The organism is Pantoea sp. S-LA4 (assembly GCF_054482835.1).
Genome location: NZ_JBTLRC010000002.1, coordinates 747885 through 860393, shown reverse-complemented (window position 1 = coordinate 860393; position 112509 = coordinate 747885). Strand labels below are relative to the sequence as shown.

The 112509-nt window shown below is 56.6% G+C and carries 116 protein-coding genes, 1 tRNA gene, 2 pseudogenes and 1 other annotated feature (2 of these 120 running past the window's edge); of the genes and pseudogenes, 64 read left to right on the top strand and 55 right to left on the bottom strand.

Annotation, left to right across the window (positions count from 1 at the left end; translation table 11 throughout):
* From leuS to lipA, 13 genes are all read left to right on the top strand, one after another.
* Positions 1-309, top strand: the end of a protein-coding gene (gene leuS / locus ACX3P5_RS04885; protein WP_233984926.1) for a leucine--tRNA ligase. The gene continues 2274 nt to the left of window position 1, outside the view; only the last 309 of its 2583 coding nucleotides appear in the window; its start codon lies off the left edge, out of view; it ends in the stop codon at positions 307-309.
* Between the two features lie 14 nt (positions 310-323).
* The gene (gene lptE / locus ACX3P5_RS04880; RefSeq protein ID WP_233984927.1) at positions 324-923 is read left to right on the top strand and encodes an LPS assembly lipoprotein LptE; all 600 of its coding nucleotides are present in this window, start codon (positions 324-326) and stop codon (positions 921-923) included.
* Positions 920-1951 (top strand): DNA polymerase III subunit delta, encoded by a 1032-nt coding sequence (gene holA, locus ACX3P5_RS04875; protein WP_458968361.1) that lies wholly within the window; start codon positions 920-922, stop codon positions 1949-1951. The genes lptE and holA overlap by 4 nt, the downstream gene beginning before the upstream one ends.
* Positions 1944-2588: a nicotinate-nucleotide adenylyltransferase gene (gene nadD, locus ACX3P5_RS04870; protein WP_233984929.1), complete on the top strand. Its 645-nt coding sequence runs from the start codon at positions 1944-1946 to the stop codon at positions 2586-2588. Before holA ends, nadD begins: the two co-directional genes overlap by 8 nt.
* A gap of 92 nt (positions 2589-2680) precedes the next feature.
* Complete coding sequence (gene rsfS / locus ACX3P5_RS04865; RefSeq protein ID WP_233984930.1) at positions 2681-2998, top strand: ribosome silencing factor; 318 nt, start codon at positions 2681-2683, stop codon at positions 2996-2998.
* Positions 2999-3001: 3 nt separating this feature from the next.
* Positions 3002-3472, top strand: coding sequence for a 23S rRNA (pseudouridine(1915)-N(3))-methyltransferase RlmH (gene rlmH, locus ACX3P5_RS04860; RefSeq protein ID WP_031377197.1), 471 nt, complete (start codon positions 3002-3004; stop codon positions 3470-3472).
* A gap of 34 nt (positions 3473-3506) precedes the next feature.
* Complete coding sequence (gene mrdA, locus ACX3P5_RS04855) at positions 3507-5411, top strand: peptidoglycan DD-transpeptidase MrdA (protein WP_233984931.1); 1905 nt, start codon at positions 3507-3509, stop codon at positions 5409-5411.
* Between the two features lie 8 nt (positions 5412-5419).
* Positions 5420-6532 (top strand): peptidoglycan glycosyltransferase MrdB, encoded by a 1113-nt coding sequence (gene mrdB, locus ACX3P5_RS04850; protein WP_233988208.1) that lies wholly within the window; start codon positions 5420-5422, stop codon positions 6530-6532.
* Positions 6533-6542: 10 nt separating this feature from the next.
* Positions 6543-7619, top strand: a complete 1077-nt coding sequence (gene rlpA, locus ACX3P5_RS04845) for an endolytic peptidoglycan transglycosylase RlpA (protein ID WP_458968360.1) — start codon at positions 6543-6545, stop codon at positions 7617-7619.
* Positions 7620-7742: 123 nt separating this feature from the next.
* Positions 7743-8954: a D-alanyl-D-alanine carboxypeptidase DacA gene (gene dacA, locus ACX3P5_RS04840; RefSeq protein WP_031377759.1), complete on the top strand. Its 1212-nt coding sequence runs from the start codon at positions 7743-7745 to the stop codon at positions 8952-8954.
* A gap of 99 nt (positions 8955-9053) precedes the next feature.
* Positions 9054-9317: a DUF493 family protein YbeD gene (gene ybeD / locus ACX3P5_RS04835; protein ID WP_094119629.1), complete on the top strand. Its 264-nt coding sequence runs from the start codon at positions 9054-9056 to the stop codon at positions 9315-9317.
* 81 nt (positions 9318-9398) lie between these two features.
* The gene (lipB, locus tag ACX3P5_RS04830; RefSeq protein WP_233984933.1) at positions 9399-10058 is read left to right on the top strand and encodes a lipoyl(octanoyl) transferase LipB; all 660 of its coding nucleotides are present in this window, start codon (positions 9399-9401) and stop codon (positions 10056-10058) included.
* Between the two features lie 169 nt (positions 10059-10227).
* A complete protein-coding gene (lipA, locus tag ACX3P5_RS04825; protein ID WP_094119627.1) occupies positions 10228-11193 on the top strand; it encodes a lipoyl synthase in 966 nt (321 codons plus the stop codon).
* Between the two features lie 107 nt (positions 11194-11300).
* Here the strand turns inward: lipA and tatE are convergent, their stop codons facing one another.
* The 6 genes from tatE to ACX3P5_RS04795 all read right to left on the bottom strand — a co-directional run bounded on the left by tatE (position 11301) and on the right by ACX3P5_RS04795 (position 15996).
* Positions 11301-11504, bottom strand: coding sequence for a twin-arginine translocase subunit TatE (tatE, locus tag ACX3P5_RS04820; protein WP_094119626.1), 204 nt, complete (start codon positions 11502-11504; stop codon positions 11301-11303).
* 107 nt (positions 11505-11611) lie between these two features.
* On the bottom strand, positions 11612-12382 hold the full coding sequence (locus ACX3P5_RS04815; protein ID WP_233984934.1) for an amino acid ABC transporter ATP-binding protein: 771 nt from the start codon (positions 12380-12382) through the stop codon (positions 11612-11614).
* On the bottom strand, positions 12379-13335 hold the full coding sequence (locus tag ACX3P5_RS04810) for an amino acid ABC transporter permease (RefSeq protein ID WP_233984935.1): 957 nt from the start codon (positions 13333-13335) through the stop codon (positions 12379-12381). The genes ACX3P5_RS04815 and ACX3P5_RS04810 overlap by 4 nt, the downstream gene beginning before the upstream one ends.
* Positions 13332-14219 (bottom strand): ABC transporter substrate-binding protein, encoded by an 888-nt coding sequence (locus tag ACX3P5_RS04805; RefSeq protein WP_336754855.1) that lies wholly within the window; start codon positions 14217-14219, stop codon positions 13332-13334. Before ACX3P5_RS04805 ends, ACX3P5_RS04810 begins: the two co-directional genes overlap by 4 nt.
* Positions 14220-14242: 23 nt before the next feature.
* Positions 14243-15031 (bottom strand): deaminated glutathione amidase, encoded by a 789-nt coding sequence (locus ACX3P5_RS04800; protein ID WP_336755122.1) that lies wholly within the window; start codon positions 15029-15031, stop codon positions 14243-14245.
* Positions 15031-15996, bottom strand: coding sequence for an ABC transporter substrate-binding protein (locus ACX3P5_RS04795; protein WP_458968359.1), 966 nt, complete (start codon positions 15994-15996; stop codon positions 15031-15033). Before ACX3P5_RS04795 ends, ACX3P5_RS04800 begins: the two co-directional genes overlap by 1 nt.
* A 129-nt stretch (positions 15997-16125) precedes the next feature.
* Here ACX3P5_RS04795 and ACX3P5_RS04790 point away from each other — a divergent pair, with 129 nt between their 5' ends.
* Positions 16126-17481: an aminotransferase-like domain-containing protein gene (locus tag ACX3P5_RS04790; protein ID WP_233984939.1), complete on the top strand. Its 1356-nt coding sequence runs from the start codon at positions 16126-16128 to the stop codon at positions 17479-17481.
* Here ACX3P5_RS04790 and ACX3P5_RS04785 read toward each other — a convergent pair.
* Complete coding sequence (locus ACX3P5_RS04785; protein WP_233984940.1) at positions 17459-17890, bottom strand: GNAT family N-acetyltransferase; 432 nt, start codon at positions 17888-17890, stop codon at positions 17459-17461. The two genes, ACX3P5_RS04790 and ACX3P5_RS04785, sit on opposite strands and share 23 nt — an antisense overlap.
* Before the next feature lie 225 nt (positions 17891-18115).
* Complete coding sequence (gene cspE, locus ACX3P5_RS04780) at positions 18116-18325, bottom strand: transcription antiterminator/RNA stability regulator CspE (RefSeq protein ID WP_006118399.1); 210 nt, start codon at positions 18323-18325, stop codon at positions 18116-18118.
* Between the two features lie 340 nt (positions 18326-18665).
* Here cspE and ACX3P5_RS04775 point away from each other — a divergent pair, with 340 nt between their 5' ends.
* Positions 18666-18977, top strand: coding sequence for a hypothetical protein (locus ACX3P5_RS04775; RefSeq protein WP_233984941.1), 312 nt, complete (start codon positions 18666-18668; stop codon positions 18975-18977).
* A gap of 309 nt (positions 18978-19286) precedes the next feature.
* Here ACX3P5_RS04775 and ACX3P5_RS04770 read toward each other — a convergent pair whose 3' ends face one another.
* Positions 19287-19370: a small membrane protein YohP gene (locus tag ACX3P5_RS04770; RefSeq protein WP_019105993.1), complete on the bottom strand. Its 84-nt coding sequence runs from the start codon at positions 19368-19370 to the stop codon at positions 19287-19289.
* A 255-nt stretch (positions 19371-19625) separates the two neighbouring features.
* Here ACX3P5_RS04770 and ACX3P5_RS04765 point away from each other — a divergent pair, with 255 nt between their 5' ends.
* Both ACX3P5_RS04765 and ACX3P5_RS04760 read left to right on the top strand, forming a co-directional pair.
* Positions 19626-19871, top strand: a complete 246-nt coding sequence (locus tag ACX3P5_RS04765; protein WP_094119617.1) for a hypothetical protein — start codon at positions 19626-19628, stop codon at positions 19869-19871.
* A 129-nt stretch (positions 19872-20000) separates the two neighbouring features.
* Positions 20001-21083 carry a malate/lactate/ureidoglycolate dehydrogenase gene (locus tag ACX3P5_RS04760; protein ID WP_458968358.1) on the top strand — a complete coding sequence of 361 codons (1083 nt, stop codon included), beginning with the start codon at positions 20001-20003 and terminating at the stop codon, positions 21081-21083.
* 55 nt (positions 21084-21138) lie between these two features.
* Here ACX3P5_RS04760 and gntT read toward each other — a convergent pair whose 3' ends face one another.
* Positions 21139-22455, bottom strand: a complete 1317-nt coding sequence (gene gntT / locus ACX3P5_RS04755; RefSeq protein WP_233984943.1) for a gluconate transporter — start codon at positions 22453-22455, stop codon at positions 21139-21141.
* Between the two features lie 292 nt (positions 22456-22747).
* On the opposite strand from gntT, the gene ACX3P5_RS04750 reads away from it, so the two are divergent.
* Entirely contained in the window at positions 22748-23896 is a 1149-nt protein-coding gene (locus ACX3P5_RS04750) for an iron-containing alcohol dehydrogenase (protein WP_293001418.1), read from the top strand.
* Positions 23897-23952: 56 nt separating this feature from the next.
* On the opposite strand, the gene ACX3P5_RS04745 is transcribed toward ACX3P5_RS04750, so the two are convergent.
* The 3 genes from ACX3P5_RS04745 to ACX3P5_RS04735 form a co-directional block, all read right to left on the bottom strand.
* Positions 23953-24789, bottom strand: a complete 837-nt coding sequence (locus tag ACX3P5_RS04745; protein WP_458968357.1) for a Cof-type HAD-IIB family hydrolase — start codon at positions 24787-24789, stop codon at positions 23953-23955.
* A 128-nt stretch (positions 24790-24917) separates the two neighbouring features.
* Positions 24918-25385, bottom strand: a complete 468-nt coding sequence (locus tag ACX3P5_RS04740) for an RcnB family protein (RefSeq protein WP_458968356.1) — start codon at positions 25383-25385, stop codon at positions 24918-24920.
* Between the two features lie 310 nt (positions 25386-25695).
* The gene (locus ACX3P5_RS04735; protein ID WP_458968355.1) at positions 25696-26793 is read right to left on the bottom strand and encodes an ABC transporter substrate-binding protein; all 1098 of its coding nucleotides are present in this window, start codon (positions 26791-26793) and stop codon (positions 25696-25698) included.
* A 113-nt stretch (positions 26794-26906) separates the two neighbouring features.
* Between ACX3P5_RS04735 and ACX3P5_RS04730 the strand changes: the two genes are divergently transcribed.
* On the top strand, positions 26907-27416 hold the full coding sequence (locus ACX3P5_RS04730; protein ID WP_458968354.1) for a 2-thiouracil desulfurase family protein: 510 nt from the start codon (positions 26907-26909) through the stop codon (positions 27414-27416).
* Between the two features lie 23 nt (positions 27417-27439).
* Here ACX3P5_RS04730 and ACX3P5_RS04725 read toward each other — a convergent pair whose 3' ends face one another.
* Positions 27440-28729 carry an HAAAP family serine/threonine permease gene (locus tag ACX3P5_RS04725; protein WP_233984948.1) on the bottom strand — a complete coding sequence of 430 codons (1290 nt, stop codon included), beginning with the start codon at positions 28727-28729 and terminating at the stop codon, positions 27440-27442.
* A gap of 425 nt (positions 28730-29154) precedes the next feature.
* Here ACX3P5_RS04725 and ACX3P5_RS04720 point away from each other — a divergent pair, with 425 nt between their 5' ends.
* Positions 29155-29628: a hypothetical protein gene (locus ACX3P5_RS04720; RefSeq protein WP_458969169.1), complete on the top strand. Its 474-nt coding sequence runs from the start codon at positions 29155-29157 to the stop codon at positions 29626-29628.
* A 203-nt stretch (positions 29629-29831) separates the two neighbouring features.
* On the top strand, positions 29832-31025 hold the full coding sequence (locus ACX3P5_RS04715) for a zinc-dependent alcohol dehydrogenase (RefSeq protein ID WP_233984950.1): 1194 nt from the start codon (positions 29832-29834) through the stop codon (positions 31023-31025).
* Between the two features lie 51 nt (positions 31026-31076).
* Here the strand turns inward: ACX3P5_RS04715 and ACX3P5_RS04710 are convergent, their stop codons facing one another.
* The gene (locus ACX3P5_RS04710) at positions 31077-31289 is read right to left on the bottom strand and encodes a hypothetical protein (RefSeq protein WP_336754848.1); all 213 of its coding nucleotides are present in this window, start codon (positions 31287-31289) and stop codon (positions 31077-31079) included.
* Between the two features lie 205 nt (positions 31290-31494).
* On the opposite strand from ACX3P5_RS04710, the gene ACX3P5_RS04705 reads away from it, so the two are divergent.
* On the top strand, positions 31495-32205 hold the full coding sequence (locus ACX3P5_RS04705; RefSeq protein WP_458968353.1) for a GNAT family N-acetyltransferase: 711 nt from the start codon (positions 31495-31497) through the stop codon (positions 32203-32205).
* A gap of 12 nt (positions 32206-32217) precedes the next feature.
* Here ACX3P5_RS04705 and ACX3P5_RS04700 read toward each other — a convergent pair whose 3' ends face one another.
* Entirely contained in the window at positions 32218-32910 is a 693-nt protein-coding gene (locus ACX3P5_RS04700) for a DUF421 domain-containing protein (RefSeq protein WP_233984953.1), read from the bottom strand.
* Between the two features lie 613 nt (positions 32911-33523).
* Between ACX3P5_RS04700 and ACX3P5_RS04695 the strand changes: the two genes are divergently transcribed.
* Positions 33524-37288: an FAD-dependent oxidoreductase gene (locus ACX3P5_RS04695; protein ID WP_458968352.1), complete on the top strand. Its 3765-nt coding sequence runs from the start codon at positions 33524-33526 to the stop codon at positions 37286-37288.
* Between the two features lie 14 nt (positions 37289-37302).
* Here ACX3P5_RS04695 and ACX3P5_RS04690 read toward each other — a convergent pair whose 3' ends face one another.
* Positions 37303-37629 carry a hypothetical protein gene (locus ACX3P5_RS04690; protein ID WP_233984955.1) on the bottom strand — a complete coding sequence of 109 codons (327 nt, stop codon included), beginning with the start codon at positions 37627-37629 and terminating at the stop codon, positions 37303-37305.
* Positions 37630-37982: 353 nt separating this feature from the next.
* Between ACX3P5_RS04690 and ACX3P5_RS04685 the strand changes: the two genes are divergently transcribed.
* Positions 37983-39212, top strand: a complete 1230-nt coding sequence (locus tag ACX3P5_RS04685; RefSeq protein WP_233984956.1) for an AI-2E family transporter — start codon at positions 37983-37985, stop codon at positions 39210-39212.
* 47 nt (positions 39213-39259) lie between these two features.
* Here the strand turns inward: ACX3P5_RS04685 and ACX3P5_RS04680 are convergent, their stop codons facing one another.
* From ACX3P5_RS04680 to ACX3P5_RS04670, 3 genes are all read right to left on the bottom strand, one after another.
* On the bottom strand, positions 39260-39577 hold the full coding sequence (locus tag ACX3P5_RS04680) for a hypothetical protein (protein ID WP_233984957.1): 318 nt from the start codon (positions 39575-39577) through the stop codon (positions 39260-39262).
* Between the two features lie 139 nt (positions 39578-39716).
* Positions 39717-40142 carry a DUF4186 domain-containing protein gene (locus ACX3P5_RS04675; RefSeq protein WP_458968351.1) on the bottom strand — a complete coding sequence of 142 codons (426 nt, stop codon included), beginning with the start codon at positions 40140-40142 and terminating at the stop codon, positions 39717-39719.
* Between the two features lie 18 nt (positions 40143-40160).
* Positions 40161-40433 (bottom strand): cupin domain-containing protein, encoded by a 273-nt coding sequence (locus ACX3P5_RS04670; protein WP_094119599.1) that lies wholly within the window; start codon positions 40431-40433, stop codon positions 40161-40163.
* 171 nt (positions 40434-40604) lie between these two features.
* Between ACX3P5_RS04670 and ACX3P5_RS04665 the strand changes: the two genes are divergently transcribed.
* Complete coding sequence (locus tag ACX3P5_RS04665) at positions 40605-41495, top strand: lipid kinase (protein WP_458968350.1); 891 nt, start codon at positions 40605-40607, stop codon at positions 41493-41495.
* A gap of 19 nt (positions 41496-41514) precedes the next feature.
* Here ACX3P5_RS04665 and ACX3P5_RS04660 read toward each other — a convergent pair whose 3' ends face one another.
* The 7 genes from ACX3P5_RS04660 to ACX3P5_RS04630 all read right to left on the bottom strand — a co-directional run bounded on the left by ACX3P5_RS04660 (position 41515) and on the right by ACX3P5_RS04630 (position 47810).
* Complete coding sequence (locus ACX3P5_RS04660; RefSeq protein WP_233984960.1) at positions 41515-41748, bottom strand: hypothetical protein; 234 nt, start codon at positions 41746-41748, stop codon at positions 41515-41517.
* Positions 41749-41971: 223 nt separating this feature from the next.
* Positions 41972-42421, bottom strand: a complete 450-nt coding sequence (locus ACX3P5_RS04655) for a DUF421 domain-containing protein (protein ID WP_094119596.1) — start codon at positions 42419-42421, stop codon at positions 41972-41974.
* 12 nt (positions 42422-42433) lie between these two features.
* Positions 42434-42943 carry a hypothetical protein gene (locus ACX3P5_RS04650; RefSeq protein WP_233984961.1) on the bottom strand — a complete coding sequence of 170 codons (510 nt, stop codon included), beginning with the start codon at positions 42941-42943 and terminating at the stop codon, positions 42434-42436.
* 65 nt (positions 42944-43008) lie between these two features.
* Positions 43009-43944: a cytochrome d ubiquinol oxidase subunit II gene (locus ACX3P5_RS04645; RefSeq protein WP_233984962.1), complete on the bottom strand. Its 936-nt coding sequence runs from the start codon at positions 43942-43944 to the stop codon at positions 43009-43011.
* A 9-nt stretch (positions 43945-43953) separates the two neighbouring features.
* Complete coding sequence (locus ACX3P5_RS04640) at positions 43954-45318, bottom strand: cytochrome ubiquinol oxidase subunit I (protein WP_458968349.1); 1365 nt, start codon at positions 45316-45318, stop codon at positions 43954-43956.
* A 388-nt stretch (positions 45319-45706) separates the two neighbouring features.
* A complete protein-coding gene (locus ACX3P5_RS04635; RefSeq protein ID WP_094119683.1) occupies positions 45707-46672 on the bottom strand; it encodes a magnesium and cobalt transport protein CorA in 966 nt (321 codons plus the stop codon).
* Positions 46673-46775: 103 nt separating this feature from the next.
* A complete protein-coding gene (locus tag ACX3P5_RS04630) occupies positions 46776-47810 on the bottom strand; it encodes a DUF481 domain-containing protein (protein WP_233984964.1) in 1035 nt (344 codons plus the stop codon).
* Positions 47811-48054: 244 nt separating this feature from the next.
* Here ACX3P5_RS04630 and ACX3P5_RS04625 point away from each other — a divergent pair, with 244 nt between their 5' ends.
* From ACX3P5_RS04625 to ACX3P5_RS04615, 3 genes are all read left to right on the top strand, one after another.
* The gene (locus tag ACX3P5_RS04625; protein ID WP_233984965.1) at positions 48055-48381 is read left to right on the top strand and encodes a four-helix bundle copper-binding protein; all 327 of its coding nucleotides are present in this window, start codon (positions 48055-48057) and stop codon (positions 48379-48381) included.
* A gap of 172 nt (positions 48382-48553) precedes the next feature.
* Positions 48554-48982 (top strand): MarR family winged helix-turn-helix transcriptional regulator, encoded by a 429-nt coding sequence (locus tag ACX3P5_RS04620; RefSeq protein ID WP_233984966.1) that lies wholly within the window; start codon positions 48554-48556, stop codon positions 48980-48982.
* A gap of 30 nt (positions 48983-49012) precedes the next feature.
* Positions 49013-49753 (top strand): NADPH-dependent F420 reductase, encoded by a 741-nt coding sequence (locus tag ACX3P5_RS04615; protein WP_336754839.1) that lies wholly within the window; start codon positions 49013-49015, stop codon positions 49751-49753.
* A gap of 204 nt (positions 49754-49957) precedes the next feature.
* Here the strand turns inward: ACX3P5_RS04615 and ACX3P5_RS04610 are convergent, their stop codons facing one another.
* Positions 49958-50554, bottom strand: coding sequence for a DUF1349 domain-containing protein (locus tag ACX3P5_RS04610; RefSeq protein ID WP_233984968.1), 597 nt, complete (start codon positions 50552-50554; stop codon positions 49958-49960).
* Positions 50555-50876: 322 nt separating this feature from the next.
* Between ACX3P5_RS04610 and ACX3P5_RS04605 the strand changes: the two genes are divergently transcribed.
* The 3 genes and pseudogenes from ACX3P5_RS04605 to ACX3P5_RS04595 all read left to right on the top strand — a co-directional run.
* Entirely contained in the window at positions 50877-51113 is a 237-nt protein-coding gene (locus ACX3P5_RS04605) for a DUF2171 domain-containing protein (RefSeq protein ID WP_233984969.1), read from the top strand.
* Between the two features lie 563 nt (positions 51114-51676).
* Complete coding sequence (locus ACX3P5_RS04600) at positions 51677-52162, top strand: isochorismatase family protein (RefSeq protein ID WP_458968348.1); 486 nt, start codon at positions 51677-51679, stop codon at positions 52160-52162.
* 319 nt (positions 52163-52481) lie between these two features.
* Positions 52482-52961, top strand: a pseudogene (locus tag ACX3P5_RS04595) (TetR/AcrR family transcriptional regulator); the annotation flags it as partial.
* A 131-nt stretch (positions 52962-53092) separates the two neighbouring features.
* Here the strand turns inward: ACX3P5_RS04595 and ACX3P5_RS04590 are convergent.
* The 5 genes from ACX3P5_RS04590 to ACX3P5_RS04570 all read right to left on the bottom strand — a co-directional run bounded on the left by ACX3P5_RS04590 (position 53093) and on the right by ACX3P5_RS04570 (position 57783).
* Complete coding sequence (locus tag ACX3P5_RS04590; protein ID WP_233984972.1) at positions 53093-54475, bottom strand: heavy metal sensor histidine kinase; 1383 nt, start codon at positions 54473-54475, stop codon at positions 53093-53095.
* Positions 54472-55146: a heavy metal response regulator transcription factor gene (locus tag ACX3P5_RS04585; RefSeq protein WP_233984973.1), complete on the bottom strand. Its 675-nt coding sequence runs from the start codon at positions 55144-55146 to the stop codon at positions 54472-54474. Before ACX3P5_RS04585 ends, ACX3P5_RS04590 begins: the two co-directional genes overlap by 4 nt.
* A 23-nt stretch (positions 55147-55169) precedes the next feature.
* A complete protein-coding gene (locus ACX3P5_RS04580) occupies positions 55170-55931 on the bottom strand; it encodes an alpha/beta fold hydrolase (RefSeq protein ID WP_233984974.1) in 762 nt (253 codons plus the stop codon).
* A 436-nt stretch (positions 55932-56367) separates the two neighbouring features.
* Entirely contained in the window at positions 56368-56589 is a 222-nt protein-coding gene (locus ACX3P5_RS04575) for a hypothetical protein (RefSeq protein WP_233984975.1), read from the bottom strand.
* A 279-nt stretch (positions 56590-56868) separates the two neighbouring features.
* Complete coding sequence (locus tag ACX3P5_RS04570; protein WP_458968347.1) at positions 56869-57783, bottom strand: LysR family transcriptional regulator; 915 nt, start codon at positions 57781-57783, stop codon at positions 56869-56871.
* A 128-nt stretch (positions 57784-57911) separates the two neighbouring features.
* Between ACX3P5_RS04570 and ACX3P5_RS04565 the strand changes: the two genes are divergently transcribed.
* The 3 genes from ACX3P5_RS04565 to ACX3P5_RS04555 are packed head-to-tail and all read left to right on the top strand — an operon-like array spanning position 57912 to position 61585.
* Entirely contained in the window at positions 57912-59222 is a 1311-nt protein-coding gene (locus ACX3P5_RS04565) for an MFS transporter (protein ID WP_233984977.1), read from the top strand.
* Positions 59223-59240: 18 nt separating this feature from the next.
* Positions 59241-60329, top strand: a complete 1089-nt coding sequence (locus ACX3P5_RS04560) for a tartrate dehydrogenase (protein WP_458968346.1) — start codon at positions 59241-59243, stop codon at positions 60327-60329.
* Positions 60330-60331: 2 nt separating this feature from the next.
* The gene (locus ACX3P5_RS04555) at positions 60332-61585 is read left to right on the top strand and encodes a glycerate kinase type-2 family protein (protein ID WP_458968345.1); all 1254 of its coding nucleotides are present in this window, start codon (positions 60332-60334) and stop codon (positions 61583-61585) included.
* A gap of 325 nt (positions 61586-61910) precedes the next feature.
* Here the strand turns inward: ACX3P5_RS04555 and ACX3P5_RS04550 are convergent, their stop codons facing one another.
* On the bottom strand, positions 61911-63593 hold the full coding sequence (locus ACX3P5_RS04550; RefSeq protein ID WP_458968344.1) for a GmrSD restriction endonuclease domain-containing protein: 1683 nt from the start codon (positions 63591-63593) through the stop codon (positions 61911-61913).
* A 247-nt stretch (positions 63594-63840) separates the two neighbouring features.
* On the opposite strand from ACX3P5_RS04550, the gene ACX3P5_RS04545 reads away from it, so the two are divergent.
* From ACX3P5_RS04545 to ACX3P5_RS04510, 8 genes and pseudogenes are all read left to right on the top strand, one after another.
* Complete coding sequence (locus tag ACX3P5_RS04545; protein WP_458968343.1) at positions 63841-65931, top strand: AAA family ATPase; 2091 nt, start codon at positions 63841-63843, stop codon at positions 65929-65931.
* 24 nt (positions 65932-65955) lie between these two features.
* Positions 65956-66924, top strand: a complete 969-nt coding sequence (locus tag ACX3P5_RS04540; RefSeq protein ID WP_336754827.1) for a helix-turn-helix transcriptional regulator — start codon at positions 65956-65958, stop codon at positions 66922-66924.
* 49 nt (positions 66925-66973) lie between these two features.
* Positions 66974-68545, top strand: coding sequence for a hypothetical protein (locus ACX3P5_RS04535; RefSeq protein WP_336754826.1), 1572 nt, complete (start codon positions 66974-66976; stop codon positions 68543-68545).
* A 17-nt stretch (positions 68546-68562) separates the two neighbouring features.
* Positions 68563-69135, top strand: a complete 573-nt coding sequence (locus ACX3P5_RS04530; RefSeq protein ID WP_458968342.1) for a hypothetical protein — start codon at positions 68563-68565, stop codon at positions 69133-69135.
* A 12-nt stretch (positions 69136-69147) separates the two neighbouring features.
* The gene (locus tag ACX3P5_RS04525; RefSeq protein ID WP_336754823.1) at positions 69148-70176 is read left to right on the top strand and encodes a hypothetical protein; all 1029 of its coding nucleotides are present in this window, start codon (positions 69148-69150) and stop codon (positions 70174-70176) included.
* Positions 70177-70220: 44 nt separating this feature from the next.
* Entirely contained in the window at positions 70221-70538 is a 318-nt protein-coding gene (locus ACX3P5_RS04520) for a YkgJ family cysteine cluster protein (RefSeq protein ID WP_336754822.1), read from the top strand.
* Between the two features lie 682 nt (positions 70539-71220).
* A pseudogene (locus ACX3P5_RS04515) lies at positions 71221-71411 on the top strand (transposase); the annotation flags it as partial.
* Positions 71392-72390 (top strand): tyrosine-type recombinase/integrase, encoded by a 999-nt coding sequence (locus tag ACX3P5_RS04510; RefSeq protein ID WP_458968341.1) that lies wholly within the window; start codon positions 71392-71394, stop codon positions 72388-72390. The pseudogene ACX3P5_RS04515 and the gene ACX3P5_RS04510, both read left to right, overlap by 20 nt.
* Positions 72391-72538: 148 nt before the next feature.
* Here the strand turns inward: ACX3P5_RS04510 and ACX3P5_RS04505 are convergent.
* Together ACX3P5_RS04505 and ACX3P5_RS04500 are read right to left on the bottom strand one after the other, a co-directional pair.
* Positions 72539-72615, bottom strand: a tRNA-Arg gene (locus ACX3P5_RS04505).
* Between the two features lie 94 nt (positions 72616-72709).
* Entirely contained in the window at positions 72710-73213 is a 504-nt protein-coding gene (locus tag ACX3P5_RS04500; RefSeq protein WP_233985063.1) for a DUF1198 family protein, read from the bottom strand.
* 174 nt (positions 73214-73387) lie between these two features.
* Between ACX3P5_RS04500 and folD the strand changes: the two genes are divergently transcribed.
* Together folD and ybcJ are read left to right on the top strand one after the other, a co-directional pair.
* On the top strand, positions 73388-74254 hold the full coding sequence (folD, locus tag ACX3P5_RS04495; RefSeq protein ID WP_031376076.1) for a bifunctional methylenetetrahydrofolate dehydrogenase/methenyltetrahydrofolate cyclohydrolase FolD: 867 nt from the start codon (positions 73388-73390) through the stop codon (positions 74252-74254).
* The gene (ybcJ, locus tag ACX3P5_RS04490) at positions 74255-74467 is read left to right on the top strand and encodes a ribosome-associated protein YbcJ (RefSeq protein WP_031376075.1); all 213 of its coding nucleotides are present in this window, start codon (positions 74255-74257) and stop codon (positions 74465-74467) included. It begins immediately after the preceding gene.
* A 27-nt stretch (positions 74468-74494) separates the two neighbouring features.
* Here ybcJ and ACX3P5_RS04485 read toward each other — a convergent pair whose 3' ends face one another.
* Positions 74495-75601: an AAA family ATPase gene (locus ACX3P5_RS04485; protein ID WP_458968340.1), complete on the bottom strand. Its 1107-nt coding sequence runs from the start codon at positions 75599-75601 to the stop codon at positions 74495-74497.
* Between the two features lie 31 nt (positions 75602-75632).
* The gene (cysS, locus tag ACX3P5_RS04480) at positions 75633-77018 is read right to left on the bottom strand and encodes a cysteine--tRNA ligase (RefSeq protein ID WP_233985066.1); all 1386 of its coding nucleotides are present in this window, start codon (positions 77016-77018) and stop codon (positions 75633-75635) included.
* Positions 77019-77230: 212 nt separating this feature from the next.
* On the opposite strand from cysS, the gene ppiB reads away from it, so the two are divergent.
* The 4 genes from ppiB to purK all read left to right on the top strand — a co-directional run bounded on the left by ppiB (position 77231) and on the right by purK (position 80142).
* The gene (gene ppiB / locus ACX3P5_RS04475) at positions 77231-77725 is read left to right on the top strand and encodes a peptidylprolyl isomerase B (protein WP_031376072.1); all 495 of its coding nucleotides are present in this window, start codon (positions 77231-77233) and stop codon (positions 77723-77725) included.
* The gene (lpxH, locus tag ACX3P5_RS04470) at positions 77725-78441 is read left to right on the top strand and encodes a UDP-2,3-diacylglucosamine diphosphatase (RefSeq protein ID WP_458968339.1); all 717 of its coding nucleotides are present in this window, start codon (positions 77725-77727) and stop codon (positions 78439-78441) included. The genes ppiB and lpxH overlap by 1 nt, the downstream gene beginning before the upstream one ends.
* A gap of 130 nt (positions 78442-78571) precedes the next feature.
* Positions 78572-79081: a 5-(carboxyamino)imidazole ribonucleotide mutase gene (purE, locus tag ACX3P5_RS04465; protein ID WP_233985068.1), complete on the top strand. Its 510-nt coding sequence runs from the start codon at positions 78572-78574 to the stop codon at positions 79079-79081.
* On the top strand, positions 79078-80142 hold the full coding sequence (purK, locus tag ACX3P5_RS04460) for a 5-(carboxyamino)imidazole ribonucleotide synthase (RefSeq protein WP_233985069.1): 1065 nt from the start codon (positions 79078-79080) through the stop codon (positions 80140-80142). Before purE ends, purK begins: the two co-directional genes overlap by 4 nt.
* Before the next feature lie 333 nt (positions 80143-80475).
* On the opposite strand, the gene ybbP is transcribed toward purK, so the two are convergent.
* The gene (gene ybbP, locus ACX3P5_RS04455) at positions 80476-82893 is read right to left on the bottom strand and encodes a putative ABC transporter permease subunit YbbP (RefSeq protein ID WP_458968338.1); all 2418 of its coding nucleotides are present in this window, start codon (positions 82891-82893) and stop codon (positions 80476-80478) included.
* Complete coding sequence (gene ybbA / locus ACX3P5_RS04450) at positions 82890-83576, bottom strand: putative ABC transporter ATP-binding protein YbbA (protein WP_009091595.1); 687 nt, start codon at positions 83574-83576, stop codon at positions 82890-82892. The genes ybbP and ybbA overlap by 4 nt, the downstream gene beginning before the upstream one ends.
* Here ybbA and tesA point away from each other — a divergent pair.
* The 5 genes from tesA to ACX3P5_RS04425 all read left to right on the top strand — a co-directional run bounded on the left by tesA (position 83544) and on the right by ACX3P5_RS04425 (position 87341).
* Positions 83544-84170 (top strand): multifunctional acyl-CoA thioesterase I/protease I/lysophospholipase L1, encoded by a 627-nt coding sequence (gene tesA / locus ACX3P5_RS04445; RefSeq protein WP_458968337.1) that lies wholly within the window; start codon positions 83544-83546, stop codon positions 84168-84170. The genes ybbA and tesA overlap by 33 nt on opposite strands.
* 30 nt (positions 84171-84200) lie before the next feature.
* Positions 84201-84974 (top strand): SDR family oxidoreductase, encoded by a 774-nt coding sequence (locus tag ACX3P5_RS04440; protein ID WP_458968336.1) that lies wholly within the window; start codon positions 84201-84203, stop codon positions 84972-84974.
* A gap of 79 nt (positions 84975-85053) precedes the next feature.
* Positions 85054-85911: a co-chaperone YbbN gene (locus ACX3P5_RS04435; protein ID WP_336754817.1), complete on the top strand. Its 858-nt coding sequence runs from the start codon at positions 85054-85056 to the stop codon at positions 85909-85911.
* 57 nt (positions 85912-85968) lie between these two features.
* Positions 85969-86883, top strand: a complete 915-nt coding sequence (locus tag ACX3P5_RS04430) for an SPFH domain-containing protein (protein ID WP_233985074.1) — start codon at positions 85969-85971, stop codon at positions 86881-86883.
* Positions 86883-87341 (top strand): NfeD family protein, encoded by a 459-nt coding sequence (locus tag ACX3P5_RS04425; protein WP_458968335.1) that lies wholly within the window; start codon positions 86883-86885, stop codon positions 87339-87341. The genes ACX3P5_RS04430 and ACX3P5_RS04425 overlap by 1 nt, the downstream gene beginning before the upstream one ends.
* Here the strand turns inward: ACX3P5_RS04425 and cueR are convergent.
* Positions 87317-87733: a Cu(I)-responsive transcriptional regulator gene (gene cueR / locus ACX3P5_RS04420; protein WP_233985076.1), complete on the bottom strand. Its 417-nt coding sequence runs from the start codon at positions 87731-87733 to the stop codon at positions 87317-87319. The two genes, ACX3P5_RS04425 and cueR, sit on opposite strands and share 25 nt — an antisense overlap.
* Positions 87734-87830: 97 nt before the next feature.
* Here cueR and copA point away from each other — a divergent pair, with 97 nt between their 5' ends.
* The 3 genes from copA to ybaK all read left to right on the top strand — a co-directional run bounded on the left by copA (position 87831) and on the right by ybaK (position 91875).
* Positions 87831-90347, top strand: a complete 2517-nt coding sequence (gene copA / locus ACX3P5_RS04415; RefSeq protein WP_336754815.1) for a copper-exporting P-type ATPase CopA — start codon at positions 87831-87833, stop codon at positions 90345-90347.
* A 69-nt stretch (positions 90348-90416) separates the two neighbouring features.
* Positions 90417-91220 carry a TraB/GumN family protein gene (locus ACX3P5_RS04410; RefSeq protein WP_233985078.1) on the top strand — a complete coding sequence of 268 codons (804 nt, stop codon included), beginning with the start codon at positions 90417-90419 and terminating at the stop codon, positions 91218-91220.
* Positions 91221-91395: 175 nt separating this feature from the next.
* Positions 91396-91875, top strand: coding sequence for a Cys-tRNA(Pro)/Cys-tRNA(Cys) deacylase YbaK (gene ybaK, locus ACX3P5_RS04405; protein WP_233985079.1), 480 nt, complete (start codon positions 91396-91398; stop codon positions 91873-91875).
* Here the strand turns inward: ybaK and ACX3P5_RS04400 are convergent.
* Positions 91872-92741 (bottom strand): LysR family transcriptional regulator, encoded by an 870-nt coding sequence (locus tag ACX3P5_RS04400; RefSeq protein ID WP_233988213.1) that lies wholly within the window; start codon positions 92739-92741, stop codon positions 91872-91874. The genes ybaK and ACX3P5_RS04400 overlap by 4 nt on opposite strands.
* Before the next feature lie 90 nt (positions 92742-92831).
* Between ACX3P5_RS04400 and ACX3P5_RS04395 the strand changes: the two genes are divergently transcribed.
* Entirely contained in the window at positions 92832-93263 is a 432-nt protein-coding gene (locus ACX3P5_RS04395; protein ID WP_233985080.1) for a multidrug/biocide efflux PACE transporter, read from the top strand.
* A gap of 34 nt (positions 93264-93297) precedes the next feature.
* Here ACX3P5_RS04395 and ushA read toward each other — a convergent pair whose 3' ends face one another.
* Positions 93298-95064: a bifunctional UDP-sugar hydrolase/5'-nucleotidase UshA gene (gene ushA, locus ACX3P5_RS04390; RefSeq protein ID WP_458968334.1), complete on the bottom strand. Its 1767-nt coding sequence runs from the start codon at positions 95062-95064 to the stop codon at positions 93298-93300.
* Between the two features lie 284 nt (positions 95065-95348).
* Positions 95349-95519, bottom strand: a complete 171-nt coding sequence (locus ACX3P5_RS04385; protein ID WP_233985082.1) for a hypothetical protein — start codon at positions 95517-95519, stop codon at positions 95349-95351.
* A gap of 20 nt (positions 95520-95539) precedes the next feature.
* On the opposite strand from ACX3P5_RS04385, the gene ybaL reads away from it, so the two are divergent.
* The gene (gene ybaL / locus ACX3P5_RS04380; protein WP_233985083.1) at positions 95540-97234 is read left to right on the top strand and encodes a YbaL family putative K(+) efflux transporter; all 1695 of its coding nucleotides are present in this window, start codon (positions 95540-95542) and stop codon (positions 97232-97234) included.
* A gap of 278 nt (positions 97235-97512) precedes the next feature.
* On the opposite strand, the gene ACX3P5_RS04375 is transcribed toward ybaL, so the two are convergent.
* The 4 genes from ACX3P5_RS04375 to ACX3P5_RS04360 all read right to left on the bottom strand — a co-directional run bounded on the left by ACX3P5_RS04375 (position 97513) and on the right by ACX3P5_RS04360 (position 101577).
* On the bottom strand, positions 97513-98814 hold the full coding sequence (locus ACX3P5_RS04375) for an inosine/guanosine kinase (RefSeq protein WP_233985084.1): 1302 nt from the start codon (positions 98812-98814) through the stop codon (positions 97513-97515).
* Between the two features lie 55 nt (positions 98815-98869).
* Entirely contained in the window at positions 98870-99829 is a 960-nt protein-coding gene (gene hemH / locus ACX3P5_RS04370; RefSeq protein ID WP_094121395.1) for a ferrochelatase, read from the bottom strand.
* Positions 99830-99942: 113 nt separating this feature from the next.
* A complete protein-coding gene (gene adk, locus ACX3P5_RS04365; protein WP_233985085.1) occupies positions 99943-100587 on the bottom strand; it encodes an adenylate kinase in 645 nt (214 codons plus the stop codon).
* A 105-nt stretch (positions 100588-100692) separates the two neighbouring features.
* The gene (locus ACX3P5_RS04360) at positions 100693-101577 is read right to left on the bottom strand and encodes a DUF6024 family protein (RefSeq protein ID WP_233985086.1); all 885 of its coding nucleotides are present in this window, start codon (positions 101575-101577) and stop codon (positions 100693-100695) included.
* A 186-nt stretch (positions 101578-101763) separates the two neighbouring features.
* On the opposite strand from ACX3P5_RS04360, the gene ACX3P5_RS04355 reads away from it, so the two are divergent.
* Entirely contained in the window at positions 101764-102633 is an 870-nt protein-coding gene (locus tag ACX3P5_RS04355; protein ID WP_233985087.1) for a LysR substrate-binding domain-containing protein, read from the top strand.
* Positions 102634-102792: 159 nt separating this feature from the next.
* On the opposite strand, the gene htpG is transcribed toward ACX3P5_RS04355, so the two are convergent.
* The 6 genes from htpG to ACX3P5_RS04325 form a co-directional block, all read right to left on the bottom strand.
* Entirely contained in the window at positions 102793-104667 is a 1875-nt protein-coding gene (htpG, locus tag ACX3P5_RS04350; RefSeq protein WP_233985088.1) for a molecular chaperone HtpG, read from the bottom strand.
* Positions 104668-104764: 97 nt separating this feature from the next.
* Complete coding sequence (gene recR / locus ACX3P5_RS04345; protein WP_031377861.1) at positions 104765-105370, bottom strand: recombination mediator RecR; 606 nt, start codon at positions 105368-105370, stop codon at positions 104765-104767.
* Positions 105370-105702 carry a YbaB/EbfC family nucleoid-associated protein gene (locus ACX3P5_RS04340; protein WP_094121390.1) on the bottom strand — a complete coding sequence of 111 codons (333 nt, stop codon included), beginning with the start codon at positions 105700-105702 and terminating at the stop codon, positions 105370-105372. The genes recR and ACX3P5_RS04340 overlap by 1 nt, the downstream gene beginning before the upstream one ends.
* Positions 105703-105757: 55 nt before the next feature.
* Positions 105758-107842, bottom strand: coding sequence for a DNA polymerase III subunit gamma/tau (dnaX, locus tag ACX3P5_RS04335; RefSeq protein ID WP_458968333.1), 2085 nt, complete (start codon positions 107840-107842; stop codon positions 105758-105760).
* Positions 106355-106416: a sequence feature (DnaX frameshifting element), on the bottom strand. Its footprint overlaps the gene before it by 62 nt.
* A 157-nt stretch (positions 107843-107999) precedes the next feature.
* On the bottom strand, positions 108000-108551 hold the full coding sequence (apt, locus tag ACX3P5_RS04330) for an adenine phosphoribosyltransferase (RefSeq protein ID WP_233985090.1): 552 nt from the start codon (positions 108549-108551) through the stop codon (positions 108000-108002).
* A 144-nt stretch (positions 108552-108695) separates the two neighbouring features.
* Positions 108696-109085, bottom strand: coding sequence for a DUF454 family protein (locus ACX3P5_RS04325; RefSeq protein WP_458968332.1), 390 nt, complete (start codon positions 109083-109085; stop codon positions 108696-108698).
* Between the two features lie 57 nt (positions 109086-109142).
* Here ACX3P5_RS04325 and priC point away from each other — a divergent pair, with 57 nt between their 5' ends.
* The 3 genes from priC to rsmS are packed head-to-tail and all read left to right on the top strand — an operon-like array spanning position 109143 to position 110140.
* Positions 109143-109673, top strand: a complete 531-nt coding sequence (gene priC / locus ACX3P5_RS04320) for a primosomal replication protein PriC (protein ID WP_233985092.1) — start codon at positions 109143-109145, stop codon at positions 109671-109673.
* Positions 109674-109730: 57 nt separating this feature from the next.
* Positions 109731-109976 (top strand): GlsB/YeaQ/YmgE family stress response membrane protein, encoded by a 246-nt coding sequence (locus ACX3P5_RS04315; protein ID WP_094122031.1) that lies wholly within the window; start codon positions 109731-109733, stop codon positions 109974-109976.
* Positions 109977-109984: 8 nt separating this feature from the next.
* Positions 109985-110140 carry a pleiotropic regulatory protein RsmS gene (rsmS, locus tag ACX3P5_RS04310; RefSeq protein ID WP_233985093.1) on the top strand — a complete coding sequence of 52 codons (156 nt, stop codon included), beginning with the start codon at positions 109985-109987 and terminating at the stop codon, positions 110138-110140.
* On the opposite strand, the gene acrR is transcribed toward rsmS, so the two are convergent.
* The gene (gene acrR / locus ACX3P5_RS04305; RefSeq protein WP_094122029.1) at positions 110137-110775 is read right to left on the bottom strand and encodes a multidrug efflux transporter transcriptional repressor AcrR; all 639 of its coding nucleotides are present in this window, start codon (positions 110773-110775) and stop codon (positions 110137-110139) included. The genes rsmS and acrR overlap by 4 nt on opposite strands.
* Before the next feature lie 142 nt (positions 110776-110917).
* Here acrR and ACX3P5_RS04300 point away from each other — a divergent pair, with 142 nt between their 5' ends.
* The gene (locus ACX3P5_RS04300) at positions 110918-112114 is read left to right on the top strand and encodes an efflux RND transporter periplasmic adaptor subunit (protein WP_233985094.1); all 1197 of its coding nucleotides are present in this window, start codon (positions 110918-110920) and stop codon (positions 112112-112114) included.
* A 16-nt stretch (positions 112115-112130) separates the two neighbouring features.
* Positions 112131-112509, top strand: partial view of an efflux RND transporter permease subunit gene (locus tag ACX3P5_RS04295; RefSeq protein WP_233985095.1) — the 5' end (the start) only. The gene runs 2777 nt beyond the window's last position; 379 of the gene's 3156 nt are visible here — the first part of the coding sequence; its start codon is at positions 112131-112133; its stop codon lies off the right edge, out of view.

Genomic DNA, 112509 nt, shown 5'->3' with positions numbered 1-112509 from the left:
CGTCTGCTCTATCCGTTCACTCCGCATGCCAGCTATGTGCTGTGGCAGACGCTGGGTGGCGAAGGCACGATTGATGAAGCCGCGTGGCCGGTTGCTGATGAAGCCGCAATGGTGGAAGATTCACTGCTGGTGGTGGTGCAGGTTAACGGTAAAGTGCGCGGTAAAATTACTGTGCCGGCCGATGCCACACAGGAACAGGTTCAGGCACGCGCTGCCCAGGAGCATCTGGTGGCGAAGTACCTGAACGGCGTGACGATTCGTAAAGTCATTTATGTACCGGGCAAACTGCTTAACCTGGTCGTGGGTTAAGTTCAGGAGGAACTGTGCGACATCCGATTATCAGGTTGTTTGTCATGCTGGCGGTGGTGATCACCGCTGGCTGTGGTTTTCATCCACGCGGCACCACCCAGGTGCCGAGTGAACTGAAAACCCTGATTGTTTCTACCGGCGATCCTTACGGGCCACTGGCGCGTACCGTTCGTCAGCAGCTGCGTATCAACAATGTGCGCATTGTTGAGGACAGCAAGCAGAACCGCACCGATATCCCGACGCTGCGTCTGGGTAGCGAATTGCAGGGCCGCGATACCGCGTCGGTCTTTATCACTGGTACCGCCGCCGAGTACCAGCTGGTGATGACCATTACCGCGCAGGTGTTGTTGCCGGGCAAAGGTATCTATCCGATCAGCACCACGGTCTATCGTTCGTTCTTCGATAACCCGAATGCGGCGCTGGCGAAAGATGCTGAGCAGGACATGATTACGCAGGAGATGCGTCAGCGTGCTGCCGAACAGCTGGTGCGTAAGCTGCTGACGGTTCATGCCGCCCAGCTCAACAATAAAGACACCCTGCGCCAGACGACAATTCCGGTGCCGGGTCAGGACTCAGAGGAAGTCCCTTCTTCCTCTGCCACCAGTCTGCAATGATCAGGATTTATCCTGAGCAACTCAGCGCGCAGCTCCGTGAGGGGCTGCGCGCCTGTTATTTGTTAGCCGGTAACGAACCCTTACTGTTGCAGGAGAGCGCAGACGCGATCCGGGCAACCGCCACCACGCAGGGCTTTGAAGAGCACTTCAGCGTCAGTCTTGATGCCCAGACCGACTGGGAGAGCCTGTTCGTCAGCTGTCAGTCGCTGAGTCTGTTTGCCCAGCGGCAGACGCTCACCCTGCAATTCCCCGACAATGGCCCGAATGCGGCGATGGCTGAGCAGCTGGTTAAACTGTCACAACTGCTGCATGCCGATATTCTGCTGATATGCCGGATGCCGAAGCTGACCAAAGCGCAGGAAAACAGCGCCTGGTTTAAAGCCCTTTCCGCTTCCGCCGTGTTAGTCCCCTGCCAGACCCCGGAACAGGCACAACTGCCGCGCTGGGTGGCGAACCGCGCCAAAGCGCTGAAGCTGGCGGTGGATGACGCGGCGATTCAGCTGCTGTGCTACTGCTATGAGGGCAATCTGCTGGCGCTGGCCCAGGCGCTGGAGCGGCTGTCGCTACAGTGGCCGGATGGCAAACTGACGCTGCCACGGGTTGAAGAAGCGGTCAGCGATGCGGCGCACTTTACCCCTTTCCACTGGGTTGATGCCGTGCTGGCGGGCAAAAGTCGCCGCGCGTTGCACATCCTGCATCAGCTGGAGCGGGAAGAGAGCGAAGTGGTGATCCTGCTGCGTACTCTGCAACGCGACTTACTGACGCTGCTGCATCTGCAACGCCATCAAACACAACAGCCGCTGCGTACGCTGATGGATCAGCAGCGCATCTGGCAGAATCGCCGTGCCCTGTTCACGGAGGCGCTGCAACGGCTGGATGCGGTGCGTCTGCAACGCGCTATTCATCTGCTGAGTCAGATAGAGATCACCTTAAAGCAGGATTACGGTCAGCCGGTCTGGCCGCAGCTGCAAACCCTGACGCTGCTGCTCAGCAGCCGCGCGTTTCCCGCGAGCTTCGCCCATGTCTGAGTTACACGCGCTGTTTGGCGGCACCTTCGATCCGATTCATTTCGGCCACCTGCGTCCGGTTGAAGCGCTGGCGCAGCAGACCGGGCTGCAAAAAGTCACGCTGTTGCCCAACAACGTCCCGCCGCATCGTCCGCAGCCGGAAGCCAGCGCGGATCAGCGGGTCGATATGCTGCGTTGCGCCATCGCCGACTTGCCGCTGTTTGACATTGATACCCGCGAACTGAAGCGCGATACGCCTTCCTGGACCGTGGCCACGCTGGAAAACCTGCGTGCCGAGCGCGGTGCCCGGCAACCGCTGGGCTTTATCATCGGTCAGGATTCGCTGCTCAGCTTATCAAAGTGGCATCGCTGGCAGGATCTGCTGACGCTCTGTCATCTGCTGGTGTGCCAGCGGCCGGGCTATCCGACGCAGATGGCGTCACCAGAGATGCAGCGCTGGCTCGATCAGCATGTGACGCATGACGTACAACAGCTCCATCTTCAGCCCGCTGGCCATATCTGGCTGGCAGAAACGCCGCTGGTTGACATCTCCGCTACCGAGATCCGTCGCCGTCGCCATCATCATCAATCCTGCGACGACCTGCTGCCCGCTGCGGTTATCGATTATATCGACCGCGCAGGCTTATATCGCGACTGATCCGGGCATGCTATACTACGCCGCTTAATTTTTTGGCTGCATAATCCGGGCTTACAGCCGGCTCGTCACCACCAGTTTTAGAGGGGAACCTTTTGCAAGGTAAAGCACTCCAAGAGTTCGTTATTGATAAGATTGATGATCTCAAAGGCCAGGACATTGTCACCATCGACGTTCAGGGCAAATCCAGCATCACCGATTTCATGATCATCTGCACCGGCACCTCCACGCGTCACGTCACCTCGATCGCTGAGCACGTTGAGCAGGAGTCGCGTTTAGCTGGCCTGATGCCGTTAGGCATTGAAGGCAAAAGCACAGCAGATTGGGTTGTGGTTGATCTCGGTGATGTCATCGTGCATGTGATGCAGGAAGAGAGTCGCCAGCTGTATGAGCTGGAAAAACTCTGGGGCTAACCGGTGAAACTGCAACTTGTTGCCGTCGGCACCAAAATGCCTGACTGGGTGCAGACCGGTTTTATGGAGTATCTGCGCCGCTTCCCGAAAGATATGCCGCTGGAGCTGACCGAAGTCACCGCGGGTAAACGCGGCAAAAATGCTGACATTAAACGCATCCTTGAAAAAGAGGGTGAGGCGATGTTAGCGGCGGTCGGCAAAGGCAATCGCATCGTGACGCTGGATATTCCCGGACATCCGTGGGAAACCCCGCAGCTGGCACAGCAGCTTGAACGCTGGAAGCTGGATGGTCGCGATGTCAGCCTGTTGATTGGCGGTCCTGAAGGTCTGGCCCCGGCGTGTAAAGCGGCGGCCGAACAGAGCTGGTCACTGTCAGCATTGACGCTGCCCCATCCGCTGGTGCGCGTGCTGGTGGCCGAAAGCCTGTATCGTGCATGGAGCATAACGACAAATCATCCTTATCATCGTGAATGACCGATCAGCCCACATCAGACATGACAAGTAGCGGATGAAATTACAAAGCAACGCCTTTCGCGATTACAGTGCCGAACAGAAACTCTTTGTCCGCCGGGCATTTATCGCTTTCGTCGGGATCTTACTGCTCTCCTCCGTGCTGGTGGTTAACCTTTACCACCTGCAAATTTTACGCTTTGACGATTACAGCACCCGCTCAAACGAAAACCGCATCAAGCTGGTGCCGGTTGCGCCCAGCCGCGGCATTATCTATGACCGGACCGGCACGCCGCTGGCGCTGAACCGCACCATCTATCAGGCCGAACTGGTGCCGGAAAAAGTCGATAATCTGCAGCAGACGCTGGATAATCTGCGCCCGATTCTTGAACTCACCGACGACGACCTCGAAAACTTTCAAAAAGAGCGCAAACGCTCGCGTCGTTTTACCTCTATTCCGGTGAAGACTGGCCTGAACGAAGTGCAGGTCGCGCGCTTTGCCGTTAATCAGTACCGCTTTCCCGGCGTTGAAGTTAAAGGCTATCAGCGCCGCTACTACCCGTTTGGCCAGACCCTGACGCACGTGGTCGGTTATGTGTCAAAAATTAACGATCGTGACGTCGCCCGCCTCGATAAAGAGGGGAAATGGCCGAACTACGCAGCCACGCACGACATCGGTAAGCTGGGCATTGAAGCCTATTACGAAGATCTGCTACATGGCAAAACCGGTTTTGAAGAGGTTGAAGTCAACAACCGTGGCCGGGTGATCCGTCAGTTGCACGAAGAGTCGCCGCAGGCGGGCCGTGATATCTACCTGACCATCGACCTGAAGCTGCAGCAGTATATCGAAACGCTGCTGACCGGCAGTCGCGCCGCCGTGGTGGTCAGCGATCCGCGTACCGGCGAGATCCTCGCTATGGTTTCTACCCCCAGCTATGACCCGAACCTGTTTGTCGACGGTATCTCCAGCAAGGATTATCGCGGCCTGCTCAGCGATGAAAACCGACCGCTGTATAACCGTGCCATTCAGGCCGCTTATCCTCCCGCCTCGACGGTGAAACCTTATGTGGCGGTCTCTGCGCTAAGTGCTGGCGTCATTAACCGCAATACCAGCCTGTTCGATCCGGGCTGGTGGCAGTTGCCGGGCTCTGAGAAGCGTTTTCGTGACTGGAAAAAATGGGGCCACGGCCGGCTGAACGTCACCAAAGCGCTGGAAGAGTCTGCCGATACCTTCTTCTATCAGGTTGCCTATGACATGGGCATCGATCGGCTATCGGAATGGATGAACAAGTTTGGCTACGGCAACCGTACCGGCATCGATTTGCCGCAGGAGAGCGCCGGTAACATGCCAACCCGTGACTGGAAGCTCAGACGCTTTAAAAAGCCGTGGTATCAGGGCGACACCATCCCGGTGGGCATCGGCCAGGGTTACTGGACGGCGACGCCGCTGCAGATGAACAAAGCGATGATGATTCTGATTAACGACGGCGTGATCAGGGTGCCGCACATGCTGCGCGCGACCCGCGAAGGACGCACCCTGGTGCCCTATCGCCAGCCGCCAGCCACGCCGATTGGCGACATTCATTCCGGCTACTGGGAAATTGCCAAAGACGGCATGTATGGCGTGGCAAATCGCCCTAACGGCACCGCGCACAAGAGCTTTGCTGACGCACCCTATAAAATCGCCGCCAAATCGGGAACGGCGCAGGTGTTTGGCCTGAAAGAGAATGAAACCTATAACGCACATAAAATTGCCGAACGATTACGCGACCATAAGCTGATGACCGCGTTTGCTCCCTATGACAAGCCTCGGGTCGCGGTGACCATTATCCTGGAAAACGGCGGCGCCGGACCGGCTGTGGGTACCGTTATGCGCCAGATTCTGGATCACATCATGTTAGGTGATAACAATACTGTCCTGCCGGACGCCGCCCCCACGCCGCCCGGCTATGAAGGTGAATAAACATGTCGATGAACGATAGTCCGCAGAAACGATCAATCTGGACCCGCATCCATATTGATCCGCTGTTTATGCTGGTGATTCTCGGCCTGCTGATTTACAGCGCCGTGGTGATCTGGAGCGCCAGTGGTCAGGACCCGGGCATGATGGAACGCAAAATCGGTCAGATCGCGATGGGGCTGGTGATCATGATTGTGCTGGCGCAGGTGCCGCCGCGCGTCTACGAAGGCTGGGCGCCCTACCTCTATATCATCTGCGTCATTCTGCTGATTGCGGTGGATGCGTTTGGCCAGATCAGTAAAGGCGCGCAGCGCTGGCTCGACCTCGGTATCGTCCGTTTTCAGCCGTCGGAGATCGCGAAGATTGCCGTGCCGCTGATGGTGGCGCGCTTTATTAACCGTGACGTCTGCCCGCCAACCCTGAAGAATACCGGTATCGCACTGATCCTGATTTTTGTGCCCACTCTGCTGGTGGCGGCGCAGCCCGATCTCGGCACCTCGATCCTGATTGCCGCTTCGGGACTGTTTGTGCTGTTCCTGTCCGGCATGAGCTGGAAACTGATTGGCGTTGCGGTGCTGCTGGTGGCGGCCTTTATCCCGATTCTGTGGTTCTTCCTGATGCACGACTATCAACGTGACCGCGTGATGATGCTGCTCGATCCGGAAAGCGACCCGCTGGGCGCCGGTTACCATATTATTCAGTCGAAAATTGCGATTGGTTCCGGCGGGCTGCGGGGCAAAGGCTGGCTGCAGGGCACCCAGTCCCAGCTGGAGTTTTTGCCGGAGCGCCACACTGACTTTATTTTTGCCGTGCTGGCCGAAGAGTTAGGGCTGGTGGGCGTGCTGGTTCTGCTGGCGCTCTATCTGCTGCTGATCATGCGCGGTTTGATCGTGGCAGCCCGGGCGCAAACCACCTTTGGTCGGGTAATGGCTGGCGGTTTAATGCTGATTTTATTCGTTTATGTTTTCGTTAACATTGGCATGGTTAGTGGTATCTTACCGGTAGTTGGCGTGCCGTTGCCGCTGGTCAGTTATGGCGGCTCCGCGCTTATCGTGCTCATGGCGGGATTTGGCATTGTGATGTCGATCCATACTCACCGAAAAATGTTATCTAAAAGTGTTTAAGAGGCAGCAGATGCGTAAGGAATGGCTTGGCGTTGCACTGGCATCACTGGTTCTGGCAGCCTGTACCACGCCGGAACCCCAAAATACCGCGCCGCCACAACCGGCTTATAATGGCCCGGTGGTGGAGATTCCAGGCGTTGAGCCACGCTATGAGCCGATTAATCCTGGCACCAGCCAGGATTACAGCGTCAACGGCAAAAACTACCGCATCATTAAAGATCCGTCGAACTACAGTGAAGTGGGCCTCGCCACCTGGTACGGCGAAGAAGCCCAGGGCAATCGCACCGCTACCGGCGAAGCCTATGATCCGGATGCGCTCACCGCCGCGCACCCTACGCTGCCGCTGCCGAGCTATGTGCGCGTCACCAACATCGCTAATGGTCGTCAGATTGTGGTGCGGGTTAACGATCGCGGCCCTTATACGCCAGGCCGCATCATCGACCTGTCGCGCGCCGCAGGGGATCGCCTCAATATCTCCAATAATTCACGGGTCCGCGTTGATTACATTAAGGTCGCGCCGGATGGGACGCTTTCCGGTCCCGGCACCATCGGAACGGTGGTCGCGAAACAGAGCTATTCCCTGCCGGCCCGCCCGGATCTCAGCGGAGGTGCCGTGATGAACGGCGGCAGCGCCGCAGCTTCCCAGCCTGCACCGCAAAACGTCGAGGCGATCAGCAACAGCACGTTGCAGAGCAGTGACAACATGGGCGCACCGGTACAGAGCAGTGGTTTCCTCGGCGCACCTCAGCCGTTAGCCACCGGCGTGCTGGAAGGCAATGAACCCGCCGCCGCGCCTGCGGTGACGGCCGCACCGGCAGCCGCAGCAGCCAGCGCGGCACCGACTGCCAGCCCAGCCGCTGGTGGCTATGTGGTGCAGGTCGGCGCGCTGAACGATCCGGCGCGGGCGCAGCAACTGATGAAAAGCCTGAGCCAGCGTTATGGCGTGCCCGGCACGGTGGAAACCGCGGGCAATGTCTATCGCGTCCAGCTCGGCGGTTATCCGACCCGTGCCGAAGCGGCCGCGTTGCAACAGCGTCTGAGCAGTGATGGCCAGACGACCTCATTTATTACCAGTACGCGTCGCTGATTGAACGGTTTACCGTTACGTCTGCTAACAACCCAATCATCCTGCCCGATGCGGTCCAGACGGCCATTGGGTATGATGAATGATTTACTTAACCTCAAAACCACGGATGTTGTAGTCCTACACATGAACACGCTGAAATCATCTCGTTTGCTGAAACGCCTGACAGTGGGATCACTGATCGCCTTCTCTCTCAGCCATGCCGCTATTGCTGATGACGTCAATCTCAAGACCATGATTCCGGGCGTACCGGACATTGATGCCGAAGCGTATGTCCTTATCGACTACAACTCGGGCAAAGTGCTGGCGGAAAAGAATGCCGATGCCCGTCGCGATCCGGCCAGTCTGACCAAAATGATGACCAGCTACGTGATTGGCCAGGCAGTCAAAGCGGGCAAAATCCATCAGGACGATCTGGTCACCGTTGGTCCGGACGCCTGGGCAACCGGTAATCCGGTGTTTAAAGGTTCATCGCTGATGTTCCTCAAGCCAGGCGATCGGGTTCCGGTTTCACAGCTGACGCGTGGGATTGTGCTGCAGTCGGGTAACGACGCCTGTGTCGCCATGGCTGACTATGTCGCCGGCAGCCAGGATGCGTTCGTTAATCTGATGAACAACTACGTCAAAGCGATTGGCCTGCAGAATACCCATTTCCAGACGGTACACGGTCTGGATGCCGAAGGTCAGTACAGCTCGGCGCGCGACATGGCACTGATTGGTCAGGCGCTGATCCGCGACGTGCCGGAAGAGTACGCTGTTTATAAAGAGAAAGAGTTCACCTTCAACAATATCCGCCAGATGAACCGTAACGGTCTGCTTTGGGATACCAACCTGAACGTGGATGGCATTAAAACCGGTCACACCAATGCGGCCGGTTACAACCTGGTGGCTTCAGCTACCGAAGGCCAGATGCGTCTGATCTCCGCGGTAATGGGCGGTCACACCTACAAAGGCCGCGAAACCGAAAGCAAAAAACTGCTGACGTGGGGCTTCCGCTTCTTTGAAACTGTCGCACCGCTGAAAGCGGGCAAAGAGTTCGCCTCTGAGCCGGTGTGGTTTGGCGACAACGATCGCGTCCAGCTCGGCGTTGAGAAAGATGCCTACCTGACGATTCCGCGCGGCCGGATGAAAGATCTGAAAGCCAGTTATGTGCTGAACAACACCGAGCTGCACGCGCCGCTGAAGAAAAATCAGGTCGTCGGCAGCATTAACTTCCAGCTGGATGGCAAAACCATCGAACAGCGTCCGCTGGTGGTGTTAAATGAGATTCAGGAAGGCGGGTTCTTCAGCCGCATCGTGGACTACATCAAACTGATGTTCCATCACTGGTTCGGCTAAGCGTAGTGGGTGGTTGAAAAGTCACCCCATCGCCCCCATTACAGGTTATTATGATGCTCCCGCTCAGGCGGGAGTCTTTTTTTATGCACCGGAGTCAATATGAAAACCAAACTGAATGAACTGCTCGAATTTCCTACCCCGTTTACCTACAAAGTAATGGGTCTGGCGCAACCGGAGCTGGTTGATCAAGTGGTTGAAGTGGTGCAACGCCATGCGCCCGGCGACTACAGTCCTGAAGTCAAGCCGAGCAGCAAGGGCAACTATCACTCCGTAAACATCACCATTACCGCCACCCACATCGAGCAGGTTGAACGCCTGTACGAAGAGCTGGGCCAGATTGAAATCGTACGCATGGTGCTCTGATTTGCAGAGTCGGCGAAGCGTCTTACCCGGACGGTTTGCCGACGTTATTCTCAGCTTAATTTGTTAAAGCGGGCCATCGTTTTGTCAGTTGAAACCCTTCTCGTCCGCCGGTCAGGTTTACGCGACTGGCAATCCGTCTCCGACGCCATGCATCACTATACCGACCAGCGCGACAGCCTGAGTCGCGATGAGATCTGGCTGGTGGAACATCCTGCGGTATTTACCCAGGGCCAGGCAGGAAAAGCGGAGCATCTGCTGATGCCCGGCGATATTCCGGTGGTGCAGAGCGACCGTGGCGGCCAGGTCACCTATCATGGACCGGGCCAGCAGGTGATGTACGTGCTGATTGATATCAAGCGCCGCAAGCTAGGCGTACGCCAGCTGGTAACCGCGCTGGAAGAGACGGTGATTGCTACCCTGGCCGGATTTGGCGTCAATGCCCGTGCGCGTGCCGACGCGCCTGGCGTCTATGTGGGTGAACAAAAAATCTGTTCACTCGGACTGCGGATCCGTAAAGGCTGCTCGTTTCACGGTCTGGCGCTGAATGTCGCCATGGATCTGGCACCCTTTTCGCGAATCAATCCCTGTGGCTATGCGGGCATGAGCATGACCCAGCTGCAGCAGTTTCAGCCAGACATCCGGCTGGAACAGGTTCAGGCCCCGCTGGTTGACGCATTTGCCCGTCTGACAGGTTATGAAAATGTTGAATGGTCAGAGGAAGATTTGCCGCTTCAGCCTTAACGCTGAATGCGAATTTACAAATATGTAACTTATCCGCGCTGACGGTGGCTGCTTCCGGGGCGATGAGATGATATAATTTTTGCACTTTTTTCAAATAAAGTTGAAAGCACCCTTCTCGGGTTGAGTGAGAACGCTTTCAAATCGCAATCCGACCGGAACCTGCTGATTTATGAGTAAACCAATTCAGATGGAACGCGGCGTCAAATATCGTGACGCAGACAAAATGGCGCTGATCCCGGTGAAAACCGTGGCCGTTGAACGGCAAGAGATGTTGCGTAAGCCGGAATGGATGAAAATCAAGCTGCCTGCTGACTCCAGTCGTATTCAGGGCATTAAAGCCGCGATGCGAAAAAATGGGCTGCACTCGGTCTGTGAAGAGGCCTCCTGCCCTAACCTTGCCGAATGCTTCAACCACGGCACCGCCACCTTTATGATCCTCGGCGCGATCTGTACCCGCCGTTGCCCATTCTGCGACGTGGCGCATGGCCGGCCTAACGCACCCGATGCAAACGAGCCGGGCAAACTGGCACAGACCATCGCTGATATGGGTCTGCGTTACGTGGTGATCACCTCGGTTGACCGTGACGATCTGCGTGATGGCGGTGCTCAGCACTTTGCCGACTGCATCAGTGCGATCCGTGAAAAGAATCCGACCATTAAAATTGAAACCCTGGTGCCTGACTTCCGTGGCCGGATGGATCGCGCGCTGGAAATTCTGACCGCTACGCCGCCGGATGTGTTTAACCACAACCTGGAAAACGTGCCGCGCGTCTACCGTCAGGTTCGTCCTGGCGCTAACTATGAGTGGTCACTGAAACTGCTGGAGCGCTTTAAAGAAGCGCATCCTGATATTCCGACCAAATCGGGTCTGATGGTGGGTCTGGGTGAGACCAATGCAGAGATCGTCGAAGTGATGCGCGATCTGCGTCGTCACGGCGTGACTATGCTGACGCTCGGCCAGTATCTGCAGCCCAGCCGTCATCACCTGCCGGTTCAGCGCTACGTCAGCCCGGCGGAATTTGATGAGATGAAAGAAGAAGCGATGGCGATGGGCTTTACCCATGCAGCCTGCGGCCCGTTTGTCCGCTCTTCTTATCATGCGGATATGCAGGCGAAAGGGCTGGAAGTTAAATAAGCTCGCGCTGCTGATCGGCAAAGATAAAAAAACCAGACTGGCAGCAGTCTGGTTTTTTAATGCCGGTCAGACATAAAAAGTAACAGTTATTTTCAGCCAATAACCGATTAATCTTTATGGACGACGCGATCGGCCGGTACGTCTTCAGCCGTGGTCCGGGTTGCGCTGGTGTCTTCATCTTTCATGGCTTTCTTGAAGCCCTTGATTGCGGAGCCCAGATCGCCACCCAGAGAACGTAACTTATTGGTGCCAAAAAGCAGTACGATAAGCGCACCGATGATCAGCAGTTTGGCAATACTGATACCTTCCATATTTAACCTTTCAACTTCAGCGAATAACGGTGACTGTTATTTACGCGCAGTTTGCCTGCCGCGACAACTGCAATCTGTAACAGAGTAAGATCGCACTGGCCTCAGTATCAGATAAAACGGCTGAGAAATGCCTGAGTGCGGGGATGCTGAGGATTAGCAATCACCTCTGCTGGCGTGCCCTGCTCCACTACCACGCCACCATCCATAAACACCACCCGGTCAGCCGCCTCACGGGCGAAACTGATCTCATGGGTCACCACTATCATCGTCAATCCCTGATCGGCCAGCGTGCGCATCGTCGCCAGCACTTCGCCCACCAGTTCCGGGTCCAGCGCCGACGTCGGTTCATCAAACAACATCAGCTGCGGCTTAATGGCTAACGCGCGCGCAATCGCCACACGCTGCTGCTGACCGCCCGACAGATGGCGCGGCCAGGCATCCGCCTTGTCACTCAGCCCCACCGTTGCCAGTAACGATCGGGCATGTTCCAGCGCCTGCTGACGCGGAAATTTATGGACGCCAATGGGTGCTTCAATGATGTTCTGCAGCACCGTCATGTGCGGATAGAGATTGAACTGCTGAAACACCATGCCAATCTTCTGCCGCTGACGGGCGATCTGACGCGGCGACAAACGGTGCAGCAGATTGCGTTTCAGCACGTAGCCAATCTGCTCATCACCCACCCGAATCGATCCCCCATTCATCTCTTCGAGATGGTTGATGCAGCGCAGAAAGGTCGATTTACCCGATCCCGACGGTCCCAGGATCACCACCACCTCACCGGGCCAGACATCAAGATCGATCCCCTTCAGCACCTGATTGTCGCCGTAACGCTTCTGCACGTTACGCGCGCAGACTAACGGTTCTGTCTGGCTCATTGCTCCTCCTTCTGTCGCGGTACGCTGTTGTTTCGTGGCGACGGGCGCTTCGCTACGCTGGTCACCCGACGGGTACCGCGCGCGTAATAGCGCTCAATGGCGGATTGCCCGAGGTTGAGGATTGAGGTGATCAGCAGATACCAGATAACCGCCACCATCAGCATCGGAATAATTTCAAAGGTCCGGTTGTAGATCGCCTGGACTGAGTAGAGCAGATCGCCCATCGCAATCACGCTGACCAGCGACGTCGCCTTGATCATACTGATCAGCTGGTTGCCGGTAGGCGGAATGATCGACCGCATCGCCTGAGGAATAATAATTCGTCGCAGCGCCCGCGCCCGGCTCATACCAAATGCCTGGGTGGTTTCTACCTGGCCGTTATCCACCGACAGCAGTCCGGCGCGAATAATTTCAGCCATATAAGCGGCTTCATTGAGCGCCAGTCCGGCGATAGCGGCGGTCAGCGGAGTGATCAGATCGTTGGTATTCCAGCTGGCCAGAGTGATGTCGGTCCACGGCAGCGTCAGCGACAACGCGGGAAACAGCGTGGAAAGGTTGTACCAGAAGATCAGCTGCACCAGCAGCGGCGTGCCACGGAAAAACCAGATATAGAGCCCGGCGATGCCACGCAATAGCCGGTTATCAGAGAGCCGCCAGACGCCTAACAGCAGCCCCAGCAGCGTGCCCAGCACCATTGAGATCACCGTCAGTCCCAGCGTGACCTGTAACCCTTTCAGCACCGAGCCTTCAGTGAACCACTTCAGCACCACCTGCCATTCAAAATTGGGGTTGGTCATCACCAGCCACAGCAGGTTGGAGCCGACCACCAGCACCACAATCCAGCTGATCCAGCGTCCATAGGCGGGTGCGCTGCGAGCGAAAGCGACGTCGCGCAGTTGCGCCTCATCGCGCCGCTCTTCCCTGATCGGCGAATCGTGGCGAATCAGACTCATTTCGCCTCCTGTCTGGCCAGGTTCAGCCCGGGCGCTGCGGTCATGTTGCCCTCCAGCTGCCATTTTTTCATGATGGCGGCATAGGTACCGTTCTGATAGAGCACCTTATAGGCATCGAGAACCACGCCACCTAGCGGTGATCCCTTCGGCACCACGGTTCCCTGGAAAATGTCACCAAAGCCGTTTTTCTGTCCTTTGCCTGACAGTTCGAGCTGACCTTTGGCCTGATTAACAAACCAGGTCAGTGGCGCCTGTGAAGAGAAAAAAGCATCCGAACGTTTCGAGCGCACCGCCAGAATCGACGACGGCTGATCGGTAAAGGCCTGCACCGTGACCGCCGGTTTTCCGGCGGCCGTACAGCGGGCGGATTGCTGGCGTATCACCTGTTCCGCCGATCCCGCCGCCATCACCGCAATGCGTTTGCCACAGGTATCCTCAAGCTGATTGATCTGCGCCGGATTGCCCTTCTGTACGCCAAACACCACAAACTCCTGCACAAAATCGATAAAATCGACCTTCTGCTGGCGATCCGGATAATCGCCAATCGGGCCGATGGCCAGCTGATAGCGGCCCGCGTTAATCCCGGTCAGCACGCCGGACAGGCCACTCACCGTGGCATGATCGATCTTCACGCCCAGCAGCTGCGACAGTGCAGTAGTGAGATCCGCCGATGCGCCCTCCATTGAGTGCGGGCCATTGACGATCTCATAGGGCGGAAACGAGCCGTTATTGACGGAAATCATCCGTCCCGCTTGTTTGATCTGTTCCGGCAAACGATCGTGTAAAGCCTGATCGACCGTCTGGGTCGGAAGGGTGTCGGCAGCCTGCGCCAGGCCTGCGGTCAGTCCCAGCGCCAGCGTTAATGCGGTCACTCTGTTAGTCATGGTTCGTCCTCCAGGATCAGGGGTCAGTTCAGTTCGGGACGGGCGAAACGACGATTCTCCAGCACCGGCAGCACGCGGCGGGCATAGGCCACGCGTTCAGGATCGAGCTCGGCAAACATCAGCGCTGGCGATTCAGCCGCATTCGCGATGACAACACCAAGCGGATCGACCACCAGGCTGTTACCGATATTGCGCGGGCCACACTCACCTACCGCCACCATATAGCAGGTATTCTCCAGCGCACGGGCGCGGGTCAGCAGCTCCCAGTGCATCTCTTTCAGCGGCCCTTTTACCCACGCAGCAGGCAACACCAGCAGGTCCGCGCCATCCAGCACCAGCCGGCGGGCCAGCTCCGGGAAACGTACGTCATAACAGGTCATCAGGCCGACTTTCATCCCCGCGACCTCAACCAGCGGCGGGATGACATGTCCCGGATTGACCCGCTGTGACTCCTGCATCGCAAAGGCATCGTAGAGATGCAATTTTTCATAAGCGGCAATGATTTTCCCGTTGCGGATAGCGATCAGCACGTTGAGCGCTTTCTGCTGTTCAGTGGGAACATGCACGCTCATCATGGTGGTCAGATCGTTATTCTCACTGGCTGCCAGCAGTTGGGTGAGAAATGGGCCATCCAGCGGTTGTGCGGCTTTCAGCACTAAATCGGGATCGGCAATATCCCGCGCCAGCACCCCTTCCGGCAGCACCAGCAGATCGGCCCCGCCAGCGGCAGCGCGCTGCATTAAATCCAGACAGAGTGTGGCGTTCTCCTGCCATTCACGGTTGACCGCAAATTGTCCCATCGCAATTTTCATCATTTCTCTCCTCCTGCCAGCGGAAACATCGCTTCCGGCGTCAGTAATTTGTGGGTGAGTCCCTGCTGGAACAGTTCACGGGCAAAATCCGCAATCATCTTTCTATTAGCGGTAAAACCATTCTGATTCCAGCCGGCCGGTAATTCCTGCGCGGTGCGTCGCAGATCGTCCAGCAGCCACGGCGTGGTATCGGCATATTTCTCTCGTTTTTGCATCCATAGCGCGTAGGAACGATCGATGACTTCACTCAGAGCGGCAGGCAGCCACGGATGCTGTGCCGCCAGCGCCGGTTTTAACGCCAGAATATGAATGCCGGGCACGTAACCGACGCGATGAAAGTAGGCCCGCTCGGCCTGATAGAAGTCCGGCTGGAGCTGGCGCAGACCGGACGCCGGCAGGAAAAAACCTTCCGGCATAAACGGGGTAAAGACCGCATCCAGCTCTCCCGCTTTCAGCAGCTCAATCAGAGGACGCTCGCCCGGCGCTGGCTCTATCCGGCCTGGCCGGCCAAATCCGGCCAGCCGATCGACAATCGGATGATCGGCGGTCAGTCGCCCGGCAAACCAGCGAACGTCGTCAATGTCTACTCCCGCTTCGCGCAGTACCGTGCGCGTCCAGGTATTGCCCGAATCCTGCCAGCCGGTAACACCGATGCTTTTGCCCTTCAGCTCTGCAGGCATGGTGATGGGACTGTCGGCGGTAGTGATAATGCAGCGCTGGCGAAAACCGCGCATCAGGAAGTGCGGGATACCGAGCAGAGCATCATCGTCTCTGGCCCGCGCCTGGGCGTAGCGGCTGAACGACACCTCTCCCGCATCGTAATCGGGGCTGGTGGCGAGATCGTTCACCAGCGTGCCGACGCGGTCGATGTGCAGATCAAAATTGTCCGGTTTGATATCGCCCAGCGCCAGTGGGGTGAAATAGTCCCAGTCGCGCACTGCCAGTCTGATACTCAGCCTTGCCATGATCTCTCCGTTTACGTCGTGCCGTGAAGCCGGGTGGGTTGATAGCTCAAATAGTGCTTGAATTTGATACTAGATCCGGAATACTGAGCTGAACAATCATTAATTTGTTACTGAACAAAGTATTTTCTTATGACGCAAATGATCGATCCAGAGTGGTTCTGTAGTCAGATAACAACCCCGTCGGTAAAAGGCATCGCCCAAACGGCATCCCGCCTGATTCGCGACGGTGAGATTGCCGTCGGCATGCAGATGCCGGCGGTACGGGATATTGCGGAGCGGCTGGGCGTCAGCCCGGCAACCGTTTCCGCTGCCTGGTCGCGGCTAAGGCAGCATAAAGTGCTGGCGGGAAAAGGCCGCAGTGGCGTCTGGGTCAGTGGCAACACCGTGATGCCGCGGCCGATCCGCTTTGAAAAGATCGGCAACTATGGCGAACACATTCGCGCCGATCTGGCGATGGCCTCTCCCGATCCCGCCTTGTTACCTGACCTGCACAATGCACTACAGGCGGCGTTGCGGTCGCCTCAACTGAATAGCTACGTTCGTGAGCCGATTTCCGCCCCGCTGTTGCAGGCGGTCACGCCGCGCTGGCCCTATGCGGCGGAAGCCTTTCTGGCAACCGATGGGGGTTTCGATGCGATGAATCTGCTGGTACAGACGCTGGTTTCACCCGGCGATCGGGTGATCATCGAAGACCCGACAGCCACTCGCCTGCTCGATATGCTGGATAACGTGGGCGCTGAAATTTTGCCGCTGGCCTGCGATGCGGAGGGACCGTTGCCTGAGGTGTTAAGTCAGCTGCTCACCCGTGCGCCGGTGATGATGATCTATCAGCCACGTACCCATTCGGCTACCGGGCGCACCATCAGTGTCGGACGACGCCAGGCGCTGGCCCAGCTACTGGCGAACAGCAGCACGCTGATTGTGGAAGACGATGGGATTGGGGATCTTTCCGCCGCAGCGGGCTGGAGTCTGGGATCGCAGTTTCCCGAGCGAACCCTGCATGTCCGCTCGTTTTCTAAAGCCTACGGCCCCGATTTGCGTCTGGCGGTACTGTCGGCCACCGCAGAGATGGTAAAACGCATCCAGGCGTGGCGAAACTTTGGTGTCAGCTGGACCAGCCGGATATTACAGGATGCGGTAGCGTGGTTGCTGGAAGATGAAACGACGCAGCAGCAGGTCGCCAGCGCGCGGGATGTTTATCATCAGCGACGCGAGCAGTTGCGGCAAGCACTGGCGCAGCGCGGACTTCTGTTGCCGCCACAGGATGGGCTTAGCCTCTATATCCCGGTCGCTTCAGAGCAGTTTGCCATGATCACCCTGGCGGCACGCGGTATCGCCGTGTTACCGGGTGAGCGCTGCAGCCTGGGCACCACGCAGTTTATCCGCGTCAGCATTGCCAGCCTCAGGGATGAACAACGGGAGATGATAGCCGAGGCGCTGGTTATCGCTTCCGGCCGTGAGGCTAACGCGCGGGCAGATCTTTAACGTGATAGCGTGGCGATTCAACGTAACCTTCACGGGCGTAAAACTGATTCGCCTTGAGGCGGGAGTGATGGCAATGCACTTCCATCCGATCGCACCCGCGCTGTGCCGCCAGTGATTCAGCGTGCTGTAACAGCTGCTGGCCGACGCCTTTACTGCGTTCGCCTTCAGCGATACAGAAGTAGCTGATGCGGGCAAAATCGCCGGCCAGTGCCAGCTGTGGAATAAAGTGCATTGATAAAAAACCGAGCACCTGATTGCCGAACTCCGCCACCAGCAGCGCTTCGCTGGGATCGCTGCTTAACTGCGCCAGGCGCTGCTCAATGAAATTTTCCGTGCCGCCGTAGCCCAGCTCACTCAGTAAGGCACTCAAGGCAAAACTGTCTTTTAAATCCGCCTGACGTATGTTCATCCTGTTTCCTCAATAGCCTGATCCTGTCGCTCTGTTATATAGCGTTGGACAAGAAAAAGCTGCAAGTAAGGTTGTTATGATTATGTTACGAGGATTTATTGTGAAGCGTCGCGCAGTTTGTGCGGCGTAGCGAGTGGCACAGCGGGCAATGAAGGGAGTTTTCAGGTGATTTTTGCCATAAAAAAACCCGCCATCAGGCGGGTTTTTAGAATTCTGACTGTTAACTTACAGACTGATAACGTTAGCAGCAGATGGGCCTTTCGCGCCGTCGGTGATTTCAAACTCAACGCGCTGACCTTCAGCCAGAGTTTTGAAGCCGTTGCTCTGGATTGCAGAGAAATGTACGAATACATCTTTGCTGCCATCTTCAGGAGTAATGAAACCGAATCCTTTGGATTCATTAAACCACTTAACGTTACCTTTGATCTTAGACATCTATATTACCTTTACATGAAAAATGGACACTAAACTGTGTCGCCATCTAGTACAGCAATTGCGGAGAGATTTGTCCAGTGTCATTTGATGAAAAAGTGATAAATTTCGACTTTCTGCTTACGCATCACACTTTTCCACTTTTTGCCTTGCGAAAAAACCGCTTCCAGGGCCGGTGATTTTAACCGGTAAAATCCGTTAACTCACTGGAATCCGGATTCTTTTTGCATCAAAAGTAATTGGACTGCTTACGCTAACCAGAAAATTCCTGCCGTTCTGACTTTAGCCCTTTGACAGCAAAAAAGCGCTCATCGCGCCCTTTTTTAGCCGGTAGTGAAAAACAATGCCAACGCATTTGCCGGCTTTTTTTAACCCAGCGAGTCATCAGACCAAAAAAATTTGCCCGCTACTGACCACCTCGGGTGATTTTCAGATAATTAAATCTGCTTTTTTACTGAGTCAGATCAACCCCTCAGGCCCAGCAACCCCGCTTCAGCCGGCTATCTGGCTGCATTTCAGGCAGTCGACAATAAACATTGATTTAAATCAAAGAAGTGCTTTTTTTGCCATTCGATTCGCATTTGGCAACAAACAACGCTCGCCACAAGACACTATTTTTTGCTGCGAACGGCGCGATAATATTGTCAGGAAATAAATAAGGAACGTTTACCTGTGGTATCGATCGCGCACTAACTCAACGGATTGTTACTAAAGGGGAGGAGAGTCAGGATGGTAATGAAAATTCGCTGCAGCCAGTGCGGGAGTGCCCGGTTTGTTTTCACTGAACGGGATGGGGAGCCTCTCACTTTTCATGGAGCCTGCTGTGCACATTGTAAAAAGCGGCTGGGAGTAAAAGATTTGCTGCCAGAGACGCGGATGGACCCAATCACCCATTGCCTGATTGGCCAGCATAAAAATGTGTCGGGCACCTGATCAAGGTGCCCGCTGAAGCCGAAAAGCGCGATCAGAAAATCAGTTTAAACACCCCTGTCAGGGTTAACAGTCCCACGATAAAAATGATGGCAATAATCCACAGAATAATTTTCATTTCCTTCTCCCTCACCAGTAAAAAAACCTTTCCCATAAAGAGTATAGCCAAAATAAAACCCTTTGCCGCTTCCCCTGATCGCCCCGCCGCCCTTGTCGGATTCAGGCGGTTTTTATCGAAATTCTGAGAGTGAGATCGCAACTGCGGATTTTAACGCTCGACGCTTTTCGTTTTACAGAAAAATCCTGGCTAAAATTTAACCGGCAAGGCGGGCCTCATTGGTTAAGACCTGAATATGCTTAGCAAGGAGATCTTATGAGCACGATTAATACCAGCATGGGCCGCTATAGCCTCAAGGCAAAAAATAGCGGCGACCACATCAAAGGTTCTTTCGCCATCAACGATGAAGGCGGCACCCAACTCACGATGCAGGAGTTCGAGGAGCATTATCTTGATGATGTGGTGAATAACGTGATTTATCCGGTCACTGGCGGCAACCGCGAGATTGCGCGTGCGCTGCGGGAACAGATGATTAAAGCAGGTTTTGAACAGCCACATTAAGGCGTTCAGCCTCATCCTGTTATCAAGACAGCGGGCCGCATTTCGCGGCCCTTTTCCTGCCCGTAATCGCACTTGCCGTGTTGCCTTTTTCCACCCAGGATGAACTATCCCACTGAAAAGGAGAACATCGTGAGCACCCTACACTCTATTAATGCCGCCCGGCTGCATCAGTTCACCGAAGCTATCTGGCTCGCTGCCGGTAGCCAGCCGGAAGAGGCACGCCTGGTGGCCGATCACCTGGTGGCCGCCAATCTGGCCGGACACGATTCGCACGGCGTCGGGATGATCCCCAGTTACATGGCATCACTGAAACAGGGGCATCTTCGACTGAATCAGCGCCCTACGCTCGATAAAGACAGCGGTGCCGTGCTGACGCTGAACGCCCATCAGGGCTTCGGTCAGGTCGCGGCCTGGGAAGCGATGAAGCTCGGCATTGAACGGGCGCAGAAACTGGGCATCGCCGCGGTCGGCCTTCATCATTCGCATCACATTGGACGTATTGGTCACTGGGCGGAGCAGTGTGCAGCGGCCGGCTTCGTCTCTTTCCACTTCGTCAACGTGATGGGCGACCCGATGGTGGCGCCGTTTGGCGGCAGCGATCGCCGCTTCGGCACCAATCCATTCTGTGCCATCTTTCCGCGTCCACATGCCCGCCCGCTGCTGCTTGATTTCGCCACCAGCGGCATCGCCTATGGCAAAACCCGCGTCGCGTGGAACAAAGGCACAGCGGTCGCGCCAGGTTACCTGATCGACGCGCAGGGCCAGCCCACCACCGATCCTGGCGTGATGCACCAGTCACCTTATGGCTCTCTGCTGCCCTTTGGGCTGCACAAAGGCTACGCGCTGGCGACGCTGTGTGAAATATTTGGCGGCGCCTTGTCGGGCGGACGGACAACCCATCAGGCCACGTTGCAGAGCGGCAATGACGCCATCTTTAACTGTATGACCACCATCATTATTAATCCCGACGCGTTTGATGCACCCGCGATGCAGGATGAGGCGGAAGCGTTTATTGATTGGGTGAAAGCGTCACCCCGCAGCGGCGATGCGCCGATTCAGGTTCCGGGTGAGTGGGAAGAAGCTAATCGTATCGCACGCGATCGTGAAGGGATTCCGCTGGACAGCACCAGCTGGCAGCAGATCTGCCAGGCCGCGCGGGAGGCGGGGATGTCAGAGGCGGAGCTGGCGGCTTTCCGCGCACTGGCGGTATGACGCAGGCCGGTTAACACAGCCAGCCGCTGGCAGACACGCTGCCAGCGGCTGCCGGTCAGATAACCATCGACAGCAGTAAGCACCCGATCAGGCCACAGACCGAAATGATGGTTTCCAGTGCTGACCACGAACGAATGGTTTCCCCGATAGTCAGGTTGAAATACTCCTTGAACAACCAGAAGCCCGGATCGTTGACGTGAGAGAAAATTACGCTGCCCGACCCGACTGCAATCACCATCAGTTCCGGGCTGGCGCCGCTGGTTACAATCAGTGGTGCGACGATGCCGCCCGCGGTGATCGCCGCAACGGTTGCCGACCCCAGCGCAATGCGCAGTACCGCCGCAATCGACCAGGCCATAAAGATCGGTGACAGCTGGGTAGAGTGCATCATGTTAGCGATATATTTATCCACCCCGCTGTCGACCAGTACCTGCTTAAAGGCCCCGCCGCCGCCGATGATTAACAGCATCATGGCGATGATTTTGATCGAATCGCTCAGGGTCTCCATCACCTGATCCATACTGCGGCCACGGTTCAGACCGAAGGTGAAGATCGCAATCAGTACCGCAATCAGCGTCGCCATCACCGGATCGCCGAAGAACTCGGCGTAAGGCAGCAGCGCATGGCCTTTTGGCAGCAGCATTTCGGCGACCGCGCGCAGCGCCATCAGCACCACCGGCACCAGTGAGGTCCAGACGCTGACGCCAAATCCCGGCATCTCAGCTTCGGTAAAGGTTTTTGGGTTGTAGAGCCCCTGAGGGATCGGTTTATCAATGCCTTTCAGGAAGCGGGCATAAACCGGCCCCGCCAGAATCACGGTAGGAATGCCGAGCAGCGTACCGAACAGCAGCGTTTTGCCCATATCCGCATTGAACAGCGTGGCGATAGCGGTCGGACCAGGATGCGGCGGTAAAAAACCGTGGGTGACTGAGAGCGCAGCCGCCATCGGCACCCCGACATAGAGCAGCGGCACGCGCGCTGAGGCAGCCACGCTAAACACCAGCGGCAGCATCAGAACAAAACCGACTTCATAGAACAGCGCGAAGCCGACGATAAAGCCGGTCAGCACCAGCGCCCACTGAATATGCTTTGTGCCGAACTTTTCGATTAAGGTGGTGGCGATGCGCTGCGCGCCCCCGCAATCAGCCAGCATCTTGCCGAGCATGGCACCAAAGCCCATGATCAGCGCCAGGCTGCCGAGCGTGCCGCCCACGCCCGCTTTAATCGACGTAATCACTTTGTTGACCGGCATGCCCTGCATCACACCGACCGCCAGCGCCACCAGAATCAGCGCGATAAATCCATTAAGCTTAAAGCGAATCATCAGCAGCAGCAGTAACGCGACGCCAATCGCCACATAGAGTAATGGCATAGGTTTTCTCCACCTTGCGCACTGAACGGCGTTCAGTGCCGGTTTGTTATCATCATCCCCTGAGGGCTACAAAACAGTGCGCCTGTAAGAATTTTTAACATTCCGACAACCGCTGTTACCGATAACATGTTAAGGGTAACATGCGCAGGAAAGCACCACCCCGCCGCCAGTGAATTTCTGTTTTGCGAAGGTGATCAACTTTTTGCAAATGCGTTATCAGAAAGATTGCCAGCGCAGGCGGCGCGCTTTTCGTTACACTCAGATTTTAGCGAAAATGTAAAAGGATGCGCTGGTGAGTGAGAATCTGAGTGAGCTGTACGGTAATCAACGAACCCTGTCTGGACGCGGCAGTCTGGATAAGCTGGTGCCGATGCTGGCGGCGGAGTCGCTGCCCACCCTGCTGTTTTGCGGACAATCGTTTTTGCAGGGACCGGCCTATGACCGCCTGAAAGCAGAGCTTAATCAGCAGATTATTGGCTACGAAATTGTCAGTCATGAAGCCTCACCCGCAGAGATTGATGGCTGGGTCGCGCGCTGGCGTGGACACGTTGACCGCGTGGTAGCGATTGGCGGCGGCAGCGTGCTGGATGCTGCCAAAGCCTTCAGTGCGATGATGCAGCATCCGCTGCCGACCGCGCGTTATCTGGAGAAAGTGGGCGACACGCCGGTGCAGCCGGTGACGCTGCCGCTGATTGCGGTGCCGACCACCGCCGGTACCGGCAGTGAAGTAACGCAAAATGCGGTGGTCACCGATCAGCGCGATATCCAGGTCAAAGCCTCGCTGCGCCATCCGGTCTTTGTGCCGCAGGTGGCGATTCTCGATCCCGATCTGCTGAAAGGCGCTCCCGATCATGTACTGGCGACCTGCGGCATTGATGCCTTCACCCATCTGTTTGAGGCCTGGCTTTCAGGCAAAGGCAATCTGTTTACCCGCCAGCTGGCGCTGACCGGCCTGCGCCAGTTTGTTCAGGCCTGGCCGGATCTCAACCGGCATGATGCCGAAGGCGATCGGGCACGCGAGGCGATGATGATGGCCTCCTGGCTGGGCGGCGTCAGTCTGAGCAGCGCCGGGCTGGGCGTTATTCATGGGATTGCCGGTGAACTGGGGGCGATCAAACCGTTTCACCACGGTGAAGTGTGCGGACGCCTGCTGTTTCCGTTCCTCGACCAGCTGGCCGACAGCCACCATCCGCAGCAGCGCGCCTTGATGGATGAGCTGCATCCGCAGCTGTTCAGCGAGCCGACCGATTCACCGGCACGCTTCCTGAAGCAGTGGCTGCAACAGCGGGCGATTACCCCGTTCTGGCGCGATGGCCCCACCCTGACCACGGCAGAAGCCGAATGGGTGCTGGCGCGCGCCAACAGTAAAAATTCGCTGGTGAATTACAGTCGCGAACAGATGCACGCTATGCTTGCAGAGGCGTGGACGCTCACCGACTGATCCATGCAAAGGGATTAGCTGCTCCGCAGCCGCAGCCAGGCGCGACCGGCTGCGCGTCAGCCCGCCGGAGAAGCGAACGGCCCCTCGCCTGCCAGCATCTGCTCAATCACCTGTAACACCCCTTGCTGATTGTTGGCAGGCGCAAGATAGCGGGCCGCCTGTTTAACCCGATCCGGCGCGTTGGCCATGGCAAAGCTGAATCCCGATTGTTTCAGCATCTCCAGATCGTTGCCGCCATCGCCAAACGCCAGCACCTGGTCGTGGCTGATCCCCCAGCGCTGCGCCAGCAGATTCAGGCCGTTAGCTTTGTGATGACCCGGCACAATCAGGTCAACGGAGCCGTGTCCGCTGGACGTCGCCGCCACCTTGCCCTGATGCAGATGTTCGATATCCGCCATCAGCGGTTCGATGTAGTCATCTGACAGATTCAGCGCGAATTTGAACAGCCGATCGTCGCCCGTCTCATCCAGCTGGTGAATCGGCCTGAGGCGGTGACAGTAGTGCCGCATCTTAACCAGCCAGCTCTCTTCCATGCCATCGAAGTAATAAGCACTGTTACGTCCACACAGCAGATAACGCAGGCCGGGATAGTGTCCGTTTTGCAGGGTATCGATCACCGCTTCCACATCGCGACGTTCAAAGGCACCGCAGAACAGCTCTTCATCACGATCGATAATCCACGCGCCGTTCTCCGCCACAAAGGCGATGTCGCTGGCGATCTCCGGGAAAAATGATTTGAGCTGGTAATACTGATTGCCGCTGGCGACGACAAATTTAATGTCACGGGCGGTGAGCTGCTGATAGCAGGCGAGAAAGCGGGATCGATTGTACTGCTTCTGGTCATCCAGAAAGGTGCCATCCATATCTACCGCAACCATCTTAACCGTCGTCATCATGACTCCTTACACGCGAAGGTTTTCTGAGTGGACTGTCAGGATAGCTGCTGGCGCGGCAAAACGGAAAGTGTGACGGACGGCGATTGCCATCCGTCACACCCTGGTCGGGAGCTGAGTTCGGTGACTTAGTGCAGCGCGCTACTCAGGATCAGCGAGGTAATAATGCCGGTCGCGGCCGCAATCAGCACATAGTTACCGTCAATGTAGGCCCAGTGTTCGCCACGAGGCGGTTCACGTAAGCCCCGGTCGTGCCAGTCGTTGATGCGATAGCGATCGCCGCGATATTCCGACGGGATCGCATGACCGCGGCGGAAATCGTGACCGTTCCAGGCAAAGTGATCGCGGTCATCGCGCCGGCCATCGTTGTGCCGGTCGTTATTATGTCGGTCATTATCGGCACGATCGTGCCCCTTGCCGTTGTCGTGACCGTTGCCCCGACCTTGTCCCTGACCATGATTGTCAGCGTGCGATTGACCGCCCTGCTGCCAGCGCTGACCATGATCGTCGCCCGGGCCATCCGCCAGTGCGGTGTGAGAAAACAGGGTGCTGCATGCAAAAAGTGAAGCGATAAGTGTTAACGTTGTTTTTTTCATGGTACTGCCTCCGAAGAAACGGCTATTCAGGCACCGTTGAGCATCATAGTGGCAATAATATGACGCATCAGCATCAGTAAAAGTCTTAAAAAACGGTAACTTACACACTATTACGCTTACTTATCGCTTTCTTAACAGTAACCCGATTTTGCTCCATTTTTGCCAGACGCCTTATTAACCCGAACAGCGTAACGAGCAGGCCGAAACCCAATGGCGGGATGGCGGCCAGCGGCGAAACCCGATCGCCGCTGACGGCTTCAGGCCCGGCAATAATCAGGGCATCGGCCGATGCGCTCTCTATCGCGCCGGATCAGGGCGTACTGAGAATGATTGGCGAATCCGGTAGCCGGGTAAAGTGGCTGACCAGGTAATGATAATCAGCGGTGGGATCAACATCGCTGAAGGTCTGCGGATAGAGATCTTTTGCCAGAATTTCCATGCCGATAATGTTGTACGGATGGTTATAGAAATGGTGATAGAGACCGTAGACCCGCTGTTGCTTCACCGGGGCGATCTGCGCCAGGCCGGTACGGCTCAGCAGGCGATTAAAAGTCGCGGTAATTTCAGCCTGAGTCGCCCCATAACCAAACGGCAGTACGTTGCTGTTGGGCCGTTTTGAGCCGGTCATGATGTAGACATCCGGCTTCATGGCGATGATTTTTTCCAGTGAGACAAAGCCTGAACTGCCTGGCAGCAGCGCCGAGCCAATATTTTTGCCACCTACCGCTTCCACCAGCGCGCCCCAGCCGTTATGGCCGTGGGTAAAGCAACAGTTATCGCTGTTACCGGCTATCGGCTCGATAAATACTGTCGGCTTGTGCTGCACCTGCGCCACGCTCTGCTGAATCCGCTGCCAGCGCTGCTGGTAAAAATCGGTATAGGCTTTAGCCTCGGCTTCGCGGTTCAGCACTTTACCCAGCAGCGTGATACCCGGCACCGTATTCTGCTTCGGCTTCAGCTCATCGTCGATGAACAGCACCGGGATATGCAGATTTTTTAAGGTCGCCAGTACACCCGACTGAGTCAGCGCCGGTTTCGCGCGCAGCTGCGCAATCATCAGATCGGGCTGCTTCGCCAGAACGCTCTCCAGATCGACCTGCCCCTGGTCATTAAAGCCCATATCAACGATTGACGTCGCTTCTGGCCAGCGCTGCTTCAGCAGATCCCAGGTCTGGGTATCCTGTTTTTTCGGCAGGTTATTCCACGCCACCACCCGCTGAAACGGATTTTGCCGGTCGAGTAACGCCAGCGCCAGAATGTCGCGACCATCCTGCAAAATCAGATGCTGCGGCTCTTTTTGCAGCGTGATGGTTTGCCCATCCAGATCGGTAACCGTGACCGGATAGGTGGTGGCCGCACAGGCGGTTGACAGCAACAATGTGGTGGCGGCAAGCAGCCTGGTTTTCATTTTCTCAGCACCCGATTAAGGAATAATAATTATTCGCGTTAACTCTAACATGCTAATAAGTAACAAAAGTAAACCATTGCTGAATAAATACGTCAGCCGGGAGGCCGATGAACATGCAGGATCGTCGCGCGAAGATATTGATTAGTGCCTGCCTGATGGGGTTTCGGGTGCGCTACAACGGCAGTGACAAAAAATGGGTGCTGGCCGCGCTGGCACAGTGGCAGCGTGAACAGCGGCTGGTGGTTCACTGCCCTGAACTGGCCGCCGGTTTGCCGACGCCACGCCTGCCGGCGGAGATTGTCGGCGGCAGCGGTGCCGATGTGCTGGCGGGACGAGCCCGTGTGGTGGAGTCTGACGGGCGTGATGTGACCCGGATTTATCTGCTCGCCGCAAATCTGGCACTCGAAACTGCACAGCAGGCCGGATGCCGCTACGCCCTGCTCAGCGATGGCAGCCCGACCTGCGGCAGTCAGGGCATTTATGACGGTCGCTTTAGCGGTCAACGGCGGCGCGGCGCGGGGGTTGCCGCCGCCCTGTTACGTCAGCACGGCATTGCCGTTTTTGCCGAACAGCAGGCGGACGAACTGCTGGCCCATATCCGCCGTATGGAAGCAGCAGATTGATAGCTGGCCTACGCGGGTACCGATCAGTGCGCCAGTGAGTAGAAGATCGCAGAGATAGCAATCAGGCCGGTCAGCACCACAAACAGGTTGCTGATTTTGCCACTGTACTGACGCATCGCCGGGACTTTCTGAATCGCGTACATCGGCATCAGGAACAGGATCATCGCAATCACCGGGCCGCCGAGCGTCTCAATCATCCCAAGAATGTTGGGATCGAGCGTAGCCACCAGCCAGGTCGTCAGCAGCATAAACAGGGAGGTCAGGCGGTTCAGCCGGGCAGGCGCCATCTGTTTACCGCGGCTGCGCAGCGCTTTATTCACCATGCCGTTAAAGCCTTCCCGCGCGCCAAGATAGTGGCCGAGGAACGATTTGGTGATCGCCACAATCGCAATGATCGGCCCCAGCCAGGCGATAACCGGCACCTGAAAATGGTTCGCCAGATAGGAGAGGATGGTGATGTTTTGCGCCTTCGCCGCGTGCAGATCGGCGGGCGACAGGCTCAGCACGCAGCTGAAGACAAAAAACATCACCGTTATCACCATCAGCAGGTGGGCGCAGGCCAGAATACGTGAACACTTTTTCTCTGCCGCGTCGCCATACTCTTCACGTTTCGCCAGAGCAAATGACGAGATGATCGGCGAGTGGTTAAAAGAGAACACCATCACCGGAATTGCCAGCCACAGCGTCATCCATAAACCGTTTCCGCTGGGCGTTGCGCTGCTCAGCGTCGTCAGCGCGGCACCGTGCCAGTGCGGGATCAGATAGCAGGCCATCAGCATCAGGACCGCGACAAACGGATAGACCAGCACGCTCATCGCTTTAACGATCATCTGCTCACCGAAACGCACAATGGTCATCAGGCCGACAATCAGCAGCAGCGACAGCAGCACGCGCGGCGGTGGTACCAGTCCGAGCTGATTGACCATCAGGCTCTCCACCGTATTGGTAATCGCCACGCTGTACATCAGCAGAATCGGGTAGATAGCGAAGAAATAGAGCAGCGTAATCAGCTTACCGGCGCCGGAGCCAAAGTGCTCTTCCACCACGTCGGTGATGTCGCCAGCCGGATTTTTACCGGAAAGCACAAAGCGCGTCAGGGCGCGGTGGGCAAAGAAGGTCAGCGGAAAGGCGAGGATCGCCATAATGATCAGCGGAATCAGTCCCCCGACGCCAGCATTGATCGGCAGGAACAGCACACCCGCGCCAATCGCAGTGCCGTATAAGCCCAGCATCCACATCGTATCGGTTTTACGCCATGCCGTATCAGCGTCACGTTCAAGCGCGCCCAGCGTGCTCGTTTGCGTGGTTTTCATCTGCTATTCCCTGTTAAAAGCCGCCGGTTATCTGACAGCCAGAACGGAAAGTGTTACAGCGTCCGCTCCGGGCCAGACATCACTGCGTCAGCCGCATCGGCAGGTGGTATTCCGATCCGCTGGCGCAAAGGTAATCGATTGCGTGCGCCTCTTTTTACACTACCTGACGATAAAAGTTCAAGTTATGCGGCTTACTGCGCATACATCGCTGAAAAAACCGTCAGGTTGTGCGCAACGACCATAGCCGATGATGCCATTTTTCAGCCTGTTTTGCCGCACTGACGTCAGATCATCGGCGCGATGAGTGCGTCAGACGGGCTACGCTTTAGCTATGCTTCAGGCGTTACGCTGACGCTATGACACAGGAGAAGAGAATGAAAATTGCCTGCCTTGGATGGGGATCGCTGATCTAGAAATCAGGGGCGCTGCCGGTTGCCAGCCCCTGGCATTGCGATGGTCCAGCGGTGCCGATTGAGTTTGTCCGCATCAGCGAAGGCGGTGAACTGGCGACGGCCATCTGCCTGAATGCCACGCCGGTCCCGGTGCTGTGGGCCTGGCTGAATACCGCCTCACTGGAGACCGCCTGTGGCGCGCTGCGTGAGCGGGAAGGCATTCCGGAAAGCCGCGACGATGGGCTGGGTATACTGACGGTGACGGAGACGGCGGTGGGACCGCTGGCGGACTGGGCGCGTGCCAGAGGCATTGAAGGGCTGATTTGGACCGCCTTGCCCGCCTGCATCGACGGAACAGAAGGTCGCATTCCCACCCTGGATGAGGCGCTGGATTATCTGCAGCGGCTGGAAGGTGAAACACGTAAGCATGCGCGACGCTACATCGAACAGGTTCCGCCACAAATCGATACCGTTTACCGGCGCGCCTTCAGCACCCTGCCTGACTGAGTACGTGCCTCCGGCTGGCGGCAGGCGTGCCCAGACCTCATTAACGGCTTAACGCCGCCCGTCTGCCCCACCGCTCTGCTTACTGTCCGGATGCTGGCTACACTTCAGACAGGTTTCGATTTCAGGTTCCCTGAGTCTGCCCCCGCTTTGTCGCGGCGAGTCTTTTTTCATGCCGCATACACTCATCAGCAGGAGTTGAACAGATGAAAGCATTAACCTATCACGGTCCGCATAAAGTCAGCGTGGATAACGTCCCCGATCCGGGTCTGGAAGCTGACGATGACATCATTTTGCGCGTCACCGCCACCGCGATTTGCGGCTCGGACCTGCATCTCTACCGTGGCAAGATCCCCGGTACCGGTCATGGCGATATCTTCGGTCATGAATTTATGGGTGAAGTAGTGGAAGCCGGTAGCGCCGTTACGGCCGTCGCCAAAGGCGATCGGGTCGTCATTCCGTTTGTTATCGCCTGTGGCGACTGTTTCTTCTGCCATCTGCATCAGTATGCCGCCTGTGAAACCACTAACAGCGGTCGCGGTGCCATCCTTAATCGTAAAAACATAACGCCACCCGCCGCGCTGTTTGGCTACAGCAAACTCTATGGCGGCGTGCCGGGCGGACAGGCGGAATATGTCCGGGTGCCGAAAGCCAATACCGGCCCGTTCAAAGTGCCGTCGCTGTTATCCGATGAGAAAGTGCTGTTCCTCTCCGATATCCTGCCCACCGCCTGGCAGGCGGTTAAAAATGCTGAAGTGAAACCGGGCTCCAGCGTAGCCATTTTTGGTGCCGGACCGGTGGGATTACTCAGCGCCGCCTGTGCCCGCCTGGAGGGCGCGGAACAGATCTACATGATCGATCATAACGATTATCGCCTGAACTTTGCCCGCGATCGCTACGGCGTGATTCCGATCAACTTTGATCAGATCAACGACCCGGCGGGCTGGATTATCGAACACAGCGCAGGTCATCGGGGAGTGGATGCGGTGATCGATGCGGTGGGATTCGAAGCCAAAGGCAGCCTGACGGAAACCGTGCTCAGCAACCTCAAGCTGGAAGGCAGCAGCGGCAAGGCGCTGCGTCAGTGTATTGCCGCGGTGCGGCGTGGCGGCATTGTCAGCGTGCCGGGCGTCTACGCCGGATTTATCCACGGCTTCCTGTTCGGCGATGCGTTTGATAAAGGGCTGACCTTTAAGATGGGCCAGACCCACGTTCACGCCTACCTGCCGGATCTGCTTAAACTGATCGAACAGGGTCATCTGAAACCGGAAGAGATTGTCACTCATCACCTGCCGCTGGAAGATGCGGCGCGCGGCTATGAAATCTTTGAGAAGCGCCAGGAAGATTGCCGCAAAGTAATTCTGGTACCCGGCATGACCGCCACTCAGGCCACGCTGTAACCCACCTGCCCGGTGTCACCGGCTCCCTTTTCAGCCGGCAGCACCGGGCGACTATAACAGCCACGGCTTGCGCTGCAGGCTGACGCGCGGTGACCGTGGCTCCTGCAGATGTTCATCCGGCGTATCGGCGGTATCCGCCAGATTCCCCTGCTCCAGTAACCGTGCGCTGCGTGAATGGGGATGACTTTCACCGATCACCTGCTGTGAAAAAGCGCCGAACGATAACAATAAAAACAGCAACGCGCTGGCCAGCCTGATACTCATCGGTGACTCCTGGAGGGGGAAGAAGGTCGATATGCTGCCCGAATCTGTTTGATTTTCTGTCAGTGGCAGGCAAAGTTATGTGGTGAGCGGGAACAAGCCGCTACCGGTTTAAGCGCCGTTAAAACAGCCGTTCAGGCCAGCAGGGTATCGGTCCGGCTTGCAGCTACCTCCCTTTCTGACGCCCCTTTTGCCGCAGGAGACGCCGTTGAACCCCTATCACGATAATCAGCCGGTCGGTAACGCGCTGCCCGACTGGCAGCCGGTCACCATCCCGCCTCGCCAGCCGCTGCCGGGCCAGCATGGCAGCCTGCTGCCACTGCATCAGGACCATGCGGAATGCCTGTTGCAGGCTTTTATGCTGGCCCCGGACGATCGGGACTGGAGCTGGCTGGGCGCTGAGCGTCCGGCTTCGCTGGCGCAGATGCAGCAGTGGATCGCAGAAAAGGTAGCCGATACCGGTCTGGTGCCCTATGCGGTCTGCAACCGCCAGCAGCAGCCGCTGGGCGTGGTCTGCTTTGCCAGTATTGAAACCCGCAACGGTGCGATAGAAATCGGACACGTCACCTGGTCGCCCCTGATGCAGCGCAGCGCACTGGGCAGTGAAGCGATTTTTTTGCTGCTGCAACAGGCCTTTTCGCTCGGCTACCGTCGGGTCGCCTGGCGCTGTGACTCAACCAACCTCGCCTCACGACGGGCGGCCGAACGACTGGGTTTTCGCTTTGAGGCGCGCTTTCGTCAGGCCATGACGCGTAAACAACGCAACCGGGATACCGACTGGCTCTCGGTCATTGACCCTGAATGGCCTGACATCCGGCGCGCCCTGAGCGACTGGCTGGCCGCCGACAACTTCACCCCCGACGGCCAGCAAATTCGTCCGCTCAGCGCCTGTTTCGCAGGAACTCACCCGCAGCCCTGACGTGACGCGCGGTCAGTGCAGGCGGCGGGTTTTCAGCGCTGCGGACCAGCGCTGTCGCTGGCAACGCGGGCAGACAGCCTGCTGCTGACCCGCAATCTGCTGCGTCTGGCCGCAGTGGGTACAGGCGTAAAGCCCGCTGTGCGGCACGGTGTCGAAATCCTGACGGTGTTCGGGCGGTAACACGCTTAAACCGGCGCGCATCTCATCATCGTCGTAGAAGTAAATACTCAGCTGACCATCCACCTCCACCAGCGCCAGCCGGATCTGCCCCAGGTGCTCGACCCCACTCTGTCGCAGCTCCATATAGAACTCATCCTCCGAAATGTTCAGATGATCGAGGCTCTCCAGCACGTATAAACCCTGTTTGATCAGCGTAATCACATCTCCCTGAATCAGGCGCGAAAAGCGCGGGCTGCGCGCCGTCAGCATGGTGGTCAGCCGGTAGAGCGTCAGCAACACCACAAACACCATGATCACCGGCAGGACCGGCACGTCGTCATAGAAGGTCACATCGCCCGAAGCGGAACCCAGCGTCAGAATCACCACCAGTTCAAACAGCGATAGCTGACGCACACCGCGCCGGCCTGAGACTTTTAAAAAGGTGAAGACCACCAGATAGGCGATCATCACCCGTGCCACCACCTCCAACAGAAAAGTGGCCGGTTGATCGTTGAGTAAAAAGCGGTGCCAGTCGAAAGAGAACATATCCTGTGAAACATCCTGTCAGTGAAAAAGAGCCGCGACCCGCTGATCGGTCAATTAACGGCCTGCCGATCGAGGCCAGTGATTAATTAATCTTGCTGGCGCTGGATGAAAAGGCAAGCGAAGCAGCAACCCGCAGGCCGCGAAGTCTGCCCGGTTTGCATCTCATGGAAAAGGTTCACAAAGCTGAAAAGCCTGTGGTTCTGGTCACGTTTCGCTTATCGCCAGCCGCAAAACGCTGATGCTTAAATTTTCCTGATTTATAGCGGCTACATTCTGCCGCTGTGCTTTTTCTTTTTACTTCAATACATTGCGAAGAGTCGCACCTTACCTATACTTTCCAGTAAGGCTTCCACAAGGTTCAGTAACTCTACGAGAAGCCAGAACTTTTTCTCCTGCCGATAGCGCTGCGTGCTTCCACCCGCTATCTCTCACTCGTCGTCAATGCGACAGGACTCTGCGCCTGCGGCTCAGTGTCGGTTGCTTTTGGCAAGGATTGCCCGCCCGTTCAGAGTGGCATCATCGGCCAGTCTGCTTTGCATACCTGTATCCCAACCTGACCCGTCCGCGGACGGCCTGTCAGCGGGCGAACTGTTGCTGTTTTATGGGAGATGCCATGACCCCCTTTATCAGTTTCTGGCAGGCCGGCTATGAAGGTGCCGATCACGTTAATCCCGCCGGTGTTGCGCTGTCGATGAATGCGCTCAATCAACACCAGGCGCGTGCAGCAGAGGATTACGCCGCGCTGGCGCCCTTTGCTATCCGCACCGTACGCGAAAGTGCGGGCTGGCGTTTGTGCGAACGGCATGGCCGCTATGACTTTTCAGACGTGGCTGCCCGGATGCAGGCGGCGCAGCAGCAGGGCATCCAGATCAGCTGGACCTTCTGCCACTACGGCTGGCCCGACGGTGTCAGCCTGTTTGATCGCGACTTTGTCAGCCGTTTCGCCGCCTTCTGCGGTGCGCTGGCACAGTTTCTGGCCCCGTGGTATCGCACCGCGCCGGTCTATTCGCCAATGAATGAAATCTCTTTTCTCAGCTGGGGCATTTCGGTTGGCCTATTTGCCGCTGGCGACTGTACGGCAGCGGATCGGGCCGATGCAGCCAAACGGCAGCTGGTGCGCGCCACGCTGGCGGCCTGCGAAGCCATCTGGCAGGCCGATCCGCGGGCGCGCCTGTTGCATTGCGATCCGCTGATCCACATCGTTGCCGATCCTGCCGATCCCAGCAGCGCGGAGACCGCCGCGCGGATGCGCGAAACCCAGTATCAGGCGTGGGACATGCTGAGCGGCAGGCTGTATCCCGAACTCGGCGGGGCTGCGCGCTATCTCGACCTGATCGGCGTGAATTACTACCACGACAACCAGTGGGAACAGGGCTCGAATCGGCGCCTCTACTGGCATCTGGGCGATCCCCGCCGTGTGCCGCTGCATCAGCTGTTGCAGCAGGTTTATCAGCGCTATCAGCGCCCGCTGCTGCTGGCAGAAACCAGCCATGTCGGCAGCGGACGCGGCGCCTGGATCAGCCAGATCGCCGCCGAAGTAGCGCAGGCGCAGCTGGCGGCTGTCGATCTGCTCGGCATCTGCCTCTATCCGATCCTCGATCGCCCGCTGTGGGAGGAGCCAGCCTTCTGGACCCGCAGCGGCTTATGGGATCTCGATCGGCTCGGTCCCGATCCTTACGCCCGTCAGTTACAGCAACCTTATGCCCACGCATTACACCAGGCGCAGCAAACCCTGCAACACATCCAGCAATCACAACGGCATCGTCAGGAGCCCACTATGAACCCACCCGTACTCATTGTTTTCAGTCATTTACGTTGGAGATTTGTTTTTCAGCGCCCGCAGCAGTTGCTGACGCGCCTGGCGCAGCACTATCGGGTGCTGTTTGTCGAGGAGCCGGTCTGGCAAGCCGGGCCGCCAGGGCTGCATCAGAGCCAGCCGGCAGCCAATATTACGGTGATCCAGCCGCATACGGATATTCAGGCTGCGGGCTTTCACGACAGCCAGATTGCGCCGCTGCAACTGCTGCTGGCGCCCTTGCTGGAAGAAGATGAACAGCCGCTGGTCTGGTTTTATACGCCGATGGCGCTGCCGCTGCTGACGCCGTTTAATCCGGCGCTGGTGATTTATGACTGCATGGATGAACTTTCTGCCTTTCACAATGCGCCGCGCCAGCTACAGCAGCGTGAATCCGCGCTGATGACCCGCGCCGATCTGGTGCTGACCGGCGGCTCCAGTCTGTATGAAGCCAAACGCGATAAACATCCGCAGGTGTACTGCTTCCCAAGCAGCGTGGATGCGGTCCACTTCGAGCAGGCGCGCGATCGCAGCAACCGTCATCCGTTGCAGGATACGATTCCTGCGCAGCGCCTCGGGTATTACGGCGTGCTGGATGAGCGCATCGATTTGCCGCTGATCGCCGCGCTGGCTGACTCGCACCCCGACTGGCAGATTGTTATGGTCGGTCCGGTGGTGAAAATCGATCCGGCCAGCCTGCCGCAGCGCGACAATATTCACTGGCTCGGCCAGCAGCCCTATCAGGCGCTGCCACAGTTTCTTGCCGGCTGGGATGTCTGTCTGATGCCCTTCGCCCTCAACGCCTCGACCCGCTACATTTCACCCACCAAAGTGCTGGAATACATGGCCGCGCAGCTGCCGATTGTCAGTACCGCCATCATCGATGTCGCCCGCCATTATGCCGATGAGGTGGCGGTCGCCGGCGATCATCAGCAGTTCATCGCCGCCTGTGAACGGGCCATCGCGCTGAGTGCGGCCGACCGGCTGACGCTGGCTGGCAAAATGCAGGCAAAAGTCGATGCCACTTCGTGGGACCGCACGGCAGAGCAGGTCGATCAGCTGATCCAGCAGGCGTTAAGCCGCAAGCAGTCCCTCACCACGCCCGCCGCATCGCTGGCAGAGCCGCAGGCCAACGTCAGCGCATTAACCCCGGCGATGCTGGAGAGCGAGGCGGTTCCCTGCCTGATTATCGGTGCCGGTCCGACCGGCCTGAGCGCCGGTTATCACTATGGCGAAGGCGCGGTACTGCTGGAAAAAAATGCCACGCCCGGCGGCTGGTGCCGATCGGTTGAAGATCAGGGGTTCACCTTCGATTACGCCGGTCACATTATGTTTTCGCAGGACCCGTATGTGCTGCAGCTGTATGAGATGTTGCTGGGCGACAACCTGCACTGGCAGGCGCGTGAAGCCTGGGTCTATACCGACGGCGTTTTTACCCGCTATCCGTTCCAGTCAGCGCTGCATGGTCTGCCGATTGAGGTGGTGAAGGAGTGTGTGCTGGGCGCGATTGAAGCCCGCTACGGCGAAAGCGCGCCGGTCACCGTGCCGCTGGAGCGGGCACGTCAGCGACGAGACTGCTGCGCCGACGGTGCGCTGCCTGATGAGGGCAACAGCGTTGGCGAGGTGCAGGAGGAAGAGGATTTCCAGCATTTTATCCTGCGCACCTGGGGTAAAGGCATCGCACGTCACTTCGCCCTGCCCTATAACCAGAAGCTGTGGAAAGTGCCGCTGACAGAGATGGAAACCTCGTGGCTCGGTGGCCGGGTACCGCTGCCGGATCTGGCGCAGATTATTGATGGCGCGCTGCAGCCGCTGGCGAAACCGGTCGGTCCCAATGCCCGCTTTGGCTATCCGCTGCGTGGCGGCTTCCAGGCGTTGATGTCCGGATTTCTGCCGCATCTCAAATGCCAGCTTGAAACCGGGGCACGCCTGATTCGTCTTCATCCGCAGGCGCACGTTGCGCTGCTGGCCGACGGACGCTACTACCGTTATCAGCAACTCATCAGCACCATGCCGCTGCCGGAACTGATTAAACTGATGGGCGATGAGGTACCGGAAAACGTGCAGCAGGCGGCACAGCAGCTGCAGTTTGTTTCGGTACGCTGCGTTAATCTGGGGATTGGCCGCGCTGACCTGACCGAAAAACACTGGATCTACTATCCCGGCGATACGCTGTTTCATCGCATTTTCGTCCAGGGCAATGCCAGTCCGCACTGCAATCCGCCGGGCGGTTTCGGCTTAACCTGCGAGATCACCTACAATGCCGCCAACCCGCTGCCGCTGGAGGGCGAAGCGCTGATTGAGCGCTGCCGTCAGGACTGCATCCGGGTCGGGATGATCCGCGCTGACGATCCGCTGCTCTGCGCGTCACAGGTTGATATGCCCTACGCCTATGTGGTCTATGACCATGCGCGCAGCCGCAACGTAGCGCTGATCCGGCAGTGGCTGCTGACCCAGGATGTCCATCTCTCCGGCCGTTACAGCGAGTGGGAGTATTACAATTCCGATCACGCCTTCCTCGCCGGTAAACGCGCGGCGGAAAATGTCAGGATGCAGCACGTCAGCCAGCGCACGCGGGTCTGACCGGCGTCAGCCAGCTACGCCAGACGCTGGCTGCACTTTGCGGCTTTTAGCGACTGCAACTGTTGCAGTCGCGTATCCGCCTTATGGCTGGCGCTGAGCTTCGCAATGCCATTACCGAGACCGAAATCCCCGACGAACCCCAACAGGGTCAGCGCATCGAAACGGCCGGTGTGATCAATCTCGCCCTGCACGTCGTGCGCTTTCACGATCTCCTGATCCAGCATTTTGCAATCCAGCATCGCCGTCTCTTCCGGCGTTACCACGGCTGCCTGTGGATACTGTTTGGTGGCGCAGCCGCTTAGCAGCATTACCAGCACGCCTGACATCACTATTCTGTTCATGATTGACCGCCATCGTTTCATTGCCCTTAGCGGTATATCGGCAGCGCAACCTGCGATCGTGAATCTGTTTGCTACCAATAATGGGCGAAACCGCTACGCTAAGGTAGGATTTAGCGCGTCGGAATAAAGCGAAGCGCTTTCCGTCAGCAAAGTCAGGTTGTGAGCGGGATCGCTCCGTTTATTATTTCCACCTTATCTTTCAAATTGTTAGCCAGAATAGTGTTGTTGCTGGCAGCTGTTACAGAGTCAAAGCCTGACGCGAAATTCGCCGGATAGCCCTCGCGTAAGCGAGACTATGCGCAGAACAGACGGCATTCAGGGTTTTCAGGGGACGTTTACCATGAGGTTTTTCCATGCGTTTTAAAGGATTGAATATCGGATTTTTCATTCTGATTCTGGCGATTGCGACTCTCGCCTTTTTTGAGGTGCTTTCACCCTATTTCTCGCCGATTCTCTGGGCGGCGATTCTGGCGGTTATTTTCCATCCGCTAAAAACCTACCTGCGTACCCGGCTGGGCGAACGCAACGGCCTGGCCGCCTTGCTGACCCTGCTCTGTATCTGTCTGATTGTGTTCACGCCACTGGCGATTATCGCCTCGTCGCTGGTGGTGGAAACCAATGCGGTCTATCACAAGCTCCAGACCAACTCGGCGCAGTTCCCGGTGGTGTTTGCCGACCTGTTGCAGCATCTGCCGCGCTGGGCGAAACATTACCTGGCTGAAAATAATCTGGATAACGCCACCCAGATTCAGGAGAGGCTCTCGTCGTTCGCCCTGAAGGGAGGACAGTATGTGGCGGGCAGCGCTTTCATCATCGGTAAAGGCACTTTTAGCTTTACCGTCGGCTTTGGCGTGATGCTCTACCTGCTGTTTTTCCTGCTGAAAGATGGTTCCTACCTGGTGCATCTGATTCTGGAAGCGTTACCGCTGTCGACCTACGTTAAGCATCACCTGATGGTGAAGTTCGCTGCAGTGGCGCGCGCCACGGTGAAAGGCACCGTGGTGGTCGGGATCGTTCAGGGGATACTCGGCGGTCTGGCATTCTGGTTTACCGGCATCGACGGCAGCCTGCTGTGGGGCGCGCTGATGGCGTTCCTGTCACTGATCCCGGCGGTGGGTTCTGCCATCATCTGGGTACCGGCGGCCATCTTCTTCTTTGCGACCGGCGCACTGTGGAAAGGTCTGTTCCTGGTCGGCTTCTTCGTGGTGATTGTTGGGCTGGTGGATAACATTCTGCGTCCGCTGCTGGTAGGCAAAGATACCAAAATGCCGGACTACCTGATCCTGATCGCCACGCTGGGCGGCATGGAAATCTACGGCATTAATGGCTTTGTGATCGGTCCGGTGATCGCCGCGCTGTTTATCGCCTGCTGGAATCTGCTGTCGGGCCGCGACAACCGCGAGAATATCGAAGAGATTGATGAAGAGGTGATCGAGGAAGGCAAGAAGCAGTCAGATACCGCCGCCGAAGCTGCTGCTGAAGCCGCCGCAGCGGCAGCCGATGCCGCCGCCGAAGCGGAGATCAAAGTCTCGGCACTGGCCGCCGCCGAAGCGGAAAAAAACGCCAGCGCGAGTAAGAAATAAAAAAACCCACCTTAGGGTGGGTTTCTTTTTTCTGCAAAACAGCCGACTTAGTTGGTCGCTTTGTTTTTCAGGTCTTCAGCACCCTGCTTGGTTTTATCCCAGCCTTTCTCGGTGCCTTCTTTGGTCTTGTTCCAGCCTTTCTGCGCCCCTTCGGTCACTTTGCTGCTGGTGGCATCACTTTTGCCTTCAGCCGCATGCTCGGACTTGAGTTTCATCTCTTCGCCCTGATGCTGCGTCTGATGCAGTTTTTCTTTAGCGGTATCCGCGCCTTTATGCGCTTCCGCAACGGTGTTGTCTGTGGTGGTCGCGGCAAAGACTGGCGAAGCCAGTAAAATAGCAGACAGTGCAATAATTGTTTTCTTCATAATTCCCTCTGTATTGAATAGTTGCCGTGTCAGGTTTTAATCCTGGCATAGCGCTGCCAGGAAAGATTTAAGAATAAACCAGGAATGAAAAAGGGCCAGTTTTCGCCAGAAAAAGCGCTATTCGCCCGATATTCCCCCCTCACCATAACGCCAGTTGCGGATCGTCATCCGGTTTCACCTGCGCTTTTTGCGGTCGGGCAGCCGGTGCCGGCCGCTGCATCTGAGCCGCTATCCACTGCAGCAGCACCGCTACCACATACGCCTGCTGCTCCGCGCTGAGCGGCTGGTCCGGAGCAATCTGGTGGCATTTACTGAGACAGCCACGGCAACAGGTAGCGGTCGCATGCTGGGCGATAAACACCGGATGGCCGCGCATCGGCGTCTGCTTACCGTCGTTAGCGGGCCGGGCCGGTGCCAGCCGCCGGGCGATAAACTCTGCCGCATGCTGGCGCAGTGTCGCCTCATCCCGGCTGCGAACATAGTCATATTCTGCACGCCCCAGCCGAAAGCGCTGGCGAAACGGTGACTGCGCCAGGCGGTTAAAAAGATCGTCAAAAGAGGTCATAGCATCCCGATAGCCGGTTTAATCGTATTTCCGTCCCGCCAGATAACGCACACCCTGCGGGCCAAACGCCTCACGATGCAGTTCATTCGGCTGAAGATGGAAGGTGTCGCCGGGATGATAGGTGGTATCGCTCTGTTCGGTGCTGATGGTGATATCACCACTGAGAATCAGGGCCAGCGCCTCAAAGGGATGGACATGATTATCGAGTTGCGTGGCGGGTGCGCGCTCAACCAGTACCGGCTCATCAAAACCCTGTTCGGCTAACAACGTTCTGAATTCGTGTTCCGTCATTGTTCCTCCTGCGTGTGGACCTGAACATTAGCAGTGTAGACGATCTTTATTATCAGTCGGTACGCCTGTCGCGCTGCGTAAAGTAGCGCAAGGCGGGTTGTTCCCTGGCACAACAGGTGCTGTACTTGCCGGCTCATGACTTTTGTAATGCCATAAGGATAGGCCACAGCGATGTCTGAACAGGTTAAAACCGCCCTGCTATTGATTAATCAGCGTTCACGTAAAGGACAAACCGACGCCAGCCGCGCCAGAGAGCTGCTCGCCGACCACGGCATTCGATTGCTGCAACCGGATGAACAGGAATCGCGCAGCTACAGCGAACTGATCGGCGCCTATGCGGATCGCGTTGATGCGGTGATTGTCGGCGGCGGTGACGGCACCCTCAATGCCGCTGCGCCCGGTCTGATGCAAACCGGTCTGCCGCTCGGCATTTTACCGCTCGGCACCGCCAATGATTTCGCCCGAACCCTGGGCATCAGTCCGCGTCTGGAGCAGGCGGTGAAGATTATCGCGGATGGACAACTGCGCCCGGTCGATCTTGGCGAAGTGAACCAGCATCTGTTCCTTAACGTCTCCAGCATCGGTTTTTCCGCACAGCTGGCGCATCATCTGACGGCAGAATCGAAAAAGCGCTGGGGCGTTGCCGGCTATGCGCTGGCCGCCTTCCGGCTGCTCCGTCAGAGTCGCCCTTTCAGCGCCACGCTGATCCATCAGGGCGAACGGACGCCGATTAAAACCGTACAGATCTCAGTGGGCAACGGACGGTTTTATGGCGGCGGCATGACGGTTGAACAGCAGGCCGCTCCTGATGATGGTCTGCTGGATGTTTACAGTCTGGAATTGCAACAGAGCTGGCAGTTGATCGCGCTGCTGCCCTACCTGCGGCGTGGCACGCAGGGGCGCTGGCGTAACGTACGGGCATTTTCGACGACCGAACTGACCATTGAGACCCGTCGCCCGCATGACATTAATGCGGACGGCGAGATTGTCGGACAGACGCCAGCACATTTTCGCCTGATTGCGAATGCGCTAAAGGTGTATGCGCCGTCAGATAAACCCTGAGCCGGTGACAACAGTAGAATCAGGGCTTTTCCGCATTTTCTTCTGCGTAATCAATATGTTCTGACAGGTTAACCACCAGCTTTTTCGCCATCTCAATCGTCATGCCGAAATAGAGTGACTCCTGCTGACGTTTGGTGAAGGGTGCCTGAGGATCGTGGTAGCCAAATTGCAGCACCAGCGCCTGATGACCGGGTAACGGCCCGACATGCCAGCCGGTGACCGGATAGAAGGTAAAACGACTAAAATTATTCACTTTAAACCTGACCGTGAAAGCATAACGCTGATTGGGAGTCAGGCCAGCTCTGGTTATAAAAACGTGAGTGGAAAGCTAAGTCTGAACGAAATCCACAGAATCACAAGGGAAACGGCAGGAATAAGCGAAGCGTGAGGCAAAAGCCGCCAGCGGCTAATTTATTGATACGAAATAAAAAAGCCGTACCGGCAAACCACTCTGCGACAGCACGGCCAGAAGGTGATTATTTTTGCGGCTGCGGGATGACAGAAATGTGGCCGTTCACCTCCAGCACCGCATATTTAATCTGATCAAAACGCTCCAGCCCCTGACTGGAGCGCGCGGCTTCCAGCACATCATCAGGGCTGATGCCGGTCATTTTCATCCGTTCAGTCAGTAAATTGCCATGCTCCACCAGAATCACCGGCCCGCCATCAATCGCCTGCTCCACCACCGGAAAACGATTTTTCAGTTTCCCCAGCAGGATATCGATCGTGACCAGCGTGATAATGGTCAGGGCAGCCCCGGTGACCGAAAAATCGTCTCCCAGCAGCGCCTGCTGGGTCGCTTCACTGATAATCAACAGCAGGATTAAATCGAACGAGGTCATCTGCAGCAGGGTGCGTCTGCCGGCAATTTTGATCACCACCATCAGCACCAGATAGATACCCGCTGCACGTAATACCGTTTCCATAACGCACTCCTGTCAGGGATAAATCCATTGGGTAAAACGGGCCGGCGGACGATCGCCGCTGCTGACGCTGACGTGGACCCGGCCAGGACTGCGCGGTTGCAAACCGAGCCAGATAGCGTGATCCGGACCGGTATCACGCGACGAGAAGGTCAGCCGCAGATCGCTGCCGATGGTGATCGCCTCCAGCGGCTGCGGCTGCAGCGTCTGGATCTGCAGATTATCCAGCGCCCCGCTACCCAGGGTGACGCTGAACTGCTCCGCCTGTGGCGACCGGAGCCGGATGGTCATATCCATGTTGCTCTGAACCCGGCCAAACCGCTCATATTCCACCTGAATCGCGCCATCCGGCGACTGGGTTGTGCCATTACTCAGCACCCCTTTTGAAAAGAGTCCGCAGGCACCCAGAATCACCAGCAAGATCAGGAGGTACTCGCCAACGCGCTGAATCAGCCATTCGCGGCGTATCCAGCGAACATCTTCTTTGATCGGGTAATCCCGACTGCTGATATGATCTTTTTTCACTGTGGCATCGTCTCCTGTCTGCACAAACCAAACTGAACGCTGACTAAAGCATAGCGGGAGTCCGATTATTTACCGCGACGTTCAATCCAGAACGACCAGCTGTGGTAAAGCAGCGTCAGCGGCATGGCGATCGCCGCCCCCACCAGCACAAAACCCTGGGTGGCCGGGGCCGATGCACTGTCATTGATGGCGAAATGGTACGGCACTAACCAGGGATAGAGACCGCACAGCAGGCCGATAAATACCGCAGCTATCAGCATCAGCGTCACAATCAGTTGCACCAACGGTCGGGCGCGCCACAGCGCCAACGGCAAAGCAATCCACAGCATGACAATCGCCACGCCAGCCACTTTACCCAGCGGTCGCTGCCAGCTTTGCTGCCAGAGGTCGGCGTTAAGATAGAGCTCAAGCAGAAACAGCATCAGCGCCAGCAGCCACCACAGCCAGCTCTGCGCTTCGGCCAGCGGCTGAACCTTCTCCCCGATGCGCCAGCCGATCCAGCAGCAGGCCAGCAGCGAATTGATCGCCATTAAGCCTGCGCCGCTGATCAGCGGAACCAGGCTGAGCCCGTCAGGCAGGCCGCTATGCGGCTGAGCGCTGATGATCATCCCGGCGCACCAGCCCTGAATAAAGGTCGCCAGGGCCGAACTGCTGGCCATGATACGATCGAGCCAGTGGCGCAGCCGGGTGCTGCTCTGGGCGCGATACTCCAGCGCCATCGCCCGTACCACCAGCGCCAGTAACATAACAAACAGCGGCGCGCTTAACTCACTGAGCAGCAGACTGTAGACCGGGGGAAACAGCGCCAGTAAACCGCCTGCGGCCAGCACCAGCCAGGTCTCATTAGCATCCCAGACCGGCAGAATGCTGTGGGTCATCAGTTCACGCTGCTGATTATCGTGAAACCAGAAGAACAGCATACCCACGCCGAGGTCGGTGCCATCCAGCAGCAGATAGAGCAGCAGCGAGAAACAGATGATCAACGCAGAGAGATCGGCCATGACGAACTCCTAATTGGGCGTTTTCAGCTGAATGACCACCGGGTTTCCCGACGGCAGTTCACCTTTAATCCGGCGCAGCAGATAGTGTAAGCCGAGGGCAAACACCAGCGCGTAGATCAGCAGTACCGCCAGAAAAATGCCCAGCGTGGTGCTCAGCGCCAGCGGCGACACGCTCTGAGCGGTGCGCACCATGCCGTAGACCGTCCACGGCTGCCGCCCGACCTCGGTGACCACCCAGCCCGACAGCAGCGCGACAAAGCCCGCTGGCGTGAGCCACGTCAGCCAGCGCAGTAAGCGCCACGAAACCGGCAGCCGTCCACGCCAGCGCTGCAGGTTCGCCACCAGCGTGGTCAGTAAGATCGTCATCCCCAGCCCCACCATCAGGCGAAAGGCGAAAAAGACCGGCAGCACCGGCGGGATCGCATCGGCGGGAAATTCACTCAGGCTTTTGATGTGGCCGGAAAGATTGTGCCGCAGATAAAGCGATCCGAGATTGGGCAGGCTGATCTCCAGATGGTTGCGCTGCGCCTGTTGATCCGGCACGGCAAACAGCCGCAGCGGCTCGCCCTCTCCCGGCGCAGGCGGATGCCAGCCGCCTTCGATGGCGGCCAGTTTGGCGGGCTGATAGTCGCGGGTATTTTCACCGTGCAGATCGCCGAGTACGATCTGCACCGGAACGGCGATCAGCAGAAAGGTCAGCGCGCTGTTGAGCATCAGTCGCGACGCGGCCTCCGCCTTGAAATGCCGCAGCCGCCAGGCCGCCACGCCCATAATCAGCACCGCCACGGCAATCAGTGACGCCATCACCATATGGCTGAAGCGCCACGGAAAGGAAGGTGACAGCAAAATCGATTGCCAGCTGTCAGCGAGAAAAACGCCGTTCTCATCGCGGGTGAAGCCGACTGGCGTATGCATCCATGAGTTGGCCGCCAGTATCCAGAACGCGCTAAGCAGCGCCCCGAACGCCACCAGACAGGTGACGACAAAATGCACGCCAGGACGGATGCGGTTAAAGCCAAACAGCATCACGCCGGTCAGCGCCGATTCGAGAAAAAAGGCGACCAGCACTTCGTAAAACATCAGCGGACCGATAACGCCACCCACCTGATGAGAGAAGCGCGCCCAGTGGGTACCGAACTGAAACTCCATCACCACGCCCGAAACCGCGCCAATCGCCACCGTCAGGGAGAAAATCGTCAGCCAGAAGTGCAGCGCATCACGGGCAGCCTGCTGTTTTCCCCACAGCCAGCGCGCTTCAAACCATACCAGAAAGGGTGCCAGCCCCAGCGTCAGTGCCGCCAGGGTAATATGCATCCCCATCGTCAGCGCAAACTGCGCCCGGGCAATGATTAACACCCAGTCGTTCTCATTCACGATCGGACGTACCCTTAGCGACGTGCGCAAGCGGGCCATCGCCAGAGAGGACCAGGCGCAGAGGATGAGTCCGTTCTGTCATCAGAATGTCTCCGGTTATAAGCACGTCTCACCGGCTACTGCTGAAATATCAGCAACGCAAACGGTTTTTCGCCGGGGCGACGTATTTAACAAGGTATTATCAGCGTAGCGAAGAAATATAAAGGCAGCTAGTTAAGGATTGGCCGGAATAAAGAAACCGGGCCATCTCAGGATTATTCTGAATTGATAATGACGTGACTCAAGGGATGAAAATGATTATTTTCTGCGTTGGTTATCGCTGCGCTTAAATAAGATTAAGCGCAGCGCGTTAATAAGCTGCCGCGTCATCTCTCCGCGGTCTCTGCCGCTACAGCCAGCCTGAACGGCGGAGTTTTGCCCACAGTCCGCCGCACGCCAGCAGCGTGATGCCCACCGCCAGCGGGTAACCATACAGGGACTTCAGCTCCGGCATATGTTCAAAGTTCATGCCATACATGCTGAATACCACGGTCGGGATCACCAGAATCGCGCCCCAGCCCGCCAGTTTTTTTACCACCTCGTTCTGCTGCACCGTCACCAGCGCCAGATTGACCTGCATGGCGCTGGTCAGCATCTCGCGCATATCCTCAGCGTCGGTCACCACATGACGTGCGTGATCCTGCACGTCGCGAATATAGGCCCGCAGCGGACGGGGGATCAGATCTTCATGCAGGTGAATAAGCTGGTTACAGATCTCCTCCAGCGGCAGCGCAGCGTTACGCAGCGTCAGCAGATGACGACGCAAGGTGTAGACCGCCTGCACCGACTGACGATCAAACTCGCTTTTGAACAGATCGTTCTCCATCTGCCCGACCCGCTCATTCAGCGAGGTTGAGAGTTCAGCATAGCGATCAACAATAAAGTCGAGCAGGCAATAGAGCGGATAACCGGGTCCCAGTTTAAGCAACGCCGGATTCTCCGCAGCCCGCTGACGTACCGGGGAGTAGCTCTCCGAAGCGCCGTGACGGATGCTGATCAGAAAGTTTTTTCCGACAAAGAAATGGGTTTCGCCCAGTTCGCAACTGTCATCTCTGGCGCGTACCGTCTTGACCACGATAAACAGCGATTCGCCATAATGCTCAATTTTCGGCCGCTGATGGGCGTAAAGCGCATCTTCAACCGCCAGTTCGTGTAGCCCGAACTCCTCTTTAATTTTCGCCATGAATGCCGGATCAGGCTGCCACAGGCCCAGCCAGATAAAGGCATCCGGCTGTTTAATTACTTCACTGATCTGCTCAACATCCACCTCTTCGCCTGCGCATCCCGGACGATAGACCCTGCTGCTTACGATCATCTTCTGCATTCTCCCTTTATCGGTATCAGCAGCTTAGTCAAAGCCGGGCCGGCATCCTAAGAAAAACGGTAAAGATTTGCTGCAACCATTAACGCGACCGGCCTTACCACTTCACGCCTAAGCCGGTGGAGAATGTGCCTTCATTCAGGGTGTCCGGCGTGCCGCTGACCAGGTTGCGGTGATAGCCCAGATGCAGGGTTGACCAGGAGGTCAGGGTATAACGCAGGCCCACCTCCGCATCCAGCGTAAATACCCCATCATCATCCAGCGAATGGCCGACGTCGCCGTTACTGTAGAGCGTGACCGATTTGCCCAGCAGGTAACGCTGGTAGCTCCAGCGCACCGACGCGCCAAAATGATTCTCCTCGCGGCCATCGCTGTAGCCATAGCCAAAAGCGCCGCCCAGTATCGACACCGAGAAAGCACTCAGTTCGGTATCCCACAGCTGGTAGCCGGGACCGGTGCCAATCAGAGCCTGACGCGAAAGATCCTCTACCCAGTCGCGTTTGTAGGTGGCGCGGGTTTGCCAGAAGAACTGTTCTCTGAACAGGTAATCAAAGGCGTAGCGCAGGCTGTAGTTGTCGGTATTGACGTCTTCATTCTCCTGCTCGCGGTTGTAGGTTGCACCGATATCGTGACGCCATTTGCCCTGCGCCAGTTTGGTATTGAGGGAAAAACTGTAATCGTCGGTTTTGGTCGAGGCTTTTTTGACCTTCATGCCGGCGTCGATATTGCCGGTCCACGACAGCTGATCGGTGCGCACTTTGGCTTTCATAAACTCATCGATACGCTTTACCGAGACTTTCTCTTCGCGCTCATTGCGTTCCACCCAGACATAACCCGGATCGGAGGAGGAGAGCCGCACCTGATAGTGCTCGCCGGTCTTTTTGTTTTCGACGTTGACCGGATTATCGCTCGCCAGGGTACTGACCACATTCCAGTCGAGGGTCACCGTGCCGGCATAGGCAGTCTCGATCGCCAGTTTACCGTCGCTCAGATAGCGCACCGTGCCGGTCAGCCGGTCGCCATTATTCAGCCAGACGGTATCCGCAGCGGCCTGCTCTGCCCATCCGGCACAGAGGCCCACCACCAATAGCGGACTGATGAGGTGTTGCTTCGGGCCAGTGATGCGATGCATAGCGTTCCCTGTTAAGGCGTCGTCGTCTTTTACGGGCAATGAGGCACCGCTGATTCAGGCTTAATAATTAAGACTATATCGCGCCGATATGCAATGTCGCTTAACAGGCACCGTTTATCAGTTGGCCACTGCAGCAAAAATAAGCGAAGTGCGGAAAAGGTTATTAACTTATTCGTTATTTGCATAATTCGCGATCTTTTCCAGGATTAAGGAGGTAACCCGAAACAGAAATAAAGGAGGCAACATGAACGAAGAATTTAAAAAGTGCATTGAGGCCTGTTATCTGTGTGCGGCGGCCTGCGATAACTGCGCGGCGTCCTGCCTGCAGGAAGAGAACCTTGAGATGATGCGAAACTGTATCCGGCTGGATATGCAGTGCGCCAATATCTGCCGTCTCGCGGCACAGTTTATGACCCTGCAAAGTGAGTCGGCCCGCCAGCTCTGCCAGCTGTGTGCTGAAGTCTGCCAGCAGTGCGGCGATGAGTGCGGTCAGCATCAGCACGATCACTGCCAGCACTGCGCTAAAGCCTGTCACCACTGCGCTGAAGCGTGCCGTAACATGGCCGCCTGAGCGTCCTGATACCGGCATCGCCCCTGTGCCTATCGGCCAGGGGCGAACAGCCCTGCCCGATAGAGCCGGTCTGAAAACCGCACAAATTACCTGCGCTGCCGCCTTTAATCTCTGCGTCACTTACCCTACACTTTTATCTGTTGCACTAGATAATCAAACACAAGGTAAAAAGATGAGCAGCGAGTCTCGTGCCGACATCGGCAAACAACTGTCGTTCGCCCTGTATGGCGCGGCCAGCCGGATGAACCGGATGCATAAGCCCTTTTTAGATCCGCTCGGCCTGACCTTTCCGCAATATCTGGTGATGCTGGAGCTGTTCAGCGAGACGCCGCGCACCGTGGGCGATCTGGGTATGAAACTGGGCATGGATACCGGCACCATCACGCCGGTTCTCAAGCGCCTGGAATCGGCTGGCCGGATCGTGCGTACCCGCGATCGTCATGATGAGCGGCGCGTTCTGATTACGCTGACTGATGAGGGTGCCGCGCTGCAGCAGACGCTGTGGTCAATCACCGACAGCATCAAATCCGCCTGCAACATGACGGATCAGCAACTGGCTGCGCTGCGCGACACCCTGCTCAACTTCGCCCATCCGGCGTAGTAATCACTCTCAACCACAACGAGGCAGACGATGAATATCAGCATTATTGGCGCAGGCAATATCGGCGCAACCCTGGCACGTAAACTGGCCGCCGCCGGTCACCGTATCCGGCTGGCTAACTCACGCGGCCCTGACTCTATTCAGGCACTGGCAAGCGAAGTGGGTGCCACGGCAGTAACGCGCGAGGCTGCGGTTCAGGATGCAGAGGTGATTATCCTGGCGATCCCGTTTGATAAACATCCGCTGATGACCAGCCTGTTAAACGCCGCGCCGTCAGAAGCGATCATTATTGATACCAGCAACTACTATCCGTTCCGTGACGGCGATATCGCGGCACTCCGGAATGGTCAGACGGAAAGTGACTGGGCCAGCGAGCAGCTGCATCGTCCGGTGATCAAAGCGTGGAATGCGGTGCTGGCGGCAACGCTGGCCGATAAAGGCCAGCCGGCGGATCAGCCCGGACGTCTGGCGATCCCGGTAGCCGGTGACGATCCGCAGGCCAGAGCGGTCGCGATGTCACTGGTCGAGGCGACCGGTTTTGATGCGGTTGATGCCGGATTGCTGAATGACTCATGGCGTCAGCAGCCGGGCACGCCCGCCTACTGTACCGAACTGACAAAGCCGGCGCTGATTGCTGCCCTGCAGGCCGCCGATCGCCAACGCGCGCCGCTCAACCGCGATGCGTTAATCAAAGAGTTTATGTCTGCCGGAGAGCTGACACACGAGGCGATCGTGGCGCGCAACCGGGCTGTGACGGCCAGAAAGGAGTAAAGAGCAAAGCATGACCCGATTAAACGCAGCGGTGTCCTGAGCCGGTGTGCTGAGTTTCAGACAGAGGATGCAGCGACGTCGCTTGTCGCGGGGATTCCTGCCGATACCGCGCCGCAGCAGAGGCAGCGCGTCCCCTCTGAATGCAACACTCAGCCGTGGGAGTGGATCTCAGCGAGTCGCTGATCTCTCACGGCTATGCACCGTTTACGACAGGTCGTGCAGCGCTTTGCCGGACGGCGGGCTGATGATGAAGTCACTAAAACCGATCGCCAGCCCCTGGCGTTCGGGTGAGCAACCCATCACTCCGACAAAGCGCCGCGCATGGCCTGGCCACGGACAGAGACGTAACAGCGGCCAGTGCTCACCATCACTGGAGTACTGAATGCGCAGCGCCTCATTAACCAGCGTCGCCCGCAGCCAGAAGGTGCGCGGATCGCCGGGAAACAGACCGGTTGACCAGTCGGATCTTTCGCGCGTCACCACACAGCCCATCGCGGGCTGGTCATCATTAAATTCAATTCCCGCCTTAACCCAGTGCGTCTCATCATCCTGAATAAACAGCCCGGCCTGATCGTAGAGCTGGCTGAAATCCGCCCTGACCTGCACCTGTACGGTAAAGTCCTCATCGATCCAGAATCCATAAGCGTGCCCGCTGTGCCGCTCAAAACCGTACCAGGTGCGCTGCCAGAAATCGCTGTTAAGCGCCGTTTCGAAGCGTAGTTGATCTTTTTCAAGGCGGTGGTGCGGTGGCGGGTTAATCCAGACGCCACCCTGGTGGTTAAACGAATCGATGACTGTCATTACGTCTCCTGTTGAGGTGGACTGGCCGTGCAGAACTCTCCTCTATCTTAGCGGCCTTCAACTGATGCGTCGCTGAAGCGCTGATGATGGAAAGCGATTCGCAAAGTCTGTATTCGCGTTCGCTATTGGCCTGAGCCAACGCAGCGACAATATTATTTTCATTATTAAGTGGTCTTATATATCCGCCAAATAAGCCTTTATTATGCAGGATGTTAAGCTAAAAATATTTCATTTTGTTAATATACTGGCGTAATTCAGGTTCAGCAGCCAGGATTAATTCGTCTGAGGCGATGACCTCACAAACGAATAAGGAGAAATCACCATGGTAGATAAATCACAAATTTTAGACCACGCTCAGGTCGTTGATGTTAATGGTGAACACGTAGGGATTGTTGACCATTTTGAAGGCGATGACAAAATTAAGCTGGCAAAAAGCGATCCTGAAGCGGGTGGACAACACCATATTATTCCCTTTAGCTGGGTGAAAGAGGTGGATGATAATAAAGTCATTCTCTCCAAAGCGAAGGCAGATGTTGAAAGCGAGTGGCAATCAGCCTGATTCGCTGGCCGTGGCCCAGGCCACGGCACTACTTTTCGTGGCAATGCAATTTTATCTTCAACATTATCTCTCCCCATAACTTACCCTCATAACGGGCAATCCATAACACTCATCCCCTCAGCGATCGTTAAATCCACTCCTCAAATAAGCAGACAACTTTTATCGCCATTAATATTCAGAAACAGATATTCAAAGTATAAGACGACGTTTAATTTTCTATCCCGCTGCGCTAAGAATAAGCTGTCTTAAAATAAAACCCCCAGCCCCAAACATCCTTCAAACCAAAGCGGCCTTCAGGATATTTTCACTGCTTTCGGCACTATCAATACAATGCCGCTGCTGTGGCTGGCCTGACATCAGAAACGGGTAACGGCTTCAGCCACAACAACGTCGCCGTGATCGGGCGATGATCGGCTGGCCTGATGCCACCGATACAATGCCCTGCCCGCTTACCGGGCAGCTAATGCGATGCGGTCGCCGGGAAGATATTCATCATCGGCGCGGTCGTGACCGGGTAGCTGACCAAAAAGTTTTCTTTCCTCCCTGCTAATAAAGGATTCACCATGAAAAATGCCCTGATCGTGATTGATATTCAGAATGACTATTTCCCCGGCGGAGCCTTTCCGCTTGAGGCCGCCGAAGAGGCGTGCAAGGCGGCCGTTAACGCGATTGATGACGCGCGGGAAAAGGGATGGCTGATCGTCGGCGTTCAGCATATCGCCACGGCTGAAGCGCCGTTTTTCCGTCCGGATACCGCAGGCGCCGCGTTTCATCCTGATATCGCGGCGGCGCTGGAGAATGCACCCGTGGTGGTTAAGGCGGAAGCGGACAGCTTTTTTAACACCAATCTTGAAGCGTTACTCAGCGAACACGGTATTACCGATATCTATCTCACCGGCATGATGACCCAGCACTGTGTGACGCATACGGCGCTCTCACCCCAGAGCCAGGCCATGAAAGTCCACATTATCGCAGCAGGCTGTGCCGCGCCTTCCCGCGCGCTGAGCGATCTCGCCCTCTCCGGTCTCCGTGTCCGGTGTCCGGTGTAGCGTGGAGTAACAGGCACTGAACTCAACCGCGCCAGGTTCAGGCAGCGGAACCCACATTGCCCCGATCAGACCGCCGGTATGCCTTCCACCGGCGGTCTCTTGCCACAAAGCGGCCCGCCACCATTGAATCAGCGTCAGACGCCCAGCATCAGCGGTTATCCGCCGGCTCAGGCAGCCGGGCAATTACCTTAATTTCAAAATCAAAACCCGCCTACCGCGGTCCTGTTCGGCTAAGGCGCCTCTGTCCATATTTCATTTTTAATCTCCAGCACGGTAGCAAACTGGTTTTTGCTGCCAGGAAGCCTTTGCCGAACGGGGATTGGCCGCCGCCTCAATCCGCCAGCGTCGGGCTCACCCGCGGTGCGCTGTATCATCATTTCGGTGATAAAAATGGGCTGCTGGCCGCGGTGGTGTCGCAGGTCGACAGCGAGATCGCGCTGCGTGCCAGAGAGGTGGCCGCTACCGCCGATTCGGACTGGGAAAAACTGATGTGGGAGGGAGCCGTTTACATTGAAATGGTGCTCGACCCGGAAGTGCAGCGTATCGTCTTGCTGGATGGCCCGGCTTTTCTGGCGATCCCAGCCGCTGGCCGAGCCAGAATGCCTGTCTCGACGCCACCTGCAGCGCACTGGCGGAAATGGCTGCAAGCGGCGCGCTCAGGCCGGTCGATACTGAAGCGGCCGCGCGCTTACTCAATGGTTCGGCTTTTAATGCCGCCCTTTGGGTCGCAGCGAGCGAGAACCCTGCCATCACGCTGCCAAAAGCGATTGAAGCCTTCAGCCTGCTGGCGAGTGGATTGCTGTCGACCAGCAACAGGCTGCTTTGTGTCACTTTTTCGCTGGCCTATTGCTATCATCGGGTCACCCGCAAACGTCTCCGTCACCAGACCCGCCGCTAAGGCACATATGCCTGACTGTCATGTTCCGGCGATCACGCCGGCTGTGGAAAGCGCAGCGTGAAGCGCGTGATGCCGTGCGCACTCTGCACCTCACAACGTCCCTGATGGCGTTGCATAATGCTGCGCACAATAGCGAGCCCTAACCCGCTGCTGCCCTGATGCCGTGACGCATCGGCGCGCCAGAAACGATCAAAAACGCGTGCCTGCTGGTCAGCGCTCAGCGTCGGGCCGTGATTTTCCACCACCAGTTCGACCGCCGATGGCAGTATCCTGCTACTGATTCTCACCGGCGTGCCGGCATCGCCATAGCGCAGCGCATTGGCCATCAGGTTGGCCAGCGCGCGTTGCAGCAACAGCGGATCGGCCTGCAGTTCACCGTTTAACGCCATCTCCAGCCGCATCGCTTTTTCCTCCGCCATATCATCGAAATAGCTCCGCAGCTTCTCGCCCAGCGACGCCAGATCGATACGCTGTTCATCCCGTGCCTGACTGGCATCTTCCGCTCTGGCAAGAAACAGCATGTTGTCGATCATCTTCGCCAGCCGTTCCAGTTCTTCGTAGTTGGAGCCGAGCAACGCCTGATAATCACCCAGGCTGCGGGTCTGGCTCAGCGCCACTTCGGTCTGCCCCAGCAGCGTGCCGATGGGCGTGCGCAGTTCATGCGCCATATCCGCCGAGACCTGACTCAACTGCTGATAGCCGGTTTCGAGGCGACTCAGCATCTGATTAAACGCCGCCACCAGCGGCTCTAATTCCGCCTGCGCCTGTCCGGGCATCCGTCGTGCTAAATGACGCACATCGATCGCTTCCGCCTCTGCCGCCAGGCTGCGCAGCGGCGACAGCGCGCGTCGCACCAGCCAGATGCTGATGGCCGCCACCAGCACGGCCGCCAGCGTGGTCGCCAGCACTATCTGGTCGCGGTAATGCTGCAGAGTCTGGGTGCGGTCTCGCATCAGGCGGCCGGTCACGATCTCAATCTGGCCGTTGCCATCGCGGGTTGGTGCCAGCGCCGCCGCCGAGATAAACGGCGTGCCTCCTGCGCTGACAAGATGATGCACCGACGACAGCGTCAGCGGCTGGTCAGCCGGAATCGGCGTGATGGCAGGCAGAGGACGCTGTCCCGGATTCACCACAATCAGCGGCGGCTGGCCGGGAAACCGCAGCACCAGCAACGACTCGGTATTGCCGAGCATGTTGGCAAACAGGCGGGGTTTTTGCTGGATCAGCGTGATGGCATCTTCATCGCGCAGCAGCGTACGAATCTGATCGATGCGCGTCAGCAGGGCGGCATCGTCCCGCACGCTGATTTGCGTTGCCAGTGAGTGATAAAGCGCGTAACCACAGAGTGAAAAAATAACGATCACCGTGACGCTGAGCATCAGCGACAGACGCAGCGTCAGAGAATGGCGCTTCACGCTTCGGCTTCGCAGCGATAACCCACGCCATGCACGGTGTGAATCAGTGGTTGAGCAAACGGACCATCAATTTTCTGACGCAGACGCTTCACCGCCACATCAACCACGTTGGTGTCGCTATCAAAATTCATGTCCCAGACGCGGGAAGCGATCAGCGTCCGGGTCAGCACTTCACCCGGATGCAGCAGGAACAGGTGCAGCAGGTTGAACTCTTTGTTGGTGAGATCGATGCGCTGGCCACCGCGCTCGACGCGGCGTTTAAAGACGTCGAGCTGCAAATCGGCCAGCGTGAGAATGTCCGGCAGCTTCTGCTGGCTGCCGCGCCGCAGTTGAGTACGGACGCGCGCCAGCAGTTCGGCAAAGGAAAAGGGTTTAACCAGGTAATCATCCGCGCCCAGCTCCAGTCCTTTGATGCGATCTTCCAGCGTGCCTTTGGCGGTCAGGAAGATCACCGGAGTGTGGATCTGTTGATCCATCTCCGCCATCACCTGCCAGCCATCGATGCCGGGCAGCATCACGTCGAGCAGGATCAGATCGTAGTGATGCTCACGGGCATAGAACAGACCATCCACGCCATTGTCCGCCACGTCGACGATGAAGCCGGCTTCCGTCAATCCTTTGCGCATGTAATCACGCGCTTTGGCCTCATCTTCAATCACCAGAATTTTCATGCGCCTCTTCCCGCGGGTTGTTTTCAGGGCTGTGCCTGTTGTGCGGCTTGCTCGATCAATTTTACAACATCCTCAGGATGTGACTGATAGACCGAATGGCTGGCACCGGCAATTTCTACCGTATGGCTGTGCGCACGTCGGGCGTACATCCGCTCCAGATCGGGACTGATAATTTTGTCAGCTTTCGCCACCATGTACCAGCTGGGCCGGGTTTTCCACGCCGGATCGGCAATGTTAGCGGTGAACACCGCGGCGTTGGTTGGCATCTGCGCATGTGCCTCAAAGTCAGCCTGCGCGGCGGGCAGGTCGGCAGCAAAATCGCTGTGATAATACTGTGGCGCAATCGTCAGATAGCCATCGGCCGATCGGGCAAACGGATGGGCGCTGTTGGGGAATTTTTTCCCGTTGCTGGCCTCGGTTTCACCGTTGTCCAGCGCATGAGCGGCAATGTAGACCAGCCCTGCCACTTTACTGTCGTTACCCGCTTCACTGATGATCGCCCCGCCGTAGCTGTGGCCGACCAGAATCACCGGCCCATTCTGCTGATCGATAATCCGTCGCGTTGCCGTCACATCCTCTGCAAAACTGGTCAGCGGCTCCTGTACCAGTGTCACCTGATAGCCGTCATGCGTCAGCCGGTCATAGACCGGCCGCCAGCCCGCGCCGCCAACAAACGCGCCGTGTACCAGCACAATATTTTTTACCGGCTGCGACTGCGCTTGCGCCTCACCGCCGGCGACAGCCAGCAGCATACCCAGGGCCAGGGTGATGGTATTCAGTTTCATTGTCATACTCCTGATTGTGAAAGTTCACCTTCAGAATAAGCAACCGGCCCTGACATCAGGGTGAGCGAGTAATGACAAAAGAATGACAGTGGCAAGCGGACGGTTGTCGCGGCCCGACCACGGATGAACTCTCTGGTTCTGCTGCAGCAGATAAAGGGCTTAGCGATTTCAGGGAGAGTTCACGGGGGATTAAGGTCAGCTCATCTGAAAGGACTCGCTGAATGTCTGAATAAACGTCCGCTTCGGGCTGCGAGTTCTGCTGCCCCGGCCGCGCCTCACTTTATCCTTTATTTTTTAGGCTGTTATGGCTTCATCGCTGATTAATACCATGCCACGGCTTTCAACCCTGGCCAGCCAGCGACTGAAATCTGGCTGATATCAGTCGCTACTGAACCAGGGTTAATTCAAACAACGCTGTAGCAAAGGTTAAAGGGTGTTACTTCTGACTTTGCTGTTGATTTTCCGCTTCTTTCTCTTTTTTCTTAGCCATGTGATGACCTACCGCGCAGCCAGCAGCGGCACCTGCAACACCGTGATGGGCAACATGACCAGCGACGCCGCCGACCGCAGCCCCTTTCAGGCATCCCTTCGCCTCAGCCTGCATGCTCATGCCGAAAAGGAGGCCAGCAACCATGATGCCAAACGTTAACTTCTGCATATTTTTTTCCCTGTAATAACTGGCGTGTTCCAGTCAGGTACAAGCATAGCCAGTGAAAAGCTGACTTCCTGCAGGAATGGCTAAAACTCAAACTTGTTTACCAGTGGTTACGTTTATCACCGACCCGGCGGGCTTTTCAGGCGTTTGACGGGTAATCCTCTCTGGCTGGCGCGCTGACGGGCAACGCCCTTATCTGGCCGAAAGCATCACCACGCTATCGGGAAGTCTGATCTGGCGGCCGTTCCACCTCGCCAGCGCCCTGGGTATGCATGAAGATCACTACAGATCTTTCGTCAATATCTCGCTGTTCTCCGCCAGGATATTAAGTACGGCATTCACATATCTGTCCCTGTTTCCCTGGTGCCATATCACACAGAGCGGCAGCCCTTCAATTTCCATATCATTGACCGGTGCCAGCGGCAGGTACTTTACGCCATCCGCGTTCATGTTGCGGTAAGAGGAAGGAACGAGCGCCACGCCCAGCCCGGCAGCGACAAAGCTCAGGATGGTCTGTTTTTCCTCGGCATACTGCGCAATCACCGGATATCGGCCCGCCGCTCTGAACAGGTTCATCGTCAGGTCATGGCTGTGAGGTCGGGTGCGTCTTTCCGGCACGATGACGGGCTCGTCGCAAAAATCGTCGATGCTCACCTGCGCGTAATCCACCAGCCGGTGATGCGCCGGCACCGCCAGCACGCAGGTTTCATTGGCAATAAAGCGCGTGGTCAGGGTGACGTCGGTCTGTTCTGGCGGCCGGACAAAGACCAGATCCAGCCAGCCGGAGGTCAGTCGTGGGATCAGGCTGTGCGATTTATCTTCGCTGATATGGATATCCGCATCAGGAAAGGCGCTGACGAACAGGTTGAGCAGTTTCGGCAGTAATCCCCTCGCCGCGCTGTCAATGGCCCCGATCCGCAATGTCTTTTTCTGCGCAGCGATGTTTTTATGGAACCGCAACCGTAATGCATCAAAATCAGCAACCACGGACTTAGCCTCACTCAAAAACTCTGCGCCTTCCCGGGTCAGAGTCACATTCCGGGTCGAACGATTCAGCAGCCGTATGCCTAAATCCTCCTCCAGCAACCGGATAAAGCGGCTGAGTGACGCAGGCATCATTTCAAGCTTGCGGGCTGCCCTGCCGAAGTGAAGTTCATCACCTACCACCACGAAGCATCTCAGCTGATTTATATCCATTTTTCGCCCGCATTCAGATTATTCAACTTATTTATATAAACCCTTGCCGATGATAACGCCAGTCAAAACAGCATACTGAGTTCACAACAAAACGATAACAACCCTACCTGACTGTGGAGCATCCTGTTATGCACAATGACCTCGAAAAAAAGGTGATGCGCAAAGTAACGCTGCGGATCATTCCTTTTATCATGCTGTTGTATTTCATCGCATTTCTCGACCGGGTTAACATTGGCTTTGCCGCCCTGACCATGAATCAGGACCTGGGTTTTTCGCCGATGGTCTTCGGGATGGGGGCCGGGATTTTCTTTCTTGGCTACTTTCTGTTTGAAGTCCCGTCTAACCTGATTCTGCATAAGGTCGGTGCCCGGATCTGGATCGCCCGCGTCATGATTACCTGGGGACTGGTCTCGGGTTGTATGGCATTTGTGCAGGGCACCACCAGTTTCTATATTCTGCGTTTTCTGCTCGGCGTGGCCGAGGCCGGTTTCTTTCCGGGCATCATTCTTTATCTCAGCTACTGGTTCCCGGCGGTAAAACGTGCGCAGGTCACCGCTATTTTCATGGCCGCAGCGCCGCTCTCTACCGCGCTGGGCTCACCGATCTCCGCCGCGCTGCTGGAGATGCACGGGCTGATGGGCTTTGCCGGCTGGCAGTGGATGTTCGTGCTGGAGGCGATCCCCGCGTTACTGCTGGGCATCGTGGTGCTGTTCTGGCTCACCGACCGTCCGGCTAAAGCGAAATGGCTGACCGAAGAGGAGCGGAGCTGGCTGCAAAACACCATGCAGGCTGAAGAGCAGGCGCGTGCGGTGGGACAGAGCCACAGCAGCGCATGGCGCGGTCTGGCGGATAAGCGGGTGCTGGCACTGGCGCTGGTCTATTTTGGCACCTCGGCCGGCCTTTATACCCTGGGTATCTGGGCACCGCAGATTATTCACAGCTTCGGTGCCTCATCGTTAGAAATCGGCTTCCTCAATGCTTTCCCGGCAGTGATCGGCGTTCTCGGCATGATCCTCTGGGCGCGCCACTCCGACCGGACCAACGAGCGCAGCTGGCACGTTATTGCTGCCTGTCTGCTGGCCGCGGCCGGACTGATTTATGCCGGCAGCGTCAGCACCCTTTTCTCAGTGATTATCGCCCTGACGCTGGTTACCGTCGGGATCAGCGCATCCAAGCCACCACTCTGGAGCATGCCGACCCTGTTCCTGAGCGGGCCAGCGGCAGCGGCTGGCATCGCTGCCATCAACTCGATTGGCAACCTCGGCGGCTTTGTCGGCCCGATGATGATTGGCATCATCCGCCAGCAAACCGGCAGCTATACCTGGGGACTCTATTTCGTGGCCGGACTGCTGCTGATTTCAGCCCTGACGGTACTGATACTGTCCGGAAAAGCGAAAAAGCCACAGACCACTGAACTTCATCAACCTCACACCCATTAATCGATACGGAGAAACATCATGCGTAACTACTCTATTGCCGCTATTCCTGCTGACGGTATCGGCCCTGAGGTCATCTCAGCCGGCATTGCGGTTCTGAAGGCACTGTCACAGCGCGATCCGCAGCTGAAATTTGATATTCAGACCTTCGACTGGGGTTCCGACTACTACAAACGCTACGGCGTGATGATGCCAGAAGATGGCCTGCAGACGCTGAAAAAATTCGATGCGATCTATTTCGGCGCGGTCGGTGCGCCAGATGTGCCTGACCACATCACCCTCTGGGGGCTGCGCCTGCCGATTTGCCAGGGATTCGATCAGTACGCCAATGTGCGGCCAACCAAAATTCTGCCTGGCGTCACCTCGCCGCTGCGCAACCGCGGACCTGGCGATCTCGACTGGGTGATCGTGCGCGAAAACTCCGAAGGGGAATACTCCGGCAACGGTGGCCGCGCCCATAGAGGTCTGCCGGAAGAAGTCGGTACCGAAGTGGCGATTTTCACCCGCGTCGGGGTCACGCGCATCATGCGTTATGCCTTTAAACTGGCGCAATCCCGCCCGCGTAAGCTGCTGACGGTAGTCACCAAATCCAATGCGCAGCGTCATGGCATGGTGATGTGGGATGAAATTGCCGCTGAGGTGGCGCAGGAGTTTCCGGATGTGCAGTGGGACAAGATGCTGGTGGATGCCATGACGCACCGCATGACGCTGCATCCGCAGAGCCTGGATACCATCGTCGCCACCAACCTGCACGCCGATATTTTATCCGACCTGGCGGGCGCGCTGGCGGGCAGCCTCGGCGTAGCGCCGACGGCGAACATCGATCCTGAGCGGCGTTTTCCTTCGATGTTCGAACCGATCCACGGCTCAGCCTTTGATATCACCGGTAAGGGCATCGCCAACCCGATCGCCACTTTCTGGACGGCGGTACAGATGCTGGAGCATCTGGGCGAGCCTGAAGCCGCCGCGCTGATCATGGAAGGCATCGAACATGTCTGCACTCACGGCATCCTGACGCCCGATGTGGGCGGCACGGCAACCACCGCCGATGTTACGCGTGCCGTGGTGCAGTTCATCGAATCCCGTTCAACCGTTGCCGAGAGTGCATAACGATGAGAAACGATCAGGCCGCAGCGATACTGGAGGATATCTTTACGCAGGCGGTTGACAGCGCCCGTCCCGGACCTGTCGTGCCGGCCGCGCTGCCGCGGAAGCCCGCCGGCCGCTGTGTGGTGGTCGGGGCCGGCAAGGCGTCGGCCGCTATGGCGGCAGCGGTGGATGCCGCCTGGCCAGATGTGGAAGTCAGTGGCGTGGTGGTGACGCGCTACGGTCACGCCGTGCCCGCCGGACGCATCCGTATTCTGGAGGCGTCTCATCCGGTTTCAGATGCAATGAGTGAAACGGCAGCGATGCTGATTCTGGAAACGCTGCGCGGCCTGACACCCGACGATCTGGCGCTGATATCTGGCGGTGGCTCCGCCGTGATGGCCTTACCCGCGCCGGGTATCACGCTGGTCGATAAACAGTCAGTTACCCGGGCACTGCTGCACAGCGGTGCCAGCATCAGAGAGATGAATCTGGTCAGGCGTCATCTGTCGGCGATAAAGGGCGGCCGACTGGCTGCACTGGCGCAGCCTGCCCGGGTGGTTTCGCTGATTATCAGCGATGTGCCGGGTGATAATCCGGCGGATGTGGCATCCGGTCCGACGGTGGCTGACAGCAGCACGCCAGAAGAGGCGCTGAAGGTACTGGAGCGCTACGCTATTCCGATCTCCGCAGCAGTTCGCCATGTGCTGAGCCAGCCGACGGCATTATCAGGGATGCTGGCTAAAGGTGAGGTCAGAATGATTGCCACACCCGCGATGGCATTACAGGCCGCGGCCAGCGCCGCGCGTCGTCACGGGATCACCCCGCTGATACTCGGCGATGCCATCGAAGGTGAGAGCCGGGAGGTCGCCACCGTTATGGCGGGCATCGCAAAATCGGTGAAGCAGCACGGTCAGCCGCTGAAAGGGCCGGCTGTGTTGCTTTCCGGGGGAGAAACAACGGTCACGGTAAACGAGGCAAAGGCCGGGAAAGGCGGGCGTAACAGCGAGTTTTTACTTGGGCTGGCCTGCGCACTGCGGGGAGAAAGCGGAATCTGGGCCATCGCGGGAGACAGTGACGGTATTGATGGCACCGAGGAGGCTGCGGGTGCGATGGTTTTTCCGGATACGCTGGTGCGCGGTAAAACCTGCGGACTTGATGCGCTTAGCTATCTGAATGCGCATGACAGCTACAGCTATTTTCATGCGATTAATGACCTGCTGATCACCGGACCGACGTTAACCAACGTTAATGACATCCGGGCCATCTTAATAGGTTAATCTGTGGCTCTCTCTGCAACGGAGAGAGCCACTGTTCATTTTCCCTGAAAGGTGGATCTGGCCCGGCATTTTCTTTCTATTCCTGTCTGCGCAGAACAACAGGGGCCAGCGGTCACTTACCCTCCCTCACCTCTTCTCACTTTATCCGTCACTTTTTCGGCAGCTGATAATCGCAACCTCGTCATCGTTGATGGTGGCGCGTTCCAGTTATCTTCAGGCATAGCCAGTTGAAACCGGCCTCCTTGCCAGAAGGCTTATACAAAAGAGTGAGCAATGTAAGATTAAAAGCAACTCTGTCATCCTGTGCAGAATTGCTCCGGTTGCATTACTCCTCTGAGCTGAGTAATCCCAACTCCTCACATCGCTTAATGATTAGCTGCTGGCGCTTATCAATAAAGCGTTCATAATTTTCGACTTTCCATAATGTTTTTGTTTTTGGGATACAGTGCAAATCGAGAAAGTCTTCTGATTGCTCAGCCAGCCATTTATCGACTGATTTATCACCTTTATCGCCTGCACCATTTTGATGTGCGGGCAGCAACATACAATTTGCCAATTGGTTTATTTCCCAGGCACCATAACGCTGAACTTCGCGTCCTGTAGCGTCGTTCAATTCCTTCTGGTCTTTAAGTATACTGCGCGCAAAAATATGATCTATTTGAGGCTCATGCTGGAATCCACCCGCCCTATACTCCCTGCCATACCAAATATTGAAGAGCAAATGAATATTTCCAGACCCATAGCCACAATAGTTTAATACGTGACTTTCATTAACATGTAAATATTTGTTAGAAGTTTCAATCAATAATTTGATTTTCTTTATATCAAACCCTTCATTTTCTTTTATAGATTTAACCATTTTATCTATAATACTATCTGGCTGACCAGAAAACACTCCAGAAAACAGCGCAGGAACAAAATATTCGTGAAGAATTTTTGATTTAGATAACTGTCCGGGAAAGTGATATTGCAAATAGACTAAAGGAATAAGCGCATTATAAGACGTTAACGCCTTGTGAGAACGGATATAAGTACTGGTGACGATCTCATCTTTAACAAAAAGTAATGCGCTAGCAATATCTGGCCAGTTTTCGCTAATTTCCTTCCTAACCTGGTCGTCCCGAAGTTTATCGACATCATACTTCGCATTATAGCCAAGCACTGTTGTACTAAGCTTAATAAGAAAGTCGCGTGAAAACTGGAATCTTTCATTATCGTTAATTTTATCTAAAAAATCTTCAAATACGATATCAGCATCTTCCCACTCCGTAGAAAGCAGCGTAAACATCAAATCTGATTTATTTAATTTAGTGCCACCAGAGTTAGCGCGAATGAATACTTCAACCACATCTTCAAATTTTAGCGCGTTATCATCCTGGGTGCTATCAATTTCATGATAAAGCAAAACGCTATCATTGCCGAACTCACGCTGAGCAAGACTCAAATTACGTATTGCCTGGCGCCGTTGATTATCAGTGAGTGCCGCAACTTCATCTTCCGCTAGTTCAAAAAGTAAATCCTCCGGAAGACTACCTGAGTAAATAATTTTAGCCAGAGGTACCCACGGCCAGTTTTTTTCTGCAGGTACTTTAAACTCAAACCGATAACGGATCTCCTCTGAACTCACCTGCTCTCCGCTTAAAACATGCAAATGAAGCACTTCGTTATCGATGCAACCTTGTAGAGCAAGATAAAAACTTTGTAATCGTTGCTGCCCATCCAAAACCAGACGTTTTAATTTCTTTGGATTGTGCTGGTAATGACTTTTGAGATCTACTTTGCCGCCATTAAGGTTCTGGATAAAGCTTCGATACTTGATCGGTTCATTCGTACGCCATAATAGCATGGATGATAATGGGTAGCGGCGCATCACTGAGTCACACAATCTGGCAATCTGCTCCTTGTTCCATACAAATTGTCGCTGAATATTTGGCAACCAAAGCCCGTGACCATCGGCATCCGGATTGTTAATCTCTTTAATCATCGAACGTATAGATTTACTTGGCATTTCCATTTCCTCACAGATTAAAACGTATACTTTGCGAACAAATACAATTAACTCAGGGCTGAAAAAGAGTTATCGGCAATTAGAAGAGAAAATTTAATATAATTATTTCCCAACACAAAACCCCATTCATACCCCTGCGACAACTTGTGCCGCAGGCGAACAAAAAACCCTAAAAAATCACCCTCACTCCCTGCGACACAAAATGTCACAGCGTAATATGAAAATAGCATTTTCACGAGGGATAAATATGAACACTGAAAAGTCTGCTGAACTAACTGAAGTCGCTGAAATGAATTATCGGGATACTAAAATGCAACAGTGGATTTTGCGGATACTTTTTCGCCTGGGCGCACATAAACAGTTTATTACTCAGCATGGATTTAGTAATCAGCAGCTGGCTGATTATCTTCATCTCACCCATGAACATCCTTTTAACTTTACCCAACAAGATCAAGATTCGTTACTGAATAAGTTACGAAAATATTATCAGGATGCTGAACAACATAATTCGCTAACCCAGTATTCTATTTTTCATTCTGCAGTGAGCAGATTTTCCACGCGTATTGGCCTAAACAGTGCCGAAAAATCCATACTGGAATTCACATTACAGTTACATCAGGAACGGCTGCTTGATGACGTCACGGAATGGCTTGGGTCGCTCACCTCCGCAAACGTTTATCGCGTGTTGGCGGCAATTTTAGATATACCCGAGATCGATGTACGCGATGCGCTTGGCCCTACGAGCACCTTAACTAAAACCGGGCTGATTAGTCTTGAAATGAATGGCGCACATTTGCTACGCAGCAAACTTGAGCCTTTCTCGCCAACATTGTCAGAACGCCTTTACGCTGGTGAGACTAGCCCAGCGCGACTCCTGCAAGGCCTGATTAATGGCTGTGGACCAGCCGAACTGAAGTTAGAAAATTATGCTCACATCCCGGCAGTAAGTATTCTGCGCCAATGGTTGCATCATGCACTAAACACGCATCGTGTTGGGGTAAACATCCTAATTCATGGTCAACCGGGCAGTGGTAAAAGTCAGCTATGCCGCTTGATCTCCGAAGAGTTGCAGACTTCTCTCTATGAAGTTAGTAGTGAGAATGAAGCCCTGCGCCCACTCAGCGGAAGTCGTCGCTTACGTGCCTGGCGTGCAGCTCAGCGTTTATTCATTGAAGAAAAATCGCTCATTCTACTCGATGAGGCTGAAGATGTTTTTGTCGAAAGTCCCGGAATACATAACAGCAACCCGCTTCCATTAGCGAAAGCATGGATCAATCGCTTATTGGAAGAGAATGTCGTCCCCTCTCTCTGGGTAACCAATGACATCAGCTGTATGGATCCGGCTCTGGTGCGCCGCTTTGACATGGTAATTGAGCTCAATGCCCCACCACGTGAGCTGCGGGCAGATATCATACAACAAGCCTGCGGCGAGATACTGGCACCTGACGCCATCTCTCAGTTAGCTGAAGCACCTTATCTTGCACCGGCGGTTGTTAACCGGGCGGCAAGCGTGCTTGCGGCCATTGGCGAAAATCTACCCAAAGAAAATCGCCCTGAGACTTTAATGTATTTAATCAATAACACCCTAAAGGCACAAGGACATATGCCGATAAAACGTCATGTTGCTGCCCAAACATCAGCGCTCTATGACTCTGCATTTATCAGTAGTGATGTTCCCCTTGGCGAGATTGGAAAAGCTCTGATGCGTGGCCAATCAGCTCGTTTTTGTCTTTATGGCCCACCGGGCACTGGTAAAACTGCATGGGTATATTGGCTGGCGAAGCAGCTAGATATGATGGTAATAGAACGCAAAGCCTCACAGCTTTTTGGTCGTTACGTGGGTGAAAGTGAACAGAACATAGCGGCACTATTTGATCAGGCGTACCGCGACAATGCGCTACTGCTGATTGATGAGATTGACAGTTTTCTCAGCGTACGCGACGAATTTCAGTACCCCTGGCAGGTAAGCAGCGCCAACGAGATGCTGAGTCAGATGGCACAGTTTGAAGGTATTTTGATCGCCACTACGAACAGATTTGATGTGCTGGATGCCGCCGCGCTGCGTCGTTTCGATTTTAAGGTGCGCTTCAACTATCTCTGTGATGAACAGGCTGTGGCATTGCTGAATCTCTACTGCCGTGAGCTACAGCTTAATGAGCCGCATTTCAGTGACATCGAGGAAGTATCAAAACTGGACTATCTGACACCTGGTGATTTTGCGCTGGTAGCACGTCAACATCAATTCAGGCCAGTGAGTTCAGTAGAAGCCTTTGTTGCGGCACTGAAAAACGAGTGCTGGATGAAAAAACGCAATAAATCAGCGATTGGCTTTCTGTAGTAATTAATTTGATAGGGGATCAAAATGGCTAAAAGACCCGAAACTATTGAAACCACCGTGCTGGCTCTTGAGCTGTTGCGTCGTATTCCGCGCGGCAGAAAAATCACAGCAAGAGAACTGCACGAGCAATTGTTGCATGCGGGAATCTCGCGCGATTTACGGACTATTCAGCGTAATCTGGAAATGCTTTGCGACCATTTTGATATCGAGTGCGACAACCGTAGCCGTCCCTATGGCTATCGCTGGCTGGAGAATTCTAATGGCGTTTCGCTACCGATGCTGACGCCGCAAGAATCGCTGCTATTGGCAATGGCAGAAGCACATCTGAAGCCTATTTTACCAACCCGATTAATCAAATCAATGAACGGGTTGTTCACCCAGGCGCAACGTAATTTGCATGACAACGGCCCTACCCGTCTCGAAGCAGAGTGGCCGGATAAAGTACGCATTGTGGCAACCAGCCAACCGTTACTGCCGCCACCGATTGCTGATGGCGTGTTTGAATCTGTTAGTGAAGCGTTATATCTCAATCGTTTATTGCGCATCACCTATCGCAATGCGAGCGGAAAAGAGAGTGAAAACACAGTGATGCCATTGGGCCTAGCGCAGCAAGGCCCTCGCCTCTACCTGGTCTGTCGTTTCGAAGGCTACAACAACGAACGCAGTCTGGCGCTCAATCGTATTCTATCCGCTAGCGTCAGCACCTTTACCTTCGAGCGTCCAGCCGAATTCAATCTGAAACAATATGATGACGATGGGCGCTTCGGATTTGGTGAAGGCCACCAGATATTTCTTACGTTTGAAATTGACCGTACCGCTGGTTTCCACTTGATTGAATCACCGCTTTCACTGGATCAAACCCATCGGAAAATAGGCAATGAACGCCTGGAATTCTCCGCCACGGTGGTAGACAGCGCCATGCTGAAGTGGTTTTTAGCTGCCTTTGGGGAAGCAGTCAGTAACGTTCAACGGCAGCCGGTTGTGGAAGCGTAAATCGGCACGGAAATATAAAGGCAATCCATAGACCTGCACGGGAATAATTATGGAATCAAATGAGAATTTCGCGTTATCGCCTACTGACAATAATAAGCAACAACGCGACAAGGACCAAATCGACAGCGATCAGAACCGTACAGTTATCGCTGTGGCTGAAGGCGAAATCGTTAAGCGTTTTGGCAGTGCAAGCGCCGAATATATTAAAGGCTATCGTGGCGTTGATAACGAGACCGGGCAACGGTTTGCTAAAGGTTTGGCGGATATCGCGAAGCATAAAGTGAATCCTGATTACGCGACACAGAATATTAAGCAGCAGGCGGGTTACTCTGCGGAAATTGCAACCACCAGTCGTGATAACGCAGAAGCGATTATTAATGGCGAGACCGTGCGAACGATCCGTAGCGACGATTTGAAAGAATATGGTCGCAACCATAATGTCGTCGATCGCGTGAAAATTCAGAATGGCGTGATTGTTGAAGGTTCGCAAAGCCAGATGAAATTTGTCGGCGACCGTGACCAACTTTTAAAAGATATCGCCAAAGATGACGGTAAATTCTCACGCTACCGGGGCGTTAAGCTGGAGTTGCCGTCGGAACAGTATGAAGGAGCGGCGGAACACTGTCGTAAACAAGCCGCAGACCTGCGTGAACAAGCGAGTAAGGTTGAGGCTGCCGGAAAGCAGGATGTTGCAGATAAACTTCTCCGTGAAGCAGAGAACTACGATCAGCTGGCTGGTAATGTTCGTGACAGTGGTTTAACGACCAAACAAGCCATTTTCTACCGTGAGCATCCCAAGATCGCAACTGCAATGGATATTGCACGCACCAGCCACCGCGCGGGTATTGAAGGGGCAAAAACAGGGGCGGCTGTTGGCAGTGCGATTTCACTGGTCGTCAACATCTTTAATGTAGCGCAACAAAAGAAAACGCTAGGTGAAGCCGCTGAAGATACAGTCGTTGATACCGCTAAAGCAGCAGCGCTGGGTTATGGCACAGCATTCGCGGGTTCAGCAATAAAGGCGGGTTTACAACAGTCAGAAAGGCAGGCACTGCAAGCCATAGCTGGAACATCAGCCCCCGCGCTGGTGGTCAATATCTGCTTGTCGCTGGGAGTCTCCATCAAGCGTTACGTCAATAATGAAATTGATGAAGCTCAATTGCTGCATGAGATCGGTGAAAAAGGTGCCGGAATGTTTTCCAGTGGGATGATGGCGGCACTCGGGCAAATAGCTATACCCATTCCGGTGGTCGGGGCGGCGATTGGCGGCATGATTGGTTACACGCTTTCATCCATGTTTTATCAAAGCGCTCTTGAAGCAGCTCGTGGGGCGGCACTCTCGCGTAAACGTTTGGCACAAATCAGCGCTGTTGAGACTGAAGCCCGTGCTTGTATCGCACAGCAGCAGGCGTTGCTTGATGAATTTATGGCTAGGGAAATTCCACAGCTTCATAAAGATACACACCGTCTCTTTAAAGCCATTTCTGAAGACACCGATAATATTAATGACCTCGCATTTGCGGTTAATGATTTTGCCACTTTGCTCGGCATCCAACTTCAGTTCCAGACCATGTCTGAGTTCGAAGATTTTATGAACTCAGATAAACCTTTAATGTTGTGAAAGGGAACAGGATCACCATGCTAATTAAAATGCTGCCTGCTGATAAAAAGGCACTGCTCATTGAGCTTGCCAGACTTCTTGCATTGTCCGACAACCCATTGCTTTGGGATGGAAAAACGAAGGGTGAACTGAGGTCGGACTCTGACCTGAATAATCTGACAATCCAGAAGGATGCTCTGGAAACTGAGTTACTGAAAGAGATGGAACAGCACTCGCCAGGCTTTTCTGCTTCGGGAGTCTTTGATGGATTCTTCAGCATTTCTGCTGAAAAAAAACTCATTGAGAAACTGAAGACCTATCCACTTTCCATCATTGATACGCCTGAAACTCGTATTCAGGCTGCAACCTCAGTATTAAAAACTCTGCTCGAGCATCAAACAATGGAGAATATCACGACGCCAAAAGTCATTATTTTCCAGCTTTTTTTGGTCGCGCTACGAGATGGCCACATTTCCAGCATTGAATGGATGTTGCTGAAAGAAATTCAGCTTACATTAAAAATTCCGGACTTTATTTTTAAAGATCTGCTGGATCATGCTGAGTCGTTAAACAATGAAATAAGTAAATTACTCGCCCTGATTCTTGAATAAAGGAGTTATGACATGCCTATTCCAATTATTATCGGTGCGGTAGCTGCCGCCGCAGGGATTTACGGTATTGCTAAAGGTGCTGGTGGTGCAAAAGACCACAACAATGCAAAAAACATCAATGAAAACGCACAGAGCATGGTTGATAACGCAAGCGCTCAAATTGAGTCCAGCCGTGAAGCCACCAATAAAATCATTGAAGACTATGGTCAGCGCAAGCTTCGTGCGTTCAACGGCATCATTAATGATTTTATCGTTAACTTCGGCCGCCTTAAAAACGTCGAACTGGCTAACAGCGCTGAGCTGGAAAAACTCAACGCGGGTGATTTTACCAGCTCAACCTTGTCGGGCCTGAAGCAGGATTATCAGATGCTGAAAGATGCCGGTCTGGGTATTGGCGCGGGAATGGGAAGCGGTGCAGCGCTGGCATTTGGTGCCTATAACGGCACGATGCTGCTGGCAACGGCAAGCACAGGAACGGCGATCTCCTCTCTGTCTGGCGTAGCAGCAACCAATGCCACGCTGGCATGGCTTGGCGGCGGTTCACTGGCAACAGGTGGTTTTGGCATGGCTGGTGGAATGATGGTGTTGGGCGGAATTGTTGCAGGCCCGGCTCTGGCTATTTTCGGCCATATTCTGGGCAATAAGGGTGAAGAAGCGCTAAACAACGCACACAGTAACCTGGAACAGGCAAAAACGATCCGCGACCAGGGCGCATTAATGGTGGGTAAACTCCAGACTATCGAAAAGGTCACGACGCTGGCAAATAATGCCTTCTCCCTGACGAGTGGTCGCCTTCGCGGTAGCGTTCACGTCATGAAGAACGCCCTAAAAAGCCACGGTGAAAACTTCCGTGACTTCCCGCAGGAGAGCAAAGAAGCCGTATTTATGTCAGTTAAGTACGCGCAATTATTGAAAGCCATGATTGATACCCCGATCCTTGATCAAGAGGGAAATCTAGTGCTTTCCACTGAACGACGGATTATTGATATTGCAGCCGTTGCCGAAGGTAAAAAAGACAATCTGGATGATGTTGCCGCGTAAGTTAAAACCAGGCTCGCGTATATTCGCGGGCCTAATAACGAGTGATGAAAATGTCCTGCTATAGCAACCTTTCACCATTCCCATGCGTTCAGTGCGGTCTTTGTTGCCAGCGCGTGAGTCTGGCAGAAGAAACGCGTTCTCTGGATCGTGGTGACGGCACATGCTTACATTATGACGCAGCCAGTAAAGGTTGCAGCATATACAACGATCGTCCGGATATTTGTCGGGTCGATCTGCAATTTGAACGTCATTACTCCCAACTCTACACCTGGGAAGGTTTTGTTGAGCTTAATCTGGCAGTGTGTCACCAGCTTATCGAGGAGGAGGAATGGAAACAATATCGTGATATCGATTATTGCTGATGTCAGGGTGAGGAATTGTTGTGGTTAACTGATTTTGGCACGCGGTTTTTTTAGGTAAAATCAGTGCGATACTGAATGCCGATTAAGCGAATGGTTTGTTTAGGGGAGATATTTACATAACAGTAAGCTTAGGCATGGCTCGAATTGGGCGGCATTGTTAGGCTAATGGACGATCCGTCCGGCTTCGAAAGACTTCAGAACGGCAATGATCTGGTGTTCGGTGAATCGGATCTTACGCATGGCGATCTTCTGAAGGGACATAATCAGTATGTCGGAAGATCTCTAACAGTATATGGGTCGTTTTGGCAGGATATTTATAGTTAGATTTATGTTTAGTGTCGAGAACTGAAGTGCAGCAATTTCATTAAATTTCATGCATAAAAAGGCGTTGATTAACATCTCTTGACTTGAACCTGGTGTCTACAGGATTCAAATTAATACCCTAACCAATTGACAAAAAGCATAAAATAATTTTCGAAAAAAATTACACTAACGATTATACCAACACGTTGTCTTGCGCGGTTTTACTGATTAAACCTGACCTACTAACTCGTCACCCATCGCGGTTGTATTCTAGCGGACCGTGACCTTGACGCTACCAATCCCCAGATTGACCTGCCCCCCGTTGATTAATACACCGCGATATTAGTAATGTCTTCATAAGCCACATGAGGACATCCCCATGAAGAAGCGTTTTTCCGACGAACAGATCATAAGTATCCTCCGCGAGCTGAAGCCGGGGTTTCTGCCCGTGAGCTCTGCCGTAAGCACGCCATTTCCGACGCCACCTTTTACACCTGGCGTAAGAAGTATGGCGGTATGGAGGTGCCCGAGGTTAAATGCCTGAAGTCGCTTGAGGAAGAGAACGCCAGGCGGGAAGCGCATTAAAGAATTTCTTGGCACAGAGGACCGAAAGCAAGCACAGGAGCTGCACGATCGGAGAAAGGCTGAGTTATGGCGAATAGATCGCCTGGGTGATTTTCCCGACGTAACCTTTGAAGAGGCTTGCCTGCGCTGGCTGGAAGAAAAGGCGCACAAGAGATCGCTCGATGCAGATAAGGGCAGGATCGGATTCTGGCTCATGCACTTTGAAGGCGTATTGCTGAAGGATATCAGCGAGGCGAAGATTTATGCCGCAGTCAGCAGGCTGACTAACCGCAAAGCAAAAGAGAGAAGGGAGCAGCGCGCCGTATCAATGGCGAAGAAGGGGCTGGATATCGGGGAGTACAAACCGGCTGCCGTTTCCACCTCAACCAAAGCTAAGCACCTGGCATTAATGAAAGCGATAATGCGTGCAGCGGAACGGGAATGGAAATGGATCGAGAAGTCGCCGGTCATCAAAGTGCCGCAGGAAAGAAATAAGCGGGTACGGTGGCTCGAACCCGCTGAGGCAAAGCGACTGATTGATGAATGTCCCGAACCTCTGAAGTCTACCGTAGAGTTTGCGCTGGAGACAGGATTGCGCCGTTCAAGCATCGTTGACCTCAAGTGGCAGCAGATTGACCTGCAGCGAAAGGTGGCGTGGATTTATCCGGAAGAAAGCAAGTCAGGCAGAGCTATTGGCGTGGCGCAGAATGAAATGGCCGAATCAGTCCTGAGGCGACAGATTGGCCGGCACAACAATTGGGTATTTGTTCATACCGAATCAGTGAAGAGGAACGACGGGACCACAACAGCCAGCGTCAGGAAGATGCGGGTCAATTCAAACACTGCGTGGCGCGCAGCACTGAAACGAGCCGGTATTGAGGATTTCCGGTTTCACGACTTGCGGCATACATGGGCGAGCTGGTTAATTCAGGCTGGTGTTCCGTTATCTGCGCTGCAGGAAATGGGCGGGCTGGGAAAGTATTGAAATGGTCCAGCGATATGCACACCTTGCACCTAATCACTTAACGGAGCATGCACGGCAAATTGATGCGATTTTTGGCAGTCGCGTCCCACATCTGTCCCATGTGGAAAATCTGGTCGTCGGAGGGAGGTGATTACTCGTTGATTTTATTTGGTACGCCCTACAGGATTCGAACCTGTGACCTACGGCTTAGAAGGCCGGTGCTCTATCCAACTGAGCTAAGGGCGCATGGAGATGGCACGGATTATACGTCGGGAAGCGGGTACGTCAACGTTTTTGCCGTTTCTCCGCAGCGAAGTGCTGCGGTAATGACCAATTGGCGTCAGTGACGTCTGCGCCATTCGCTGAGCGACACGAGTTTACTGTTGTCGGTAAATTCTCCTTCCAGCTCAATCCCTTGTGATGTGAAACGCGCATTGTATTGCTCACGAAGTGCATGTAGCGCCGGGATGTCCGGCTCCAGCTGGCGCAGAAAGCCCAGCGCGAGCAGCAGCTGCTGGCGGCTAATTAGCGGTGGAAAACCGGCACGACTGAGAATCGCATGCCAGCGCTGGCTGTTCTCCTCGCTGCCGTCCACAATCAACACCTGCCAGATCAGCAGTACCGCTGCGCCATTATGCAGATGCGTTTCATTATCGTTGCTGAGATAGTCGGTAAACTCTTTCGCCGCCTCTTTCCCCATCATAGAGATCATTGATTCCACCTGTACCGGTGGCAGCTGCAGCCGTTTGCTGAGCCGCTGAGCGGCGTGACGTGAGCCAGCGGTGAGCAGCTGGAATCCAGCGACAAACACCACCGCCAGAGTAGCAAGCATTATCCAAATCATTACATCGTCCCCTGATTGTCCTGCAGATATCATACGCATGCAGGCCGGCACTCGTCGCGACGAAAAAGCCGGAAAGCGCGTACGCGTCTGAAACTGTAACTGACAGCGCGCCACGCTTCTGACAAAATAGCCCCCTTCCCCCGATTCAACACAACACAGTGGATTTCCTCTCTGATGGCAGCAAAAATTATTGACGGTAAAACGATTGCGCAGCAGGTGCGCCTTGAGGTTGCGGAAAAAGTGAAGCAGCGTCTGGCGGCCGGCAAACGTGCGCCGGGTCTGGCAGTGGTTCTGGTGGGTGAAAACCCGGCATCGCAGATTTATGTGGCCAGCAAACGCCGCGCCTGTGAAGAGGTCGGTTTCCTCTCCCGCTCCTACGATCTGCCCGCCACCACCCGCGAAGCGGAGCTGCTGGAGCTGATCGACCAGCTCAATCAGGACAACGACATTGATGGCATTCTGGTGCAGCTGCCGCTGCCCGCCGGCATCGACAACGTCAAAGTGCTGGAGCGCATCACGCCCGATAAAGATGTCGATGGCTTCCACCCGTATAACGTCGGTCGCCTGTGCCAGCGTGCGCCAAAACTGCGTCCCTGCACCCCGCGCGGTATCGTGACGTTGCTGGAACGCTACAACATCGACACCTACGGCCTGAACGCCGTGGTGGTTGGCGCGTCCAACATCGTTGGCCGGCCAATGAGTATGGAACTGCTGCTGGCGGGCTGTACCACCACCGTTACCCACCGTTTTACCAAAGATCTGCGTCATCATGTTGAACATGCCGATCTGCTGGTGGTTGCGGTCGGTAAACCGGGCTTTATTCCGGGCGACTGGATTAAGCCGGGCGCAATTGTGATTGATGTCGGCATTAACCGGCTGGAAAGCGGCAAAGTGGTTGGCGACGTCGATTTTGATTCCGCGTCACAGCGCGCGGCCTATATCACGCCGGTACCAGGCGGTGTCGGACCGATGACCGTTGCAACCCTGATTCAAAACACGCTGCAGGCGTGTGAAGAGTTTCATGATGGAGAGGTAGAATAAATGGCAACTTTTTCGCTGGGAAAATTCCCGCACGTCGATCTGTGTGATCTGCTGAAACTGGAAGGCTGGGTTCAGAGCGGCGCACAGGCTAAAGTCGTGATTGCCGAGGGTGAAGTGAAGGTCGATGGCGCGGTGGAAACGCGTAAACGCTGCAAAATCGTAGCCGGTCAGACCGTAGAATTTTCAGGTTTCCGCATTACTGTGGTCGCGTAAACCTCCGGCGTCCCTGCGGGGACGCTGTTACAACAACGTCTCCCCCTTCACCCGCGTCTCCCCTTCCCGCTGTTCCAGCGCAATATGATTCACCGCCGTGTGCTGCGCAATCAACGTCGCGAGCCGGGGCGAATGGCTGGTGATCCAGAGCTGACTGAACTCACTGGCTTCAGCGATTAAGCGTGCCAGCGCCGGCAGCAGATCTTCATGCAGGCTGTTCTCCGGCTCATTCAGCGCCATAAAGGCGGGTGGACGCGGGCTGAGCAGCGCCACCACCAGACAGAGAAACCGCAGCGTACCGTCAGAAAACTCAGCGCTTTCCAGCGGGCGCAGAATGCCACGTCGCGACATCAGCATCTGAAAACGACCGTTCTGGACCTCCACCTCAAACTGGCTGTCGGGAAAGGCCTGCGCCATTACCTCAAACAACAGCTCTGAATGGCCGCGCTCCACAATGGTCGCCCACGCCGCCGCCAGATTACTGCCGTCATGCGCCAGCACCGGGGCCCGGACGCCAATCTGCGGCGCACGTATCGGTGAGCCAGGCCAGACCGCGAACTCATGATAGAAACGCCACTGCTGCAGACGTTCACGCAGCTGCGAAAGCTCCGGATAGCGATGGGGTTCGCCAAGCTGACCGAACAGCGACTCTTCGGGATGCAGCACCGCCGGATAAGCGACGCGTTCGCCCTCAACGTTGTGCAGAAAGGCGGTCTGATTTTCGCGCTGCATAATGCAGACGGAAGGACGGCGCTGCTGACCGCTCAGCCAGAGTCGCTCCTGCTTCACCAGCGGATCGAGATTGAACAGGCTGGTGACCAGCGGTTCGGGAAAGCCAATCTCCAGCTGGTAATCCATATCCTCCATCACCACCGCCAGCTCCAGCCGCTTTGGATCGTGTCGGCGATCGCCCCGGCGTAAACCTCCGGCCCACATCGCTTTCTGAATGCCGCCTTCGTCAGCCAGCGCCAGCGCCAGACGCCCGCTGGCCGCCTCATGCAGCAGCCGCACCGCTTTATAGAGGTTGGATTTACCGCAGCCATTAGGGCCGCTGACCACATTGAGCTGCTGCAGCGGCAGCGTCAGATCACGAATCGATCGAAAGCCGCGTATCTGAATCTGTTCAATCGCCATAAAAAAAGGGCGATTGCTCGCCCTCTCCGGTTTATTTGCGGCGCCAGCTGGACCCCTGCGGTCCATCTTCAACGATCACGCCGAGCGCGTTGAGCTTGTCGCGGGCGATATCCGCCTGCGCCCAGTCTTTGGCGGCACGCGCATCGGCACGCGCTTTCACCCAATGTTCAATCTCTGCGACTTCTTCATCATTCACCTGCGCGCCACTTTGCAGGAACTGCTCCGGGTCCTGTTGCAGGATGCCCAGCACGTTGGCGATTTCACGCAGCTTCGCCGCCAGGCCATTCGCTGCGTCACGATCTTCACTTTTCAGGCGATTGACTTCACGCGCCATATCAAACAGCACCGAATAGGCTTCCGGCGTGTTGAAGTCATCATCCATGGCGGTGCGGAAACGTGTTTCAAACGCTTCGCCGCCCTGGGCAGGTACGCTGCTGTCGGTGTGGCGCAGCGCGGTGTAGAGACGCTCCAGCGCCGCACGCGCCTGATTCAGGTTATCTTCGCCGTAGTTCAGCTGGCTGCGATAGTGACCGGACATCAGGAAGTAACGCACGGTTTCAGCATCATAATGTTGCAGCACATCACGCACCGTGAAGAAGTTGCCAAGCGATTTCGACATCTTCTCGCGGTCAACCATCACCATGCCGGAGTGCATCCAGTAGTTGACGTAAGGGCCGTCATGGGCGCAGCTCGACTGAGCGATCTCATTTTCATGGTGCGGGAACATCAAATCGGAGCCGCCGCCGTGAATATCGAAATGGGTGCCGAGCTGTTTGCAGTTCATTGCCGAGCACTCGATGTGCCAGCCGGGACGACCATTGCCCCACGGCGATGACCAGGCTGGCTCATCCGCTTTGGACATTTTCCACAGCACGAAGTCCATCGGGTTGCGCTTCACGTCGGCGACTTCAACCCGCGCGCCCGCCTGCAGCTGCTCCAGATCCTGACGGGACAGCGCGCCGTAATCGGTATCGCTAAGCACATCAAACATCACGTCGCCATTGTCCGCCACATAAGCGTGACCGCGAGCGATCAGTGTTTCCACCAGCTCAATGATCTCAGCGATGTGGCGCGTGGCGCGTGGCTCCTGATCGGGCGGCAGAATGCCCAGCGCAGCGAAATCGTTGTGCATCTCACCAATCATCCGGTTGGTCAGGGTTTCGATGCTCTCGCCGTTTTCATTGGCACGCTTGATAATTTTATCGTCGATGTCGGTGATGTTACGCACGTAGTCCAGCTGGTAGCCGAGGTAACGCAGATAGCGTGCCACCACGTCAAACGCCACGAACGTCCGCCCATGACCAATGTGACAGAGGTCATACACCGTGATGCCGCAAACATACATCCCGATTTTACCGGCATGAATGGGTCTGAATTCCTCTTTCTGTCGACTCAGGGTGTTATAAATCTTAAGCATTGAACGGTTCCGTATTGGCGTGTGGTTGACACTTTTAAGTATCCAGACATTGTGCCGTATTTTTATCGCTCGCGCGACGCAAAGCAAGCCAACTGCGCCGCGCTGCTGACGCGTCATCAGAAATTATGATATAAGAACGGTCGACAAAAAGAGGCACGCCAACCGATAAAGCGGCCTCAGCAACTGACGACAACCTTTACAGGACGACAATAATGGTAACTTTCCAGACGAACCATGGCGATATCGTAATCAAAACCTTCGATGATAAAGCGCCGGCAACCGTAAAGAACTTCCTGGATTACTGCCGTGAAGGTTTCTACGACAACACCATTTTCCACCGGGTGATCAATGGTTTTATGATTCAGGGCGGCGGCTTCGAGCCGGGCATGAAGCAGAAAGCCACCAAAGATGAAATCCAGAACGAAGCCAACAATGGCCTGAAAAACACCAAAGGTACGCTGGCTATGGCACGTACCTCTGCGCCGCACTCTGCGACCGCACAGTTTTTCATCAACGTGGCTGACAATGACTTCCTGAACTTCCGTGACGAAAGCGTCCAGGGCTGGGGTTATTGTGTATTCGCCGAAGTGGTTGAAGGCATGGATGTGGTCGAGAAAATCAAGGGCGTTTCTACTGGCCGCAGCGGCATGCACCAGGATGTGCCGAAAGATGACGTGATCATCCAGAAAGTGACCGTCAGCGAGTAATGTCGCGTACCCTGTTTATCGCAGACCTCCATCTGTGTCAGGAAGAACCGGCGATCACCGCCGGTTTTCTGCATTTTTTACAGCGCGAAGCGCCACACTGCGACGCGCTCTATATTCTTGGCGATCTGTTTGAAGCCTGGATTGGTGACGACGATCCGAATCCGCTGCATCAGCAGGTCGCCAGCGCCCTGCGCGCCCTCTCCGTTCCGATCTACTTTATTCATGGCAATCGCGATTTCCTGATCGGTCAGCGCTTCGCCCGCGCCAGCGGGATGACGCTGCTGCCTGAAGAACAGGTTCTGACGCTCTACGGCCACCGCCTGCTGATCATGCACGGCGATACGCTCTGCACCGACGACGCCGGCTATCTGCGTTTTCGCGCTAAAGTCCATAACCGGTGGATTCAGCGGCTGTTTCTTGCGCTGCCACTGTCGCTGCGTAAACGCATCGCCGCCCGGATGCGTGCCGACAGCAAACAGGCCAATCAGCATAAATCCATCTCCATCATGGATGTGAACCACGAGGCGGTCACCGCTACTATGCTGCGCCAGCAGGTACGTCTGCTGATCCACGGCCATACCCACCGTCCGGCCATTCATCAGCTGACGCTACAGGGTGAAACCGCGCAGCGCGCGGTACTGGGTGCCTGGCACAGCCGGGGATCGATGATTCAGCTCGACGCCAGCGGCATTCAGCTGATCGATTTCGACTTTTAATCGTCGGCAAAATCCGTCCCTTTCGCCCGACGCAACCGTTTTCCTTGCTCGCTTCTCATGCTATTCTCTGTGCCCTTCAAAACCTGTCCGCCCGGCCAGGTCTGTTTGTTCATTCACAGGAGTTGACCGCATGTCATCCAACGCCGCCCCGGCCCGCATCGCGATTGTTATGGGTTCTAAAAGTGACTGGTCCACCATGCAGTTCACTGCGGAAATCCTTACCAGCCTGGACGTGCCCTTCCATGTTGAAGTGGTCTCCGCACACCGTACGCCAGATAAACTGTTCAGCTTTGCCGAAACCGCTGCTGACCAGGGTTTTCAGGTCATTATTGCTGGCGCGGGTGGCGCGGCACATCTGCCGGGTATGCTGGCGGCTAAAACCCTGCTGCCGGTACTGGGCGTGCCGGTACAGAGCGCCGCGCTGAGCGGCGTCGATAGCCTCTATTCGATTGTGCAGATGCCGCGCGGGATTCCGGTCGGTACGCTGGCGATCGGCAAAGCTGGTGCCGCCAATGCCGCACTGCTGGCGGCGCAGATTCTGGCAATTCACGACGGCGCGCTGGCATCACGGTTGGCGAACTGGCGTCAGAGCCAGACCGATGAGGTGCTGAATCATCCCGATCCGCGGGAGGACGCATGAAGCCGGTTTGCGTACTCGGTAACGGTCAGTTAGGCCGTATGCTGCGTCAGGCGGGTGAACCGCTGGGGATTGCGGTCTATCCGGTGGGTCTGGATGCCGATCCGGCTGCCCTGCCGATGGCCGACAGCGTCATCACCGCCGAAATCGAGCGCTGGCCGGAAACCGCGCTGACGCGTGAACTGGCGAGCCACCCGGCGTTTGTGAACCGCGAGATTTTTCCGCGTCTGGCCGATCGCTTTACTCAGAAACAGCTGCTGGATCAGCTCCATCTTGCGACTGCGCCTTGGCAGTTGCTGGCCGACCAAAGCGAATGGCCGTCAGTGTTTGACTCGCTCGGCGAACTGGCGATTGTGAAACGTCGCACCGGCGGCTATGACGGTCGCGGCCAGTGGCGTCTGCGCGCCGGTGAAACCGATGCGTTGCCGGAAGAGTGCTATGGCGAATGCATCGTCGAACAGGGAATTAATTTCTCCGGCGAAGTGTCGCTGGTCGGTGCGCGCGGTCACGATGGTGGCACGGTGTTCTATCCGCTGACCCACAACCTGCATCAGGATGGCATTCTGCGCACCAGCGTGGCGTGGCCGGTGGCGGATCAGGCCCGGCAGCAGCAGGCGGAAGCGATGCTGAGCGCCATCATGCAGGAACTGAACTACGTCGGCGTAATGGCGATGGAGTGTTTTGTCACGCCGGACGGTCTGCTGATTAATGAACTGGCGCCGCGCGTTCACAACAGCGGTCACTGGACGCAGAATGGCGCCTCGATCAGCCAGTTTGAACTGCATCTGCGGGCAATTCTGGGGCTGCCGTTGCCACAGCCGGTGGTGTTTGCGCCGTCGGTGATGGTCAATCTGATTGGCACCGCCGTGAACATTGACTGGTTGCAGCAGCCGCTGGTGCATCTGCACTGGTATGACAAAGAGGTGCGTCCGGGCCGTAAGGTCGGGCATCTTAACCTGACCGACGGTGATACCGCGCGGCTCAGGGCGGCCCTTAACGCGCTGGTGCCACAGCTACCGGAAGAGTACGCCAGCGGTATCGCCTGGGCGGTTGAGAAACTGTAATCTCCGCACCGCCTGCTGATGGCTTTATCAGGCGGCTGAGCGCGATGGCGCAGTTCCCGGTAAGTCAGAGGCAGACGCCGGTCACGGGAAACGATCGCAAAGACGCAAAAACGACATCCCTGCCAGCCCGACACGCACCACTGCGCACCTCATCCCTGAGGTGTGCCCGTTGCCGGGCCAATGCGTTGCGGCGTTTTTATCCAGGCGGCGTGACGCATTGCTCTGCGTTTCCCGTGACCCGCTTGCTGGTTCTGGCTGCGATCGGGAAGACGACCGGATGCTGACGACATGCGATCTGGAGGAGGGTTAAACTCAGCCCTTCCTTATGCCGCATCATGCCGCATCAAACTTCCTGAACAGCGCTTTGCCTTTCAGTAACCGCACGCCAAGCCAGCCCCCGCACAGCGACAACAACAACGCGCCGCACAGCGGTAACGCCAGCCACAGCGTCCAGTCAGGCTGCCACGGAAAATCAAAGATCTTGCGCTGCAATCCCCACAGCGCCGCTTCCGCGCCAATCGCCGCGGCGACCCCGGAAACCACGCCAAGCAGGGCAAACTCGTACCATAAGGTGGTGCGCAGCAGCTGTTTACTGGCGCCCAGCGTCCGGTACACCACCAGTTCCTGACGCCGCTGACGCATCCCGACCTGAATCTGCGCCAGCAACAGCAGCACGCCGCAGGCGGTCACCAGGATCACCATAATCTCCAGCGCCTGACTGACCTGCGCCAGCACCTGGCCGATCTGCCGCATGATACTGCCGATATCCAGCAGACTCAGCGCCGGGAAGCTACGGTTCAGCTCCGCCAGTAATGCCGGATTGGCCTCCATACGGAAGCTGGTGAGCCAGGTCTGCGGCTGGCTATCCAGCGCGCCCGGCGGGAAGATAAAGAAGAAATTCGGCTTCAGGCTCTCCCAGTCCACTTTACGCAGGCTGGTGATTCTGGCGCTGAATTTTTGCGTATCGCCATCAAAGGTCAGGGTATCACCCAGCTTCAGCCCTAAGCGATTCGCCAGCTCCGCCTCCATCGAGACCTCGCCCGCTTTCGGCGGCCAGCGACCGGCAACCAGCGGATTATGATCCGGCCGCTCCGCCAGCGCGGTGAGGTTAAGCTCACGGTTGAGAGCGTTATCCCGCGTCGGATCGGCCGGTTTGCCATTGAGTTCGCTGAGCCGCACCCGCGCTATCGGGTAGAAGGTTTCGGGTTTGATCTGATGAGACTGCAGGAAATCGCGCACCTGCGGCACCTGATCCGCCGTCATATTCAGCAGGAAGAAGTTCGGACTGTCGGCCGGTAGCTGCTGCTGCCAGCGATCCAGCAGATCGCCACGCATCACCAGCAGCAGCGCCAGCAGCATAAACGACAGCGAAAAGGCGGAGAGCTGACTCAGCGTGATGCCCGGCTGACGCAGCAGGCGGTTGATCGCCAGCCGTAATGCCAGGTTGCGCACCACCAGCCGACGCAGCAGCAGCAGCGTACCCCAGCCCAGCAACGACAGCAGTCCGGCCAGCACCACCACGCCTGCCAGCAGCGCCCACAGCATTTTACTGCCGCCTACCAGCAGCGCCAGCAGCCCCACCACCACCGCAGCCATCAGCGGAATATAGATTTTCAGCGGCCACAGGTTAGCGACCGCATCACGCCGCAGCACCCGCAACGGCTGCGTCGCCAGCAGCAGGCGATAAGGCCGCAGCCCCACCAGCAGCGAGATAACGAACAGCGAGCCAACCGCCCAGACCCACGGCCAGACGCTGGCCGCCGGTAAGCTGGCCGGCAGCACCGGTTTCAGCATCGCCATCAGTACCGCTTCAACCGCCTGGCCCAGCACGCTGCCTGCTATTGCCGCCAGCAGCAGCACCGCCAGCCACTGACCGATAATCAACTTCTGCAACGCCCCCTGAGTGGCCCCCAGCGTCTTCAGCACCGCCACCAGATCGTAGCGACTGCGGCAATAGTGGCTCATGGCCACTGCCACCGCGGCAATCGCCAGCATCAGGGTCAGCAGCGCAGATAACAGCAGGAACTGTTGTGCCCGCTGCATCGAACGTCCCAGCGCATCCTCTGAGTTTTCCACGCTGATCCAGCGCTGGTCAGCTTTGATCTGCGGCTCTATCCAGCGGTCATAACGCGCCAGCTGCTCCGGGTTACCGGAAAATTTGTAGCGCCAGCTGATACGGCTGCCGGGCTGAATCGCTCCGGTTTTTGCCGCATCCGCCAGGTTGATCAGCAGCCGCGGTGCCATCTCAAACGGGTTAAAACCGCCGTCCGGCTCCTGAATCACTTCACCGGCAATCCGTAGCTGAGTATCGCCCACCTCAAGCAGATCGCCGACCTTGAGATTGAGCAACGCCATCAGCCGCGGTGCCGCCAGCGCGGTGCCCGCCTGCGGCTTCAGATCCGCGGGTTGGGTCTGCAACGTGCCAAACATCGGATAGCGATCATCCACCGCCTTCACGGCTGCCAGCTGCGGCGTCTGATCGGCAAAGGTCATGGTCATAAAGGTTAGCTGCCGGCTGACCGTCAACCCGGTTTCCCGCGCTTTCTCCAGCCACGCCTCCGGCGCCGCATCACTGCTGCGCAGCGTCCGGTCGCCCGCCATAAAATCACGGCTCTGCTGGCTGAGGCCTTTCTCCATCCGATCGCTGATCGACCCCAGCGCCAGCACGCAGGCCACCGCCAGCGTCAACGCCAGCCAGACAATTAACAGCGAGGGCGAGCGCCACTCGCGCCAGAACCAGCGCCAGATCATTGCTCCTCCCACAATTTACCGTCACGCAGCCGCAGGCGACGATCGCAGCGCGCCGCCAGTTGCTCATCGTGGGTGACCAGAATCAGGGTGGTGGCAAAATCGCGGTTCAGCGAAAACAGCAGGTCGGCGATGCGATCGCCGGTTTTGCGGTCAAGATTGCCGGTCGGCTCATCGGCAAACAGCAGGCCTGGACGGCCACTGAAGGCACGCGCCAGCGCCACACGCTGCTGCTCGCCGCCGGAAAGCTGCGCCGGCAGATGGTGCAGACGCTCACCCAGCCCGAGCAGCGTCAACAGTTCCCGCGCCTGCTCGCGGCTCTGACGATCGCTGTCACCCCGCAGCAGCGACGGCAGTTGCACATTTTCCAGCGCATTCAGGGTCGGCACCAGCATAAAAGACTGAAAGACAAACCCGACCTGGCGGGCGCGTAACGCCGCACGCTGCTCTTCATTCATCTGGTGCAGCGGCTGGCCCAGCAGATGAACCTCACCGCTGCTGCCATCGTCCAGCCCGGCCAGAATCCCCAGCAGGGTTGACTTACCGGAGCCCGACTCGCCGATCAGCGCGATGGTCTCGGCTGGTTTGACAACTAACTCAACTCCGGTAAGGATGGTTAACTGATGCTCTCCCTGACCGACGGATTTAGTAAGATGATGAACTTCAACAATGTTTTCCGCTGGCATTATCCCTTCCTGTTATTGATTCTTTTGCTGGTGTCGCGTTTTGCCGCCGCTGACACCCTGATGGTACTGGGCGACAGCCTGAGCGCCGGATATCGGATGTCTGCGACTGCGGCCTGGCCGAGCCTGCTGGATAAGCAGTGGCAACAGCAGCCCAGAGTGATCAACGCCAGCATCAGCGGCGATACCGCCGCACAAGGACTGGCGCGTTTGCCGGCGCTATTAAAGCAGCATCAGCCGCAATGGGTGTTAATCGAATTGGGCGGTAACGACGGTCTGCGCGGTTTCCCGCCCGATGATATCGCGCAAAATCTGCGTAAAGTGATCGACGATGTTAAAGCCGCCAACGCGAAGCCGCTGCTGATGCAGATTCGGCTGCCGGCCAATTACGGACGCCGCTATACCGAGGCGTTCAGCGGTATCTATCCTGATTTAGCGCAGCAGTACAATATTCCGCTGGTGCCCTTTTTCATGGAGCAGGTCTATCTGAAGCCGGAGTGGATGCAGCAGGACGGTATTCATCCCAATCCGGATGCGCAATCTTTTATTGCGCAGCTGATGGCAAAAGAGCTGGCTCCCTTAGTTAAGCAGCCGTAGCGCGAACAGGCGTGCAAAAAGGGTAAAGAAATGCAAAAAACCATCCTGATAACAGGTTGTTCCAGCGGTATTGGTCTGGTGGCGGCGCACGATTTACAGGCGCGCGGCTACCGGGTGATCGCCGCCTGCCGCAAGGCGGATGATGTGGCGCGCATGGAGACGCTGGGTTTTATCGGACTGCAGCTGGATCTCGACGATCCACACAGCGTCGATCACGCCGCTGATAAGGTCATCGCGCTCAGCAATAACTGTCTCGCCGGCCTGTTTAATAATGCCGGTTTTGGTCTTTATGGACCGTTACGCACCCTCTCTCGTCAGCAGCTGGAGCAGCAGTTTTCCAGTAACTTTTTCGGCGTTCATCAGCTGACGCTGCGGCTGATCCCCGCGCTGGCGGCCAGCGGCGATGGCCGGATTATTAATACCAGTTCGGTGCTCGGGCTGATCTCGACGCCGGGCCGGGGCGCGTACGCCGCCAGTAAGTATGCGCTGGAAGCCTGGAGCGATGCGCTGCGGCTGGAGCTGCGGAGCAGTCAGATCCGCGTCAGCCTGATTGAACCGGGCCCGATTCACACCCGTTTCACCGATAATGTGACCCAGGGCGAGCAGGATAAGCCGGTGCACAATCCGGGCATTGCCGCGCGCTTTACGCTGCCACCGGAGGCCATTCTGCCTAAACTTCGTCATGCACTCGAGAGTAAACATCCACGTTTACGCTATCCGGTGACGCTGGTCGCACATGCCATGAGCCTGTTGAAACGCTTGTTGCCAGGCTTGATGCTGGATCGCATTTTGCGCAGTCATTAAGCGCCCGGCCTGATTAGAACTTGAAGCGCGGCCAGTCGGCCCCATATTCTTTAAACACTTTTTGCAAAGAGACTTCTCCATGTCACCACATGCTTCGATAATCGACATCAACGAATCTAACCTGCATCAGACGCTTGAGCAGTCGATGCAGCTGCCGGTGCTGTTTTACTTCTGGTCTGAGCGCAGCCAGCATTGCCAGGAGCTGACGCCGGTGCTGGAGCGGCTGGCGCAGGAGTATGCCGGCCAGTTTATTCTCGCCCGACTGGATTGCGATAAAGAGCAAATGGTGGCGTCGCAGTTTGGTCTGCGCTCGATTCCAACCGTCTATCTGTTCCAGAACGGTCAGCCGGTCGATGGCTTCCAGGGACCACAACCCGAAGAAGCGATTCGCGCCCTGCTGGAAAAAGTGCTGCCGCGTGAAGAGGAGCTGAAAGCCCAGCAGGCGATGGCGCTGATGGAAGAAGGCAAGCCGCTGGAGGCGCTGCCGCTGTTAAAAGAGGCCTGGCAGCTGAGCAACCAGTCGAGCGAAATTGGCTTTCTGCTGGCCGAGGTGCTGATCACCCTGAGCCGCAGCGATGAAGCGGAAACGGTGCTGAAAGCCGTACCGTTACAGGATCAGGATACCCGTTATCAAAGCCTGATGGCGCAGATCGATCTGCTGAAACAGGCCGCAGATACGCCGGAGATTCAGCAGCTGCAATCTCAGTTGGAAGCCGACCCATCTAACGCCGGACTGGCTGCTAAACTCTCGTTACAGCTGCATCAGGTGGGTCGTAATGAAGAAGCGCTGGAACTGCTTTTCAGCTTCCTGAAATCTGATCTTAACGCTGCTGACGGCCAGGCGCGTAAAATGCTGCAGGAGATTCTGGCGGCGCTGGGAACCGGCGACGCACTCGCTGCCCGTTACCGTCGCCAGCTCTATTCCCTGCTCTACTAACGGCGGGACCACGGGCCGAAGCGACTCGGCCCGTTAATCTGACAACGCGGAGGTTGTATGATAACTGTAATTCCTGCTCTGATCGTGCTGGCGCTGGTGGCTGTCTGGGCGACCGTCAAGATTGTGCCACAGGGTTTTCAATGGACGGTTGAGCGTTTTGGCCGTTATACCCGCACGCTGCAACCCGGGTTAAGCCTGGTGGTGCCGTTCATGGATCGTGTCGGTCGTAAGATCAACATGATGGAACAGGTACTGGATATCCCCTCGCAAGAGATCATCTCTAAAGATAACGCCAACGTCACCATCGATGCGGTCTGCTTTATTCAGGTCGTTGACCCGGCGCGTGCCGCATATGAAGTCAGCAATCTTGAGCAGGCTATTCTGAACCTTACCATGACCAATATGCGCACCGTGCTTGGCAGCATGGAGCTGGACGAAATGTTGTCGCAACGCGACAGCATCAACACCCGCCTGCTGCATATCGTCGATGAAGCGACCAATCCGTGGGGCGTCAAGATTACCCGCATCGAGATCCGCGATGTTCGTCCGCCGCAGGAGCTGATCGGTGCGATGAATGCGCAGATGAAAGCGGAGCGGACCAAGCGCGCCGATATTCTCACGGCGGAAGGGGTTCGCCAGGCGGCTATCCTGCGCGCCGAAGGGGATAAACAGTCGCAGATCCTTAAAGCCGAAGGGGAACGGACCTCGGCGTTCCTGCAGGCAGAGGCGCGGGAACGGCAGGCGGAAGCGGAAGCCAACGCCACCAAAATGGTCTCTGAGGCGATTGCCGCGGGCGATATCCAGGCGATCAACTACTTCGTGGCACAGAAATATACCGACGCGCTGCAAAAAATTGGCGAAGCCGATAACAGTAAAGTGGTGATGATGCCGCTGGAGGCAAGCAGCCTGCTCGGTTCGATTGCCGGCATCGGTGAACTGCTGAAAGCATCCCGTACCGAGTCGAAACGCTGATGCTGGTCGATATCATTGCCCATCCGCACTGGTTCTGGCTGACGCTGGGCGGACTGCTACTGGCAGCAGAGATGCTGGGCACCAGCGGTTATCTGCTGTGGAGCGGCCTGGCCGCGGTAATGGTCGGCATTATCGAATGGGTAATGCCGTTTAGCTGGACCGCTCAGGGCTCAATGTTTGCCGTTCTGACGCTGGTCTGCGTCTTTTTATGGTATCGCTGGATGCGCCATCGGGAAGCGCATCAGACGCCGAATGCCCTTAATCAGCGCGGCAGCCAGATGATTGGCCTGCAGTTAACGCTGGAGAGCGCGCTGCACAACCGCACCGGCCATGTGCGAATCGGTGACAGCAGCTGGCGGGTAGAGGCAGAGCGGGATCTGCCAGCGGGCACGCCGGTCGAAGTGGTGGCGGTTGAAGGCATTACTCTGCGCATTCAGCCGCGCTTACCGCCCGGCTGAGAACAGCATCCGGCCAGATTATTGATGATCGGGCATTCGGCGCTGTCGTCGCCCGGACAGGCCTCGGCCAGCGCCAGTAAGCGTGCGCGCATCGCGTGCAGCTCTTCAATATGTGCCGCAATCTCATCGGCTTTCTGTAAGGTACGCGCCTTGACGTCGGCGCTGTGGCGCGACGGATTATTGAACAGCGCCACCAGTTCACGGCACTCATCCAGCGTAAAGCCAACCTGACGCGCCTGGCGCAACAGATTGAGTTCATCCAGATGGCGCATGCTGTAGCTGCGATAGCCATTTTCACTGCGCAACGGGGGCGTGACGACCCCCTTCTCTTCATAAAAACGAATCGCCTTGCTGGTCAGCCCGGTCTTTTTCGCCACATCGCTGATGTTCATTTTGTCCCCCTTGACCTTCCCCTTGATGGAAGGTTTATGCTTAATCATGAATCGAAACTGACCAGCCGGTCAAATCTGATCACACAAGGAGTTCATCATGTCACAGACCATTTCTCTGGCCCTGGACGGTCTGTCCTGCGGCCATTGCGTTAAACGGGTGAAAGAGGCGCTGGAACAGCGGGACGATGTTGAGCAGGCAGAGGTTACCCAGCAGGAAGCGCGGGTTTCCGGCGCGGCCGATGCGGCAGCCCTGATCGCCACCGTCGAACAGGCGGGCTATCACGCCACGCTGAAAGCGGCTGACGCTTCCCCAAAGCCTGAGCCGTTGACAGCATCGGAGCCGCCGCCGGAGGCGCTGACAACGGATACGCTCTCCCGTCCGGCAGAAAAAAACGTTCCCGCTCACATGCTGCTGATTGACGGCATGACCTGCGCCAGCTGCGTCAGCCGGGTTGAAAAGGCACTGCAGCAGGTGCCCGGCGTCAGTCAGGCCCGGGTTAACCTGGGCGAACGCAGCGCGCTGGTGCTGGGCGAGGTCGAACCGCAACAGCTGGTCGCCGCGGTGGATGCCGCGGGTTACGGCGCGCAGGTGGTCGACGATGAGCAGGAGCGGCGTGAGAAACAGCAGCAGAGTTCACGTCGCGCGATGCGCCGTTTCAGCTGGCAGGCGGCAGTGGCACTGGTTTTTGGTGTGCCGCTGATGATCTGGGGAATGATGGGCGACAACATGATGCTCACCGCCAGCAACCACGGCCGCTGGCTGACGCTGGGCGTTATCACGCTGCTGGTGATGGTGATCACCGGCACTCATTTCTATCGCAGCGCCTGGCGCAGCGCGCGCAACGGCAGCGCTACCATGGACACGCTGGTGGCACTGGGTACTGCCGCGGCCTGGATCTACTCGTTCAGCGTGGTGCTGTGGCCCGACTTTTTCCCGGCGCAGGCGCGGCATCTCTATTTCGAAGCCAGCGTCATGATCCTTGGGTTGATCAATCTCGGTCATGCGCTGGAGCAGCGGGCGCGTCAGCGATCGTCAAAAGCGCTGGAACGTCTGCTCGATCTGACCCCGGCGCAGGCGCGACGGGTCGATCCTCAGGGCGATACGCTGATCCCGATCGATGCGGTGCAGGCCGGCATGACGTTGCGTCTGGTAACCGGCGATCGGGTGCCGGTCGATGGTGAGATCACCGCAGGCGTTGCCTGGTTTGATGAGGCGATGCTGACCGGCGAAGCGGTGCCACAAAGCAAAAGCCAGGGCGACGCGGTGTTTGCCGGTACCCTGGTTCAGGATGGCTCAGTGCAGTTTGAAGCCCGCGCAACCGGCAGCCACACCACGCTGTCGCGCATTATCCGGCTGGTGCGTCAGGCGCAAAGCAGCAAGCCCGATGTCGGCCGGTTAGCCGATCGCATCTCCGCGGTTTTCGTCCCGGTGGTGGTGGCGATTGCGCTGATCAGCGGCGGCATCTGGTACCTGTTCGGACCGCAGCCGCAGATCGCCTATATGCTGGTGATTGCCACTACCGTGCTGATCATTGCCTGTCCCTGTGCGTTAGGGCTGGCAACGCCGATGTCGATTATCGCGGGCGTAGGTCGTGCCGCCGAGCTGGGCGTGCTGGTGCGAGATGCCGATGCGTTACAGCGCGCCAGCCAGATCGACACGCTGGTGTTTGATAAAACCGGTACCCTGACTGCGGGTACGCCGCAGGTCAGCGAGGTGCGGGTCTGGGGTACAGCCAGCCGTAAATCGGTATTACAGAGTGCCGCCGCGCTGGAGTTCTCCTCCGGTCATCCGCTGGCAAAAGCCATTGTTGCCGAAGCTGACCTGCAGAGTCCGCCTGCACTGGCACAATTTCGTACAATACGCGGCAAGGGCGTCAGCGGCATACTTGATGGCAGAGCACTGCTGCTGGGCAATGCCGCCCTGCTGCAGGAAAACGGGGTGGATTGCCAGCCCGCCGCAGCCGATATCGAACGCCTGACGCAACAGGGCGCGACGCCGGTGTTGCTGGCTGAGCAGGGCCAGTTGATCGGCCTGATCGCCCTGCGCGATGCCCTGCGGCCGGAGAGCGCAACGGCGCTGAAGCGGCTGCATCAGTCGGGTTATCGCCTGATTATGCTCACCGGCGACCATCAGAAAACCGCGCAGGCCATTGCGGCTGAAGTGGGGATTGATGAGGTGATCGCGGGCGTACTGCCGGAAGGCAAAGCCGCGGCGATTGCGCAGTTGCAGCAGCAGGGACGACGCGTTGCGATGGTCGGTGACGGCATTAACGATGCGCCGGCACTGGCCCAGGCTGAAGTGGGTATTGCGATGGGCGGCGGCAGCGATGTGGCGGTTGAAACCGCGGGCATTACCCTGATGCGCGCCGATCTCAACAGCGTGGCCGATGCGTTAGCGATCTCCTCAGCGACGCTGCGGAATATCCGGCAGAACCTGTTCGGCGCATTTATTTATAACAGCATCGGTATTCCGGTGGCGGCTGGCGTGCTCTATCCGCTGACCGGTACGTTACTCAGCCCGATTGTGGCGGGTGCTGCGATGGCGCTCTCCTCAATTACCGTGGTGGCGAATGCTAATCGCCTGCTGCGCTATCAGCCCCCGCGCCAGGATTAGCCGTTTCGGTGCTGTTTTTCAAAGCCTGAAGCCGCTAGCATGGGGGTTTAACATAGCGAAGGATCGGGAATGACAGGCAACGTTTGGCGCTCACTGCGCGGCTTTATCAGCCAACTCTTTCCCGCCAGTTATCGCTGGCCGGCCATGGATGTCCGGCTCGGCGATTGTCATCTGCACCTGGTGGGCAGCATTCATATGGGCACGCGGGATATGCAGCCGCTGCCTGCGCGGCTGCTGCGTCAGTTGCAGAAAGCGGATGCACTGATCGTCGAAGCGGATATCACTCAGGGTGGCTCACCGTTCGATCGCAGCGCAGAACGTCCACCGCTGGCTACCCGGCTGGATGACGCGGCTCTGCAGACGCTCACCGGCCTGTGTGATGAGATGAACCTGTCGATCGGTTCGTTTGACACCCTGCCCGCCTGGCAAATTGCACTGATGCTACAGGCGCAGCAGGCGCAGCGGCTGGGATTACGCCCCGACTACGGCATTGACTATCAGCTGTTGCAGGCAGCAAAGCAGTGGAACAAGCCGGTGATAGAGCTGGAGGGCGCTGAGGCGCAGATCGCCCTGCTGAATACCCTGCCGGATGATGGTATGGCGCTGCTGCAGGATACGCTGACCCACTGGCATACCAACGCCCGGCTGCTGCAGATGATGGTGAGCTGGTGGCTGGATACGCCGCCGCGCCAGCCGCAGATTGCGCTGCCCGCGACCTTCAGTCAGGCGCTGAATGATACGTTGATCGGTCAGCGTAATGCGCAGTGGCGGGATAAACTGCAGGCCTTAGCGGCGGGAGAATATGTGGTGGCAGTTGGTGCGCTGCATCTTTACGGTGAGGATAACCTGCCCGGGATGCTGAAGAAGCCCTGAAAAAAAGAGAGCCGGTAATGTTACCGGCCCGTCAAAGAGGAATTTGTTTATGATTTTGGTTATCGCTCAGCAATCAGATTGCTGGCGCGCGGCCAATTCTCGCCCAAAGCACAAATTTTCGCCACCTTTATTCATTCATCAGTGGTAATAAGATTTTTCTCAGGAAGGGACCGGTATGACACCTGCGGTAAAATTGCTGGAAAAACAAAAAGTCAGCTTCACTCTGCACCCCTACGAACATGACAGTCACGAAACCCACTTTGGCGATGAGGCGGTGCGGAAACTGAATCTGGACGCACGTCAGGTGTACAAAACGCTGCTGGTGGCGCTGAATGGTGAAGCGAAACAGCTGGCGGTGGCGGTTACGCCGGTGTCGACCCAGCTCGATCTGAAAAAAGTCGCGAAAGCACTGGGCGCGAAAAAAGTGGATATGGCCGATCCGCTGCAGGCGCAGCGGGTGACCGGCTACCTGGTGGGCGGCATCAGCCCGCTGGGCCAGAAGAAACGGCTACCCACGGTGATCGATATTTCTGCTGCTGACTTTGCCACCATTTTTGTTTCCGGCGGCAAGCGCGGGCTCGATATAGAACTGGCACCGCAGGATCTGGCCCGCCTGCTGGCTGCGCCGCTGGCGGACATTGCCCGCCACGATTAAACCCGCGGCTGAGCGCACAGCTGATCGATCATCCAGCGTCCCGCCGGGCCCGGCGGGTTTCGGCGCGACCAGATCACCTCAACCGCGATATGCTGCGGCCAGCCCGGCAGTGGCAACTCCTGCAACACGCCGTGGCCAAACTGCTTTACCAGCCAGCGCGGCAGGATGCTCCAGCCAAAGCCCTGCTCCGCCATCTCCAGCAGGAGTAAATAGGTGGGTGCCGACCAGACCCGCCCCAGTGAGATCGGTTCCCGCTGCTCGACCCAGGTGTTCAGCCGCAGATGTCGTACCTCTTCAAGCTGACTTTCACTGACGGCGTTGAGCGTCGCCAGTGGATGATCGCGATGCAGATAGACGGCCATTTCCGCTTCCACCTGCAACCGTGCCACGGCGATATCCGCCGGCAGCGCGGGCTGCGCCCGGACCACGCCAAGGTGAACGCGTCCGGCCTGCAGCAGATCCAGCACATCGCCATCCTCTGCAATCATGCACTCCAGCTCAATCTCCGGGTAGCGCGCGTCAAACTGCTTGAGCAGATGTTCGTGATGATCCGTTTGCCAGAAGTCGGAAACGGCAAAACTTAATCGGGGCTCGACGCCCTGCGATAAACGTATCGCCAGCGCATCGAGCCGCTCACTGGCTGCCAGGATCTGCTGCACCTGCGGCAGGGCGCGTCGTCCCTGCTCGGTTAATATTGGCTGGCGTCCGCCACGATCAAACAGCACAAAGCCGAGATCGTCTTCTAAATTCGCTACCGCCGCACTGATGGTGGACTGGCTTTTTCCCAGCGCGCGGGCGGCGGCTGAAAACGAGCCGCTGGTGACGGTCTGAACAAACGCCTCAAGAGATTCCGGGGAGTAACGCATCTTATCCATCGCTTTTTTCGATAGGTATTCATTTTATTCTAGCATCCGGTGGTGAGAGAATGCGTGGCATAAACGAAGGAGAATGAAGCAATGCGTACCCGCTCAATCAAAGAACGTATTTTACATGCCGTCTGTTTTGAAACGCTGGCGATCCTGACCGTGTCGCCGCTGGCCGCCTGGGTAATGAATAAGCCGCTGTTTCAGATGGGATCGCTGGCCATTATGTTGTCCACCGTCGCCATGCTGTGGAACATGATCTACAACACCGGATTTGATCGACTGCATCCGCCGGGACAGAAGCGCAGCGCCGGCGTGCGCGTGCTGCACGCGCTGGGATTCGAAGGAGGATTTATTCTGATCGGCCTGCCGATTGCCGCCTGGATGCTGGATATTTCACTGTGGCAGGCTTTCCTGGTGGAAGTGGGCTTCTTCCTGTTCTTCCTGCCTTACACCATGGGCTATAACTGGATCTGGGATAAACTGCGCGAGCGCTGGATCAGCCGTAAATCCTGTCAGGCATAAAGAAAATCGGGAGGCGCTATGCCTCCCGAAACGTTCAGTGGGCCCGGGCTGTTTCATTCCCCCACGGCCAGATCCATGCCAGAATCATTTTGGGGTAGTTGCGTTTACGCGCTTTCTCCGCCGCCTCATCACGTTGCCTGATCTGCTCATCGGTAAGATGCACAACCTGGCCTTGTGGCTGATAGTCGCTGGCTTTGACCGGTGAGTGCGCCTTGATAAAGTCGCGCAGCACCTGCGCATCCTGCGCGCCGCTGTTAACGTAACCGGCATGGTTATCCAGTCGTGGATAGCCGTCGCCGCCCGCCGCATTAAAGCTGTTGGTGGCCATGCGATAGTGCTGTGTATCCTGCAGCGGCTTGCCGTTGATACGGATATTGCTGGCCTCTTTGCCGTCAGCCGTCAGGCTGATGCCCGCAAACTGGGCGTAGCCGCCTGAGTCAGGCTGGATATTGGCGACCACCGCCAGATATTTTTTGATCTCCGCACCGGTCAGGCTCACCGACACCACCTGATTGCCAAACGGCTGGACCTGCAGCAGATCGCGCCAGCTCAGTTTGCCCGATTTCAGAGAAGTTCGGATACCGCCGCCGCTCATCACCGCAAAGTCCGCTTTAGTGTGCGCCATCTGCGCGCGTAAAATCAGCTGGCCGAGATTGGTCTGCTCAAAGCGCACCTGCTCTTTTTCGCCATTAAAATCTCCCATTATGCTGCCGACGTTGACGGTCAGCTTCGCCTCAGCCCGTTTCTGAAACGGCATCAGCAGCTTCATCATGGCGCTGTTTTTCGGGATCTCCTGCTGCCAGGTGAGCCAGGTTTCGCTGCCGTCTGCGTTTTTCACCAGATGTTTGAGATTAACCGGCACCAGCTGATAGGACTCCAGCGTCACCTGACCATTACGGAAGGTGAAATCGCCGCGCCCGACATATTTGCCCCATTTCTCTGCCTGCATAATCCAGATGCCGTTCTGTTTATCGGGCTGGCAGGGCTGACCCGGCTGATAATTTTTTACGCTGACGTTCTCTTTTTCCATGCAGACCGCATCATGCGAGTGACCGCCGACAATCAGGTCAAGGGTCCCGGCCGGCAGGCTGCGCGCCAGGGTAACATCACCGATACCGTTGCTGCCGTGTTTGCCGTCGTCGTAGTGGCCCAGATGCGTCAGTGCGATAATCACGTCCGGCTTCTCGGTGGCGCGTAACTCAGCCACCGCTTTGACCGTCTCGGCGACGGGATCACGAAATTCGATATCGGTTAAGCCGGCCGGATTGGCCAGCCGTGCCGTATCAGGCGTGATCAGCCCCAGCACCGCAATTTTCAGGCCGAGACGATTGAACACCGCCCAGGGTTTGAACATCCGCTCGCCGCTGCTTTTCTGGTAGACGTTGGCGGCCAGCAACGGGAATCGCGCCCACTTCTCCTGCTTGCGCAGCACCGCAATCGGCTTATCAAATTCATGATTGCCGAGCGCCATCGCATCGTAGCCAATCAGGTTCATGCCACGGAAATCGGGTTCGGCATCCAGTTCATCCGACTCCGGCACGCCGGTATTTACGTCACCCGCCGAGAGAATTAACGCGCCACCGCCTTTGGCCTGCACCTCGTAGCGCAGGCTATCCATCAGCGTTTTCTGTGCTGCCAGACCATATTCACCCTGCGGATTAAACCAGAAGTGACCATGTTCATCATTGGTGTGCAGCAGGCTAAAACGGTACGTGCGGTCTGGCTCTGCAGCCTGAGAAAACAGCGGCATTAACGCCAGTACCAGCGCACCGCCCAATCCTGCCCATCGTGATAACAACACCGTTAATCTCCTTATTTCTCTCTGGCCGGTTTCTCTCTGCGGGTTCGCTGACCGGACTGCCCCACTGTTTCGCACATTATTCTGATGAACTCAAGGCCAACGCACACTGGGTGCGCGATTAACCCTAACCGGGGGCGCGTTTTCAGCGCGCCGTAAGCGGGCCCGGCAGGCTGAATCGTGAACTCCAGCGCAAAACCGCGCCAGGATAAGGTTTATCAGGCGGCCAGGCGCATTTTCCGGTTATTCGCGTCACGCTTAGGGCATTTAACGGCATGATTTTTTATTTAGCCGGCCCTTGATAAAGCGTCAATCCGGCCCATATTCTCGATAATCAGCCAAAACAGGCTTTCTGTTGCGTTTTCATCTCTTTTAATCGTTTTTTTCTGCTCTTCCCGCAAATTGCTCAGCGAAAGCGCCTGTTTTGCATTAAACTCATTTGTTACAAGCGGATACATTTGTATACAAGGAGACAGGCATGCATCACACCACACCGTTGATCACCACTATTGTCGGGGCGCTGGTTCTGGCCTTTCTCCTTGGGATGCTGGCAAACCGCCTGCGTATTTCACCGCTGGTCGGCTACCTGCTGGCGGGCGTGATGGCCGGCCCCTTTACGCCGGGTTTTGTCGCGGATACCAATCTCGCGCCGGAACTGGCGGAGCTGGGCGTGATCCTGCTGATGTTCGGCGTTGGCCTGCATTTTTCTATGAAAGATCTGATGTCGGTAAAGTCGATCGCCATTCCCGGTGCCGTCGCGCAGATCGCGGTGGCGACGTTACTGGGAATGGGGCTGTCATGGACGCTGGGATGGTCGTGGATGACCGGTCTGGTGTTTGGCCTCTGTCTCTCTACCGCCAGTACCGTGGTGTTACTGCGGGCATTAGAAGAGCGCCAGCTGATTGATAGCCAGCGCGGCCAGATCGCCATTGGCTGGCTGATTGTTGAAGACCTGGTGATGGTGCTGACGCTGGTACTGCTGCCCGCGATTGCCGGCATGATGGAACAGGGGAACGCCAGCGCCGGTTTGCTGGCGTGGGACCTGCTGTGGACCATCGGTAAAGTCGCCGCCTTTATGATACTGATGATGGTGGTCGGCCGCCGCGCCGTGCCCTGGATTCTTGCCCGCAGCGCCGCCACCGGCTCACGCGAGCTGTTTACGCTGGCGGTGTTAGCGCTGGCGCTGGGGATTGCCTTTGGCGCCGTTGAATTTTTCGATGTCTCATTCGCGCTCGGCGCCTTCTTTGCCGGTATGGTGCTGAACGAATCTGAACTGAGCCATCGTGCCGCCCGGGATACCCTGCCGCTGCGCGACGCCTTTGCCGTGCTGTTCTTCGTCTCGGTCGGTATGCTGTTTGATCCCGCCATCCTGGTGACGCAGCCGCTGGCGGTGCTGGGCGCGCTGGTGATTATTGTGGTGGGGAAATCGATGGCCGCCTGGCTGCTGGTGACGCTGCTGGGCCACTCCCGCCGCACCGCCTTAACTATCTCGGTCAGTCTGGCGCAGATTGGCGAGTTCGCCTTTATTCTCGCCGGACTCGGCATCTCGCTCGGCCTGCTCAGTGATGAAGGACGCAATCTGGTGCTGGCGGCCGCGATCCTGTCGATCATGCTCAACCCGATTCTGTTTACCCTGCTGGAGCGTTTTCTGGCGAAAACCGAAACCATCGAGGAGCAGACGCTGGAAGAAGCGATCGAGGAAGAGAAGCAGATTCCGGTGAATTTCTGCAATCATGCGGTGATTGTCGGCTATGGCCGGGTCGGTAGCCTGATCGGCCAGAAGCTGATTGAGGCCAACGTGCCGCTGGTGGTGGTTGAAAATTCCCGTCCACGCGTCGAAGCACTGCGCGAGCAAGGGATTAAAGCGGTGCTGGGCAATGCGGCACGCGCTGAAACCATGGAGCTGGCGCGGCTCGATTGCGCTCGCTGGCTGTTGCTGACCATCCCGAATGGCTATGAAGCGGGCGAAGTGGTCACCGCCGCGCGCGAGAAGCATCAGAATATCGAGATTATCGCCCGGGCCCACTATGACGATGAAGTGGAATATATCATGGAACGCGGCGCAACCCGTGTGGTGATGGGCGAACGTGAGATCGCCAGCAGTATGCTGCAAATCCTGCAGGATGAGATGACGCAGGGCGAAGATTTACAGCCCTGCGATGTCGTGCGCTGATTCATCTGGCCCGGCTAGCTGTGAGACCGTGACGGCACAGGGAACAGGGTCAGATCGGAAAGACGCTAAAGCCAATCCATGACCTGCCCGGCCCGCCCGATTACGCACCTCATCCCTGAGGTGCGCCCGTTGCCGGGCCAACGCGTAGCTTTTTTTATCCGGGCGGCGGGACGCTTTCCTCCTCTGACCCCGTTCCCTGCGCGTTGAGCTAATCCATCGCTGTCAGATTCAACCTGATTTGAGCTTGCCAACTGTCTGCAGCGCGGTAGCTGCCCGCTTTACCGATCCCAGTAGGACTCTTCCAGGCTGTCTTCCCGCTCCGGTAAGCCACGGGTTAAGCGTGGTGAATGCTGATTCAGCACCTGATAGCTAACGCGGTTGGCATACTTACACACCTGCGCCAGCGACGAATAGGTCAGATACGGACGCGCATGTTTGCTGGAGTTAGGGACGTTGAGGCGATGGTAGTTGTTGGCGGTAATGTCATGCAGTAACGCCGCCAGCGCGCCATCCCCGGCACCGTTGGTATTCATGATCTTCTCCGGTCCGCCCATGTAAGGCGCAATGTGCGAGAAAATCCGCAGCGGTTGCTGGCAATCCTGCTGGCGCATCACCCGGCTGAACTCATACTGGTTAAACTCAGCGATAGCGCCCGGCAACAGCGGATGGTTGGTTTTCCGTTTGAATTCGTCTTCGGTATAGCCCGCCATATACAGCCCGGTTGGTCCGGCGGTACAGAGCACCAGGTCGACCCACTCCAGCGCCATATCGGAGGCCAGCAGCGGATCGGCTTCGCCGGTCAGTGCCAGCGCTTCCTCTTCATTCATTGCCACGATCGTAACGTGCTCGCGCAGGAAGTCGCGCCAGAACTGCGGGTTATCGCCAATCACATGTTTGGTTCCCAGCGTCAGCACCACCGGCACATTATGACGTTTGGCGTACTCAATCGCCCGTAAGGTGGCCTGCGGCATCGGCTCGCCTTCCGCACAGCGCACCAGATAAGAGGTCAGCACCAGCGCCGAGGCTCCGGCAATCACCTCTTCCGGCACATTATCGGGATGCAGCTGGTTCATCTGGCCCGGGCTGATGGCGAAGGTTCGCTCACCGTTCTCACCAATCAGCGTAAAGCAGCGGCCAATCGCGCCGTCTACGCCCTGCAGGTAGTTGAGATCCATCCGGCTGGAGGTATTACACAGATAGCGATAGGCGTAGCCACCGATCTGGATGTTGTTGCACATCACGCCCAGCAGCACCGATCGATCATCGGCCAGCACCGAGAAGTTGTGCAGGGTATTGCCAATGGTACCGCCGGCAAACTGATGGGTAATCAGCGCATCGCGCATCAGTTCGTTGTAGAGCGCTTCCGCCACCGCATCGTCAATCACCAGTGAATGGCCGGCACTGAGGCCATAACGGGTCAGGAAAGCCTCATCAACTTTCGCTTCGATATCGACCAGCGTCTGATCGATACCAACCACCCAGCTTCCCGCATCAACGTCGTGTTGAGCAGGCTGTAACAGGGGATCGCGTGCGCTGACCGGGAAGTAGTGTTTGGATTTGCGTTTGCCGGGAAATTTCATGGGAATGCCGTCTGGAAAAACAGGCAGAGAATGATATCACACTCTCTGCCTTCGCTTAACGGCGTGCGCTGACCAGCTGGACCATCATTTCAATGTGGGCTTCGTCGGCGTTCAGGGCCGGAATGTACTCAAACTTCTCGCCACCGGCGTGCATGAAGATTTCGCAGTTTTCACCGCTGATCTCCTCCAGCGTCTCCAGACAGTCTGAAGAGAAGCCGGGGCTCATCACCTGTACGTGTTTGATCCCTTTGGCCGGCAGGCTTTTCATGGTTTCGTCGGTGTAGGGCATCAGCCAGGGTTCACGGCCAAAGCGCGACTGGAAGGTCAGCATGAACTGATCTTCTCGCAGGCCAAGCGCTTTGGTCAGTGCCGCGGTAGTGTCGGCACAGCGCTGAGGATAGTCATCGCCTTCATTAGCGAAGCGCTGCGGGATACCGTGGAACGACATCACCAGCAGATCGGGCTGACCGTGACGCTCAAAAGAGCGTTCAACAGAGGCCTTCAGCGCCGCGATATAGGCAGGATGCTCGGCGTAGTCGCGAATAAATTGCACTTCGGGCAACGAACGGTAATCTTTGAATACCGCGGTTAATCCATCCCACACCGCTGCCACCGTTGAGCAGGAGAACTGCGGATAAAGCGGCAGCACGATCAGGCGCGTCACGCCCTGCGCCATCAGCTTATCCACCGCGCTTTTCATGCTGGGATTACCGTAACTCATGCCAAGTTCGACCGGCATATCCACGCGCGCCGCCAGCGCATCACGCTGACGCTGGCTGTATACCAGCAGTGGCGAACCGCCTTCCATCCAGACTGAGGCGTAGAGCTTCGACACGCGCGGCGAGCGAAACGGCAGCACGACACCATTCAGAATCGGCCACCAGAGCCAGCGCGGGGTATCGACCACGCGAGGATCGCTTAAAAACTGTTTCAGATAGCGTTTAACAGCAGGTGTGGTTGGGGCGTCTGGCGTACCTAAATTAACCAGTAACACGCCGGGCTTATCTTGCCTCATTGTGATTCCTTGATGACGACGGGGATGCGTGAAAACGAGGAAATTGTAGCGGAATTAGTGGGAGGTAAAAGCAATTACTGCAAAAGGGGCCAGTAATACCGGCCCCGATACGCTTAGCCGAGGATCTTCGCCAGCTCAGCGCTTACTTCGGTCACCTTACGGGTGCCGTCGATTTTGTGATAAGCCGTGTGGCCTGCTTCCGCTTCTTTGCTGTAGTAAGCAATTAACGGCGCGGTCATCTGATGGTATTCCACCAGGCGCTTACGCACGGTCTCTTCCTGATCGTCTTTACGGGTGGTCAGCTCTTCGCCGGTCACGTCATCTTTGCCTTCCACTTTCGGTGGATTGAAAGTGACGTGGTAAACGCGGCCTGATGGCGCGTGAACACGACGGCCAACGATACGCTCAACGATCAGTTCGTCCGGTACCGCGAACTCCAGCACGTGATCCACGGTGATCCCGGCTTCTTTCATTGCATCCGCCTGAGGAATGGTGCGCGGGAAACCGTCCAGCAGGAAACCGTTTTTGCAGTCTTCCTGAGTGATACGCTCTTTAACCAGCGCAATCACCAGCTCATCGGTTACCAGTTTGCCAGCATCCATAATGGCTTTCGCCTGGTTGCCCAGCTCGCTGCCCGCTTTTACCGCTGCACGCAACATGTCGCCGGTGGAGATTTGCGGAATGCCGTACTTCTCCATGATGAATTGGGCCTGAGTCCCCTTACCTGCGCCCGGAGCTCCGAGCAGAATAATACGCATTGCGTAAATCCCCTTGCGAATCGCATTGATCTATCTTAGAAGGCGAAGAACATACCATTATGACCCGCTCATCACAAGGAAGGGCGCGGATCGCACCCGGCTACTTTACTGCCTTTCCGGCCCGATAACAGCGCCTGTCGACCTGCCCGCGCCTTTTTCAGATTTACCGCCAGCGCCAAACAGCACCTGCAATCGCTTACCCAACTGATGAGTCATATTGATGCTCTTTTTGCCGCTGCCGCGCACGTTGGCATTGAGCTGCAGCCGCGCCTGCTGAGGCCATTTCACCACATCCTCTGCGTCACACAGGCTGGTGATGATTGCCGGCGGCACGCTAAAGCTGGCAAAGGGTAAACCTGGCTGGTGGCTGGAGTGCAGCACCGGCGGACCAGCAAGCGACAGCGCATCCACGGTAGCGGCGTTGTAAGGCCGCCACTGCGGATCGTCAAAGCGCCGCAGCGCGTGGTTAACCGCCGTCAGAGTCAGTCCCTGCTCAAACAGACGCAGTTCACTGCGCACCAGGGTACTGAAGTCACAGGTGCGCAGCGCCACCAGCACCAGATCGCCACAGATCTCGGCATGACGATCCAGCCGGGTGACAAACAGATGCGCATCATCGATCAGGTTATGGTGCAGCACGCTGGCAAAACTTTCGCTCGCCTCAGTGACGCCCTGATTCTGGCAATCGCGCAGCGGGCGAACCCGGCCGTTCGGCAGATCGACGTGCGGTACCAGCATGATGTTGCCGGCCATCAGTGGAATTGCCGGCAGCACGTTAAGTTCGGTCACCGGATAGTGGGAGGCATAGCGGGTCTGATTGCGCGCCTGCTCCTGGCGCAGAAACAGCTGCGACAGCAGCACCCGTGCCACATGCAGCGAAGGGGCGAAGAAAAGATCAAACTGCTCCAGCTTGTAAAAACGTGACAGCGCCAGGCGCAGACGGTCGCGCGTCTCTGACGGCGTGGCAGAGGAAGAAGGGGCGTGTGCCATGGTTGTCTCGTTTTAGTTATGTTGCGAGGTAGCGGAGCGCGAAGTGAGGCGGAATCGCCGGAAAAAACACAGATAGTGGGCTGAGTCAACCCGCCAGAATCTGCCCTGTAGAGTAGGGCAATGCGGCTGGACTTTAAAATGATATAAATGAACAATCGCTGTTAGATTTTTAAACAGGGGATGAGGATGACCGGACTGCCACCGCTGAGAGCGCTGCACTATTTCCACCAGGCGGCATTACACAGCAGCTTTAGCGTGGCGGCGGATCGGCTGCACGTTACGCACAGTGCGATCAGCCACCAGGTTCGGCAGCTGGAGAGCTGGATGGGTAAGCCGCTGTTTGTCCGCGGCAACGGCCGGGTAAAGTTAACCTCACACGGTGAACGTTTGCTGCTGAGCTGCCATCAGGCGTTCAGTGAATTACTCAGCAGTTGCGAAACCATTCGTACCGACCTGCGCCAGCATATCAGCCTCTCCTGCGCCCCCAGTTTTTTATCACAGTGGCTGATTCCGCGCATCGCCAGCTTCTACCAGCGTTACCCGGAAATTGAGATCCGCTTTCAGCCGCTGACCGCGGTATCGCAGTTGCGCAGTGAACATATCGATGTGCTGATCCTGAGCCACGGCGAACCGCCTGAGGATGACATTGACGCCACGCTGGTCAGTGAAGATGAGATCGGTCCGCTGTGCGCGCCGCAGTTTGCCAGCCAGTTGCAAAACGGCAGCGATCTCTCCGCCCTGCCGCTGCTGCATGCTGATACGCGCCTGCACGCCTGGAGAGAGTGGGCGGAAAAAGCGGGCGTCAGTGGCGGTTTTAGCGGCGGTAAGCATTTTGACAGCCTGACGCTGGGTATTCAGGCGGCACGCAGTGGGCTGGGGATATTAATGGCGCCGCGCCTGCTGGTCCGGCAGGAGCTGGAAGATGGCACTCTGATGGCGCCGCTCGGGTTTGTCCGGGTTGAACGGGCCACCTGGATGATGACCAAACAGAGCCGGCGTCACGATCCGGCCATCAGCCTGTTCCGCGACTGGCTGCGTGAGGCTGCGCAGCCATAAAAAAAGCCGGTGATGATCACCGGCTTCAGAGAACTGACAAATTCACTGCTTTTTAACCCTGAAAGCCCGCTCACACTCAACGCTGAACGGCGTCAGCGTCAATGCGATGGGAGCAGGATATCTGCATTCAGGCCGATGAAAACCACCGGCCTGTTGTCATTATGCTGTCAGCAGCTGGTTCATGCGACGGATAAACTGGTTCGGATCGTCGAGGGTGCCGCGCTCAGCCAGCAGCGCCTGATCCAGCAGCAGTTCGATCCACTCGCCGAAGCGGGTTTCATCTTCGGTCTCCGCCACGCGTTTCACCAGCGAATGATCCGGGTTGATCTCGAAGATGTACTTCACTTCCGGCACGTCCTGACCGGCGGCGGCAAACAGCTTCGCCATCTGGGTGGTCATTTCGTTGGCATCGGTGGTAACGATGGCTGGTGTGTCGGTCAGACGATGGGTCAGACGCACCTCTTTCACCCGCTCGCCCAGCAGCGTTTTCACCCGCTCAACAAACGGCTCCAGCGCTTTTTCCGCCTCTTTCTGCTCTTCGGTCTCTTCATCCGCCAGCTTGCTCAGCGACTCATCGGCTTTGCTCACCGACTGGAAGGTTTTACCGTCGAACTCCGTCAGGTAGCTCATCATCCACTCATCGATACGATCGGAGAGCAGCAGCACTTCAATACCTTTCTTGCGGAACAGCTCAAGATGCGGGCTGCTCTTCGCGGCCGCATAGCTGTCTGCGGTGATGTAGTAAATCTTCTCCTGACCTTCCACCATCCGGCTGACGTAATCCTCCAGCGAAACGGTTTGCGCCGCGCCTTCGCTCTGGGTGGTGGCAAAGCGTAGCAGTTTAGCAATCGCTTCCTGGTTAGCGTGATCTTCTGCCGGACCCTCTTTTAGCACCAGACCGAACTCTTTCCAGAAGGTCTGATATTTTTCGCTGTCGTCTTTCGCCAGTTTTTCCAGCATCTGCAGGGTGCGTTTGGTCAGCGCGCCGCGCAGGCTCTGGGTCACACGGCTATCCTGCAGGATCTCACGGGAGACGTTCAGTGGCAGATCGTTAGAGTCGATCAGACCGCGCACAAAGCGCAGGTAGTTCGGCATGAACTGCTCGGCGTCGTCCATGATAAAGACGCGCTGTACGTAGAGTTTCAGGCCGTGCTTGTGATCGCGGTTCCACATATCGAACGGGGCACGCGCCGGGATGTAGAGCAGGCTGGTGTACTCCTGCTTGCCTTCCACCCGGTTGTGGCTCCAGGCGACCGGATCGCTGAAGTCATGGGCAATGTGCTTGTAGAACTCGTGGTACTCTTCGTCGCTGATCTCAGACTTGTTGCGGGTCCACAGCGCCTGGGCTTTGTTGATTTTTTCCCAGCTGGTGCTGCCGCTCTCTTCATCTTTGCTTTCGATTTCAACCGGCAGCGCAATGTGATCGGAATATTTGCTGATGATGCTGCGAACGCGCCACGCGTCGAGGAACTCATCTTCACCTTCGCGCAGGTGCAGGGTAATTTCGGTGCCGCGATCGGCTTTCTCGATATCAGCCAGGGTATATTCGCCCTCACCCGCCGATTCCCAGTAAACGCCTTCGTCAGCTGACGCACCGGCTGCACGGGTGCGAACCGTGACCTTATCCGCCACGATAAATGCGGAGTAGAAGCCGACCCCGAACTGACCAATCAGCTGGCTGTCTTTGGCCTGATCGGAACCCAGTGATTCCAGAAACGCTTTGGTGCCCGATTTAGCGATGGTCCCGAGGTTCTCAATCACCTCGTCGCGACGCATACCGATACCGTTGTCGCTCAGCGTCAGGGTGCGGTTGTCCTTGTCAACAGAGAGACGGACGCGCAGTTCGCCGTCACCTTCATACAGGCTGGCATCAGACAGCGCACGGAAACGCAGTTTGTCTGCCGCATCCGAGGCGTTGGAAATCAGCTCACGCAGGAAAATCTCTTTGTTTGAATAGAGAGAATGGATCATCAGGTGCAGAAGTTGTTTTACTTCTGACTGAAAGCCACGGGTCTCTTGTCCTTTCATGGTCATTGCTACCTCAACAAAACAGGTTGAACAAACGTTGAGGTTGATGTGGGGATGACGGCGAGGTTTTCAAGCCGGTGTCTGTCACAACACCGGCAAGTGATTAAAATTTAATCTTGTGACGTCCGGCCAGTGAATGGGACAGCGTGGTGCCATCGACCATCTCCAGCTCACCGCCAACCGGGACACCGTGGGCGATGCGGCTGGCGTCAACGCCATACTGACCGCACAGCTCTGCAATGTAGTTGGCGGTCGCTTCCCCTTCCACCGTGGGATTGGTGGCGAGGATCACTTCCTGAATGGTTTCACTCTCCAGCCGCTGCTCCAGGCGATCCAGACCGATATCGGCCGGACCAATGCCATCCAGCGGCGACAGGTGTCCCATCAGCACAAAGTAACGACCGGCAAACTGGCCCGTTTGCTCAATGGCGTGAATATCCGCCGGACTCTCCACCACACAGATCAGTCCATTCTGCTGACGCCGTGGATTGGCGCAGATGGTGCAGATCTCCTGCTCGGTGAAGGTACGGCAATCGGCACAGTGACCGATCTCTGACATCGCCCGGGTCAGCGCCTGTGCCAGGCGCATCCCGCCGCTGCGATCGCGTTGCAGCAGCTGAAACGCCATGCGCTGCGCCGATTTCGGCCCAACGCCGGGCAGACAGCGCAGCGACTCCATCAGTGATTCAAGCAGTGGGCTGGTTTGCATCAGAACGGCATCTTGAAGCCTGGTGGCAGCTGCATACCGGAGGAGACAGAAGCCATCTTCTCTTTCTGGGTTTCATCAATGCGGCGTGCGGCATCGTTGAACGCCGCAGCGATCAGATCTTCCAGCATATCTTTGTCATCTTCCAGCAGGCTGGGATCGACTTCCACGCGGCGGCAGTTGTGCGCACCGTTGATGGTAACCTTCACCAGGCCTGCGCCTGATTCACCGGTCACTTCCAGCGCGGCGATCTCTTCCTGAACCTTAGCCATTTTGTCCTGCATCTGCTGGGCCTGTTTCATCAGGTTGCCCAATCCGCCTTTACCACCAAACATAGTTTTCTCTCTCAGCTGAGGCCACAACGCTATCGTTGAGATAGCGGCAGCGTGTTCAAACAGGTCGGATACTCTCCTCATCCAGATCGGCGTCAAAAAACCGCTGTAACGTCTGAATGTGGGTATCACAGGTGATCGACTGACGCGCCTGCGCCAGCTTCTCTTCGTAAATGGCCTGACGCCACTCCAGTGGCGTCAACACCGTTGAATTATCGTCTTCAACCACCGAGAGTTCAACTCCCTGCCCGGCGGCTTCACTCAGGGCGGCACTCAACACCTGCTGAGCGGACGCCGAATTGAGGTGGCGCTGGCTGGAACGCAGATGCAGGATAACCCCGGTTTCGGTGGTCTCTTTCCATGCGTTCAGCGCCAGCTGCTGCACCAGCTTAGGCAACGGCAGAGCGGCAATTTCCGCCGCCCAGGGATCGCGCTGCTGGGCTTCTTCCGCCAGGCGCGCCGCCAGCTCAGGGGTTTTCTCATGCTCCAGCGCAGAACGCAAGGCCTTTGGCGTGGCGACCGGTTCGGCCACCACCACCGGCTGAGTCTGCGCTTTCCAGCGATAGGCCTCTTCTTTTACCGGTGCCGCAGGCTCCCGCTCGCGGATACGCTGCTGGCTGCGCTCGGTAACCGAGGCCAGCCGCTCCAGCGCGGAGTTGGCCGGCCGCGCACCTGGCGCCGCCGGCTCACTCTTTTTTGGTTTGTTCGCTCCCTGACGCAACAACTGGGTGCGCGCCTGCAGGAGCTGACTGGTGGAACTGGAAAGCGCGCTATCGGCGGTCGGCGCTGGCGCAGCGGTCGGTGACTGTGGCACCGGCTCCGGCGCGGCCATCTGCGGCTGTGCCGCGACCGGCTGCTGTGCCGCCGGTGACGGTGCTGAAGAAGATGGTGCTGCCGTACGCACTGGCGATGGCGGTGGCGTCGCAGAGGATTGCGACGGCACTACCGAGGGCCGGGGCTGCGCCGCGGCCTGCGGTGACGGCGGCTGTTCCGTCGGTGGTACCGGCGCTGATTGCTGGGTTAACGCCGGGCGGGCAATCGGTTCAGCCACCGCAGCTTTGGGATGAAACGCCAGTGCGCGCAGCAGCGTCATCTCTACACCCATCCGGCGATCGGGCGCAATCGGCAGATCTTTGCGGCCCATCAGTAAGGTCTGATAATAGAGCTGCAGATCGGCAGGCGGCACCACGCGCGCCAGCTCACGCAGCCTGAGCGCGTTGCTTTCGTCATCGTCGTTCAGCGAGGTTGGCAGCAGTTGCACCATCGCAATCTGGTGCAGTAAGCGCAGCATTTCAACCAGCAGCGCTTCCCACTCCACGCCGCGCGATGCGGCCTGACTCAGCAGCGACATCACCTGCTGACCATCACCATCGACCAGCGCTTCCAGCAGGCCGAGCGGCTGCTCGTCGTCCAGCGTGCCGAGCATAGCGCTGACCGTGGTGCTGGTCACGGCACCCTGCCCCATCGCGATCGCCTGATCGGTGAGACTCAGGGCATCACGCATACTGCCGTCAGCGGCGCGGGCCAGCAACTGCAGCGCCCGCGTTTCGCTGTCGATCTGCTCCTGCTGCAGAACATGCTCAAGCTGCTGACGGATCTGATCGACATCCAGCGCTTTGAGATGAAACTGCAGGCAGCGGGAGAGGATCGTCACCGGCAGTTTCTGCGGATCGGTGGTCGCCAGCAAAAATTTAACGTGTGACGGTGGCTCTTCCAGCGTTTTCAGCAACGCATTGAAGCTGTGGCGCGACAGCATGTGTACTTCATCAATCAGATAGACTTTGAAGCGGCCGCGCGCCGGTGCGTACTGCACATTGTCGAGCAGATCGCGGGTGTCTTCGACTTTGGTACGCGACGCGGCATCGATCTCGATCAGATCGACAAAACGGCCCTGCTCGATCTCCCGGCAATTATCACACTGTCCACAGGGCGTGGCGGTGATTCCGGTTTCGCAGTTAAGGCCCTTAGCCAGCAGACGCGCAATGGTGGTTTTCCCTACGCCGCGTGTGCCGGAGAAGAGATATGCATGGTGGATACGTCCCAGAGACAATCCATTCGCCAGCGCCGTCAGAACATGTTCCTGACCGACAACATCAGCAAAAGCCTGGGGACGCCATTTTCGCGCAAGTACCTGATAGCTCATGTGGATTCGACGAAGTTGGATGGAAAAGATGAGCGCAGACGCTCTGCAACCCCTGTACAGGATTGCAGTAGTCTAACAGCTACGCTTTTGCCTGGCACTCGTTATCTTGAACGAGAAGGCGTGACGACCCTGCCGCATGACAGGGTCGAAAAAAGGCTTAATGGCCGGGGAAATTGACCAGGCTGTAGCTCTCAACACCGAGGGCTTTCAGACGCGTTTCACCGGTCAGATCGAACAGGTTAATAATGAAAGCGGCATCCCGGACTTCGCCGCCTGCGCGACGAATCAGTTTGACGGTGGCTTCTATGGTGCCGCCGGTCGCCAGCAGATCGTCCACCACCAGCACCACGTCGCCCGGCTGAATCGCATCTTTGTGCAGTTCCAGCCGATCGGTGCCGTACTCCAGCTCGTAAGCCTCGCTGTAGGTTTCACGCGGTAGCTTACCCGGCTTACGCACCGGGACAAACCCTACGCCCAACCCTAACGCCACTGGCGCGCCGAACAGAAAACCGCGCGCTTCGGTGCCGACCACTTTAGTGATGCCTTTATCACGATAGCGCTCAACCAGCAGCGCAATTGACGCGGCATAGGCTTTAGGATCTTCCAGCAGACTGGTCACGTCACGAAACAGGATGCCCGGCTTCGGATAATCAGGAATGCTTTTAATGCTGTTTTTAATGAATTCAAGCTGCTGCGCAGTGTCGGTCATAATGATACGCCTGGTAAAAAATTCTGTTTCGCGCAGCTTCAATAGCGCCAATACCTGGTAAAAGGCTCAGCGGAAGTCAATTCACAAAGGGAAGCCACGCACGAAGACGCCCAAATCTAAGCAAATGACCGGATAAATGCAACTTTATCGCGGCGGTGGCGGCGCATCCGCTGTTTCTGACACCACCGGAATCCGCCACATAAACAGCAGCAGTATCGTCAGCATCACCAGCAGCAGAATCCGTATCCACCACAGATGGACCAGCGCAATTGAAATGGCAAAGGTCACCACAATCAGGCAGATAGCGCGCCCTTTCGCACCGGGCGGCATGGCGCGATGCTGCTGCCAGTGGCGCAGATAACGCCCGAACGGCGAGCGCCACAGCAGCCAGTGATGAAAGCGCGGCGATGAGCGGGCAAAGCACCAGGCGGCCAACAGCATAAATGGCGTGGTGGGTAATAATGGTAATACAATGCCCAGGGTCCCCAGCACAATCGCCAGCCAGCCGAGGGTTAATAACAGAATGCGTTGCATGAATGCCGCCCAACTCTTTCCTCATCCGCCTACGTTAGCACAACGGAGCCTGACGGCATGAGCGCGATCTCCGCACAACAGCGTCTGCAGCAGGCACTTATTGCGCTACGTCAGGATATCGCGGCACATCCCGACGGACACTGTCGCCTGCCGCGCTTCGACAGTCAGCTGTTCCGCACCAAAGGAACCCGCCTCGCCGACTATCTGGCTGAGGTGGAGCAGAATTTTACCCGGCTATGCGACAGCGCCAGCGATCTGGTCCGTAGCGCCTGGCTGGCCGAACGACTGGTCGATCAGGTGGCGGCATTGCAGCGTGAAGCGAGCACCCAGCAGCTGCGTACCCGGCGTGAAAAGCCACTGAGCAATCCTCGCGCCGTCAAATATCAGGAATATCGTGAATATGAGCGGCGGCTGCTGGCGATGATTGATCAGCGCGAACAGCGACTGGCGCTGGCGGAAACGCTGGCGGTTCAGCATCAGCTGAAGCAGGATCTGGAGACATTAGAGGGCCGTCTGGCACGCTGTCGGCAGGCGATTCGCTCGGTAGAATGGGCATTATCGCTGCGCGGCGGTCAGCAGGAGGAATAAAGCGCAGCGGCAAAAAAGCGCTTCTATACTCGATAGGGTTCGGCACGGAGAAAAATAATGGGTTTACTGATCTGGCTACTCTGCGGATTGCTGTTAGGGTTGCTTAAACGCATCGTGATGCCGGGCCGGCCGGGTGGCCTGTTTGCGACTCTGACGCTGTCGATGATTGGCGCGCTGATTGGCGGATACATTGCCAGCTATTTTGAACTGGGTAGCCTGGCGACGCTGCACATCGGCGCATTAGGCATGGCGATTGCCGGTTCCCTGTTAATGCTGCTGGTGGCAGCGAAACTGCGTATATAGGAGGAGAGATGTCACTGGAGAATGCCCCGGATGACGTTAAACTGGCGGTGGATCTGATTCAGTTACTGGAAGAGCATCAGCTGCCGGTTGAAACCGTGCTGTCGGCGCTGGCAATAGTGCAGCGTGATTTTGAGAACAAACGTGACCGCCAGCCACCGGCTTAGCCGCGGGCGGTCAGGGTCGGGCTGAGGCGCAGCATATCGATAAAGGCATCCACCAGCGCAGGCGCATCGCCGGCTAAATCGAAACTTTCTGGCGTAAACAGCCAGCTTTCCATCATGCCATTAACGTAACCGCGCATAATCAGCGCCGCCTGGCGCGTATTGAGGCTACCCGGAAGCTGTTCCGCTTCGATGCACTGACGCAGCACATCTTCAATTTTGTCGTAGCATTCGAGCAGTAAGCTCTGCTGGATATTCTTCAGCGCCGCCATCTCGCCAACAAACTCGCATTTATGGAAAATAATCTCCATCAGTGCGCGGCGTTGCGGATCGTTTGCTGTTGCGTCAAAGATATAGACCAACATGGCGCGTAAAACAGAGAGTGGATCGCCGGGATATTTTGTTTGATACTCAAGTTCCACATTATCCAGCCCGGCATCACAGCGAAGCCAGATTTCATGCAAAACATCAGCTTTGTTTTTGAAATGCCAGTAGATGGCTCCCCGCGTGACGCTGGCCGCTGAAGCAATATCCGCCAGTGAAGTGGCAGAAACGCCCTGTTGTGAAAACAGGATGACGGCGGCATCGAGAATTTGATGCCGTGTTTCAAGTGCTTGCGCTTTGGTTTTTCGTGCCATAGGGGGCTTTTTTTACAGACGTGTAAGTTTACATACATTTGTGAATGTATGTACCATAGCATGACCCGCGATTTGACGCAGCAATGGGTTCTTCGGATTGTGATCCATTGATCAATTGATATCGGACACTAGAGGTTTATTTATGAATAAAATCAGAGGATTATCGCCTCTGGCGGCCGTCCTGATGCTATCAGGCAGCTTTTTGTTAACAGGATGTGATAACAATAAATCCGAACAAGCCGCCCAACAACAGGCGCCAGAAGTGGGCGTTGTCACCTTAAAAGCCGAACCGCTGAAAATTTCCACCGAACTGCCTGGCCGTACCTCTGCATATCGCGTGGCTGAAGTCCGTCCTCAGGTTTCCGGTATCATTCTGAAGCGTAATTTTATTGAAGGCAGCGATGTCAAAGCGGGTCAGTCGCTTTATCAGATCGATCCTGCAACCTACCAGGCCGCTTATGACAGCGCAAAAGGCGATCTGGTGCAGGCAGAAGCCAATGCCCGTATCGCCCAACTGACCGTTAAACGTTATAAGCCGCTGCTGGGCACCAAATATATCAGTCAGCAGGATTATGACACTGCCGTGGCTACCGCCGCGCAAAACGATGCCGCGGTTCAGGTCGCCAAAGCCAACGTTGAGACGGCCCGTATTAACCTGGCCTATACCAAAGTTACCTCCCCTATCAGCGGCCGCATCGGCAAATCATCGGTCACCGAAGGTGCGCTGGTGCAGAGCGCGCAAACCACCGCGCTGGCCACCGTGCAACAACTCGATCCAATGTACGTTGACGTCACCCAGTCGAGCGAAGATTTCATGCGCTTACGTTCCGAACTGGAGTCAGGTCAGCTGAAGCAGAACGATGGGAAAGCCAACGTGACGTTGCTGATGCAGAACGGCAGCAGCTACGCCCAGCCGGGTACGCTGGAGTTCTCTGACGTGACCGTTGATGAAACCACCGGTTCTATTACCCTGCGCGCCATCTTCCCGAACCCGAACCATGTGCTGTTACCTGGCATGTTTGTTCGCGCCCGTCTGGATGAAGGCACCAACCCAAGCGCGCTGCTGGTACCGCAACAGGCGGTCACCCGTACGCCAACAGGTCAGGCGACCGTGATGGTCGTGGGTGCGGATAATAAAGTGGAATCACGTACCGTGACCGCCACGCAAGCAATTGGCGATAAGTGGTTAGTGACCGACGGTGTGAAAGCAGGTGAACGTGTGATCAGTACCGGTCTGCAACGCGCCAAGCCGGGTGCACAGGTTACTCCACAAGAAGTCTCAGACGATGCTAAAGCTGCGCCCGATGCAAAGTCGCAGTCTGATAAGTCATCGTCATAACAGGAGCCGTTGATTCATGGCTAAGTTCTTTATCGATCGCCCCATCTTTGCGTGGGTGCTCGCCATCATCATCATGATGGTCGGTGCGCTATCGATTCTCAAACTGCCGATCGAGCAATATCCCAATGTTGCGCCGCCGGCGATTGAGATTCAGGCCACCTACCCAGGTGCGGATGCGAAAACACTGCAGGATTCGGTGACCCAGGTCATCGAACAGAATATGAACGGCATCGACGGACTGATGTATATGTCCTCGAGCAGCGACTCATCCGGTACTCTGACCCTGACTATCTCGTTTGAGTCCGGCACCGATCCGGATATTGCGCAGGTTCAGGTGCAGAACAAACTGCAACTGGCGACGCCGTTACTGCCGCAGGAAGTGCAACAGCAGGGGA

Coding starts and splice junctions, on each gene's coding strand:
- holA (WP_458968361.1), top strand. CDS start 920: ATGATCAGGATTTATCCTGAGCAACTCAGCGCGCAGCTCCGTGAGGGG.
- nadD (WP_233984929.1), top strand. CDS start 1,944: ATGTCTGAGTTACACGCGCTGTTTGGCGGCACCTTCGATCCGATTCAT.
- mrdA (WP_233984931.1), top strand. CDS start 3,507: ATGAAATTACAAAGCAACGCCTTTCGCGATTACAGTGCCGAACAGAAA.
- mrdB (WP_233988208.1), top strand. CDS start 5,420: ATGAACGATAGTCCGCAGAAACGATCAATCTGGACCCGCATCCATATT.
- rlpA (WP_458968360.1), top strand. CDS start 6,543: ATGCGTAAGGAATGGCTTGGCGTTGCACTGGCATCACTGGTTCTGGCA.
- dacA (WP_031377759.1), top strand. CDS start 7,743: ATGAACACGCTGAAATCATCTCGTTTGCTGAAACGCCTGACAGTGGGA.
- ybeD (WP_094119629.1), top strand. CDS start 9,054: ATGAAAACCAAACTGAATGAACTGCTCGAATTTCCTACCCCGTTTACC.
- lipA (WP_094119627.1), top strand. CDS start 10,228: ATGAGTAAACCAATTCAGATGGAACGCGGCGTCAAATATCGTGACGCA.
- tatE (WP_094119626.1), bottom strand. CDS start 11,504: ATGGAAGGTATCAGTATTGCCAAACTGCTGATCATCGGTGCGCTTATC.
- ACX3P5_RS04815 (WP_233984934.1), bottom strand. CDS start 12,382: ATGAGCCAGACAGAACCGTTAGTCTGCGCGCGTAACGTGCAGAAGCGT.
- ACX3P5_RS04810 (WP_233984935.1), bottom strand. CDS start 13,335: ATGAGTCTGATTCGCCACGATTCGCCGATCAGGGAAGAGCGGCGCGAT.
- ACX3P5_RS04805 (WP_336754855.1), bottom strand. CDS start 14,219: ATGACTAACAGAGTGACCGCATTAACGCTGGCGCTGGGACTGACCGCA.
- ACX3P5_RS04800 (WP_336755122.1), bottom strand. CDS start 15,031: ATGAAAATTGCGATGGGACAATTTGCGGTCAACCGTGAATGGCAGGAG.
- ACX3P5_RS04795 (WP_458968359.1), bottom strand. CDS start 15,996: ATGGCAAGGCTGAGTATCAGACTGGCAGTGCGCGACTGGGACTATTTC.
- ACX3P5_RS04790 (WP_233984939.1), top strand. CDS start 16,126: ATGACGCAAATGATCGATCCAGAGTGGTTCTGTAGTCAGATAACAACC.
- ACX3P5_RS04785 (WP_233984940.1), bottom strand. CDS start 17,890: ATGAACATACGTCAGGCGGATTTAAAAGACAGTTTTGCCTTGAGTGCC.
- cspE (WP_006118399.1), bottom strand. CDS start 18,325: ATGTCTAAGATCAAAGGTAACGTTAAGTGGTTTAATGAATCCAAAGGA.
- ACX3P5_RS04775 (WP_233984941.1), top strand. CDS start 18,666: ATGCCAACGCATTTGCCGGCTTTTTTTAACCCAGCGAGTCATCAGACC.
- ACX3P5_RS04770 (WP_019105993.1), bottom strand. CDS start 19,370: ATGAAAATTATTCTGTGGATTATTGCCATCATTTTTATCGTGGGACTG.
- ACX3P5_RS04765 (WP_094119617.1), top strand. CDS start 19,626: ATGAGCACGATTAATACCAGCATGGGCCGCTATAGCCTCAAGGCAAAA.
- gntT (WP_233984943.1), bottom strand. CDS start 22,455: ATGCCATTACTCTATGTGGCGATTGGCGTCGCGTTACTGCTGCTGCTG.
- ACX3P5_RS04745 (WP_458968357.1), bottom strand. CDS start 24,789: ATGACGACGGTTAAGATGGTTGCGGTAGATATGGATGGCACCTTTCTG.
- ACX3P5_RS04740 (WP_458968356.1), bottom strand. CDS start 25,385: ATGAAAAAAACAACGTTAACACTTATCGCTTCACTTTTTGCATGCAGC.
- ACX3P5_RS04735 (WP_458968355.1), bottom strand. CDS start 26,793: ATGAAAACCAGGCTGCTTGCCGCCACCACATTGTTGCTGTCAACCGCC.
- ACX3P5_RS04730 (WP_458968354.1), top strand. CDS start 26,907: ATGCAGGATCGTCGCGCGAAGATATTGATTAGTGCCTGCCTGATGGGG.
- ACX3P5_RS04725 (WP_233984948.1), bottom strand. CDS start 28,729: ATGAAAACCACGCAAACGAGCACGCTGGGCGCGCTTGAACGTGACGCT.
- ACX3P5_RS04715 (WP_233984950.1), top strand. CDS start 29,832: ATGAAAGCATTAACCTATCACGGTCCGCATAAAGTCAGCGTGGATAAC.
- ACX3P5_RS04710 (WP_336754848.1), bottom strand. CDS start 31,289: ATGAGTATCAGGCTGGCCAGCGCGTTGCTGTTTTTATTGTTATCGTTC.
- ACX3P5_RS04700 (WP_233984953.1), bottom strand. CDS start 32,910: ATGTTCTCTTTCGACTGGCACCGCTTTTTACTCAACGATCAACCGGCC.
- ACX3P5_RS04695 (WP_458968352.1), top strand. CDS start 33,524: ATGACCCCCTTTATCAGTTTCTGGCAGGCCGGCTATGAAGGTGCCGAT.
- ACX3P5_RS04690 (WP_233984955.1), bottom strand. CDS start 37,629: ATGAACAGAATAGTGATGTCAGGCGTGCTGGTAATGCTGCTAAGCGGC.
- ACX3P5_RS04685 (WP_233984956.1), top strand. CDS start 37,983: ATGCGTTTTAAAGGATTGAATATCGGATTTTTCATTCTGATTCTGGCG.
- ACX3P5_RS04680 (WP_233984957.1), bottom strand. CDS start 39,577: ATGAAGAAAACAATTATTGCACTGTCTGCTATTTTACTGGCTTCGCCA.
- ACX3P5_RS04675 (WP_458968351.1), bottom strand. CDS start 40,142: ATGACCTCTTTTGACGATCTTTTTAACCGCCTGGCGCAGTCACCGTTT.
- ACX3P5_RS04670 (WP_094119599.1), bottom strand. CDS start 40,433: ATGACGGAACACGAATTCAGAACGTTGTTAGCCGAACAGGGTTTTGAT.
- ACX3P5_RS04665 (WP_458968350.1), top strand. CDS start 40,605: ATGTCTGAACAGGTTAAAACCGCCCTGCTATTGATTAATCAGCGTTCA.
- ACX3P5_RS04655 (WP_094119596.1), bottom strand. CDS start 42,421: ATGGAAACGGTATTACGTGCAGCGGGTATCTATCTGGTGCTGATGGTG.
- ACX3P5_RS04645 (WP_233984962.1), bottom strand. CDS start 43,944: ATGGCCGATCTCTCTGCGTTGATCATCTGTTTCTCGCTGCTGCTCTAT.
- ACX3P5_RS04635 (WP_094119683.1), bottom strand. CDS start 46,672: ATGATCGTAAGCAGCAGGGTCTATCGTCCGGGATGCGCAGGCGAAGAG.
- ACX3P5_RS04630 (WP_233984964.1), bottom strand. CDS start 47,810: ATGCATCGCATCACTGGCCCGAAGCAACACCTCATCAGTCCGCTATTG.
- ACX3P5_RS04625 (WP_233984965.1), top strand. CDS start 48,055: ATGAACGAAGAATTTAAAAAGTGCATTGAGGCCTGTTATCTGTGTGCG.
- ACX3P5_RS04620 (WP_233984966.1), top strand. CDS start 48,554: ATGAGCAGCGAGTCTCGTGCCGACATCGGCAAACAACTGTCGTTCGCC.
- ACX3P5_RS04615 (WP_336754839.1), top strand. CDS start 49,013: ATGAATATCAGCATTATTGGCGCAGGCAATATCGGCGCAACCCTGGCA.
- ACX3P5_RS04610 (WP_233984968.1), bottom strand. CDS start 50,554: ATGACAGTCATCGATTCGTTTAACCACCAGGGTGGCGTCTGGATTAAC.
- ACX3P5_RS04605 (WP_233984969.1), top strand. CDS start 50,877: ATGGTAGATAAATCACAAATTTTAGACCACGCTCAGGTCGTTGATGTT.
- ACX3P5_RS04600 (WP_458968348.1), top strand. CDS start 51,677: ATGAAAAATGCCCTGATCGTGATTGATATTCAGAATGACTATTTCCCC.
- ACX3P5_RS04585 (WP_233984973.1), bottom strand. CDS start 55,146: ATGAAAATTCTGGTGATTGAAGATGAGGCCAAAGCGCGTGATTACATG.
- ACX3P5_RS04580 (WP_233984974.1), bottom strand. CDS start 55,931: ATGAAACTGAATACCATCACCCTGGCCCTGGGTATGCTGCTGGCTGTC.
- ACX3P5_RS04575 (WP_233984975.1), bottom strand. CDS start 56,589: ATGCAGAAGTTAACGTTTGGCATCATGGTTGCTGGCCTCCTTTTCGGC.
- ACX3P5_RS04570 (WP_458968347.1), bottom strand. CDS start 57,783: ATGGATATAAATCAGCTGAGATGCTTCGTGGTGGTAGGTGATGAACTT.
- ACX3P5_RS04565 (WP_233984977.1), top strand. CDS start 57,912: ATGCACAATGACCTCGAAAAAAAGGTGATGCGCAAAGTAACGCTGCGG.
- ACX3P5_RS04560 (WP_458968346.1), top strand. CDS start 59,241: ATGCGTAACTACTCTATTGCCGCTATTCCTGCTGACGGTATCGGCCCT.
- ACX3P5_RS04555 (WP_458968345.1), top strand. CDS start 60,332: ATGAGAAACGATCAGGCCGCAGCGATACTGGAGGATATCTTTACGCAG.
- ACX3P5_RS04550 (WP_458968344.1), bottom strand. CDS start 63,593: ATGCCAAGTAAATCTATACGTTCGATGATTAAAGAGATTAACAATCCG.
- ACX3P5_RS04545 (WP_458968343.1), top strand. CDS start 63,841: ATGAACACTGAAAAGTCTGCTGAACTAACTGAAGTCGCTGAAATGAAT.
- ACX3P5_RS04540 (WP_336754827.1), top strand. CDS start 65,956: ATGGCTAAAAGACCCGAAACTATTGAAACCACCGTGCTGGCTCTTGAG.
- ACX3P5_RS04535 (WP_336754826.1), top strand. CDS start 66,974: ATGGAATCAAATGAGAATTTCGCGTTATCGCCTACTGACAATAATAAG.
- ACX3P5_RS04530 (WP_458968342.1), top strand. CDS start 68,563: ATGCTAATTAAAATGCTGCCTGCTGATAAAAAGGCACTGCTCATTGAG.
- ACX3P5_RS04525 (WP_336754823.1), top strand. CDS start 69,148: ATGCCTATTCCAATTATTATCGGTGCGGTAGCTGCCGCCGCAGGGATT.
- ACX3P5_RS04520 (WP_336754822.1), top strand. CDS start 70,221: ATGAAAATGTCCTGCTATAGCAACCTTTCACCATTCCCATGCGTTCAG.
- ACX3P5_RS04500 (WP_233985063.1), bottom strand. CDS start 73,213: ATGATTTGGATAATGCTTGCTACTCTGGCGGTGGTGTTTGTCGCTGGA.
- folD (WP_031376076.1), top strand. CDS start 73,388: ATGGCAGCAAAAATTATTGACGGTAAAACGATTGCGCAGCAGGTGCGC.
- ybcJ (WP_031376075.1), top strand. CDS start 74,255: ATGGCAACTTTTTCGCTGGGAAAATTCCCGCACGTCGATCTGTGTGAT.
- ACX3P5_RS04485 (WP_458968340.1), bottom strand. CDS start 75,601: ATGGCGATTGAACAGATTCAGATACGCGGCTTTCGATCGATTCGTGAT.
- cysS (WP_233985066.1), bottom strand. CDS start 77,018: ATGCTTAAGATTTATAACACCCTGAGTCGACAGAAAGAGGAATTCAGA.
- ppiB (WP_031376072.1), top strand. CDS start 77,231: ATGGTAACTTTCCAGACGAACCATGGCGATATCGTAATCAAAACCTTC.
- lpxH (WP_458968339.1), top strand. CDS start 77,725: ATGTCGCGTACCCTGTTTATCGCAGACCTCCATCTGTGTCAGGAAGAA.
- purE (WP_233985068.1), top strand. CDS start 78,572: ATGTCATCCAACGCCGCCCCGGCCCGCATCGCGATTGTTATGGGTTCT.
- purK (WP_233985069.1), top strand. CDS start 79,078: ATGAAGCCGGTTTGCGTACTCGGTAACGGTCAGTTAGGCCGTATGCTG.
- ybbP (WP_458968338.1), bottom strand. CDS start 82,893: ATGATCTGGCGCTGGTTCTGGCGCGAGTGGCGCTCGCCCTCGCTGTTA.
- tesA (WP_458968337.1), top strand. CDS start 83,544: ATGATGAACTTCAACAATGTTTTCCGCTGGCATTATCCCTTCCTGTTA.
- ybbA (WP_009091595.1), bottom strand. CDS start 83,576: ATGCCAGCGGAAAACATTGTTGAAGTTCATCATCTTACTAAATCCGTC.
- ACX3P5_RS04440 (WP_458968336.1), top strand. CDS start 84,201: ATGCAAAAAACCATCCTGATAACAGGTTGTTCCAGCGGTATTGGTCTG.
- ACX3P5_RS04435 (WP_336754817.1), top strand. CDS start 85,054: ATGTCACCACATGCTTCGATAATCGACATCAACGAATCTAACCTGCAT.
- ACX3P5_RS04430 (WP_233985074.1), top strand. CDS start 85,969: ATGATAACTGTAATTCCTGCTCTGATCGTGCTGGCGCTGGTGGCTGTC.
- ACX3P5_RS04425 (WP_458968335.1), top strand. CDS start 86,883: ATGCTGGTCGATATCATTGCCCATCCGCACTGGTTCTGGCTGACGCTG.
- cueR (WP_233985076.1), bottom strand. CDS start 87,733: ATGAACATCAGCGATGTGGCGAAAAAGACCGGGCTGACCAGCAAGGCG.
- copA (WP_336754815.1), top strand. CDS start 87,831: ATGTCACAGACCATTTCTCTGGCCCTGGACGGTCTGTCCTGCGGCCAT.
- ACX3P5_RS04410 (WP_233985078.1), top strand. CDS start 90,417: ATGACAGGCAACGTTTGGCGCTCACTGCGCGGCTTTATCAGCCAACTC.
- ybaK (WP_233985079.1), top strand. CDS start 91,396: ATGACACCTGCGGTAAAATTGCTGGAAAAACAAAAAGTCAGCTTCACT.
- ACX3P5_RS04400 (WP_233988213.1), bottom strand. CDS start 92,741: ATGCGTTACTCCCCGGAATCTCTTGAGGCGTTTGTTCAGACCGTCACC.
- ACX3P5_RS04395 (WP_233985080.1), top strand. CDS start 92,832: ATGCGTACCCGCTCAATCAAAGAACGTATTTTACATGCCGTCTGTTTT.
- ACX3P5_RS04385 (WP_233985082.1), bottom strand. CDS start 95,519: ATGTATCCGCTTGTAACAAATGAGTTTAATGCAAAACAGGCGCTTTCG.
- ybaL (WP_233985083.1), top strand. CDS start 95,540: ATGCATCACACCACACCGTTGATCACCACTATTGTCGGGGCGCTGGTT.
- ACX3P5_RS04375 (WP_233985084.1), bottom strand. CDS start 98,814: ATGAAATTTCCCGGCAAACGCAAATCCAAACACTACTTCCCGGTCAGC.
- hemH (WP_094121395.1), bottom strand. CDS start 99,829: ATGAGGCAAGATAAGCCCGGCGTGTTACTGGTTAATTTAGGTACGCCA.
- adk (WP_233985085.1), bottom strand. CDS start 100,587: ATGCGTATTATTCTGCTCGGAGCTCCGGGCGCAGGTAAGGGGACTCAG.
- ACX3P5_RS04360 (WP_233985086.1), bottom strand. CDS start 101,577: ATGGCACACGCCCCTTCTTCCTCTGCCACGCCGTCAGAGACGCGCGAC.
- ACX3P5_RS04355 (WP_233985087.1), top strand. CDS start 101,764: ATGACCGGACTGCCACCGCTGAGAGCGCTGCACTATTTCCACCAGGCG.
- htpG (WP_233985088.1), bottom strand. CDS start 104,667: ATGACCATGAAAGGACAAGAGACCCGTGGCTTTCAGTCAGAAGTAAAA.
- recR (WP_031377861.1), bottom strand. CDS start 105,370: ATGCAAACCAGCCCACTGCTTGAATCACTGATGGAGTCGCTGCGCTGT.
- ACX3P5_RS04340 (WP_094121390.1), bottom strand. CDS start 105,702: ATGTTTGGTGGTAAAGGCGGATTGGGCAACCTGATGAAACAGGCCCAG.
- dnaX (WP_458968333.1), bottom strand. CDS start 107,842: ATGAGCTATCAGGTACTTGCGCGAAAATGGCGTCCCCAGGCTTTTGCT.
- apt (WP_233985090.1), bottom strand. CDS start 108,551: ATGACCGACACTGCGCAGCAGCTTGAATTCATTAAAAACAGCATTAAA.
- ACX3P5_RS04325 (WP_458968332.1), bottom strand. CDS start 109,085: ATGCAACGCATTCTGTTATTAACCCTCGGCTGGCTGGCGATTGTGCTG.
- priC (WP_233985092.1), top strand. CDS start 109,143: ATGAGCGCGATCTCCGCACAACAGCGTCTGCAGCAGGCACTTATTGCG.
- ACX3P5_RS04315 (WP_094122031.1), top strand. CDS start 109,731: ATGGGTTTACTGATCTGGCTACTCTGCGGATTGCTGTTAGGGTTGCTT.
- rsmS (WP_233985093.1), top strand. CDS start 109,985: ATGTCACTGGAGAATGCCCCGGATGACGTTAAACTGGCGGTGGATCTG.
- acrR (WP_094122029.1), bottom strand. CDS start 110,775: ATGGCACGAAAAACCAAAGCGCAAGCACTTGAAACACGGCATCAAATT.
- ACX3P5_RS04300 (WP_233985094.1), top strand. CDS start 110,918: ATGAATAAAATCAGAGGATTATCGCCTCTGGCGGCCGTCCTGATGCTA.